Below are 115,343 nucleotides of genomic sequence, written 5' to 3'. Positions count from 1 at the left end.
TTATCGCCAAGCGTTTAAATGATCAGCGCCCAGATGGTATGGCACCATTGAATGTCCTTATTCAGCTCAATATTGATAATGAAGATAGTAAATCAGGCTGCTTGCCTGCAGAGCTTGCTGATTTGATAGCTACTATCAAAAGTTATGAGCGCTTACAGCTGCGTGGACTTATGATAATTCCTGCCAAAGCAGATACTGATGCTTTTGCCCGTACTCAGCAGTTATTTAACGACATACAGCAGCAGTATCCAGAGCTCACTGCTTGGGACACGCTAAGTATGGGTATGAGTGATGATATGACTGAGGCGATTGCTAATGGCTCGACTATGGTACGAGTTGGCACCGCAATATTTGGTGCACGTGATTAGCCAGATGTTTTGTTTGAATGATTGTTGCTTAAAAAGAGTGGCTACTTGCACGAGCTGCTACTTAAAAAAGCTCTTGCTCGAAAGAACTGTTTGTTGCCATAAGCTGTTATTAAAACAGTTCTTTCTACTCTTTGTTTTTGTGCAAACGGTGTCTTATTTAAAGCTGGTCTTCTATAAATAGTATTTTATACAAACACGGTGCTGTTTAAACACCCTCCTCAGACTTAGTTACCAGCAGCTGATTGATTTTGAGTTTTTCAGTAGCAAGAATCTCAAAATGATAGTTGGCATAGTCAATACTGTCGGTCTTTTTGGGGATTTTGCGTAGCATATACATCATAAAGCCACTGATGGTTTCATAGTTTTGACTGTGCGGTAGATTGACGATACCAAGCGCTCTAATAACATCTTCAATCGGGGTCATACCGTCAATCAGCCACGAGTTATCAGTACGCTGAATGATAGGCTGCTCCTCTAAAGTAACTAGCTCGCCCATTACGATACTCATCACATCTTTTAGGGTAATAACGCCTACTACTAAAGCGTATTCATTAACGATGACCGCAAAATCTGCACCCGTTGATTTAAACGTTTCTAATACTTCAAATAGCGATAGCGTATTGGGAACGAACAGCGCAGGTTTTAGCAGTGCTTGATCGGTCAGGCACACCAGCTGTTGCTCAAGTACCGATGCCAAAAAACTGCGAGACTCAACATAGCCAATGATATTTTCTAAGTCGTCGTCGATACAAACTAAGAACTTATTGTGCGGCTGTCTAATCATCACGGCCACTATATGCTCAGTACTAGCCTTGCTATCAAAATAAACCACATGCTCGCGAGGGTTCATCACTGAAGTCACCGTGCGCTCTTGCATCTCAAAAATATTTTCAATCAAATGGTGTTCTTGATGCTTAATGACTCCTGCTTCTGCACCAGCATCCATCACCGCATAGATATCCTCTGAAGTCATATCATCTTGGCGAATAGTCGAAATACCTAGCGCTTTAAACAGTACGTTTGCTGCGCCATCGAATACCCAAATCATAGGCTTAAAAATAAAGATCAAAAATATCATTGGTCGTACTAGTTTGACAGAGACATTTTCAGAGTCTGACATAGCCAGCCGTCTGGGCATTAAGTCGGCGAGCAGTGAAAATACACTAGTGATAATGATAAACGACAGCACAGAGGCCACAGTTTCATTTTTGAATAATAGGGATAAATAAGGACTGATAGCTGATTCGCCAATCGCTCCAGCGGAGATAGCTACTGCATTGAGCACGACTTGCACTACGGTAATAAAGCTACCGGAATGTTGTTGCATATTGAGGACATCAAGGGCGCGTACTTCCCCTTCTTTGGCCATTACTTGTAACTTAATCTTGCGGCTGGCGGCAATGGCAATCTCCGCACCAGAAACGAAGGCACTCAGGGCCAGTAATAAAAATAGAAATACACTAGCGGTTAGCAAGCTCATGAAATACTCGGATAAATATAGATAGGGTTAGAGAAGATTATTGAAGCGATAATTAAGGGGACGATTAAGGCGGCTATTGGGATAAAGATAAAAAGTAACGACATAAAGTAAAAACGCAACATAAAAACAGGGACTAAAATTTATCAACAGGTAATAAAAAAGCTGGGCAAGCACCCAGCTAATTATTTCATCATTGATTTCGCTATAAGTCTGATTATCGGCTAGCTAGGGTTTAAGCTAGCTAGCCTCTATCTTTTATAGTTAGCCTTTTAGTGACCATTTATTTACTAAAGGATAGCGGCGTTCGCGCCCAAAAGCTTTGTGGCTGATCTTAGTACCAATAGGGGCTTGTAGACGCTTAAACTCGCTATGGTCGACCATCTTGATAGTTTTAGCGACTAAGTCTTCGTCAAAACCTTTAGATACGATATCCTGATAGCCCATATCTTCATCAATATATAAAGTGAGGATACCGTCTAATATGGCATAATCGGGCAGACTGTCTTGGTCGGTTTGATCAGCTCGTAGCTCAGCTGAAGGTGGGCGAGTGATGACTCGCTCAGGAATAACTGGGGTATCTTCTAAACGATTACGATAGCTGGCCAAGTCATAAACTTGGGTCTTATAAACGTCTTTTAATACGTCAAAACCACCCGCCATATCACCATATAAAGTAGAGTAGCCTACTGCTAATTCAGATTTGTTACCCGTAGTGATGACCAAATGACCAAACTTGTTCGATAACGCCATCAAGATCACTCCACGGGCGCGAGCTTGGATGTTCTCTTCGGTAGTGTCCGCTGGTGACTTATTGAATAATGGCGCAAGGGTATGACGAATACCTTCTACTGCATCAAAAATAGGGCAGACAGTATAAGAAACATTCAAACGACGCGCTTGTGCTTGGGCATCCTCTAAGCTGATTTTTGAGGTGTACTCATAAGGCATCATCACGGCATAGACTTTGTCTGCGCCTAAGGCATCGACAGCTATACATAAAGTCAGCGCTGAATCAATACCACCGGACAGACCAATAATCACCCCAGTAAAGCCTGAATTATTAACATAATCACGTAAGCCCACTACTAAGGCTTGATACATCTCAGACTCACGGCTCAATGACAGTGGCGCTTTAGCTTGAGTGTTAAAGGTACCAGTATTGACATCTAAAGTGGCTAGTAACAGCTGATTCATAAAGCGTGTAGCTTCGTGAGCAATAGTACCATTGGCTTGTACTGCCATTGAGCCACCGTCAAATACTAAATCATCTTGACCACCAACTGCATTAACATAAATAATCGGTAGCTTATTGTCACTACTGCGCTTGCTTAGCATAGCTTTGCGAGTATCTTGCTTTTCTCTTTGGAAAGGGGAAGCGTTGAGGCTAATAATTAGCTCTGCACCTTGCTCTTTTAGTTCTGCAATTAGGTTCTTTTCCCATAAGTCTTCACAGATAAGAAGACCTATAGTTATGCCTTTATAGTCAAATAAAACTTGGTTACGACCTTTATCAAAATAACGACGCTCGTCAAATACCCCATAATTAGGTAAGAATTGCTTATGATAAAAGCCCTTTTGATGGCCGTTATGCAGAATAGCTGCTGAGTTAAAAGTACCGTGATGATCCACATGAGGGTAACCAACAATCATGACGATATCTTCAATGTCACTTAAGTTCGATAAAGCGCTTTTGATACGACCTGAAAGACTAGGGCGTAGTAATAAATCTTGTGGAGGGTAACCTAAAAGCGCTAGTTCAGGGAAGATAATAACATCAGCACCTTGCTCACGTGCTTCTATTGCAAGCGCACGCATTTTTTCAGCATTGGCGGTAATGTCGCCGACTAAAAAGTGTGATTGAGCTAAAGCGAAAGTAATAGAGTTGGTCTTTGCAGATGGTTTTTCAGCAGTATTAGTAACAGGGGGATGAGCTTGGCTATTGTCTTTTGACATTGTTATTGTTATTGTTCCTATCAATATAGTATTTAAAATTTAGTGGATTATTATTTATTTGGATCGTCTAGTTAAAATGCTTATTTAGAATGTGCTGACCAAACTATAATATATGGCTTAGTTTTTTTAAAATAATTCAGTTATAGGGCTTAATGGTTTAACTTGTTTGTATAATTTATCGCTTATAATGTTTGGTAGCTAAAGTACCGAAATGGCCAGTAAGCTAGGCAAATAATAGGCAAAAAGTAAATACTTAGCTATTATTCGCAACTTTAGCACCAACGCAGGTCAGTGAATCTAGTGCTGAGACTAAGCTATATAGTTGTGCTAGCTAGCAAAAATATTGCCAAATAGGCAGCTAAAAAAAATCTCAATGGATTCCGTACGCACAAAATAATACCCTTAGTATAACATCAATTACTAATGCTAAGAGAACGCTGCGGTGTTTTTGCACGCTAAACAAAACTATCTTATTATCGACTTAAGTGAATTTTGCTTACTATTACTTTTAGTTTTATTTCAAGACTAAAGCGTGTTGAACATTCGACTGCAACAGGGTCTACTGCTCGTGGCTCAACACCGCCTTAACACACTACCTAAAACAAAATTGTAAGTAAAAATTACAACACAGTATTATTTATTCGTCTTATCTTATTGCATAATGGCTGCTGGTTGTTAAGATGTTTACTGGGCGCATAGGTATACAGTTTATAAACTTCTATTCATAGGCTTATGCCTACATATTCATATAATTCGCAGTAATATCCTATAAGGCTGTTATTGGTTGGTTCATACGCTATGATTGAAAACTGGACAAAAGAGGTCGTTATTCAGCGATTACTAGCCATTACGTTACTAGTGATACTGTTTATACTTTGCTTTCAAGTGGTGCAGTTCTTCATTGTACCAGCGCTTTGGGCTGCGATTTTGGCCTACGTTACTTTTCCTATTTATAAGTTTTTCCATGAAAAAGTAAAGTTCAGTTCAAATGTTAGTGCGGCCATTATGACCATCAGTATCTCGCTAATGATAGGCATACCCTTAGTCATAGCGATATTTATACTGCAACAAGAAGCGCTTAGCCTTTACACTAACCTCATTTATCGTATCAAGGTCGGCTATCTTGATATGCCTGATTCTCTTAAAAACTTACCAGTTATCGGTCAACAAATTCAAGATATCTTATGGAGAATAAATAAGAATCCTGAAGGTACTCTCGAAGCTTTTCGTGCTTGGATTCAGTCGCACTTATACTACGGCAAAGTGGCTCTTGATGTGTTGTTCAGCAGCCTTGCTAAATTAGGTATGGCTTTGATGACGCTTTACTTCTTTTACCGTGATGGTATCAGTCTAATACGGCAGATTCGTCAAGCCTTGCGCAATATCATCGGCAACCGTATTGATGGCTATATTGATTCTGTAGGCACTACCACGCGCGCTGTGGTTTATGGTATTGGTCTAACAGCATTAGCGCAGGCATTATTGGCAGGCGTTGGTTATTACTTTTCTGGTGCGCCTAGTCCTATCTTACTTACCCTCATCACTTTTGGAGTGGCGCTAATACCTTTTGGTACTCCGTTTGCGTGGGGCGCAGTATCGATTTGGCTGTTGAGTCAAGGTTATACTACTGAAGGTATTGGTCTGGCTTTATGGGGTGTTTTGGTGATCAGTTGGGTCGACAATCTTATTCGTCCTATCGTCATTAGTGGCGCTACTAAGATTCCTTTTATCATTATCTTTATCGGCGTATTAGGCGGTCTTACAGCTTTTGGTTTCGTTGGTTTGTTCATCGGCCCTGTAGTGCTAGCTATTGGCCTTGCTATTTGGCGCGAGTGGATATCACAGCATAAAAACGAGATTTTCGCCCCTAAGCAAGTCATATTAACTGATAATCAGATGTTACTAAACTTCGAGCAGCAGAACCAAGACGATAGTGAAAACCCTGCAAACAGTTAATAGCTGGTAATGATAAATGAATATTCCTACCTACCACTAATCCTATAACCATTAAGCTGGTGGCACTACTATGTTAACTAATAAACCGACTGTCCTTACTATCCTTGCCGATAGCAATATCGCTAGCCTTGATGACTTTTTTAATCCGCAAACCTTAGGTCAAGACCCAGCGCAGAATATAAAAATTATAAAAGCGATAGGCCGTGATATAGATGCGCAATTGCTAAGCGAGCTACAACCGGATGTATTGCTGATACGTTCAGTGACGTTAGTGGATGAGCAATTACTAGCTAATAATACTAGTGTCAAATTTGTTGGATCAGCCACTATTGGTACTGATCATGTCGATCAAGCTTATCTGGCTGAGCGTCATATCACTTTTGCTAATGCTGCTGGCTGTAGCAAACATTCCGTTGCCCAATATGTGTTAACAGCGATACTGACTTTGCAGCCACAGTACTGGCAGCAGCCGATGACCTTGGGTATTATTGGACTAGGGAATATTGGCAGTACGCTGGCTCAGTATGCTACTGATCTAGGCTGGCAAGTACTAGGTTACGATCCGTTGTTACCAGCATCAAAATATAATAATGCCAGCTTTGAGCAACTGCTTAGCCAAAGTGCTGCTATTAGTTTGCATGTACCTTTGACGGTTGCTGCTAATGGCAAAGCTATTAACAATGCTAGCGATTATCCAACTGAGCATCTTATTGACTCAGCAGCGCTGCAGCTTATGTCGCCCGATACGCTACTGATTAATAGTGCGCGTGGGCCTGTGATCGCCGAGGCAGCGCTAAAGGCCAATATTGAAAGTACTGGACGCCAAGTGGTACTAGATGTGTTCGAGCATGAGCCGCAAGTCGACAAGAGCTTGCTGGACCAATTAACTTTTGCCACGCCACACATTGCAGGCTATAGCGTAGAAGGTAAGCTGCGCGGCACCCAGATGATCTATGATGCTCTATGCGAGCAGTTGGCTGTCGAACCTGTGCAATCTATGCTGCACTTATTGCCAGTGAACTTGTACTTATGGTCTGAGCTTAAAGCCCATCCTGAGCGTTTAAATAAGTTTTATGATATCGCAAAAGATGACCGAGCATTGCGAGCAAAAATAGCGGATGGGCAAGTTAAAGGTGCTGACTTTGATCAGTTGCGTCGGGACTATCATTTGCGTCGTGAATGGCAGTCCTAACGGTTTCGTTTCTAATATTTAACATAAAAAATCTAGTTGATAACTACCAGTGAGCACTAGTATAAGATGAGCCTAAATAATGAGTCGCTGATAAAAGCTACAGATGATAAGGCGATTTATGAGCCTACAATGAGCTTAGCAATGGCGCACAAAAGAGCAAAAATGCTAGCTGACATCAGGCAGTTTTTTGCGCAGCGTCAAGTGTTAGAAGTGCAGACGCCTTTGTTATCACAAGCAGCAAATACTGACACTTTTTTGCAGTCAGTGGCTTGTAGGGTAACTTATCAGGACAAGCCTAGTGCTTACTATCTACATACCTCACCCGAATTCGCTATGAAACGTTTGCTCGCTAGTTGGCAAGTAGCGATATATCAAATCTGTCCAGTATTTCGTGATAACGAAATTGGTTCGCGCCATAACATTGAATTTACTATGCTCGAATGGTACCGACTAGGTTATAGCTTGACGGAGTTAGGTGAGGAGTTGGCAAAATTACTAGAGGTGCTGTACGGCTATCCGGTGGTTATGACTGACTATCGCTATATCGATGCGTTTATTGACTTTGTAGGTATTCATCCTCTCACCGCTAGTGTTACGGCATTGAGAGCTATAGCTGAGGATAAAGGCCTAGTCGCTAAAAGTTTTGCACCACCGTCCCACTCTGTAGAAAGTGAGGAGAGTATCAGCGCCATTTTAGAGGATGACGCTGACGATCGTCAACAGTGGCTGGATCTATTATTTAGTCACTTGGTAGAACCCAATCTAGGTCACGATTTACCTACTTTAATCATCGACTATCCTCCAGCTACTGCTGCACTAGCTAAGACTGATGTTGATAAAGACGGTAATCTTGTAGCCAAGCGCTTTGAGCTATATATAAATGGTATTGAGATTGCTAATGCTTACGATGAACTGGCCGATGGCGCAGCGCTGCAACAACGCTTTGAGCAGGACAATCTGTTACGTCAACAGCATGATTTAGCACAGATGCCTATTGACCAGCATCTAGTTGCTGCTTGTGATGACTTACCGGCTTGTAGTGGTATAGCCGTTGGTTTAGACAGACTATTGATGGTTATCTCAGGTGCCAAAAATCTACGAGAAGTGATCCCTTTCCCTAGTGATTTGGCCTAATAGCTAATAGCGAGTAACCAGTAATTAACAAGCTATCAGCAATACTCATTAATTATCAATCATCAATAGCTACACCATTTAAATAAACAAAAGAGCGTACAGGCCTTTTAGCTTGTACGCTCTTTTAAGTATCTGCTTGCATGATGGTATAGTCACCATGCAAAATACCTTTCGCAAGTAAAAAATTTACAATTTAAATTCAGTTCAAGCACGGGGTCTAATTAACGAACTAAGCGGTTCAGCCCATCAGCAAAAGACTTTTTATCACGGTCGCCATAAGGTTTCTGACCGCTCATCTCCTGCAATTCTAAAACGCCAGTACCACGCATAGTATCCATGAAGTCACGCATATTGAGCTTTTGCTTGATGTTATTATGATCGTAAATGACCCCACGTGAGGTCAGTACTTTGCCGCCTTTATCCAGAATATCATTGGCTAGTGGAATATCGCTAGTAATAGCCAAGTCTCCTGCTTGAATATTTTCGGCGATATAATCATCAGCTTTATCAAAACCTTGTGGCACCACGGTCATAATTAATAGCGGTGACTTACGTAATTTAATAGGCTGATTGGCGACGAATATTACGGTAGTCTGAGTACGTTCAGCTGTTTTAATAATCAAGTCTTTGGCTATTAGAGGTACTGAGTCAGCATCAACCCAAATCTGCATTATTTTTTCGCCTTATCAACAGTATGTTTTATAGATTTTGGCTTAGTAGTAGTTTTAGGCTCTGCTGTTTTGGTGGCATCAGCAGTATTACTAGCCATCACTATTTCAGCAGCACTTGACTGCTCTTGTTGCGAATCATTGCTTTTAGTATCGGTTACTAGGTCCGCTATCGCTTGGTTAATTAATAGTGAAGAGGGCTTTTTATCTAAGCCCATTTTATTAGGCATAATAGTGATCAGCTTAGCTAATGCCAGTTCTAAATCGGCAACATCATTGGGCATCAGGGTAATATGAGCAATCTTGCGATCTTCACGCTCAGCTTTATGATAGCTGTGATAGTGCGCCCCATCAATAGCCATTATTGCTTTAGTATCAGGATACTGCCCCAGTACGTTGAGCATAATGACCGGATGTATATTATCAGTATCTCCAAGTGGTAAACCGACCACCGCCCGTATGTGATTTTCAAACTGACTAGTAACAGCGCCTTCAATGCTCCAATGTCCAGAGTTATGCACTCTTGGAGCAATCTCATTCGCCAACAGGTAATCATTACCGCGCTCATCTTTAGTAACGAACAGCTCAAGCGCCATAACGCCTACGTAGTCGAGATGATTCATCAAAGTAGTCATGCTGCTCTGTGCTTGCGCAAACAAGTGGCTAGTGCCTACAGCTGGTGCTTGAGTTTTAGCCAACACACCTTGATAGTGATGGTTTTCCACCAAGTCATAACAGCGTACGGTACCGTCTTGGCCACGTGCTGCAATGATGGATACCTCACGGCTGAAGTTAATAAAGCCTTCGGCTATAAGTGGTGCTGGCAGTGAAGTAAGGCGACCATCGCCACTCACCGCAGCTTTGAGCTCTTGCCAAGCCAGCGCTATGTCACTTTGCTCTTTTATAACGTATTGACCTTTGCCATCATAGCCACCACGACTGGTTTTCAACACAATAGGCAGGCCCAAAGTACTGCAAGCTTGCTGCAAATCAGCTAGAGAGGAAACCGCTTTAAACGGTACAGTAGCGATGTCAAGATCATTGAATAATTGTTTTTCTTTTAAGCGGTCTTGCGCAATCTCAAGGGCGATAGGAGGTGGAAACATTCCCTGTTTTTGCTGGCTAGCAGAAAGTTTAGCCAAGCGTTCAACAGTCGCAGTAGGGGTGTTTTCAAACTCTAGCGTAAATACTTCAGCAGCAGCGATGAAATCCTCTAATTGATCACTAGTATAAACTCGACCATAGAGGCCAGCTGGACAATCAGCATTGTCCTCCAAAAACACGCACTGATAACCTAACGGCATAGCTGCTTGAGCTAGCATCATGCCGAGCTGACCACCGCCTAAGATACCGATAGTGCGAATAGTTTGAGTAACAGGATAAGCATTGGCTGTGGTCATAGCTGGCCTTTAAATTAATAAGATGATTTGAATGATTTAGTTAAGCAGACTCTACAATACTCTAGAATATTGCAGAGTCAAAATCTAGGGATAGCTCGCAGAGTAGTAAGGCTAATAAAATAGCAAAAGGTGCACTATAGGCACCTTGTCACTAAAACACTCATGTAAAAGACTTATACAAAGTAACCTTTACCTACAATAAAACCTATTTATTAGCAAGTAAGTTAGATACAGTAGCTGTTTTTTATTTACTGGTTAATGATGCCTGGGGTGGGGCTAGCTAAGATAGTTTCGGTTTGCTTTTGACGTAGGTCATGCAGTTTGGTAGCTAGCACCTTATCTTGTAGCGCCAAGATCTGAATAGCAAGCAAAGCGGCGTTATAAGCACCGGCACTACCGATCGCTAAAGTACCGACCGCCACGCCTTTAGGCATTTGAACGATAGATAATAAGCTATCCCAACCGCTGAGCATAGAGGACTTAACGGGTACACCCAATACTGGCAATGGCGTTTGGCTGGCACACATACCTGGTAAATGAGCAGCACCGCCCGCACCAGCTATAATCACTTGTAAGCCATTATCTTTGGCGGCTTTGGCATAATCAAACAATCGGTCAGGTGTTCGATGGGCTGAGACTACTTCGCATTCAAAAGCAACATCGAAGTCAGCTAATAGTTGTGCAGCAGCGCTCATAGTAGCCCAATCAGACTGCGAACCCATGATGATACCTACTTTGGCTGGGCCGGCAGGTGAGGTAATGGGATTAGGTTGGGTAGTGACAGTGCTCATGGCGCAATATCCTCAAAAAGACTATCATACAAAAATTCTACTACTGCCGTAAAGACAAGTTTGAGTGCTACTGTTAATAGAGCATAATTTAGCAGTTTTTTAAACGTTATTTAACTGCCGATTGCCAAAGGATGAATAACTAATCAATAATTAGTTAATTAATCAGACTGTATCAAACAGTAGAGGATTAGCAGTCGTGGCGATACTGAACAAAATTGCTGGAGGAGAGTGCTAGGGACTTAGTAGTCTCTAACTGGTAGCAAGTCAAGTAGCCACTATCTACCGCTGCAGAATAGTCGGTACAAATAACTTGTGCACTTAAGGGCTGTGGCTCACCAGTTAGCCAATAATGGCCCACGAATACCAGTTTATCGGTCTTCAAAGTAAAGTCTATATTTTCTGCTAAGGCATCTATCGGAATCTGCGCTAATCCTGAATCTGGGGCGCGCGCAATTTGATGGATAGTGCGTTTATTTAATTCATCTAGCCACCAGCGTACTCGCACTCTTGAACGTTCAGTACCTTCTTTATCGATAATGACTAACCCTGCTGGTAGCGGGGTTTCTACTCCCTTTAGCACCCGCTCTAATGCCTCATAAGGCAAGCTGTGCTTTTGTGAGGTCATTATCAGTGCTCGCTCCGTTAGACAGTGATTAGCGCTCAATAACGGCTGTAATACCGCCATGCTGTCGACATCCCAGCAAGCATGGACAAAACAAGCGTAGTCAGTTTCAATCCATAATGGCAGCTCATATAAACGTGCCAGCCAATAACGATGTAAATCAGAACCAAATGCTATCTCTGCCAAAAATGCTTGATGCTGAGCAGTATGGATAGCATTGTGCGGGCGTAAATACTGATCTGGCTCATTGGGGTCAATAGTAGCATAGGCTAAGGCATTGTATTCATGATTGCCCATAACCGCATCGGCCACATCAGCGTCTAACATGGCAAATACTAACTCTAAGGTGGCCAGCTGCTGCGAACCGCGGTCTATCAAGTCACCAATGAACAGCGCTCTATGATTGCTAGGAGGTTCAAAATATTGGCCGTTATGAACATAACCTAACTGCGTGAGCAAGCCAATAAGCTTGTCAGCATAACCGTGAATATCGCCGATAATATCTATAATCATAACTAGCTTTCTATACTGATTTTTTATACTAAAAGGTACAGCCCACTAAAAGCTGGGCGAGAGTAAAGCGTTAATGAAATGTGGCAATATCTGAGGCTGTAGAGCAATAGTAGCTATTACCCCAAAGGCACCACCCCATAAGTGAGCCATATGATTGATATTAGAGCCACCACGCTTGTTGGCATAGATACTGTAAGCGACGTAGGCGACAGCGAATAAAATCGCAGGAATAGGCACGATTGCGAATAAATAAATCATGTCCCAAGGTGCTAGTAAGATAAAGGCGAACAATACTGCTGACACCCCACCTGAGGCGCCTAGGCTTAAGTAACTGGCATTGCCTTTATTTTTAAGATAGCTTGGAATCATCGCCACGACGATAGCCAAAACGTAGAACACTAAAAAACCATATCCTGCTAAAAAAGGCTGATATATGCCTTCAATAGCTCGACCAAAAAAGTATAAAGTGAACATATTAAACAGCAAGTGCATACTGTCCGCATGAATGAAACCGTTAGTGACAAAACGATCCCATTGCCCACTGCTTACTGCTGGTGGATAAAAAATAAGACGATTAAACAAGGCCTTATTTTGCCATGCCAATAAGCTTACGATAACCGTAATAATGATAATAAGGGTGGTATGGTTCAGCAAAGGGAGTTCCTTAGGCAAATACTAATTAATAAAAGGGTCAAAAGGCTACCAGCTAGCATAAAAGAATATAGCAAAAATCTAACAAGTAGACCTTATCTTAGTGACTTTAAAAATAAATCACAACGATAGCGCAGCGTAATTTACATACACATACAAATTTGTAATGACTAACTACTGCTTGAGTACCAGTGTCTTTATTACTTATCACTCATTACTTATTTATTAAAAGATTGACTTAATAGTTAAATCTTTCCCTGCCTTAACGTAATCTGTCATCAAAGTTTTCACTAGCAAATTAGCTGTTAAAACAGCAGGTGACCATATGTGAATACTTAGCGATATGGATAGCTTCTGTAATCTCAGCGGTTATGTTAGCTAGCCAAAAGCTATCTATAGCCTATTAGTTCTATAATTACTATCAGTTACTACTATTGATTACTACTATTAGCTAAAAAACCAAAAGCATAAATAGAAATTGAGGCCAATAAGTCTATCTTATCTAAGTCTTTATTCAATACGCTAGCAGTCGATAAAAATATGAATCCTAACCAGTAATAATTATTCAATAGTCACTGATACCTGCATTATTAATCAGTTTTTATTATTTCTTTACTATATTGTCCCATCTATATTCTGAGATAAAGAGTTAATTATTATCAGTTATGGCTTATAGATTAACAATTTAATAAGCTAATATTTCATTAATTCTCGTAATAGATAGCGCTATCTGTTTATATTATGTTATCCATTCGTTGCGAATAGGGCTTAGAGTTACGTCTAACGACTGAAAAATTACTTATAGTAGCATTTACACAACATCAGGTTTATTGTAGTTCACAGTTGTCCACAATTATAATGTAGGCATCTATTAGGTCAGCATTTGTATTTGTATTTATTTTTATAAGTAGTTATTTAGTAGATGATTCTTTATCGAACGAGTTTGATTGTTAGAAGTGGTTGTTGATTGAATTGTGCGCATCTTCTTATAATAAGTAACTAATAAGTAGTGCTACCAATTATTATAATCCTACTGTTTATTGAATTTTAAAAGATAATATCAGACGTAAGCCATTATTTTTTTATAAAATCGATTACGTTATGGATAAATATTTTAGGTATAGTGATGAGGTAGAACCGTAGTCAATAAACAATTCTACTAGGCAGCAATGTCATGGTTTTGATGTTTTAAGAAAAGTGCCAATGATTTAAAAGGTTGTTGGTAGACAATTATAACTTGAGGAAATATATTATGGATATTATTAGTCATTTAACACGCACGGTCACTCCAGCAGTACTAGGTGGTGATGATAACCCTGCTAAAAAGAACTTGCTTGAACAGTTCTATGCTGTTTTTGCCGCGCGTCTAGCGGATACAGACACTTATGGTCGCTTCGCTAACGAAAATATCGCTCGTGATGACCAAGGGTTTTATGATCGCGTATGGACAGAGGGTAGTCATCGTGATCAGATATCAAGTGAGTTATCAGCTGCGCACAATGTTGACGCTACTGCTTCACGTGGTTTAATCGCTATGGCAGCTCCTTTGGCTTATCACGAGATCAAAAGCTTGGCAGGTACTACGCCAGTACCGCAGTTCTTAAATGACAATTTATCCAGCTATCAGCATCATATTCCTGCTTGGGCTAGTGCGGTTATCCCTGCTGGCATGTTAGTTGCCGCTCCTGCTGGCAAACGTATTTCTGATACTACCAGTATGGCGCCACTAGTACGTGAAGAAGAAGAAAAGTCAGGCAGCTTTATGAAGGCATTATTGCCTATCATAGGTCTGATTATTTTGGCTGCTTTGGCTTGGGCCTTGTTACGTGGTTGCCAAGAAAACCCAGAGCCTGTAGGAACGCCTGTAGTCACTGAAGAGCAAGTAGCAGATAATGGTCAAGTCGCCGTTGCTGCCGATGTAGAGCCTGCTTCATTACGTATCGCTACTGGCGAAACGAGCAGCACTTTATATGCTTGTAGTATGACTGTTGGTGATGATGCGCTACAAGGTACTGTAATGAGTGCGATGAGCGGTGCCTTTGGTACAGAAGCTGATAAGTGTCGTGCTGATGTCGATAATAACTTTGCTATAGATATGCCAGCAGCCCCACAGCTTGCTGCAATCTTAGCGGTTATTAAAGATGTTCCAAACGCTAGTATGGTTATTAAAGGCGATAAAATCTTAGTAAACTCATCTGATGAGACTGTGCTAGCTAAACTAGTTAGTGACTTACAAGCTGTTGCCCCTGCTATGACAGTAGAAGCAGAAGGTCCATTAGATCTACAAGGCGAAATTGATGGTGGTTTAGCTGCCGCTGATGCCGCTATGGGTAGACTTGGCGAAAACCCAGATCCACGTGATGTTGCTCGTGCCTTAAGCTTACAAGTTATCAACTTTGAACTTGATGAAGCGCTTATTCCAGAAGCCAACAAGCCTTTCCTTGACCGCGCTGCTGCCCTTATTAAATCAGTACCGGATATGGCATTAACTATTGTTGGTAATACTGATAGCTTAGCTTCAGATGCTTATAATTTAGATTTGTCACGTCAACGTGCAGAAGCTGTAAAAGATTACTTAGTGTCTAAAGGTGTCGATGCTAGTAAGTTATCTACTAAAGGCGCAGGTGAATCTAACCCTATCGCTGATAACTCAACGGACCAAGGTCGTTTCCGTAACCGTCGCATTGAGTTTACAGTATATGATGAGTCAGCAATGGGTAAAGAAGAAGTAGTTACTGCTGGTACTAGTACCAATACTGCTACTAAAGGTACGGCTACTATGCCAGATCCTGATTTGAATCCACTTGATAGCAACAATGATGATTTGCTACCAGATAGTGATGATCCAACTCAAGGTACTGCTTTAGACCCAAAGAAACCATAAGGTTAAAATATAACCCTGTTTAATTTTAACTAGTAAATGATTAAAGTTTCTCAGACTGTAGTAACCCTAAAACAAAAACCGCGTCTTTAATGGACGCGGTTTTTTTGGTTTTATCTATGACTTTGCAACCCGCTATCGATGTTGCATGCTATAGCTAACTAGCTATTATTTATAGCTATTATTTATAGCTATTATTTATAGTTAGTAGGATCTAGTAAGTCGCTGACTTTATCTGATAGCTGCTCAGCCATTGACGGAGCAAAAAAAGCCGTTGAGACCGCAAGTCTTGCTTGTTGCCAGTGTTGAAACTGCTGACAAGTTTCTTCAAGATTGCCTTGCCATTGCGGAACCTTACCGCGCATGGTTTTAACTCGATTTTGATTAGGATAAGGCAGCTCTTGAGCTGCTTCAGCTGCTTCATGAGCCGCTACTCTATCATTACAAACTAAGGCGATATCACAACCCGCTTCAATCGCTGCTCGTACTCGTGCACTGACATCACCTGCAGCCTGAGCGCCTTGCATTGACAAGTCGTCGGAGAAAATTACACCATCGAACTGTAGCTGCTGACGTAGAATATCTTGTAACCAAACTTTAGAGAACCCAGCAGACTTAGCGTCGATCTGCGAGAAAATAACATGGGCTGGCATCACCGCATCAAGCCAAGGAAGGGTCTGGATAAAGGGTTGAATATCAGTCGCCATGATCTCATCAAAGCTACGCTCATCAATAGCTTCTGCAACATGCGAATCTGGCGCAATGGCGCCATGACCAGGAAAATGCTTGCCAGTAGTTGCCATACCAGCGGCTTTCATACCCTGCATCAGCTGAGTACCTAGAGCCACAATTATTTGCGGATCTTGGTGAAAACTGCGATCGCCAATCACTTGACTGATACCATCTCTGTCGAGCACAGGGGCAAAGCTGATATCGATACCTACTGCCAATACTTCAGCCGCCATTAAATAACCACAATCATAAGCTAAGCTTAAAGCGCGGCTTGGATCTTGATCAAATAACTTACCCAGCTGACCCATAGCAGGCAGCTTAGTAAAGCCTTCGCGTAAGCGTGCTACACGACCTCCTTCTTGATCAACTCCTATTAATATATCAGGGTTGTGATGGCGAATATCGTCACATAAATGGCGTACCTGCAAAGGCTCCTTTACGTTACGACCAAACAAAATTACGCCACCAACTTGGGCTTGCTTGATTAAGCTGATATCCTCAACTGTAAGTACTGTGCTATCAATATCAATCATTAATATGCCGTACATTGTCCATTCTCCAAAGTGCTATAGTTAAGTCAAAATTTATGGTTAGTTGTAGTTTATCGCGTTTACTATTATCGCTTGCTGATTAACTATAGCCTCTATTATAAGGCTAACTGCGCTAAAGTCTAACTAGCTGATATTATGTTATCGTTGGCATGCATTAATAGCTTTAATAAACAGTCCTGATAAGTAGCCCATTAAAATAACGGTTATATTAGGCTTATCCAGCTATCTTTAGACAGAGTGCTAGATTAGCAACAGTGCGAGGATAAACATAAAAGAAAGTTTGGTATAGCTAAGGACAGAGTGTAAGATTGTTTATACAGTTTGAGACAATTTGTCTTTAATTCGCATGCTACTATCAATTTTTCAACTAGATTTTTAGCGCAGTTTAAGTGGTTTTCAATGGCAGTTAAATCATTTGTTATCTAGCTTTGCACTATTTATAATTGATCAATCCTTAGACTATTAGCTTGTTAATTAACACCGATATTCAATAGCCCTAATAATAATTAGTTTCCAACTTAATACCACTATTCAAAACAACTAGGTAGATATGATGAAAAAACAACCCGCACAGTGGTTACTAAGCGCCGCTTCAGTTGGTCTCGCTGGTGTGATCTTGAGCCAAAGCTATGGCACAGCACTAGCAGACACTAATACAGAAGGCTTTGTAGGCACTCCAGAGCAAAAGCTCACTACTCGCCAGGTTGCCGCCTTACTTGATAGAAGCCATTATTTAAATCAGCCACTTGATACAAAGATGGGTAGTGAAATTTTGGCGATGTACATTGATAGCTTAGATCCTAATCATACTTTGTTTTTGCAGTCTGACGTCGATGAGTTCACCAAAAAGTATGGTAGCGAGTTTGGCAATCGTCTCAAACGTGGTGATCTATCAGCCGGTGTCGATGTATTTGAGCGTTATCGCAAACGCTCAAATGAGTATTTCGAGATGGCGACAAAAATGCTCAAGACTAAAATAAAACTAACGGGCAACGAGACTATAGTACTGGATCGGGAAAAGCTCCCCCATTTCACTACTAAAAAAGCCCAACGCGATTATTGGGAGCAGCAATTAAAGTTCCAGCTTATGAGCATTACTTTAGGTCAAGAGGACGAAAAGGCTAAAGAAAAAGTATTCCTAAGTAATCCTGATATTACGCGTGGACAAGATCTAGTACGTGATGATCAGCGTACGCCAAGTGAGATATTGATGAATCGTTTTTCGCGTCAGCAAGCACAAATGACGCGTCTTAACGATGACGAAATCATGGAAACCGTACTCAATACTGCCATGCTTACTTATGATCCGCACAGCAACTATTATGCCCCTGTTCAAGCTAATGAATTACAAATCCAATCCAGCTTACAGCTAGAAGGTATCGGGGTCTCTATCCGACCTGATCGCAAAAACCCAGACTATACTCGTATTGTGACTTTAGTCGATGGGGGGCCAGCGGCTAAAAGTGGTCAAATCAAGCCTAATGACTTGATCATCGGTATTGCTAAAGACGGTAAAACTATGACTGACGTAGTAGGTTGGTCAACGCGTGAGATCGTCGGCCTTATTCGTGGTAAACGTGGTACTTCAGTGACACTAAAGGTACGTCAGCCCAATACTCCTGACGCCGCTGCTCGTACTATATCTGTAGTACGTGACATTATTCAGCAAGAAGAATCCGGTGTTACTCATCGAGTAGTAGAAGTCCAGCGTCCTAATATTGACGCTACTCCTAAACGCATAGGGGTGTTAGAGATACCTAGCTTTTATCTGAACTATCGTGCACGTCGTAATGGTGAAGACTATCGTAGTGTCAGCATCGATACCGAAAAAGCCTTAACAGAGCTTAATAAACAAAATATAGATGGGTTAGTCGTTGATCTACGTAATAACCCTGGCGGCTCATTAGATGAAGTGGCTAAAATGTTAGGGCTATTCGTCAAGAGTGGGCCACTAGTACAGATTCGTGATAACCGAGGTAATATCCAAGTCTATCGTGATGATGATGGTGGCAAGCAGCTGTATGATGGCAAAATGGTGGTGATAACCAACTTAGCCTCAGCTTCTGCTAGTGAGATTTTTGCTGCTGCTATCCAAGACTATGGCCGTGGATTGGTAGTAGGTAGCACAACTACTGGTAAAGGTTCAGCACAAATTCAACTGGATACTTTGGCATTGGGTTCAGCGACTTTGACTCAGCGTAAATTCTATCGAATCACTGGTGGTAGTACGCAGAATAAAGGTGTGGTACCTGATATCAAACTAGTCAATATTTATGATGATGCGACTTTTGGTGAGCGTGCTCAGAAAAAAGCTTTACCTTGGGATACTATAAAAACAGCGCCTTATAAGCCTGAAGCTAAGTTTAGTAACAGTACCTTAGCCACGCTTAATCAGCAGTCAAAGATTCGTCAGCAGCAAGATCCGCAGTTTGTCTATCTGTCGACACTCAACGATATTCGTAATATGGATGATGAGAAAAAACCTATAGATCTGGATATTAATAAGCGCCGTGCCAAAATGCAGCTGATCGAAAACCGTACTTTAGCCGCTGAAAATAAGCGTTTACAGGCTACTGGTGAAAAGCAATACTCTAACTGGAATACTTATCAAGCTGCTATGGATGCAAAGTTCGAAGAACTCAGTCAATTGAAAGAGAGTGAACGTCCCAAGCTACCAGAAAGTGAGGTGTTTGTTAATGAAGCGGCTTACTTGATGCTGAATGCTGAATCATCAGTACTAGCTAGTCCTGAGCAAAAACTATAATGGTAGACTAGTCATTAAATTTGCCACTAAAATAGGCGCTAAAATTGTCGTTAGGTCGATGTAAGCATATGCTTACGTCTAATGACGTTTTAGCGACTTACTGACTTTGAGCTAATCTGCGATTATGGACTCACAGCACAATTTAATGATATTGTTTATCGATACTGTTTTAGGATACTAGGGATTGGTATTTTCTCACAGCGTATAAATTGATCTAGGGATGGATTGCTGGTTATGGATGATAAAGCTGAATGACTGTTGGTTAGTGGGTACTTCGGGATTAAGTATTAACTAACGCTAGTAAAAATAGTTAGATAACTGTTGTAAATTGACAGTTAAGTGAGTAATAGAGACCGTATAGCGATTATCGTTATACGGTTTTGTTGCGTCTGGCGGCTGATTAATTTTTAGGGTTTAATAATGCCGCTGACTAGTAGGTTATGGCTTTGAGATAGCTTGTTAAGGACGGTTATAGCTTGTTGCGGTAGAGGTTACAGGCATAGAATTATTATTAATCTAGCAAATAGCTCTTATTCAATAATTACTATTAAATGCCTCCTAGTAAATAACTGCTATTTATTAAATAACGATAATCAGCCACAAAAAAGCCAGTAACTATTGCCACTGGCTTTTTTAGATCTAGACTATCACTCTGTTTAGATCTATAGATAGATCTTTGACAGAGTTATTGGCTAAATATTTCGCTAATCAATCAATTGAGATCAGTGCTCAACGCCACCAGCACCATGAGTATGGCCGTGGTTTAGTTCGTCTTCAGTAGCTGCACGTACTTCTTGGATTTCAACATCAAAAGTCAAACGCTTACCAGCTAGTGGATGGTTAGCATCTACAGTAACTTCTTTGTCATTAACGTCAGTAACAGTAACTAGCATTACTTGGCCGCCAGCTTCTGACTGAAACTGCATACCAGGCTGAATGTCTTCTACGCCTTGAAAATTGTCGCGAGGTACTTTTTGTACCGCTAGTTCTTGATATTCGCCGTAGCCATCAACAGGCTCAACGACTGCATTGACTCTTTCGCCAGCAGATTTACCTTCGAGTTGTTGCTCAAGGCCTGGAATGATGTTGCTATGGCCATGCAAATAAGCTAAAGGTTGACCTTCTGGAGATTGGTCAAGCACGTTGCCTTCGTCATCTTTTAAAGTATAGTTAAATTTGACAGCAGTATCTTTTGTGATAGTAGTCATAAATTATCCTAAATATATTATAAAAATTAAATTCGGTTGCAATAAACCTGAAAAAGCCAATCTTTACGCTATAAAGCCAAAATATCAGTCGATTATAAGCAGTTTATTAAAGTAACTGTGACAGTTAGCCTCTTTAATTGAGATGGTGTTAATAACTTTCAAGGTAAAAACAATAAAAAAAACTAATTATATAATATATCAGCTGTTTTTAAGCTAATTATTATCCCGCATACTCATTACTCACGGTTTAGCCGTTGCGTTTTTTGCTAATGACTTTTACCATAAAGGTAAATATTACTATAAGTATAGACTATGACTACTATATCCAAAACCCCTAATGATCAAGCAAATAAAACAGTAGTAGACAGTGATAATACTACTGCCATCAACTACTGTATCAATTTTGAGCGCTTTAATGAGCATCTAGTGGATGTCACCTTAAACTTTACTGCGCTTGTTGATGCGCCGCAATTATGGTTGCCAGTGTGGATTCCAGGCAGTTACCTGATACGTGAGTTTGCCCGTCATATTACCGCCGTTCACTATAAGGTGTTAAATACTGATACTGATACTGATACTGATACTGAGGCTAATATTAATAATGCGCCCAATAAATTGTATCGTGGTCAAAAAATAGACAAAAATACTTGGCAGCTACCAGCGGTAAAAGCAGGGCAAAGGTTGAGCGTATATTATGAAGTCTATTGTTATGACTTATCTGTACGTACAGCTTATGTCGATCAGCAGCGTTTATATGGCAATTTTACCTCCTTAGCGTTAGCTGTTGAGGGGCAAGAGCAGGCGCCAGTACAAGTCAATCTATTAGTGCCAGCTGCCTTTTTGGGTGATAAAAATCAGGCTGACGTTGAGTTGGCTTGTGGACTTGATGCTAGCCATGTGCAAAGCCTTAATCAACAGGGTGCCAACCAACAAGGTTATGGTTTACAAGCAGACAGTTATTATCAGCTGATTGATCATCCGTTTGAGATTGCCAGCCAACAGTTCTTTGATTTTATTATTCAAGATGCTAATAATCAGGCTTTAAGCCATCGCTTCTATCTCTCAGGTAAGCATAGTGCCAATATGGGCCGATTACAGCAAGATATCACCCAAATATGCCAAACCTATCTTAATTGGCTAGGGGGTGCGCCTTTTAATGATTATACTTTTATGACTTATGCCAGCGGTCAAGATTATGGTGGTTTAGAGCATATCAACTCTACTAGCCTCATTACCCCGCGCCGTGATCTGCCTAGTAGCAATGAGCCTGTAATGCCGAGTTCTGATTACCAGCGCTTTTTAGGCTTGTGTAGCCATGAGTATTTTCATTCTTGGTGGGTGAAGACAGTAAGTCCAGACGTGATGATCGATGTTGATTTGCGCCGTGAAGTATTTACCCCGTTACTTTGGGTGTTCGAAGGCTTTACCTCTTATATTGATGACTTTATGCTACAAGCATCAGCTGTTATCGATAAATCCAGCTATCTTACCTTGTTAGCTGAGCAGATCAGTCGTTATTATCAAACTCCTGGACGGGCCCAACAAAGCGTAGCAGAGTCGAGCTTTGATGCTTGGATCAAGCTCTATCGTAGCGATGAGAACACTGCTAATGCTGGTATTAGTTACTATAATAAAGGCGCATTAGTAGCCTTATGCCTAGACTTGAGCTTACTAGAAAAAAGCGCTGGTCAGTATCGTCTATTCGATGTGGTAAAAGCCTTTTATGGACAAGCTAAGCAACAGGGCAGCCAACGCATTGGTATTAGTAGCGCTGATATGGGGCAAGTTATCAGTCAATTTATGCCACAAGCGGACTGGGAGGACTTTGAGGGACGTTATATCAATGGGGTAGAAGAGTTACCTATCGAACGCCTGCTAAGCGCGAATGGGATCAAAATTCAAGTGGACTCTAAAGACAGTGCCGATAAAAAGATGCCTTGGGGTATGAGCTGTACGGAGACTGCTGCTGGGTTAAAAGTTAATCGAGTACAACGTAGTAGCGCAGCGGCGCTGGCAGGTATCTCTGCTAATGACGTGATTATCGCCCTCGATGGTATAAAAGCCGATAATAAGCAGCTAGTCGCTTTAGCAGTGGCTAATAATGACCATGCCATTGGCTGTCATCTATTCCGCCGCGATGAGCTGCTATGCGTCACGGTATTACCCGCTGTACAACGAGATAGGCAAGACAACTTGCAAGAAGTATTGGCCGCACCCTCTATACATAAAGTAAATTTGCGTTTCAATAATGATGCTAATAGCACTAGAGATAATGTTGACCCTAAGCAAGCCCCTGCCTGGCAAAATTGGCTAGAAGTCCTATCAACAGCAAAAAGTTAAAATAATACTTTATAAATAAAACACTTAGAGTTAAACATCATGGTCTAACTCTAAGTTAATAACTAAATAAGCGTCGAGCGTGTTGCTAAGACAAGGGCTCCTAAAGTTGCAGCTGTCCAAGCAACTTAAGCGGCAGGCTTAGTCTTAGTAGCTGGTACAGTCTTTTTAATAGCCTCTGCGACTGCTGTGCTTTCGGCGCTATTTAAGTCATCATTAGATACTGTTTCAATGCTTGGATGCATAGCAATCCATTGTTGCAGCATTTTTTTAGTAGGCTGCTGCTCGTCAATAATAGCTCTAGCTAATGCCAGCATATCTTCATCTGTACCATATTTTATCTCAATCATCGCCATATCAGCAGCGCCAACATAATGCGCAAGCATACTGCGAGCAAATGCTAGATCAGCTATTGGGTCTGTGCTAGCTAACATCATCTGGTCATACATCGGCTGCGTGCTATCCTTATAATCCTGCTGTACAAATGCAGTTTCAAGCTTAGGCTTAGCCGCGTCTAGATGGCTGGCCAGCCATTTGTTAATAATGGCCATCTCAGCTTGCTGCTCATCGCCAATTCGTTGAGCAAGCTCCTGCATACTAGCATCATCACCATACTTTAATTCGATAGTGACTAAGTCGAGTGCACCACGATGATGGCCAAGCATAGCTTTAGCAAAGGTAGCGTCTGGATCGTTATAGCCCATACCAATCTTCATCTCATCATACATTCTAGTTAGCGACTTAGTGTAGTCCTTACCCATATCAGTCAGCGGTGCTTGATCCGCCACCATATCACTCGCTGATATATTGTTATCAGTATAAGCTTCAGTACTAGCCTCAACCTCAGTAGCAGTTGTCGCTTCATCTGTAGAGATTGATGGTTTGACTGGTTCAGCTGCCGTGGCCTCAGTAGTTTCTACCGAGCTAGTGGTTGGTTGACAAGCGCTGACTACAAGTGTTGCACAAGTACTAATAGCAACGAGAGCAAGACGATAACGACTAATCATGAGCGGTCCTTAACTTAAACTGGCGATATAATAGATTGGTAGAGCATAGGGCTACACTATAAAAAACCATATCATAAATACTAACAGAGTAACCTTACTGGTTCGAGACTCCAAGTTGCCAATGTATTAATAATACTGAGTTCAGCGGCTATAAAAGCATAGCAGACGTCGCTTTATCTCATTTAGGCCTCAAGTTCAGTCACTGCTGTCATAACTAGAGCTTATAGCGGTTAAACCTTAATTGTTAATAGCTAATTGCTTATAATGCTCAGGGTTTAGCTCAATACGTAACTGTTCACCTACCGCAAGGTCTCCTAGCTCAAAACCTGCTACTGACCAGCGAATTAAACGTAGACAAGGCAGTCCAACTTGGGCAGTCATACGTCGGACTTGGCGATTTTTACCTTCATAAATGGTCAGCATCAACCATGAAGTAGGGATGTTTTTGCGTTCTCGGATAGGAGGATCACGTTGCCAAAGCTGGATTGGTAACTCAGCCTCATTAACTAGCACGGCTTTGGCAGGTAAGGTCTTCCCGTCTTTTAATAACACCCCTTTTGTTAATGCTAGCAGCTGCAATGGTGTCGCTAGCCCTTCAACTTGTACTAAATAAGTCTTACCTTGTTTGGTAGTAGAGCGAGCAAATTTATTGGTTTTTGGTGGCTGGGTAATGGCTTTATTCACCCGCCCATCATCAGTCAGTATCAATAAACCCTCTGAGGTAGCATCGAGTCTACCGGCTATGCGCAGTGATTTATCGTTAAAGTACTCAGATAAAGTCGTATGATCATTATTACTATCATCACGAAACTGGCTCTGTACCCCATAAGGTTTGTTAAACAACACGATACTAGAGGTCGACATAAGACAGAGGTTCCTAAATAAACGAAGCAAAATTAAATAAAAATCAGACAAGTGAACGCCATGTTAGCAATCTTTACAGCAAAAAACACCCCAATAGTCTTAGACCATTGAGGTGCTTTACTTATAAGCCTAAATAGCGTCAAGCAATAAAGCCGCCTAAGCGCAATTATCTAAGCACAATAAGCCCATAAAAGTTATAAAGATGCCAAAGCTTCGTTAAATAACTTACTAGGACGCATTACTTGCTCGGCTAGTTTTTCATCAGCAAGGTAGTAGCCATGGATATCTACTGGTTTGCCTTGAGCTTCATTTAGCTCTTTAATAATCGCCGCTTCATTATCAGCGAGTTTTTGTGCTAATGGCGCAAACTGTGCTGCAAGCTCACTGTCTTTATCTTGCGCTGCAAGCTCTTGTGCCCAGTACATAGCCAAATAGAAGTGACTACCACGGTTATCTAACTCACCCGTTTTGCGTGAAGGTGATTTGTCATTTAATAATAGCTCTTCTGTAGCCTTATCAAGAGTATCGGCTAATATCTTAGCTTTAGCATTATTATCGTTCTCGGCTAAGTGCTCCAAAGATACCGTCAAAGCCAAGAACTCTCCTAATGAATCCCAACGTAAATGGTTTTCTTCAACCAATTGCTGGACATGCTTAGGAGCTGAACCACCAGCGCCGGTTTCAAACAAACCGCCGCCTTTCATTAGTGGTACTACTGACAGCATTTTTGCACTAGTGCCTAACTCTAAAATAGGGAATAAGTCAGTGAGGTAATCACGTAAGATATTACCAGTAGCAGAGATGGTATCAAGACCACGAGCAACGCGCTCCAAGGTATAGCGCATCGCACGAACTTGTGACATGATTTCGATGTGCAAGCCTTTAGTATCGTGATCTTTTAGATACATGTTGACCTTTTTGATCAGCTCGTTTTCGTGTGGGCGATACGGGTCTAACCAAAAGATGACTGGTGTATTAGATTCGCGGGCGCGACGTACGGCCAGCTTGACCCAATCTTGGATAGGTTCATCTTTTACCTGACACATGCGCCAGATATCGCCTTTCTCAACACGCTGCTCAAGTAAAACTTCATTGGTTTCTTCGTCAACAATACGCGCAATACCATCATCGCTTGCTTCAAAAGTCTTGTCATGCGAGCCGTATTCTTCGGCTTTTTGTGCCATTAGACCGACGTTAGGCACTGTACCCATAGTCGTTGGATCAAAGTTACCATGCCATTTACAGAAGTTGATCATTTCTTGATAAATACGAGCGAAGGTAGACTCAGGCATAACCGCTTTGCAATCATAGGGCTTACCATCAGCACCCCACATTTTACCGCCGTTACGAATCATAGCAGGCATAGAAGCATCTACGATGATGTCACTTGGTGAATGGAAGTTAGTGATTCCCTTTGAAGAATCAACCATCGCCAAACGTGGACGGTGTACTTGGCAAGCATGTAAGTCGCGCTCAATCTCTTCACGTGTTGATGCGGGTAATTTTGAGATTTTGTCGTATAGATCTGCCATGCCGTTATTAACATTGATGCCTAACTCATCAAAGAAAGCACCATGTTTGTTAAAGGCATCTTTATAATAAGTTTTAACCGCATGACCAAAGACGATAGGATGCGATACTTTCATCATCGTGGCTTTTACGTGCAAGGAGAATAAAATACCTGCTTCACGGCAGTCTTCCATTTCACGCTCATAGAATTCAAGCAGTGCCTTTTTGCTCATGAACATAAGGTCGATGACTTCTTTATCAAGCAAAGCGATGCCTGTTTTGAAGACATTAACCGTACCATCGTCGGCTAAGCGTTCCATACGCACGGTACGGGCTTTATCTAATGTGATAGATTGCTCACCTGCATAAAAGTCGCCGCTGTGCATGTGTGATACATGAGTTTGTGACCATTGCTTCCATTCACCCATTGAATGCGGATGCTTACGAGCATAGTTTTTAACCGCTTTGGGTGCACGGCGGTCTGAGTTACCTTCACGCAGTACAGGGTTCACTGAGCTGCCTAGGCTTTTGCCATAACGTTGACGCAGCTGTTGTTCTTCCTCTGTTTTTGGATCATCTGGGAAATTGGGTATAGCGTAACCTTTGCTTTGCAACTCTTTTATACAAGCTTTGAGCTGCTGAACCGAAGCACTGATATTAGGCAGTTTAATAATATTAGTATTAGGGTCTTGGGTTAAGCGACCTAGTTCCGCTAGATTGTCAGGGACACGCTGTTGTTCAGTTAAATACTCTGGAAATTCAGCCAACACTCGCGCGGCAACTGAGATATCAGTAGTTTCAACAGCAATCCCTGCTGTATGAGTAAAAGCCTTTACTATAGGTAAAAAGGATAGGGTTGCCAGCGCTGGGGCTTCGTCGGTTTTTGTATAAATAATTTTTGACATTGTTGTAGGTCATCCCTTTAGGTTGTCGTTAACGATAGAGCGTGTCTAATAGCTCAAAATAAAGCAAAACCTGTGCAGAGCTGCCAGTAGCTTGCAACACTATTTCAGACAAGACGCCCATTAAAGATAATATAAGTGGTTTAGTCTATTAGCCAATTAATGAGTCCATTAGCTAGTTATTGGGCTAAACCCTTATTTGTGAACAGCTAAGAGTAATATTAGTATCAGTGCCACTAGTATATAACAATGGTAAGACAGTTTATTATTATTACCGAATCAAAGATATCTATAAAGCAAGTTCCTACAGTAGGACAGACCTCAATAATTGTCAATTGAAGCTGTTAATTTTGACAATAAAAAACACCTCAACAGTCTTAGACTCTTGAGGTGTTGCTAGGATAAAGACTTTGACTATCCTAAGGCCAGCTGAGTTTTTCTGCAACGTTTTCAGTTGTAAAAAAACCAATCCAGCTTAGTGTGCCTGTAGCTCAGTCATTATTTAACTGCGATTGCCATTAAGTAATGACAAACATGCAATTACAAAGAAGCAATAGTCTCATTTAATAGCTTACTTGGACGCATCACGTCAGTGGCTAGTTTTTCATCGAAGAAATAATAACCATCGATATTGACAGCTTTGCCTTGAATGTCGTTGAGCTCTTTGACAATAGCGTCTTCATTATCAGCCAGTTTTTGTGCCAAAGGTGCAAACTTCTCTTTTAGCTCAGCGTCATCGTTTTGCGCGGCCAGCTCTTGCGCCCAGTACATAGCTAGATAGAAGTGGCTACCACGGTTATCCAACTCACCCGTTTTGCGTGATGGTGATTTATTGTTCAATAACAGTTTTTCTGTTGCCATATCTAAGGTATCGGCCAATATCTGCGCTTTTGCATTATCTTCATGAGTAGCTAGATGCTCTAAAGATACTGCTAGAGCTAAGAACTCACCTAGTGAATCCCAACGTAGATGGTTTTCTTCTACTAGTTGCTCAACGTGCTTAGGAGCTGAACCACCAGCACCAGTTTCAAACAGACCACCACCATTCATAAGGGGCACGATTGATAACATTTTGGCGCTAGTTCCTAACTCTAAAATTGGGAACAGATCGGTTAGGTAATCGCGCAATACGTTACCCGTTACTGAGATAGTGTCTTTACCGTCTTTTAGGCGCTCTAAAGTGAAACGAGTAGCTTCACGTACAGGCATGATACGAATATCTAAGTCGCTAGTGTCGTGATCCTTTAGATAGTGTTCAACTTTTTTGATCAATTCTGCGTGATGTGGACGCTTTTTATCTAACCAAAAGATAGTTGGTATCTTGCTAGCACGAGCACGAGTCACGGCTAATTTAACCCAGTCTTCAATCGGCGCATCTTTGACTTGATTCATACGCCAAATGTCTTCGGCTTCTACTTTATGCTCAGTTAAGACTTTATCATTACTATCGATAACTTGTACTTTACCGGCAGAAGGTATTAAGAAAGTTTTATCATGTGAGCCATATTCTTCAGCTTTTTGCGCCATCAAGCCAACGTTAGGAACTGAACCCATAGTCGTGGGATCAAACGCACCGAATTCTTTATGGAATTTGATAGTTTCATCATAGATGCAAGAGTAGCTGCTATCTGGGATAACGGCTTTAGTATCATGCAGCTTATTATCAGCGCCCCACATTTTACCAGAACTACGAATCATCGCTGGCATTGAAGCGTCGACGATCACATCGCTTGGTACGTGTAGGTTAGTGATGCCTTTGTCTGAATTGACCATGGCAAGATCTGGGTTGCTTTCATAGATGCTCTGAATATCAGCTTCGATTTCTTTACGTTTTGCTTCTGGTAGCTCTTGTATCTTAGCTAGCAGATTGCTAAAGCCATTGTTAACGTTGACGTCTAGCGCTGCAAAAGTATCGCCATGCTTAGCAAATAACTCTTTGAAATAAACTTTTACTGCTTCACCAAAGATAATAGGATCAGAAACTTTCATCATCGTGGCTTTTAGATGCAACGAGAACAATATGCCTGATTTTTTAGCGTCTTCTACTTGTTCTTCAAAGAACTCAACTAAAGCTTTATGGCTTAAGATAGCGGCGTCGATTAGTTCGCCTTTTAGTAGGGGAGCTGGCGACTTTAACTCAGTAACGGTGCCGTCATCAGCAGTATGAACGATACGGTAATCAGTGGCTTCAGCAAGAGTTACTGATTGTTCAGTATCAGCAAAATCACCATGGCTCATAGTAGAAACGTGAGACTGAGAATCGGCACTCCATGCGCCCATTGAATGCGGATGGCTTCTTGCAAATGCTTTAACCGCTTTTGGTGCACGTCTATCAGAGTTACCTTCACGCAAAACTGGGTTGATAGCACTGCCTTTGATTTTGTCATAACGCACGCGTGCATCTTTTTCTACGTCTGTTTCTGGGTGATCAGGATAATCAGGTAGATCATAGCCTTTATCTTGCAACTCTTTAATCGCCGCTTTAAGCTGCGGAATTGAAGCGCTGATGTTAGGCAATTTGATGATGTTTGCTCTAGGTTGTTTTACCAATTCACTCAAAGCTACGAATGCGCTAGGAATGCGTTGCTCTTCAGGTAAAAACTCTGAGAATAAAGCAATGATGCGACCCGCTAGAGAGATATCAGCGGTTTCAATAGTAATGCCAGCGGTGTTAGTAAAAGCCTTTACGATAGGCAAGAATGATAAGGTTGCGAGCGCTGGAGCTTCGTCAGTTTTTGTATAAATGATTTTTGACATTGTAGTATGACATTCCTTTAGGTTGTGGTTGATAAGGCTCAAATTTAATTTAATAGTGGTACATAGCCCTATAAAATAATGGACTGGGCGATTGGATCAAATACACTGCAGGTAGTTTGCGGAAGGCGTTCAAGTTTGCGTAGCTTTTTTTGTTGACTGGTCTTTAATTTACGGGCGTGAACGCTCTGAAAACGTTCATTAACCTAAGCCGTTTTGATGATGTAATCTGTACGGTCTGAAAGAGAGAGACTAACTATAGTTAGCCTGCTATAAATCAATTAGGATGTTGAATGCGATGTCAACCTTGCATGTTGAACTTAGAATACTATTCTCGCTCGTATCCGCGGTATCTGAATTATATTAGACTATTAAAAGCATTATTCTACCAGTGATTAGTATAAATTACATCATTTGCGTGCAAGCAGCATTGATATAGCTTGTATCCTTAACCGCAAATTACTTAGTGGTTGGCTGTTTTTAGCCAGTAGACAGTAGTAGTTTAAGGATCAAAAGTATCGGTAATTTTAATGACAGCATTACTATCTAAATGGTTATTGCTCTGCGCTCGATCATCGATGCTATTACGTTTAATCTTATCAGGATTGGTTTGCGCAGCGAGGTTATTGCCTAAGGCTGACTTGTCACTGATCTGTTGACTATTGCAGGCAATTAAAAGCGTCAGACAGCTAATGATCAGTATAGCGCTAGCTTTCTGGTAACCGCAAAAGATAGATTCTATAGAAAAATAAGCATAGTATTCTCCTAAGGGGTATTGAGTATGATAAATCAATGTCCAGCTTAAGCTTGCCTATAATTTGCCTAAAAACCGAGATGATTTTTGCAAATCGTGACAGCAATTGGCTGGAATTTTGCTACCCTAGAAACCTTCCAAAATAAATGGTGAGCATTATGAGTTTACAGTATGCACTCGTCGGTGATATGAGCTGGCAAGATAGGGCTAAGTGGCAGACTCCTGACACCCCATTTATGTCTTTTGCATTTTGGCAAGCTTTGCATGCTACTGATGCTATTGGTGAGCAAGCTGGTTGGTTACCTATTTTTGTATTAGTGTATCGTGCTGGGACAGCAGCAGGTAGTAACAGCGACACTGATAACCCTGATGCCAGTAGGAGCGATGCTAATAACAGCGATGCTAATAAAAATCATACCAACAACAGTCAATTAAACAGTCAAGATGCTGATAAAGCGATCATTGATGAAAGCCTGATGCAGCCAGTAGCGGTAATGCCGGTGTTCGTCAAAGGCCATCATCAAGGCGAGTTCGTTTTTGATTATGCTTGGGCTGAAGCCTACGCCCGTTATGGTATCGATTACTATCCGCGTCTAGTGACTAGTTCGCCTTATACCCCTATTACCGGTCAGCGCTTGTGGCTAGTAGAAGGCGAGACTCTCAATACTCACATTATTGAAGCGGCTATGGCAGGGGTTGATGACCTCGCTCAACAAGTAGGTGCATCGAGCTGGCATGGCTTGTTTGTGACCCCTGAGCTGGCAGCGCTTGCTGCTTCGACAGATAATGAGATAGCGGAGGCGCTAGCCAATAGTCATAATGATAGTAATGCTAGCGATGAAAATGCTGAACTGATAAGTCCTAACGCTTTTACTACGCCTATTTTAGAGCGTCAAGGCTGTCAGTTTTTATGGCAAAATAAAAGTTTGCTAGATAACGAGCAGCCCTTTGCTGATTTTGACGGTTTTATCATGACCTTGACTGCCAAAAAGCGTAAAACTATTCGTGCTGAACGGCGTAAAGTGGCAGCACAAGGTATTACTTGTGTGCGTAAATGTGGTGATGCTATCACTGACCAAGACTGGAAAGCATTTTATCATTGTTATGTGATGACTTATGCGGTACGTGGCCAGCAGCCTTATTTGAGCGTTGACTTCTTTATGCAACTAGCAGCTAGAATGCCTGAGCATCTTATGTTGGCGCAAGCGCTTGATAGCGCTGGTGAGATTATTGCTAGCAGCTTATTCTTGTATGATGTACCGGATGCATTTAGCAGTGATGATAGTTCAGCAGATAATAGAGCGACAACTTTATACGGTCGCTATTGGGGTGCGCTTGGTGAGTACGATAGTTTGCATTTTGAGCTGTGCTATTACCAAGGTATCGAGTTTGCCATTGAGCAAGGCTTAAACTATTTTGATCCAGGTACTCAAGGCGAGCATAAGCTTATTCGTGGCTTTATACCGACCAAAACCCACTCGCTGCATCGGATTTTTGACTCACGATTTATCCCTGCAATAGCCAATTTCTGTAAAGAAGATCGCTCACGTATGGCGCAGTATAGACAGCAGGCGCATGAGGCTTTGCCGTTTAACAATGATAATATGCCAATATTCGATAGTAATGCTTAAGGGCTTTATCTGATTATGTCGCAGCTTAATAACTCCTATTCCTGTATAACCCAGCCAGCTGCACAACTGTTACCGTGGCTTGAAGCTAAAGGATCGCTGACGGCAATGCTAGAGGCCAAAGCAGGGCAGCCACTACGAGTGCAACGCCAGTTTGAAGGCTATCGCCGTTTGTCGTTAGTACAAAAGCGCCAATTGGGTTTACAAGGTTCAGCGCTAAACCGCCCTATGATGGCGTGGGTGCGTGAGGTGCAGTTATATGGCGATAGTGAGCAGGCATGGGTATGGGCACAAAGTATTTTTCCAGTGTCCAGTTTACGAGGACGAGCCAAACGCTTACAGCAACTAAAAGGTACGCCGATTGGATATGTATTGTTTAAGCGCAGTCGCACTTTGCCTAATCAGCGCGGTATTAACGATACTAAGCAGGGCTGGCAACGACAAACTTGCTACGACTGGTACGGCCGTAAGCTATTAATTAGCGAAACTTTTTTGCCAGAATTTTTAGCTACATTATCCTTAGAACAGAGCAATACAAAGGCATATAATCAATAGGGCTTATTGGCTAATAACAAAATTAAAAACACTTGTTTGGTATAAGGAATTTATTATATAATTATTAGATTATGACAATACAGACTTCTATCGCCCTGAGGATTATTTATGACTCTGTCACCAGTTACTTGTTTACCACGCTCAGCGGCTACGTTAGCTGTACTAATGCTAACGATAACTGCACCACTTAGTGCTAGTGCAGGGTTTTTAGACAGCATATACGATGTCCAAAACACTATTAGCTCAATTGGACGCACGGCTGATACGATTCGAGGTAGTAAGCAAGCGGTAAGTAACTTAGGGGAAGAAGTCGGTTTTATAGGTCAAGCATCACAAAACACCAATAGCAAGTTGGAGTCTGGATCTATGTTAGCAGGTAAGCTACAGAAGACTAACTTGTACTCGCAAGCTAACGGCTCGTCAAGTGCGGTCGCCGTATTGTCTCAAGATGATCCTATGGTTTATATGGGCAATGAGCAAAACGGTTATTACTATGTCCATAGCGATAAAGGCCAAGGCTGGGTCGCTAAGCCATTAGTAAACATACGATAGAGATAGCAATGTACGCTAAATCGTAGCTTTATAAAGGCTGTAGTAGTGAAGCAGTAAATTTTACCTAATCTGATTTTATAATTGAACACAGTCACCCTCGGGTGGCTATTTTTATGGCAATGATTTTATGCAAATTGCTTTGTAAACATTCTAAGCAGATAACAGATAGTTGTAAGGGTGAAATTATTAAAAAACTAAGCTTATGACGGTATTATTTGCCGATGCGGATGAGCATTTTATACAACTGACTCAGTTCAAAATGCGTATTTTTTGCGTTAATGATATAAGGTTTCATGGTACACTTGTGCGACAACGAAATTCAATATGCAACGGCGCATAAACAGTATTGTTGTGTATGGCAAGCCTCCTTTGGGCTAATCTCTTTAATATTTCCCTCTAGTAATATTTCTCATAAAAAATACTCTATATAGGACATAACTATGTTTAAAGATATCTCTATAAAAGAATATGACCCAGCTCTTTCTGCTGCTATGGAAGCTGAAAGCGTACGTCAAGAAAATCATATTGAGCTTATCGCTTCAGAGAACTATTGCTCACAAGCTGTAATGGAAGCCCAAGGTTCAGATCTTACCAATAAATACGCAGAAGGCTATCCAGGCAAGCGTTATTATGGTGGTTGTGAGCACGTAGATATCGTTGAGCAGTTAGCTATTGACCGTGCAAAACAGTTGTTCGGTGCTGAATACGTCAACGTGCAGCCACACTCAGGTAGCCAAGCCAACTCAGCAGTATTTTTAGCGCTTCTTGCTGCCAATGATACTATCTTAGGTATGAGCCTTGACGCTGGTGGTCACTTGACTCATGGCGCTCACATCAACTTCTCAGGTATTAACTACAATGCTGTGCAGTATGGCTTAGTTGAAGAGACTGGTCTTATTGATTATGACCAAGTTGACCGCTTAGCGCGTGAGCATAAGCCTAAAATGATTATTGCTGGTTTTTCAGCGTATTCACAAGTAGTCGATTGGCAGCGTTTCCGTGATATCGCTGATGAAGTTGGTGCTTACTTCTTAGTCGATATGGCTCACATCGCCGGTTTGGCCGCTACGGGCACTTATCCTAACCCAGTGCCGTTCGCTGACGTAGTGACTAGTACTACTCACAAAACCTTACGTGGCCCACGCTCAGGCATCATCATGTCACGTGATGATAAGCTAGCTAAAAAAATCAACTCAGCAGTATTCCCAGGCAACCAAGGTGGCCCATTGATGCATGTTATCGCTGCCAAAGCGATTTGCTTCAAAGAAGCTTTGGAAGATAACTTTAAGACTTATCAGCAGCAAGTGATCAAAAACGCCAAAGCTATGGCGGCAGTCATTCAAGAGCGTGGCTATGAAATCATCTCTGGCGGTACTGAAAACCATCTAATGCTTATCAGCTTAGTTAAGCAAGAAATGACTGGTAAAGAGGCCGATAAATGGTTGGGTGATGCACACATTACGGTTAATAAAAACGCTGTACCTAACGATCCAAAATCTCCGTTCGTCACTTCTGGTATTCGCATCGGTACGGGCGCTGTGACTACTCGTGGCTTCGATGAAGCAGACGTAAAAGAGTTAGCTGGCTGGATGTGTGACGTGCTCGACGCTCGTGGCGATGAAAAAGTACTAGCCGAAGTGCGCGAAAAGGTTGAAGCAATCTGCACGAAAAAACCGGTTTATGCTAAAAATCAGTAAGCTTTAATTAGTGACTGTTTGATTAATGACTATTTAATTGGTTATTAATAGTATTAAAAAAACCGCTTAGCTTTTTGCTAGGCGGTTTTTTTGTGGGTCGAAAATGTAGGTTTTTTTAGCATATCAATGCTAATCTTGCTCTTTGCGCATACACTATCAATACTTATCGTGGTTTTGATTTTCTAATCTTCGTTGGTAAGTTAGGATTCACTACGATATTGTCTAAAAATTGAGTCTCTAAGGAGCAGTCATTGTCAAATAATCTAAGTTTATTTGGGTCAGTATTCGTGGCGCTATTGCTTTCAGGTTGTGTAAGCCAAGCTTTAGAGATTCCTGTAGAGACACCTAAGATTGTGCAAACGGATGTGCCCGAACCTACACTCATTATTAAATCGGAACCAATAAAGCAACCCTTGCAAATCGCCACTTGGTCGCCAACCCCACTGATGGGTAGATTGACCGCCATGAACGCAGGCTATTTACGCTCCTACCGAAACTGTCTGGTCTTAACTGATGGCAAGGACAGCTTGCCTACACATGAAAACAGTTTGTTGTTGGTATTGGCCGATACGTCCTTCTCTTGGGATGAGGAAGAACAAACGCTAGTCTTTGAAGGCAAGCCTTACAAGCTAGGCGATGAGCTCTATCTGGGTGGCGGCTCGTTCAGTTATCCCATAGGTATTCTCACGGATGAGGTAAAAATCAATTGGAAAGAGTGTGGCTTAAGCCGAGGCTGGCTTGGCGGTTAGGTCAAGCCTTTCTTGCTGGCTCTAAGCAGGCAATGTTAAAAAATAATAATAGGAATAGACCTTGGCGATGACACCAGATATCGATCAATTACTCAGTCGGTTAGCTGATTATCCTGATGATGACAAATTATTAGCCATCATCGCTCTATATTATATGGAGCACCCAGACGGGGATAAAGATTTAGAGTATTTTGAGAGGGCTTATCAGGTAAATCCTTCGATAGAGAATACTCATAATCTAGCATTTTGGCTGCATCATGAATACGGTGAGCCCGAGCGTGGTTTGCTGCTACAAAAGCAGGTCATGAAGAGACAGCCGCAGTCTTATTTTCCTTATATCAGCTATGCGCAGATGCTCTTAGCGCAAAATTATAATGAAGACGGGGTATTCACGCTTAGAGATGTTGAGCATTATGAAGAGGTTATCAGTACCTATCAGTTAGCTCTCGATAAGATTAATAATATAGCGCCTAGTTATCGCCAATCTCATTTAAACAAGAGGGTGTTTTTTTATAAAAATATAGCCTGCGCTTATGCGATGATCGATAACTTTGAGCAGGCATTTACTTATTTTGAGAGGGCTCAAACCTTAATTTCTGAGTTGCTTACGGGCGACTTTAGCAGTATTCCTGCTGCTATATTAGAAGAGAAGTACTATGAGATTTTACTCGATAAAGCTCGCTTATATATATTACTAGGCGATGATTCTAAGGCGCTAACCCTATTGAATGAGGCCAGATATCATGGGGATTGCTGTAACTTAACAGTAGCCAGCCTATATAGTAGATTAGGCAAGTATAGCTTAGCTGCCCAGTTAACTGAGAATGAAGCAGTTCATGAGTCTTGGGACTGGGTTTGGTATGCGGGTTATCAAAGTGATCGAGATAAATGGCGAAAAACTATGAATACAGCCCTGAAAAATGAGCAACAGTGTTTAGTAGAGAACCAGTTAGAAGCTGAGCAATATTGTTTAGAAAACAAACAGCAATTGCTCAAGGAAAAACTGAATTTTATTGACCAACAAAAAGCTGAAATCAATAGGCTAGAGATGATATTGGCGACGGACGACCAGCCGAGGCCGCAAGATGATATTCAACAAGAGATTCGCAGTATGTATTTTGGTTGTTTATTATTTGGCTGTGAGCGTCATCGAGGCTTGATTGATGATAGCAATCGATACTATTGGCATTAAATCATAGGGTTTAGGGCGAGTCCTCAATTAACAACACTAGCGTGTAATGGACTAAAACTGGCTATATTTTCGTCACTCTGCGAAAATTTCTAGACAATATGCTTATATTCTCTGCAAAATTGCCATGGACTGACAAAAATCTATCTCACTTTTAGCCTCATGATTCAATTGAGGACACGCCCTAGTCATTAAGACCAGTCAACGCTTTTAAAACCTGTAAGTCACTATAACCCTTCATTAATTATAAAAGGTCACTCCATGACTCTTCGTATCCATGCCCTCTACCACGTTGATTTTGAAGATTTGGGCTATATCGGCCAGTGGGCAGACAGTCGTGGCCATCAGATAAATTACACCCGATTTTATAATGGTGATCCTCTGCCAGAGCCAGACAGTTTTGATTGGCTAATTATTATGGGCGGGCCAATGAGCATTCATGACGAGGCTGAGTTTGCTTGGCTTACCGATGAAAAGCGTCTTATCGCTGCGAGTATTAGTGCAGGCAAGACCATCATCGGCTTTTGCCTTGGCGCACAGCTGATCGCAGACAGTTTAGGAGCGACCGTGCAGCCATCGGGGATTAAGGAGATTGGTTGGATGCCTATCGAGCTAACCGAAGCGGGTAAGCAGCATTGCTTATTGCAAGACCTACCGAAAGAGGCGTTCACGGTGTTTCACTGGCATGGCGATGGCTTTGCGTCTCCCAAAGGAGCTATACCTATTGCGACTTCAAAAACTTGGGAGCATCAAGGGTTTACTTATCAAACGGCTTTGCACAAACAGCAAGGGACATGGTTAATGGGCTGGCAATGTCATTTTGAAGTGACGCCTGAGAGTATGGTGAAAATGGTCGCTAATGGCCGTGACTATATTGCCGAGTCATTGACTGACAACCTTGATTCTGTGCAGACGGCTGAAACGATATTGCAGTTAGGGCAGCAGCATATTGCTAGTAATAATCACTGGTTATCGATGATGCTAGATAACATGGCTCAAGGTCAAAAACCTCATGAATAAAACCGCAGTGAAATATTACAGAATAGCTAGAATCAAAGGCTGCTTAGTGATCCCCTATAACCATCCTTTGATTCTAACTAAAGTAAGGAATAAGGAATAAGGGTCAAAATATAAAAAACGCCAACATTCAGCTTATATATCTTAAAGGTTGATTAAAAACTAATTTTTAATACAGTTGGCACAGCACAGCACAGCACAGCACAGCACATCATATAAAATCTACGTAACCGATAAATATATCAGCCAATAACCCATAACTGCGGCTGCCCAAAGTCTCGATAAGCGTCCTCAATGATACTTTTAAACATATTAAAGTCTTCGGTATTAATCTTCTCTATATCTGCTAAATCCAACTGCAAATATCTAATTTTAGTATCTATTAAGCAGTCCCATAGCGCATCCCAATTATGACCGAAATAAGCGGGGAAATCGCCAGCTTTGGCTATGCTGGTTAATAGCGTCTCCTTATTTAATTCATCTTCGATATTGATATTGATAGCTTGCTTAGGGATGCTATCGGCATCGTTTTTATTAACATAAATAATGGCTTGGCTCATATCAGTCTACCTCAAGTTTACTAAAGCTGTTGTAATGGTCTAGAGTCAAGTAATAGACAGTTGGTGGATTGCCACCAGTGACGATACGTCGTGCGCCACGATGAGATACACCGGGCGTGGGTACAGTATATTCCCGATAGTAGCCTGACGACTGCGAGGGTAGTTGCCCTTCTCGATTATAAAAGCTAGTGCCGTCCTTATTGGGGTAAGGGAAAGGTCCACCTTGTTTAATCAGGGCAATAGTACGATCTATCTGCGCATCGCCAGTGATAGATGTCGCGGTTGCTTCACCAGTGGGAGCGCTTGAAGTTTGCGAGCTAGTTGCTAAGTCATTGGCAAACAAGCTGGACTTTAAGTCGGCAAAGAAATAAAGCGCCACAGCAATAATGGCGATCAAACTAAATAGAGTGGATAACTTGCTTTTTTTATTAGGGTTAGCACGGTTGCTATTGCTATTGCTATTGCTATTGCTATTGCTATTAGTGTTGTGATGACGATTCGCATTAGCTTTTTTAGAGTTATGCTTTAGTGAATGATTGATTGAATCTGGTGCTGAGCTTTCAGCAATACTTAAGGCAATGGAAGTAACTTCAGTTGCTTGTAGCTGGTTTTTATCATTGCGTTCACTATTGAAATACACCCGTTGGCCTACAGTTATTGGCTGCGATAGTCGCACTTTACTGATATGAAAGAATACATCTTCGGGTTGATCATCAACATCGATAAAGCCATAACCTTGGCTTTGATTCCAGTGTTTAATTTCGCCACTCTGCATAACTGCACTGCCTTAATAACTGTCTATGTTAAAGCAGTATATACAACATCATTAGCACTCACAAAACAAAAGCTAGTAGTAATGATGGTTCGTAAGCATAAAAAACGCCAGCAACAATACTGACGTTTTAGTGGTTCGAGAGGATGAATATCATTAATGGTTATAAAAGCGATTAGCCATTATAAAAGTCACTAAGCACGAGTCTCACCGTGACCATAAACGATCCATTTTTGTGAAGTTAGTCCTTCGAGACCTACAGGACCACGGGCATGGATTTTATCGGTAGAAATACCAATCTCAGCACCCAGACCGTATTCAAAGCCATCAGCGAAACGGCTTGAAGCATTAATCATCACACTAGCTGAGTCCACTTCACGAATAAAGCGCTGTGACTTAGTATAGTTATCAGTGATGATGACATCGGTATGATGGCTACCATGAGTATTGATATGCTCAATGGCTTCGTCTAAGCCAGCAACTATTTTTATCGCTAATATCGGTGCAAGGTATTCAGTATCCCAATCTTCAGCGGTTGCGGCCGATAGATGCCCAGCAAGCTTAGCATTGTCTTTTAATAGAGCATATGACTGCTCATCAACACGCAATTGCATCGCCTCGTCCGCTGCAATAATCGCTTCAGCAATCTTAGGCAGCAGCTCTTCAGCGACAGCTGTATCTACTAATAAAGTCTCCATAGTGTTGCAAGTACCGTAACGATGGGTCTTAGCATTAACACTGACTTTTATCGCAATCTCGGCTTGGGCATCACTGTCGATATAAGTATGACAGTTACCATCTAAATGCTTGATGACTGGCACTTTGGCATCGCGACTGATACGTTCAATCAAACCTTTACCACCACGTGGCACAATTACATCGACATAGGCAGTCATAGTGATCAATTCGCCGACCGCTGCACGATCAGTAGTCTGTAGTACTTGCACGCTATGCTCAGGAAGGTCAGCAGCTTTGAGACCTTGATGAATACATTTAGCAATCGCTTGATTAGACTCAAAAGCTTCTGAGCCTCCACGTAGAATAATAGCGTTACCTGATTTTAAGGCTAGAGAGGCCGCTTCTAAAGTGACGTTTGGACGTGACTCATAAATCATGCCCACTACTCCTAGTGGCACGCGCATCTTACCTAGATGGATACCTGAGGGCTGAAAAGTCATATCAGTGACCTCACCGATTGGATCAGGCAAAGTCGAGACATCTTTTAGGCCTTGAAGCATGCCATTAAAACGAGCAACGTTAAGCTCTAAGCGATCTAGAAGAGCGGCGTCTAAATTATTCTTTTGCCCATTATCCATATCTGTTTTATTAGCCGCCAGAATCTCTGACTTAGCAGTGACTAATTGATCATGAATAGCTATCAATGCAGCATTTTTGTGACTAGTATTAGCAGCGGCAAGGGCGCGAGAGGCAGCACGTGCTTGTTTACCGACGCTTTGCATATAAGTAGCAATATCTGTAGTAATCGATTGAGTCATGTATTATTTTCCTTATGTTTATAAGATTTTTAAACCAGAGAAAGTAGCAAATGATTAGAGTGTTAAAGATACCAAATGGTAGCAAAAGCTGATATAAATAGAAGTTTTAGGCCCTTTACTGCCTAACGCTATTTAACATAGAGCAGATTAAGGCGATAGTAAAGGCGAATTTAAGCATACTAAGTAGTAATGATGGCCTGTTTGAGTAATGTTGGCTGAAGCGTATTGAGCATTTACAATTAAACTCTGCGCTAGTTGCATGGTCAACCTAGCCCAATAGTGTTACGTATTTTTAACACAAGTAGGGTGTAAATACTAAAGTAGTGCTTGCAAGTTGCCATTATAGTTACTATCAAATTATCCCTTATAACCGATAGTCTATTATCGTTCTTTATTGCTAGGTAGGGCATAGCCACTATGGAGAGCCAAGATGGCCACGGAAGATAACAACTCTAGAAAACCAGCAATATCCAAAAAATGGCTATACGGCTCTTTGGCGGTAATTGCCCTGATTTTGGGGCTTTATTTAGATAATTCAGCGGTAGCTGCTGAATACAGGGCAGCCGTTAACTCAGTCACCCTAGTGAAGATTAATCCGCAAGAGGGCCATTTAGATAGGGCCACTGCTAGCGAAGACAATGATTCTGATAGTGCTGATAGTGCTGATAGTGTTAATAGTGCTGACGATTTTGACAATAACGATGATAAAGAAAATAACAACGACGTTGACTATTCTTTTGACGACGATATGGAAGACTGATTAATAGACGATATAGAAGTCTAACTGACAATAGCAAAACTATTTTCTACCGCTATTGTGCTAGACCTATGCTTTTTGAATACAAGTCTCGAAAGCTTTAGCGGGCTGGCTACTATCTTAAAATCAGCGAAAAAAATAGTCTTTATTAACAAAGCCTCCGCTAAAAATAGACAATTACTGTAGTCGATTATTAGACATTGCTTAATAAACCTAACTTGTTGCACAGCTTATGATGCAAGCTAGTCGGAAAAGTTCAAACTACTATTATTTATTATCACAGTTTTTAATTTCACTAAAAAGGTAACTATTATGATCACGTCATTACCAATAGCTAAGAAACTACTCATGGCTACTTTGGCAGTAGCGGCATTGACATTAAGTGCTTGTGCTGACAAAGAGGCTGCGACTACCGAAGCGGATACTACGGCTGATGCACAAACTGCTATAGAGCAAGAAGCTACAGGGGTTAGTGATGTAGAGCAAGGGACTAAAAGCGTCAATAGTACAGTTACTGCAGATGATGCATCAGTCAATGGCAGTGTTAGCGCCGAAGCTGATGATAATAAGGCTACTGTTGATCAATTAGGCACGGAAGAGGGCACAGAAGCTAACACTATCGATGACTCAGAAATATTAGATGGTAGTGAAACGCAAGAACACGTGTCGACTTACTGAATTTGACCATTAAGCGGCTGACTAATCAACTCTGTAAAATAAACCTTTATGTTATTAAGTTGATTGGTAAAGCTGCTAATAGTGTTATTATATAGCCACATTTTGTGTTCTAAGATGATAAAATAAGGCTCAAGTCTGCACTAGCGGCTTGGCCTTTTTTTATGATGTATTTTTTATTAATAATCGGAAATATGCTGAACCATGCCTGATATGACTAAAGACTCGACTCGCCCTATCGCCTTAGAATTGCAAGACTTACATAAGAGCTATGGCTCCTTAGCTGTCCTAAAAGGCGTGTCTCTTACAGCCTACGATGGGGATGTTATCTCAATTCTGGGCTCATCCGGTTCCGGAAAATCCACTTTATTGCGCTGTATTAACTTGCTGGAAAAACCAACGCAAGGTCGAATTAGAGTAGGCGATGAAGAGCTAATATTAAAGCCTAATAAGTCTGGTGAGTTGCAGGCGGCAGATATCAAACAGCTTGAAAGCTTACGTGCCAGTGTGGGTTTTGTATTCCAGAACTTTAACTTGTGGCCGCATAAGACCATTCTGCAAAATATTATCGAAGGGCCAACGCAGGTTCTTAAGATAAAAAAAGACCAAGCGATTAGCGATGCAGAAGTATTATTAGATAAGGTTGGCTTATTAGATAAAAAAGACGCTTACCCAGCCAATTTATCTGGCGGTCAACTTCAGCGAGTGGCTATCGCTCGTGCATTAGCTATGCAGCCTAGAGTATTGTTATTCGATGAGCCTACGTCAGCGCTAGATCCTGAGCTAGTTAACGAAGTATTAGTAGTAATGCGTGAGTTGGCAGAAGAGGGTCGTACTATGTTGATTGTCACTCATGAAATGCGTTTTGCCCGCGAAGTTTCTAGCCAAGTAGTGTTCTTGCATCAAGGCGTGGTGGAAGAGATAGGTACCCCTGAAAAAGTCTTTGATAATCCAAACTCGCAACGAGTCAGAGACTTTATGGCTTCGCATCGTCAACACTAGTATCTTAGAGCTATCCGCTTATCCATTAGCAGATCAAAACTAGCAGCTGCCAAGGTTTTTGCCCAACACGCTCAGTACTACATATTAAGCCACTAGCCTTTGCTGAGTGGCTTTTTATTATCAACTAACCTTGAAGTAAAAAATCCACTCTCCTAGTTTTACTACTATTATCTGCATGGCACTAGTCAAAATCTCGGCTGCACTATTATAGTTATTACTCTACCGTTTATTACGGGATAATGACAGTCAACACCTAAAACGTTTGTTTTTGATATTTTAGTAAGGTATTATCGAGGGGTTTATAACCTATCGATATTTATGACTATTTTAGTGATTTGGCATGGATGTCAAATGCCAATAATAGCAGCCACGCTTATCAAGAATTAAGGAACATATGATGTTTAACTCCCGTCTTTTATGGTCATCTATGACTATTACTGCCGCTATAACCTTGGCTGCTTGTAGTCAGCAAGATACTGCTAACACTGATGCTAACGCTACTGCTACTGATAGCGCTGGTAAAACCATTCGTATCGCTACAGAAGGGGCTTATCCTCCTTTTAACTTCACTAATGCTGATGGTAGTCTTGGCGGTTATGACATTGATGTAGCTAATGCTCTGTGTAAGCAAATGCAAGCCAAATGTGAAATCGTTGCTCAAGATTGGGACGGTATCATTCCAGGCTTATTAGCACAAAAGTATGATGCAGTGATTGCTGGTATGTCGATCACTCCTGAACGTCAAGAAAAAGTTGACTTTACCGAACCTTATTTCGCTAACACTATGGTATGGCTTACTGACACTAAAGGCAGCTTTAATCCTTTAGCTATTAAAAATCTGAATCTAGGTGGTCAACGATCAACTACTCCTGGTGCTTATTTGCAAGATAACTATGAAGGCAAAGACGGCAATACTGTACAGTTATATGACAATTACGATAATGCCTATTTGGATCTAAAATCAGGCCGTAGTAATGCTGTATTAGCTGAAAAAGTCTCAGCAAAATCATGGTTAAAAGACAATCCTAAAGGCTTCGGTATAGTAGGCGATGAGATTGATAACGATGATAATATTGCTATTGCAGTACGCAAAGGTGATTCATTAAGAGAAGACTTCAACAAGGCTTTGACTGAGATTCGCAGCAATGGTGAGTTAGCACGCCTTGAACAAGCTAATTTTGGTGAATAGTTTTTAGTAATCGTTATGGTTTGTTAAGTTGCGATCTACTAAGTCATTTACCTATCAAGTTACTCCCTATACAGTAGTGAGCCCTTGGCTAATAAGCCAATTTAGCCACTACTAGATAAACACAGGAATAGACATTATGGCCCTTTCAATAGCTTCATCAAAAATAACTAAAGCCATGTGGCTGGCACCTTTGAGTGCTGCTGTACTTATGCTGGCTGGCTGTAATAATAGTGCCACACCAACTGAGAACGCTGCGACTGATACCTCAGCTGACGCTACGCCATTGAATATCAAAATCGCTACCGAATCGAGCTATAAGCCTTTTAGCTATACTGATGCTGATGGCAAACTTATCGGTTATGAGATCGAGCTAGTCGATGCTTTATGTGAGCAAATGAAAGCTAAGTGTGAAGTGATTTCTCAAGACTGGGATGGTCTGATTCCTGGCCTAAATGCGCAAAAATTCGATGCTGCTATTGCTGGCATGTCGATTACTCCTGAGCGTAAAGAAGTGGTAGAGTTTAGCGATCCGTACTTTTATAGTGGTATCGTGCTAATTGGTAAAAAAGGCGATAATATTAGGGTTGAAGACCTAAAAGGTCAATCTATCGGCTCACAGCGTGCAACTATTGCCTCGCAGTACTTGCAAGCCGATCATCCAGAAGCAGATATCAAGCTCTATGATACGCAAGATAATGCTTACTTAGATCTAACCTCAGGTCGTGTCCGTGCCATGATGTCTGATAAAGTCACTGGTATTGACTGGCTAAAAACAGCAGCTGGTCAGGACTACGAAGTTAAAGGCCAAGAAATCAGCACTAATGATGATGCTATGGGTATTGCTTTTCGTAAAGGCGATGCTCTAGTAGCAAAATTCAATACCGCTTTAGCTGAGCTAAAAGCTAATGGTACTTATGATCAAATCACTAGTAGTTATTTCGGTACTACCACTACTGCTGCTGCGCAGACCTCAGTGACTCCAGCTACCGAAGCGGTCGTTGAAGATAAGACGGTTAAAGTAACTAATTAATAGCCGCATCATTAATAGCTATATCAAAATCAGCTAAAAATATGATTTAACACTGTAGTAGCGGGTAGCTAATAGCCTATTTATTGGTCAAAGCCAAGTTACTACTTTTAACTATTCAGTTCATACGCTTAGCTAATAAGGGAATTAAGGATGATGACCAACAGTAATGCTAGCCAAGTTTCAGTCTTCAATAAGCTACTAGGTGGCAAGGGCACAACCAGAGGCCACCTATCGAAGACAATCCTGACCTTAGCTGCGGGCTTAGCTTTAGCGAGCTGTGGTAATAATCAACAAGTAGGCACAGAGGCGAATACTGACAGCAGCGACAATGCTGCTGCTAGTCATGATGAAGTGCTACGTATTGGTACAGAAGGCGCTTATCCGCCATTTAACTATACTAATGCTGATGGCTCGCTTGGCGGTTTCGATGTCGAAATGGCCAATGCTTTGTGTGCAGATATGAAAGTGACTTGTGAAATTATAGCTCAAGATTGGGACGGTATTATTCCCGGCTTAAAAGCAGGTAAATACGATGCCATCGTTGCTGCTATGTCGATTACCCCAGAACGTGCTGAGCAAGTCAGCTTTACTGATCCTTACTTTAGTAATAATTTAGTATTTTTGGCTAAGCAAGGTAGCAATTTTGATCCTAGCAACGCTGAGGATATTGATAAAAATCTAATCGCAGCCCAGCGCTCGACGATTTCATCACAGTGGCTTGAAAAAGCTTATCCACAAGCCAAAATGAAGCTCTATGATACTTTGAGTAATGCTTTTTTAGACTTAGGCTCAGATCGTGTTGATGCGATGATCTCTGATAAGCTACCAGCGCTACAGTGGCTTAACTCAACCTCTGGCAAAAATTATGTGCTAAAAGGTGATGAGATCGATATTAATGATAACTTCGCTATTGCTGTACGTCCGGGCGATGAGCTACAAGCTAAGCTCAATAAAGCCTTAGCCAATATAAAAGCTAATGGTGTTTATGATGATCTTAATAAAAGATATTTTTCAGTACCAGCCGCTACTAGTGCTGTAGGCGGTGAACCAGCAACCGCAGCAGCAGCAAAGCCGGAAGTTAGTACTGCTGATAGCAAAGCCCAGTAACCCTCGAATAATTTAGAAGTAAAATTTGGGATATCACTGTAATGGTGTTATCCTTTTCGCTTTTTTAGCTTCGCCTTTAACGGGCTATTGCAGATTGGCGTTAGCAAGATAAAGCCGTAGTACTATTAGCAATATAAAACCTTTAGGCAAAGAGACGTTTTTTGCTGATTATGGCTTTTATTTTTGTGATTAAACATCAATGCTGTTGGATATGATAAAATCAGCGCTCATTGCTATATCTGCAATGAGCGAACCGATCACTGATTGTTTTGACCATTATTTTATTAACTTGTTAGGGCGTTTAGTACGTCCCCATCTAAAAAGAATGAGTGAGCCCTAGTGTTTGATTTACAAGGATTTGGCGCGCTATTACTAAGCGGCGCAACCGTCACCATTAAGATTGCTATGGCCAGCCTAGTCATCGGTATGTTATTAGGGTTGCTAGGTGCTACTGCTAAGTTATCTAACGTTTGGCTACTGCGTAAACTTGCCCTTCTATATACAGGGATAATGCGTGGTATCCCTGAGCTGCTACTAGTACTATTTATCTATTATGGTGGCTCTATCTTACTGATGAGCGTCCTCAAAAAGTTCGGTTATACTGACTATGTCGAAATCAGTGCTTTTTGGGCTGGAGTCATGGCCTTGTCTATTGCTTTCGGTGCTTATGCGACCGAAATCTTTCGCATGTCGATCCAAGAGATCCCTGTGGGTCAAAGCGAGGCAGCACAAGCGATTGGTCTGCGTCCTTTGCAGATATTTTATCGTATTACTTTACCGCAAGTATGGCAGATTGCGTTGCCTGGGCTTGGCAACTTATTCCTAGTCTTACTCAAAGATACAGCTTTAGTCTCAGTAGTTGGTCTCAAAGATATTATGTATCAATCCTCACGTGCCGCACAGTCCACTCAGCAGCCGTTTACCTTTTATATGGCAGCGGCGATTATTTACTTGGGTTTAACAATGTTGATTACTGGCTTTATGATGTGGCTTGAGTGGCGCGCGAATCCTGCTGCTCGTTATGCTAAAAAGCTGAGTCGTCAATCAATAACCAATCAATCAATCAAAGGGTAGGGGGAGAAGCTCATGGATTGGAATTGGCAGGTTATTTTTGAGAGTATCCCAGTTTTGTTAGATGGTGCAGTATTGACTGCAAAGATGGTTGTTATCTCCGGTATTATTGGTTTGTTCTTTGGTATAGTACTGGCACTGTTGCGCTTGTCTAAAAGCTGGATGGTACAACTACTCCCTTTTTGTTATATCTTCTTTTTTCGTGGCACGCCGCTATTAGTACAAATATTTTTGATCTACTACGGTCTTGGTCAGTTTGAAGCCGTACGTAGCTCATTTCTATGGGAACCGGTACTGAGTCAAGCCTACTGGTGCGCTATCATCGCTTTTACTATGAATACTAGCGCTTATTTGGCAGAAATCATTCGTGGGGCTATTCAAGCTATTCCGGTTGGCGAGCTTGAAGCAGCTGACGCTATCGGTATGTCCAAGTGGCAAAAGCTGACTCGTATCACCTTACCACGGGCTTTTGGTATCGTTATTCCTGCTTATAGCAACGAAGTTATTTTTATGCTCAAAGGTAGTGCCTTAGCCTCAACTATTGCTTTGATGGATATCATGGGCGAGACACGAACAGTTATTTCGAAAACTTACACTTCAATTGAAATGTTCTTTGCCGCGGGTATCGTCTATTTATTATTAACTTGGGTAATATTGTTTATTTTTAGACTGTTCGAGAAGCATATGAATCGCTATATGACTTATGTGCCACCTGATGTGACCACTCATACTATTCCGTAACTTATTGACATATCTATTACAATAGTAATCATAAGTAAAAAAACATACGATGTATCAAAAATAAGGCCTTAAAAATACTTAAGGCCTTATTAGCTTAATAGAGCCTAAGATTTAGTAGGCCGGGTAATTATTTTAAATATTTTTATATGAAAAAGTAGGTAGATTTTGAATAGAAATTCCAATGTACTGTTTGATAAAGATTTGAGCGAAAATTCATACCAGTTGTTAGAGAAAGGTATAGGCAAAAAAGTAGCAGGTTATCCTCTCCAACATTTAACTGCCGACTTAGGCAATAGCCTAGATAAGAGGTTAGATAGTGACTTAAACTATCATCTAGCAAAAGATGTTGATAATGGCTTAGAGGAGTTGCTAAGTAAAGATCTTATTAAAAAGAAGAAAAAAAAGAAAAAAGATAAACCTGAATTAGTAACCCCAGTAGCTATTAACTTTGATAAAGCCTTAGAAACGGATGCTAAACCCTTACTGGGCACTTCAAAAGCTGTCGAAACTATGTTTCGCAACGCCTTACGTACTGAGCTGGATTTGATCGCCTTAGCGGCCACCAAAGCCAATATCATGATCTCGCTCAACGGTATTATCATCTCAGCTTTGATGATTTCAGGCGCCTTTATCTTTGTGTCCTCAGCAGCGTTTTTGATCCCAGCTGGGATGTTTATGTTTACTGCTGCCGCTTCAATATTCTTCGCTATACTCGCCGCCTCACCGGAAAAATCACAATTCTTCAAAGGTTTTTCTAATTGGTTAAAAGCCTTTATTAAGCGTGAAGCACATTTTCGTGATTTAAAGCAATACTTGGCACTAGCCAATCGAACTTCGTTGAACGGCGATATCAATCCACTGATTAATAAAGACCGTATGCAATTGTCGCGTGAAGAGTACTGGGAGCGCATGCAGATACTGATGCGTGATCGTGATGAGACTTATCATGCAATGAGTGATCAGCTCTACTGGCTCGGTCAAATAGCAGCACACAACTTTAAAATGCTCAACATCTCTTATAGCTTATTCCGTTGGGGTATGCTGGCTTCCGTATTGGCTTCTATCCTACTAAAAGCAATGCTATTCTTTTATCCAGGAGTAGGTGCTGACGTTCCCCCACAGCTAGATCAAACAGGCATGGGTACTTTGACTGGGGTCTTTGAGCCATCAGCGGTGCAACAGTTGCCCGATGGTCGAGTGTTGGTAATTGAGGATGAAGAGCAGCGCGCAATGAATCTTATGACTATAGCGCCTGATGGTAGCTTGAGTGAAAATGCAGTAGCTAGTCTACAGTTGACGCGTAGCTTCGGTCGTAAGCTCAATGATTTAGAAGGCCTAGCCGCTGATGACAAAGGTTTTATTTATGCGGCTACCTCGCATTCGTCTGATACGAATGGTAAACGTGATCCTAATCGCGAACAGCTAATACGCTTTCGGGTTAACGGTAACATCGCCGGTGATATCTCTAACATCAGTAATTTACGTGATAGCTTAATGAAGTCGCCAGTGCTGGAGGCTGCCTTTAAGGCACGACTGAATACTAAGGCTAATTTTGATAAGCTAGATATCGAAGGCTTAGCTTATGACGATAGCAAAAACTCTCTAATGCTAGGCTTGCGGGCACCTATGGCTGGCAAGCTATCTGTCATTATACCTATTACTAACTCAAATCAGATGTTTACCGATAAAGTGGCTCCAGTATTTGATCAGCCTATTTTTTTGGATCTGAATGGCGGTGGTATTCGTTCTCTATATTTCGATCCAGTATTAGCAGTATTCGTTATCGCCAATGAAATCAATGATCCAGCAGGTAATAAAGAAGCGCAAATTTGGACATGGACCGGTAACCGTGAAGACAAGCCTGTTAAAGTGGCTACCCCTGAGTTAGCAGCGCTTCAAAATATTGAAGCGGTTGATTCAATCACTGCTAACGGTACTATCAAAATGTTATTCATGGCTGATGAAGGCGATGCTAAAAAGGGCATTCACGCCAGATATATGATGTTAGATTATAAGAAATTTACCCAATAAATGTTGTCTAGTCTGAGCTACGGCTATTAGTTAACCTAATTATAGCTGTGGCTTTAACAAGGTGAGCTTAGTAGCTAATCATCAGCGATACTATTTATTTTATTATTTAATTCACTATTTTATTATTACCTATACTGTTACACAGTTAACCCTCTCATGAGAAAGTATTATGAACATATTACCAAGTCGTATTTCCTCGAATCTTCGTTTAGGTCTATTAACTACAGCATTGGCTGCCACTGCAGCTGGCTCCTTACTGTTGTTCTATCCTACTGCCGAGGCGACGCCGAGTTTGAGCAAAGATGGCATGGGGATTTTTAATGATATTTACGAGCCCTCAGCAGTGTTCCAGCTTAATGATGGCAGAGTGCTATTGGTCGAAGATGAAGAACATCGAGCGATGAATATTTTGACTATATCATCTAATGGGGGCTTAGTTGAGAACAAAGCTGCCAACCTTAGATTGACTGAAGGGTTTGAGCGTAAGCTTGATGATTTAGAGGGCTTAACGGCTGACCATGAAGGCTTTGTTTATGCAACTACATCGCATTCATTGCGAAAAAATGGCGACCGTGATCCGAATCGCGAGCAGTTACTGCGTTTTCGAATTAAAGGTGACGATGTTGCTGACATTGCCAGTATTACTACCTTACGTGATGATTTGACTAAATCTAAGGAGCTAGCAGCAGCAATAAAAGCCGAAACTAACAAAGAGCCTGATTTTAATGAATTGAATATTGAAGGCTTAACTTATAATCATAAGGCTGATGATCTGATGCTTGGCTTGCGTGCGCCACTGGCAGGGAAGTTAGCTATTGTAGTGTCGATTGCTAATCCAAATGCGGTATTTGATGACCAAGCTGCGCCAATATTTGCTAAGCCTATCTTTCTTGACTTAGATGGTGGCGGTATTCGCTCATTACATTTTAGTACGGCTCTAAATAAGTATGTCATCGCTAACGAAGTACAAAATGAAAAAGGCAAAGACTACTCTAAGATATGGACTTGGAGCGGCAATCCTAAAGAGGCGCCTATCGCCATAGATTTACCTGAGCTGTCGGATATGAAGAACATCGAAGGGATCGACTCTGTCAAAGTGAATGGGGTAGCTAAACTACTATTTACCGCCGATGAAGGTGATGAGAAGAAAAATAAACCAGCAAAATATCGATTTATAGATGAAGCTAAGTTTAAATAGCTATTTATTGATTGCTAAACGTTATGCAGCAGTAAGAAAATAACTATGAAATAGTTATCTAAAAAGTAGCTGTAAAATAGTTATCGAAAAAGTAACCGTTAACCCTTAATTCTATAGTGAGCTCCTGTTATGAATTCTGCATCGTTAAAGCCTTTAGCCATTGGCAAAGTTGTCTGTGTTGGTCGTAATTATGTGGCTCATGCACGTGAATTGGGTAATGAAGTGCCTAGTACACCGCTATTATTTATGAAGCCGGCCTCTGGTATCGTGACTATTAGTAATACCGCTACTGCTAATAAAATTGTCCGGCCTGATACTAGCCGCTACGGCGAAACTCATTACGAGGCAGAATTATGTATTCAGTTAACGGCTGACTTGTGTGCTGCGACGGTTGAGCAAGCGCAGCAAGCGGTTGGTAATGTGACTTTAGGGCTGGATTTGACCTTACGTGATTTGCAAAGTAAATTAAAGGATAAAGGCCAGCCGTGGGAGCGTGCTAAATGCTTCGACGGGTCTTGTGTACTCGCAGACTGGATTGATGCGCGAGCGTTTGGCGACTTAACTGCAGTACATTATCAGCTGTATATCAATGATGAGCTCAAGCAAGACGGTGATAGCGCTTTGATGCTATTTTCAGTATATGAATTGCTGGCGGACATTAGCCACGCTTTTAGTCTGCAAGCCGGTGATGTCATTATGACGGGTACACCAAGTGGTGTTGGTATATTGCAGGCTGGTGATGAGCTAAAGCTGGTTTTAGCTGGGCATCAGTGGCAAGCGCAAGTACAATAAATTCTCTTCATAAGCAATTATCCGCATAAAATTCGTTGTATCGAATCCTAGGTTTTTGCCTAGGATTTTTTGTTATATGACTTATAGTTTATCGCCAAGCCAAATAGGCTGAGCTAGTGGCAAAAATTATCAATTGATTAGCCTATTAATGACAAAATTACTTAAGAGTCAAATCATCTTCTTTTGTTTAGTAAATTTAAAGGCTAAGATGATCCCATCTTTATCATAGAATACATAGAACTATGCCCAGTCCAGAGTCATTCGTGACCTTTTATGATCTCTCCAGCTCTGATATCAGTGCAAAACCTGATGTCGACACCGCTACTAATTTAAATACTGACAAATATCCCCCGAGCGATGTGTATGAGCAGTTAGCCGATCTTGACTACATTCATGTCGATCGACCAACGACAGAGGATAGAGACCCGCTAGGCCATCAGGGACCTACTTCTTTGAGTGATGTGTTCGAGGGATTAGCTCAGTTGGCTACTATGGGTGTAGTTGAAATCACTGATATTGTAGAAGCGATTCATCGGGAAGTTATCTTACGACCTATTGGTCGCTTTAATGAAGGTAACTTGAGCAAGTGGCAGCGTGGTATTACTGGCCGTATTTACGGTACCGTACGCTATATTACCTCAGTGGTTGGTAATAACTTGACTACCGGGTTATGGCTATACAACAACATGACTAAGCAAAAAAACATCCAACGGCTTCCTAGAAGTCTGAGACGGCTAGTTAATATCCTAAACGGGGTAATGGGGGATCATTTAGTCACTCACAAAAACCCTCTCGCTATTCCTATGGATCTGTATGATAGTAAGAATTATCTGCAGCGCGAAACCCTGTCAGGTCGAGTGATTATTCTCTGTCATGGACTGTGTATGAGTCATTTAAGTTGGAACGTTGCTCATAATAATAGTCTAGGTGAAGCGCTCATAGACAGTCAGCCCAACGCTACTATCTTATACCTTAACTATAATACTGGACGCCGTATCTCTAGTAATGGGCGCAGTTTCTCTAACATGCTACAGAATTTGGTCGATGATAATCCTGATATCTCACAAATTGATTTGATCGGGCATAGTATGGGCGGATTGGTTGCTCGTAGTGCGCTGTTTTATGGTAAAGAACAAGGTAATCACTGGGTACAGCGAGTGGGTAATCTAGTCACTTTGGGCTCACCGCATCATGGCGCAAGCTTAGAGCGCATTGGGGTTTTTGTGCAGGACATGATCGGTAAGCTACCTTTTGCTGGATCCTTAGCTAAGCTGGGCGATTTACGCAGTGCTGGTATTCTAGATTTACGCTATGGTAGCGTTCGTGATGCCGACTGGAATTCGTTACCCGGTCGCAGTGTGTTGCCGCAAGAGTTTCGTCATCCTGCACGCCTGCCTTTACACGTGCGCAGCTATTTCGTAGCAGGTACTTTAGTCGAGGGCCACTACGATTCTAAAGCTGCAAGCCTATTAGGTGATGGCTTAGTAACCGTAGAATCGGCCTTAGGTGAGGATGCTGGTGAACATACCTTGATCGTGCCAGAAGGTCACAAAGCTATCTTCTATGGAGTGAGCCATTATAATTTGATCTACAATCAACGCGTCCATGAGCAAGTCGCTATTTGGCTATTAGATAATGGTCAAAGCGATCTTAATCAGATGTATCAGGCGCTAAGAACTCGTATCTACTCTTATCCTAATGATTTAGATGTGGTGGTTTAGACAGAGTAGTGGTTTAGACAGAGTAGTGATTTAGATAAGGTATTAATTTAACTAGAGTAGTCTTTAACGTCTAGATTATTTTTAAAAAGTGCGGTGCTTAGCAGAAGATAAGTTAGCAAGCCACTTATTAGTTGATAAAGGATTTACCTACTAGGCAGAGGTAATTATGATAATTATTAATAGAGCAACCATTAATAAAATCAGCATTAACAAAGTAACTAGTAGAGCCATGATGATGGCGGCGCTATTGTTAGTACAGCTTGGCTGTCAAGCCCAGCAGGGTAGCAGTGCTGATGATCAACAAGCTATTAACGATAACCAAGCTATTAGTGATTCTAACCAAGCTATCAATGATCCTAAGCAAGCTGCCAGTATAAATACTAGTCGGCTAGGATCTTGGTCTGCTGAGCAATTCGACCAAGATAACAAGCCTTTGTCAGTGCTTTCTCTGGATATAAGGCAGTTAAGCACTACGCATATTGCTGGCAGCTACTGCTACGTCAGTAACTATGGTAGAAAAATAGATTGTGATAATGATTTTGTTGGTAACAGACAGCAGAATGATGAATACTTAATCAGTTTTAATAGCTCTTTTGATAATATGAAAGTAACTGCTAGCTTAAAATTCGACAATAATAGTTTAGTTTGGCAGTTATTAGACTATCCTAAAGAGATGACAGTGGCGCTGCCAAAAGATAGAGTTTTGACTAAGAATAGTGAGGTTGTGGCTACAGAATATACGGTCATAAACGAGCGAGCCTTTATCTATGAGAGTAAGTCAAAATCTGCTAAGACGGCTGCTTATTTTATAAAAGGTGACGCCATTAAGCCACTACGAGTTGAGGATAACTGGCTATACGTAAGCTATAAAAATAATACTAAATTGGGGTGGTTGTTAGTCGAGGATTTGACAGACAATCCCCGAAAAGTTGCAGCAACCAAAGCTAATCTTTCTTCCTCTGACTTTAAGTTAACTAAAGATGGTGTTGCTAATATTTTTATCAATCAGCCTTATGATGAGCAGTTATTTGTAGAAATCGCTGATAGTAGAAACCCCGAAGTAGATTATTGCTTCTTTGCCAAAGCCAAAAATCATCCTGAGAGCTTGTTAGATTTATATATTATCGATAATAAGGTAGCGGCTATTTATGTTGGTGACTCAGGCTTTAAATCTTATACAGGAATAAAAGTGGGCGATGCAGAGCAGAAGGTATATGCCAAACATGCCAATCAGAGTCCTGAGGTGTATCCAAATAGTTATACAGGTCAACCTGTCATTATCTATTGGAATGATGATGGCAGCAAAATAGGTACGCTGTACGAAATTGATCAAGGTAGAGTGCAGGATATAAGAGTAGGTTATGATGAGGAGTTAAAGGCAGCAGAGGGCTGTTCTTAGGAACACTAAACTGTTTAAACATTTCTCATAGCTAAAATCTTAAGCCAGCTTGTAGACTAGCGGTTTCTATAAGTTCTCAACGAAAAAACCCTCAAGCAGCAAACTTGAGGGTTTTTTATTAGCTAATAAAAAATTTTGAGAGCGATTAACTCATCCTATTCAACAAAGATACTAGCTACGTCATCTTTATCGAACCGATAAATCTCGCCACAAAAGCCACAGTCCATCTCAAATTGTCCGCCTTGTTCATCACAGATATCGAGCATTTCATCTTGACCGATTTGCAATATAGCTGTTTCACATTTTTCTCTAGAACAAGTACAGCCAAACGTTAGCGCTTTGGCTTCTGGTAATACTACCTCTTCTTCATTATACAAGCGATAAAGCAGTTCAGTAGCCGGTAATGAGGTTAACTCGGCAGGCTTAATAGTACGAGTTAGTACTGATAAACGTGGCCATAAATCGGTATCGACTTTTTCTTGTTCATCATCATCACGACGTGGCAACAGCTGTACTAAGATACCACCTGCTTGCAAGCCATCAGAAGCCAAGTTAATCAAAGTTGGAATCTGCGCTGATTGTTTTTGATAATGGGCTAGGCAGTCGGCTAAATTATCATGACTACGCTCGACGATACCTTGGTAAGATTCCCCTTTTTCAGGCTGAATATTAATAAATAATACCCCTTCGCCAGCCGCGCCAAGCTCTGCAAAAGCTTGGTTAGCAGTAGTCATAATATCCCAAGCGTGCAGTTGTTCATCACTATCCGCTTTCCAGCTGGCAAGACCACGGATAACACCGTTTTGATCACATTCTGCCATCGCCCAATTGAGCAAGCTGTCGCTGTCTGAAGATTGTAATTGAATGGATAAGCGCCCGTCAATTTTGACTGTGCTTATCAATAGGCTAGCTGCCGTGAGCATCTCGCCTAATAAGCGCTTAATGGCTTCAGGGTAGGGCTTTTGTGCAATAGTATTGGCGTAACTACGTGATAAACGTACTACATCGCCACGCACTGGTGAGTCTTGGATAAAAAAGCGTTGACGCACATCGTTATCAGTGCCAATAGCATCGGTTGTCGAAGTTTGCATATCTTGAGTCATAAGTCATTTATTGTATTGAGAAGTTGTGGTCTTTATGGGGATTATTGCTGATTTATCAACGATAACTACCCTTTGATCATCTAAAAAACAACCTTCATTAACGTTAAAATCTAATATAAGAGCACTAGTAAAAAATAGGGGCTAGCGTTTATAGGCTAGTTAAAAATAAAACCTTAGTAAGAGTCTGATGATGAATATAGCAAAGGCTCAAAAAATATTACTAACCCATGCAAAATTGTTGTACAGTAACATAAAGTTGCATTATGATAATTAACAGTAACAGCAGAGAGGTAATTGCTGAGCTGGATTTTTTTAATGGATGATTTTTTTGTTTTTAATGAATTTTAACTTTAATAATGTGATAAAAGGATGTATCTCATGACTTATTCAATTGCAAAACCTTTAACGGTTGCTGTTTTTATGGCGCTAGGGTTGGCTGGCTGTAACAACAGTAGCCAAACCGCTACTGAAGACAAACCTGTTGACGCTGCAGCAAAGACTGACGCTGCAGCAAATACTAATGGTACTCTTCAGAAAATCAAAGAGTCAGGCACTATCGTCGTTGGTTATCGCGATTCTTCTATTCCCTTTTCGTATATTGCCGATGACCCTAAGCAGCCGATGGGTTACGCCCACGATTTAGAAATGAAAATCGTTGAGGCCGTTAAAGAAAACCTCAATATGCCAGATTTGAAAGTTCGCTATAACCTGATTACTTCACAAACCCGTATTCCTTTAGTGCAAAACGGTACTGTTGATTTTGAGTGTGGTTCAACGACTAATAATGTCGAGCGTCAAGAGCAAGTGGCTTTCTCGAATGGCTTCTTTGAGATTGGTACTCGTCTATTGACTAAAGTTGATTCAGGTATCAAAGATTTTGCAGACTTAAAAGGTAAGAGACTAGTTACTACTGCTGGTACTACTTCAGAGCGTTATATCCGTCAGTATAATGATGAGAAAAAACTAGGTGCTGATATTATCTCAGCTAAAGATCATGGCGAAGGCTTCTTGATGTTAGAGAATGGTCGTGCTGATGCCTTTATGATGGATGATGTCCTACTAGCTGGCGAAAAAGCCAAAGCTAAAAACCCTGATGAGTGGGTAATTGTTGGTACGCCGCAATCATTTGAGATTTATGGTTGTATGATGCGTAAAGGCGATCCTGAATTCAAAACAGTAGTGAATGACGCGCTAAATAAAACCTTTAGCTCAGGCGAAATCACTAGCATCTATGACAAATGGTTCTTAAACCCAATTCCACCAAAGAACGTTAACCTTAAGTTTGAGATGTCAGATAACTTAAAGGCCCTTATCGCTAATCCGCATGACAGTGATCAGCCAAAAGCAGCTGTGGCACAATAACGAGTATTTCTCCCTCACTATAGCCAGTACTCAAGTTCGGTTTAGCCACAAGCTAAGCCTAGCTTGAGTATCCATTGTTCGCTGCTCGGAGAGATCACCATGAATTATAGCTGGAACTGGGGTGTGTTGTTTGAACATACCGGTATCGGTAATGAGCTGTACTTACATTGGATGATTACTGGTGTGGGTTGGCTATTGCTGATCGGTAGTATTGCTTGGGCCATTGCTATGGTCATCGGTACTATCTTCGGTATTATGCGCACTTTACCTAATAAGACGGCGCGTAGCATCGGTACTGCATATGTGACCTTTTTCCGTAATATACCTTTGCTTGTGCAGTTATTCTTTTGGTTTTATGTTGCCCCAGGTTGGCTAACCCCCTCACTGCAAGAGTGGTGGTTTAGAGACTTGTCACCGAATACCTCAGCCATGCTCTCAGCGAGTATTGGTTTAGGTCTATTTACCGCTGCACGTATCGTTGAACAAGTACGTACTGGTATTGAGTCGCTACCTGAAGGCCAAATAAATGCCGCTTACGCCTTAGGCTTTACTATTCCGCAAGCTTATAAAGAAGTGTTACTACCGCAAGCTTTTCGCGTCATCCTTCCACCGCTAAGCTCTGAGCTCACTAACTGCTTTAAGAATGCTTCAGTGGCCTCACTAGTGGGGGTAATGGAGCTGATCAGCCAAACCAAAACCATCAGTGAATATACCCAAAACAGCCTCGAAATCTATACTTACGCTACTATTATCTACTTAGTATTTAACTTATCGCTAATTGCTATCATGGGCTTAATTGAGCGCAAACTGCGCGTACCTGGGCTTATTGCAGGAGGTCAAAAATGAGTATGATGACCGAACTTGCCACAGCTTATCCCGGTTTAATGGGCGGTATGATTACCACCATGAAAGTGCTGTTTATGGCCATTATTGGCGGTATCAGTTTAGGGACCTTATTAGCTCTAATGCGTTTGTCGGGTATTAAAGCGCTGGAGATTCCTGCTAAGTTATACGTTAACTACTTTCGGTCGGTACCCTTACTCCTAGTTCTATTATGGTTCTATTTTGCCGTACCGATGATTTATTTTTGGATAGCGGGTAAGTATCTGCAACTAGATGCCGCCTTCGCTTCTTGTGTTGTCGCCTTTATGATGTTTGAGGCCGCTTACTTCTCTGAAGTAGTACGTGCCGGTATCCAGTCTATTGGTAGTGGGCAAGTTAATGCGGCCAAAGCCTTAGGTATGACTTATGGTCAGACTATGCGCTTAGTCATTCTGCCACAAGCCTTTCGTAAGATGCTGCCATTGATTTTGCAGCAATGTATTATTCTATTCCAAGATACCACTTTAGTATTTGCTATTGGGCTAACCGACTTCTTCCGAGCAGCTTATGTACGTGGCGAGTTAATGGGCTTATTAACCCCTTATATTCTGGGAGCAGGCGCCATCTACTTCATTATCAGTTTGGGAGCTTCTATCGGCGTCCAGCAAGTACAAAAACGTTTGAGGTTTTAGGAATAGATTTCAAATATAGGCTTCAAAGATAAGTTTTAGTAATGGACTGTAAGTTTTTAAGCCTAAATAACAATGTTAATGAGCGCTTATTAAGCTCAAGACCATTATCTATGAATGTATAAGTTGGGAGACAGTAATGAATGATGCTAAGACCTTCATAAATGAATTTGGCGGGCTAGTCACCGATAGTGGTCATGCTAGTAGCGAGATGGTCATAGAGATGGACAGTGTTAGCAAGTGGTATGGTGATTTCCAAGTGCTAACGGACTGCACTGCTCACGTTCATAAAGGCGATGTAGTAGTAGTCTGTGGCCCATCAGGCAGTGGTAAATCAACGCTTATTAAGACAGTCAATGGCTTGGAGCCTTTTCAAAAAGGCGAGATTATAGTCAACGATATCTCAGTCGGCGCCTCTAAAACTAACCTGCCTAAGCTTCGTAGTCGAGTGGGCATGGTGTTCCAACATTTTGAACTGTTTCCGCATCTAACCATTATCGACAATCTGACTGTAGCACAAGTCAAAGTATTAGGCCGTAAAGAGGCGGACGCCAAAAAGAAAGCCATGGCTTATTTAGATCGAGTAGGCTTGACAGTGCAAGCGGCAAAATACCCAGCGGAGCTATCGGGTGGCCAGCAGCAACGAGTAGCGATTGCTCGAGCTTTAGCGATGGATCCTATCGCTATGTTATTCGATGAGCCAACCTCGGCGCTAGATCCGGAGATGATTCAAGAAGTGCTCGATGTGATGGTGGAGTTGACTCGTGAGGGCATGACGATGATGTGTGTTACTCATGAAATGGGCTTCGCTAGCCAAGTCGCTAACCGTATTATCTTTATGGATGAAGGGCACATCGTTGAGAATTGTAGTAAAGATGAGTTCTTTGAAGGCGCAAAAAGTGAGCGTGCGCAAATGTTCTTATCTAAAATCCTCAACCATTAATTAAGTAACGACTAAGCCTAATAGCTCGCTCATTATTTATAACAAGCGTCTTTAATCAAGGCGCTTTTTTATGGACGCTGGTTTTTTTCGTAGGCTCAGCGTTTACTGCTACAATAGCTAGCATCTTTTATAACCTATATTCAGAACTCACATGCAGAAATCACATTCAAAGCTAACACTCGTAACGTACAATATATAATTTATTCGGAGCTAATATGAGCGTAGAAAATTCTAATAAACCGGCAGGTATTGTCATTATTGGTGCTGGTCTAGCTGGCTGGCATGTGATCGATGCAATTCGTAGTAAGGATAAACAGATTCCTATTACCCTTATCACTAGTGATAAGGGCGATCGCTATCATAAGCCTATGCTGACTATGGCTATTAGTCAGAAAAAGAGTGCAGCCGACTTAGTACGAGCAACAGGAGCTGAGGCAGCAATAGCGGCAGAGGTTACTTTGATGGCCAATACTGATGTCAGCGACATTGACGCAGTGAGCCAACAGTTACAGCTAGTATCTACTAATCGCTCAGATCCAGCCAATACAGCTTATGCCACTATCAGCTATGACAAGTTAGTGTTAGCCATGGGTGCGCATCCTATTTTCCCAAAAAGCTTACCGCAAGATTTGGTATGGCACGTCAATCATATTGAGCGCTTTGGGCAGCTGCAACAAAAGCTAGCAACTGGCAGTCAGCATGTCGCAATCGTTGGTGCGGGTATGGTCGGTACTGAAATCGCTGAGGACTTACTAAAAGCGGGTCATAAGATAACTTTGATTGACTTGAATGATGCGCCATTAGCCCAGATGCTACCGGCAAAAGCGACAGCACGTATTGCTAAAGCCGTCGAATCGCAAGGTATTCAATTCCTAGGGGGTTATCTAGTGACGAGTGTGACTCGCCACGATCAGCAGCTTGAAATTAGCTATAAGCCGTTAGCCTCAGAGGGTGATATCGAATCACCGCAATCGTCTACGCTTATCGTCGATCATGTGATTGCTAGTACTGGTCTAGTGGTAGACGATACTTTACCTGCTGCTGCTGGTATCGAATTCAACCCACGTACTGGTATTGTGGTTGATGCGCCAACCTTGCGTACTAATCAGGCTAATATTTATGCGATTGGTGACTGTATGTCTATCGATGGGGTGCCTTGTCGTTATGTCGCTCCGCTGCGCGCGCAAGCGACCACTATCGCTGATGATATCTTGGGAATCAGTCATGATGGTTATGATCATAAACCACCGATGATCCGCCTAAAAAATAAAGCCATTTCAGTGATGGTGACAGGTATACCTCGTAGCGATGGCAATTGGCAGATAACAACTGAAACCGATGATGAGCTAGTGATGGAACTGCTTAATGATAATAATGAAGTCAGCGCAGTGGCGACTATCAAAGCGCCTGCTCCTGCTAAGGCATAGGGGTTAATGGGCTAACTATAAAGCTATAAGCCAATTCTGTTTTAAAAGCCAACCCTATCGGTTATAAATTTTTATAAACGGTAGGGTTGGCTTTTTTAGTTGCTTAGTTGCTTAGTTGCTTAGTTGCTTAGTTGCTTAGTTGCTTAGTTGCTTAGTTGCTTACTGTTGTCAAAATATCGTGCCAAACCGTTTAATAATAAATCATCACGCATACGTACCGAACGGCTGAGGTGTTGGGCGATCATGCGAGCGTCACCGCCAGTCATAATGAGCTCAAAGTTCGGATGACGACGACTGATTTCATTAATAGCACCAACGATAGATAGTAGAATACCGCGATGTACGGCATCTTGGGTATTGACACCTTGAGCAATGCTATCAAAAGTACCGTTAGAGATAGTGATCTGCTTAGTCCCTGAAAACAGTGACTCACGTTGCAAGTAGATACTAGGGAAGATATAGCCGCCTAAGTGCTCGGCATGGTCAATCAAATCTATAGTTACTGCGGTACCGCACCCTATCACACATTGGCGTTTCTTTTTATCTACTGCCCCCAGCATCTGCAACCAACGGTCGCAACCCAGTTGATGAGGATTATAAACACTGTGCATTAGCGGATGCGCAGCATCAACATTGACAAAGGCAAAGGGGATGTTTAATCGACCCAAGGTTTCTGATACTTTGCCATTTAACTCGTCACCTAGTACCGATGAGATACCGATAAAGTCAGGAGCGTAATGCGCAAAACGGTCGGTCAGACCCATAAGCAATTCGGCTGGTGCTTGCAAGTGCTGCTTGGCATCATGTGAGACGATTTGTCCGATATCATCGGTCAGCCAATATTTAAGTCGGGTATTGCCTAGGTCAAGCCAGAGCATAAGTATCCTTTTATACGCTAAATCAATTTATGAGCAACTGCAGTAAAGCAATTTATAAGAATCGGTGAACAAGCAACTACTAAGCGCTTGCAGGGCTAGATTAACTTTGTGTTTGTATCAATAATCATGCCACTTTCGACACTTTTAGCAAATTAAATCTGATGGTCATATAGCGTTTAATACTTGCCAATAACGTCAATACGACCAGTAAAAAGCGCGGCAAGCTTACCGTTATCTTGACGTAATTGCAAACACCCTTGAGCATCAATGCCACAAGCAGTGCCGGTTATGATCTGAGATTGGCCATTATGGTTTTGAGTGACTTGTAAACGTAGCCCTGCTAAGGCATCCAGCGTATTAAATTGCTGCATAAAATCATTGGCAGCAGTAACTTCTACCGATAATTTTTCAATCATCACTGAGTGAAAACAGCTGATCGATGCTATTAAAGCATTAGTTATTTGCTGATAAAGGCTCGATAACTTAGGTAGAGGAGCTGCCCCTATTGGCTCCAGCTGCTGATAAATATCTTGCAAGCTTAAGGCCTGATAGCTCATACCTTCACAAGTTTGAGCAGTCAGCGTTGGTGTGGCTTGTACGTTCAGACCAACACCCATGACTACTCCAACTAGTTTGCTTGCGCACCATACTGGTTCGATTAAAATACCTGCAAGCTTATTAAAATAGATAATCTGCTGGTCAGTATTTTCACTTGTATGAGAGCTATTATTGGCATTGAGATCTGTTTGCTGGTTTATTTGATAGCCTATATTTCCCTCTGCTGGTTTATCTGACAAAGGCGAGGTCTTATAAAAGCCTAAATCATTAGCCCATTTTACCCCGATAGGGTTCAGGCCTTGGGCATTTAGTTGCTTATTTAACTCATCGATAACAGGCATTTTTGCTAACTCAACACCGATGATCAAGGACAACAAGCCACTGACCGGCATAGTCACTGGATGATACAGCGACAGATAAACATTACCTAGTGGCGACTGCCAAGAGCGGCCACGTTGTCCACGCCCAGCACTCTGGGTTTCAGCAGTGAGTAAGTGCAGCTCATCGGCAGCGAGACTAGTGTTCTTGATGGCGTCTATTAGTTCGCTATTGGTTGAAACACTACTGATAACATGGCGATGATTGAAGCTTAATAGGCTATTAGGACTATTGGTTAATGACATAAGTTTAGTCGATGTGGTTATTAAAATCTTTGTTATACTTAGGCGTGTTATCCGTTAATTCCTCAGCTTACAAATAAGGTAAGTGATGAGAAATCCTAACTGATGATTGCTAGTGTTGATGCTAATAGTCATAGTGCCACTGACATGCTAACTATTATGATATAAAAATAAGCTCGATAAAAGGTCAATTTGATGATGTTATACGTATGGTTTGTCATTGCAGGTGCATTCGCAGGAGTTTGTGCTGGATTGTTCGGGGTGGGTGGCGGCATGATTATTGTGCCAGCTTTAGTATGGATTTTTACGGCTTACCATTTTCCTGCTGAAGTCGTTACTCATTTGGCGATTGGTACTTCACTAGCGACTATTGTTATTACCTCAATTAGCTCTATGACCGCCCATAATAAACGTGGCGGCGTGCGCTGGGATATTTGGCGCAAGATGGGACTAGGTTTGGTAATTGGTAGCTTAATAGGAGCAGCAGTGGCAGAGTCGATTGATGGGCAAGCCTTAAAAGCCATCATTGGTGGCGGTGCCTTATTAGTAGCTATAAAAATGCTGTTCTTCTCTAATAAAGAACAATTGGGCAAACCTTTACCTTCGACTGGGGTGCAATTCGGTGCTGGTACAGGTATTGGCTTAGCGTCCTCTATTTTCGGTATTGGTGGTGGTAGCTTGACGGTGCCATTCTTAAACTGGGCAGGGCTGACTATGAAGCAGTCCGTAGGGACAGCTGCTGCTTGCGGTTTGCCGATCGCAATTGCGGGAGCATTAGGCTTTGCTTGGTTCGGTCAGAACGTAGAAAACTTACCAGAGGGTACTATCGGTTTCGTGCATATCAGCGGCTTCTTATGTATTTCGGTCATCAGTTTTATTATGGCCAAAGTAGGCGCAAAACTGGCTTATAAACTACCAGCGTTAATGCTAAAACGTGCTTTTGGTGTGTTGTTAGTGTTTGCAGGTGGTCAGTTATTGTTGAGTGGTCTTGGGATGATTTAGACTGGCATACTGTGAGCATGTTATAAGCTGAAATCTGAGTAGCAACGTGCTCTTAAGTAATTCTTACAAGGACAAAAATTATGCATAGAAATGACAAAAGATTTGTTATAGCATTAATTTTGACGACTTTTATTGCAGCTGCTCTCTATTTCTTCTTAGGCCTTGTCGCCCAAAGCTATGCAAAAAATATATCGGCAACTGATTTAAGCGAAATATCAAAATCCCCGTTTATAGTTATCGACTTATTAAAAGGGGGTGTTTGGCTGCTTTATACTGTTGCCATGCTGGTACTCATATTGAAATGGTGGGCTAAGCGAGTAAAGAGTTAATGAAGACCCTGTTACAAAGTAAAAATCTTATTACAGCTTTGATGGCGTCAGGTTTTATATTGCTTGATGTTCTGTTGAGCCAAGGGATTAGTTTGTAGAAACTGAAGTCTGCGCACAAAAGATTAATCTGCCTATATCAGATTATACTTAACGCCCTAAAACCCTAAAACCTACCGAGAATTTAAGGTAGAATAGCCGCCTGTTTTTGCTAAGTTTACTGACTCTTCATGCGTTTAAAATCTCTAAAACTAGCAGGGTTTAAATCCTTTGCTAACGCCACTACTTTTACTTTCCCGCGCGGCATCACTGCCATTGTCGGGCCAAACGGTTGTGGCAAATCGAACGTCATTGACGCTATTCGCTGGGTATTAGGCGAGACCTCCGCTAAGCAGCTACGTGGCGGCGCGATGAGCGATGTTATCTTTGCCGGTACACAAGACAAAGCTGCCAAAAGCATGGCTAGTGTCGAGCTTACCTTTGAGCATACTCAAGACGAGCATACTGGGATTCGCCATGAGTTTAACTTGTATCATGAGCTGTCTGTACGCCGGCAAGTGAACTTAGAAGGTCGTTCAGATTACTTTATAAACGGTACTCGTTGCCGTCGCCGTGATGTGGTCGATGTGTTTTTGGGCACTGGTCTTGGCGCTCGTAGTTATGCAGTGATCGAACAAGGTATGATTGGCCGAATTGTGGAGTCCAGCCCACTACAATTGCGTGAATTCATCGAAGAGGCAGCAGGAGTCTCACGCTACCAAGTACGCCGTGCAGAAACTCAAAAAAAGCTTTCGATGACCCAAGACAATCTAGCCCGTCTGTATGATATGCAAAGCGAATTAGTACGCCAACAAAAATCGCTAGCAAAACAAGCAACTAGTGCGCAGCGTTATGAAGAGCTGGCCATAGCCCTAGCTGACATAAAGCAGCAACTGGCCATCCAACAGTTATACCAAGCCAAACAAACCCAGCAGCAGCATAAGCTAACTCATGAAAATAGTGCTGCTAGCGTAGCGACACTCCAAGCTGATTATGAGCGTATCAAAGCCAAGCAAGATAAGCTTAGCACTCGTATTAATCAAGAACAATGGCTCAAAGATGAGGCACAAAGCGCCCATTATCAGCAGCAGTTGAGCTATCAGCAAGCCGAGCAGCAGCTTAATAACGCTCAAGCACAACTCCAGCAAATAGAGCAGCAGCTACTTAGTTTAGATAGCCAGCGCCAGCAAGCAATCGCTGAGAGTGAAACGTTACAGAGCCAACGAGATCAGCAGCAAGAAGCGTTAGCAGAGCTACGTCCGCAGCTGAGTAAGCTGACGGCTAAACGTGAGCGCTATAATCGTGATGAGCAGCCCTTAAAATGTGCTTTGTACGAGGCGCAAGATCAACAGTCACGGCTACAAGAGAGTGAGCGCAAGCTTGAGCAACAACAAGCATTGAATGCTCAGTCTCAGCAGCGCCAGCAGCTAAGCCAAGATAAATGCCGCCGCCGTCAGCAAAGTTGGCAGCTATTGTGGCAGCAGTTACAGCAGCCTGATACTGATAAAGGGACAATGCTATCAATAGCCACACTTAAAGAGCAGCTGCAACAGAACGCGCGGCAACAAGATAGCGTGGCAGAGCGACTGTCGGAGCTACAACCACAAGCTCGAACCTTGCAGCAGCAGTTAGCGGCACAGCAGGCTGAACTAATCAAGCAAGAAAAATCTCAAGCATCATTGGCTGGCGAGTACGATACCCTACATCAAATATTGCATCCTAAACCAGTCAAAAATCAGCAAAATTCGCTTAGCCAAAGTAGTGATGCAAAAGATAAAGCAGCAAGTGCACTGCACCAGCCCTCGAAGCTAGCCATAGCTACTTTACGTGAGCAAATTGAGTTAACTGCTGAAGGTCAGCAATACGCACAGCGACTCGATAGCTTGTTGGCGATGTGGCTAGATAGCCATGTGCTAGTGACCGCTCAAGCAGATCAGTCGCACCTAACAGCGCCTAATGACAGTACAGCATCCAAAGCCAATTTAGGACAAATGCTTGAGCCTTACTTAGCAGAACTACTTAGCTATCAGCAGCTCAATAGCCGCCAGCAGCTAAGTCATAGCTTGTGGCTGCCTACTAAGCAAACCCCTAAGCAAACGAATAAGCAGCAAAGCATATTTGATGAGCTAGCAACCGATCTCAGCGCCAAGATTTTACCTTTAGCTCAGTTGATAGCGCAGCCAGCTTTGGTGCTATGGCAGCAGTGTTATCTGTATCTCGCTGATTACAATGTTAACAGCGATAAAGCGAGTGCAGAGCTGGCGACTATTACGAAAGCATTACCGCCAACAGCACTAGTATTAACTACTGACGGTTGGATAATTAGTAGGTTAGGTAGTGTCAACCTCACTAAGGTTACAGCAGCACAAGACTCTAATGGCAGTGACCAAAACAATGAGCACAGTAACAGCCAGTTTTTGAGTCAACGTTTGCAGCAGCGTCAACGCTTACAGCAATTAGAGACGCTACTCGATGAATCCGATAGTCAAATTCTAACCCAGCAGCAGACGATCAAGCGCACCCAAGCTAATTACGATGCTTTGACGGTCAGTTTAGAAGAAACCCAGGCACAGGCTCAGCGCTTAACGCAAGATAACTATCGCCAACAGCAACAGTTGACTACCCAGCAAGCTGCCAATGCGCGCCAACAGGCGGAGGAGCAGCGCTTACAAGCTGACCAAGCATTACTGTTAGCCGAGCAGCAAGAATTAGCTCAAGAGCAAAAGGTATTAGATAGCGAAAAGCAGCAAATTGAGCATAGCTTGGTGGCACTAAGACCTAAATTAGAGGCAGCCCGAGCTAATAGTCAGCACTTACAGAATGAGCGTAACGAGTTAAACCGTAATCGCCAATTGGACGACAACGCTTGGCAGTCATTGCAGCTGACCGTACAAAAAGGTGAGATGCGTCTTGAGCATAGTACTGATAGTTTAGCGCGCGTCAATGCCGTATATGAGCAAGCCGTACAAAGCGAGCTGACCTTGCAAAAGCGCTTGCAAACTCATAACCAGCAACTACCTAACTTACAAGCAAAACTGCAAGCGGCGCAAACGACCCGTGATGAGCAGCAAGCATTATTGGCAGAACGTGAGACGGCATTAACGGCACTAAAACAAGACTATAGCCAACAGCAAATCGAATTAGATAAGTCGCAAACTCAATTGCAGACTCAGCAAAGCAAATTAGCTAGCCAAGCAACTGAACTGGCGCTGAGCGAGGCCCATTTGCAAGATAGTATTGAGCAGACTCAGGATGCTTTAGATAATTACTATCAAATTATTAATAAAAACAATCCACATAATTCGCCATCGACTGTCAGTGTCTCCAGTTTATTGACTGACTTTATTACCCACGAGCGCCGAGTTCGCCCAGATAAAATTACTGAATTACAAGCTGAGTCCACTAAGCTTACCCAGCAATTGAGTAGGATTGGCCCTGTTAATTTAGCAGCTATTGCTGAATTGGCACAAGTTAATGAGCGCTTAGCACCCTTGAACCAGCAGACCGAAGATATTGCCGCTAGCATGCAGACTTTGACGGAGGCGATTGCCTCTATTGATGAGACTACTAAGACCCTGTTTATGCAGACTCTCGATAGTGTTAATAGTGAATTGGCTAAGCTATTTGCCAAAGTATTCGGCGGTGGTCAAGCCAGTTTGACGCTGAATTTGGAAGATATGCCAGCGGATACGGCGAAGTCGGAACAATGGCGAGCGGGGCTGACTTTAATGGCGCAGCCTAAAGGCAAGCGCAACAGTCGCTTGGCGGTATTATCCGGTGGCGAAAAGACCTTAACGGCTCTGAGTTTGATTTTTGCTATATTTAAGCAGCATCCAGCACCGTTTTGTGTGCTTGATGAAGTCGATGCTCCGCTTGATGATGCTAATGTAGGTCGATTCACTAGTCTAATTCATGAGCTTGCCGATGACTTACAGTTTATATTTATTAGCCATAACAAGCTGACTATGCAAATCGCTGATGAGCTTAAAGGGGTCACTATGCCGAGCGCTGGAATCTCGACACTAGTAAGCGTTTCATTGGATGAAGCTGAGCAATATGTGGATCTTTAGCCAGGCTTAGCTCAATATTTATCACTAAAAAAACATTAATAGTTAGGTTTTGGTGTTTGATTTTGCAACTAAAGCTACCGGATAATGCTCTCACTATAAGGGTTACCAGCTATTAGTAACTAAATGCTAGTTAGTAAATTAGTAACTGAGTTAGGAGCTGAGCTAGTAAGTAGGGTAGTATTAACCGCTTTTAAATTAGCAAAAATAAGTCTATTGCCTAGCAAGTAGTAAACTCTACTACCTAGAGTCAGCAAGCAGCGCAAGCTAAGGGCTGTACAAAGTGGTGACGGCATGGGATAGCCATGCTAAACTATTCCAATTTATACTTTGCAGTTTATTTTCATTTGTTATTGTTATTAGGATGTGTCTCTCATGACCGCTATTCAGTTTGTATTAATTGCCATTGCTGCATTTATCGTCTTTGCAGGGCTGTTTATGGTCATTCGTAGCTTTAAGCGTCGTCAAAACGCTGAAACTGCTGTCGTCGAGTACGATAAAAATGGCATTCCGATCATTCCTCGTCATGAGCGTAATGTAATCGATCAGCCAGACCTAGAAGATACCTTCGCTGGTGAAACCATTATTGGCCCTAACCGTGACTATCTAAATGCTGTTATTGTAGATGAGCCTTCGTCATCTGTTCATAGTACTGTGCTTTCTACGTCATATGATACTGTCAAAGACAATACTCATAACGAAGACAGTATTGATGCCGCTGACTATGCCCGCTGGCAGGCTGAGCAACAACTTGTTGATGATCCTGAGTTTGCGCATTTCTCTAATGAGCTAAGTAATGAGGAGAGTGAGTATCAGTCAACTTACAGTGCCCAAGAGCCTGATGCCTTCTCTAGCTTAATGTCAGCGACGGATAGCTTAATGCCTACTATTGATACAGCAGAAGAGCCAAATTTCACTGATAATAGTCCTATTCTTGATCAGCATTTGCTGTCGCCAGTCGATCAAGCACAGAACGGTCCGCTCATTAATGCTAAAGATAATATTAATATTACTATCTTGCCGCACCAATATCGTGATCGCGCGCCTTCGATAGTTCGTGGCCGTGACTTGTTAACCCTTATTGATAAGTATGGCTTACGTTTTGGGGCGATGAATATGTTCCATCGCTATGAGCAAAAAGACGGTACTGGTATGCTGTGGTTTAGCATGATGGGTATTACTGATGATGGCATTGCGCCTTTTGATCCGCACAGTGTCGCAACTAATACTTATAACGGCGTAGTAGTGTTCTTATCGCTACCGCATCCGCAAGCCTTGCGTAGTTTTGATAGTATGATGAGCATTGCCTATATGATGGCCAATGATTTGGATGCTATGATTCTTGATGAGAATAATCAGCAAATCACTACTGAATATAAGCAACAACTGCGTAATCAAGTACGTGATTACGTGTAGTCGCCCTTTATCTCTAAAAGCGGGTCATTAAAAGTTATCAAAAGCCTGCTCCGCTAAATCTTGAAATAGTCAATAAAGGGCAAATAGCCTAACTTTTCATAGCAAGTCTGATGATAAAAGTTATGTTATTTGCCCTTATCAATGCTTAATCAATGCTCACAAAAACAGCCAAACTTGTTATTATATCGGTATCTTGAACAGCGAAGACACCGACTATGACTGACTCTATCCGACCGACTTCTTCTCCAGCAATTCCTGCGCAAATCACTACTTCACAAAACAGCCAAAATACTGTTAATAGTGACCTTGCTACTCATCCTGCAAATGATGATGTGATAATTGCTAAGATGCGCACACTTATTAAGGCGCTGCAAACCCATAATAATGCTTACTACGTACTCGATAATCCTGTTTTAGAAGATAGCGAATACGATCAATTACGCTTGTCTCTGATTGAGATTGAAGAAGCCTATCCTGATTTGGTGCAACCAGACAGCCCCATCAATCAAGTTGGTGATATTCCCCTATCAGCTTTCACTCAAGTGACTCATGATATACCAATGCTATCGCTAGGTAATGTCTTTGAGTACGATGATTTGCGTGAATTTATGCGCCGAGTCAATGATCGTCTCAGTGATGCACAACAGAACCCTGAATATGAAATAGAGCTCAAGCTGGATGGTCTAGCGGTCTCATTAAAATACGTTTATGGACAGTTTGTGCAGGCGGTCACTCGTGGTGATGGGCAGACTGGCGAGGATATTACTCAAAACGCTAAGACCATTCGTAACTTACCTTTATGGTTAGCCGATGCTGCTAATATTGAGTTATTAGAAGTACGGGGCGAAGTGTTAATGCCGAAAGCTGGCTTTGAGCGTCTCAATCGTTTGGCGCAACAGAAGGAAGAAAAAGTCTTTGCCAATCCTCGTAATGCCGCTGCTGGTAGTTTACGCCAGCTCGACCCCGCTATAGCTGCCAGTCGTCCATTGGCATTTTATGGCTATTCGGTCAATCAAGGCTTGCCAGATACAATTGAAACCCAGTCAGCAGCACTAGCATGGATCAAAGCGCTCGGTTTTACAGTCAGTGCCGTTGAAGTAGTGGCTGATCCCCGCGCAGCACAAGCTTACTATGAGTCTATCATTGAGACTCGAGCTGACTTGCCGTTTGAGATTGATGGGACGGTAATCAAAGTTAATAGCTTAGCACTACAGCAACAGCTTGGCTTTTTATCACGTGAACCACGTTGGGCTACTGCCTATAAGTTCCCGGCCGAAACGGTGATGACTCGTTTGCAGTCCATCGACTGGCAAGTGGGACGCACCGGTCAAATTACCCCCGTCGGTAAGTTAGAGCCAGTCAAAGTTGGCGGCGTCACGGTCAGCAATGTTACTTTACATAATTTCGGTGAGATTCAGCGCCTCGATGTGCGTGCTGGTGATATGGTCAGCGTCCATCGTGCTGGTGATGTTATCCCTAAAGTTACTCGAGTTTGGCATGAGCAACGCCCAGCAGATAGCGAGCCAGTACTGCTACCATCTACTTGTCCGGTATGCGATTCGCCAGTAGTGCTACCCGAAGGTGAAGCATTAGCACGCTGTACGGGTGGTCTCTTCTGTCCGGCGCAACAGCAAGAAGCCTTGATTCATTTCGTCTCACGTCGGGCAATGGATATCGATGGTTTAGGCGAGCGTTGGCTGATTAGTTTCTTTGAGCATGGACTAGTCAAGACTGTCGCTGATATCTATCAGTTGCATCAGCATCAAGAGCAGATGATTACTTTTGAGAAGATGGGTGAAAAGTCAGTACAGAATATCATTGCCGCCATTGAGGCCAGCAAACATACGACGCTAGCTCGCTTTATCTATGCGCTCGGTATTCGTGGGGTAGGCGAAGGCACTGCCCAGAGCTTTGCCCAGCAATTTGGCGATCTTGATAGCTTGATGGCTGCTGATATCGAGACCCTTATCCAAACCCCTGATGTTGGTACTATAACTGCTGAGCTGGCGTATAAATTTTTCCGTGCCCCGCATAATATCGAGGTCATTAATGCCTTGCTGGCAGCTGGTATATATTGGGATAAAGTGGAACACAAAGCATCTAGCGATTTACCACTCGATGGTCAGACGTGGGTGATTACAGGGGCACTAGCAAGCATGGCTCGTGATGAGGCGAAGGCTAAGCTACAAGCGCTAGGCGCAAAAGTATCGGGTAGTATCTCTGCGAAAACTACGGCATTGTTAGCAGGTGAAAAGACGGGTTCAAAGATGGCCAAAGCGGAGAAGTTAGGAGTTAAGGTGGTTGGTGAGGATGAGTTTTTGGCGTTGGTTGGGGAGAACCGTTAAAACAAAGCAATGCTTTGTTAGGTTGGCAAAAGAAAATTCCTTAAAGAGGATTTTCTAAACAAATTTTCTTTAATAGCACGCTCGTCCCTAACACGAGATCAAAAGACCAACATAAAAAAGCATGGCCTCAGCATCGCGTTCTTTAAAGGTTGGTAAATATGCGGCTCATAGGTCATGTTATTTCAATGATTCGCCTCGGCGCTCGTCCCTCGCGCAAGAGCTAAAATCTCAAATATAGATAAGTTAGTGTAGGGTGCGCCCAGCGCACCATGAATATAAAACACTCTATTTTGTTAATAAAATCTCTTGAAAAATCTAGGAAATTAGTAGTTTAACGCTACACATAGATATCGTTTATATGTAAAGTAAGATGTTGCATAAGGAACAGCTTTTAATATTCTAGCTACGTGGTGCGCACAGCGCACCCTACAATTCACCTGCCTATATCAAACTTCTATTCTATACCTCATTTTTGTATTCTAAGACCCCGCATGCGGATCACTCTCAATTTTGATACCATCAGGCTTAATCTCAATTGGCAATACTAGACCTTTAGCGAAGTCTTCTTCAAAGACATAATCATAGCGACTGGCAGCGATATCAGCAGTGGTATGGACGACTAGCTTAGCATCTTTGCCATCAGTCATTTCATGTGACGTGTAGCTATTACCAAGCTGATCCAGTACCTTTGATAGCGCCTCGTTGCTCGCCGTACTGATCGTCAGATTATGCTGCGCCGTTGCTTTATCTACCTTAAAGTAATCCGCATAATTTTGCACATTTTGGCTATCCAGGGCAAAAGGGAATTTATAGCTAGCAAGATCAGCAGGTTCCTCTTCAAATCTCAATAAATAACTTCAAACCCTCACCAACTCCATCAATGGCTCAAACGAGTAAAGTGCAGGTCGTCTACCAGAGGATTCTTCAATTTGACTGATAATGCCTTCATCCAATAAGAGTCTCGTAAATCTTGAAGCGGTTGCCGCAGGAATACCGCTCTGGTTAGTAAACTTATTGTTACGAAATACAGGGTTAGTAAACATAAAGTCTAGAGCAATAACACTCCATTTTGAGGATAATATATCAGCGAAACGTTGTTTCATATCTTCATACAAAGCCTGAATATCTTCAGCGATTTTCAGATTTCTAATCGATTGCTTTTCCACGGCTTCTAGGAAGAAAGCACACCAATTATCCCAGTTATTATATTGTGAGACTTCCCTCATCATATCTATGTATCTGTTTTTGTTCTCTTCAAAGTAACCACTGATATAAAAATACGGAGCAGAAATAGTACCCGCTTGCCATAACATTAAAGTAATTAGCATACGACCTATGCGTCCATTGCCGTCTTTAAAAGGATGTAAAGCTTCAAACTCTACATGAGTAAACGCAGCCTTTATTAAAGAAGGGTCCTGACTAGATTCTATATATTCAAAAAGGTTTTCCAGACCGTCGGTTAACCTCTCAGGCGTAATTGGCACAAATAATATGGTTCGCTTATAACGATCCGCTAAATAGTTCTGCTCAGTTTTAAACTCGCCTGGAGATTTAGTTGCGCCACGTCCAAAAGACAATAGACGTTGATGAATAGTTTTAAGCATAGATTGGGACATAGGATAGCCATCTATCAGCGCTTCTTGTGCAGCTTTCAAAGCTCTTTGATAAAGAATAGTCTCTACAACTTCAGACCTTACGCTAGAGGTGATAGTGCTATCATTCTCATAGTCTGCTTCAAACTTTAAAATCTCATCCATTGTACTAACGGTTCCCTCCATTCTAGAAGAGATAACCGCTTCTTGATTCCGTAGGGGTGCCAGCAGTATTTCACTATTATGCATGTTCTTGAGCATTTGATCATAGCGGGCAATAGCATCAGTAGCTTTGATTAGTTCATTGACAAACTCGCCATAATTAAGGTTTGTAGGCGGAAACTTGTCATAATGATAGGTAACAGCGTCAGTCAAATCTAAAGGCATAATAGTGGCCAATTTAAGTAATAGATTGTTTGGTTGTTTAAGTTTCAAAACTTTATCAATGTGAGCGTCTACATCACTTGCTATAAATATAGTTATAACAAAATATTTTGACTCTCACATTCTATCTAATCTGATAGACAAGCTGTATAGGGGTTAATATACATACCTTAAATGTTTTTGTCTATCAAATTCTGTAAGAAGTGAGCGACAAGTTATCGTATTTTTTAAATCCTAAGACCCTGCATGCGGATCACTCTCAATTTTGATACCATCAGGCTTAATCTCGATAGGTAAGACTAGCCCTTTAGCGAAGTCTTCTTCAAACACATAATCGTAGCTACTGGCATCGATATCAGCAGTAGTATGAATGACTAGTTTAGTTTTCTCGCCATCAGTGACTTCATGAGAAGTATAGCTAGTATCCAATTGATCAAGCACCTTAGATAAGGCCTCATTACTAGCCATGCCTACAGTGAGATTATACTGAGCAGTGGGTTTATCTACTTTGAAATAATCAGCGTAATTTTGAACGTTTTGGCTATCCAAGGCAAAAGGGAATTTATAGCTAGCAAGATCAGCAGGTTTTTCTTTAGTCGCTACCTTCGACCAGTCAACGGCAGTCGCCGGCGTATTGATATCTGCTGTGCTAGAGGCCGCTTGTTCGGTAGCTACCGCTTTGGTATCGGGGACAGTCTCGGTAGTTTCAGAGCGCTTATCACAGCCTAATAGCATAGTAGTACTAGCTATCGTTATTATCATCATAGTTGCTAAACGCTTGGCCATCGATTGATCCTTTTAATAATATTACGGTTGCCATTATTGTCGCATAATTAACGTTGACTAAGGCTAATTTGATAGCCATTACACCCTTTAATTATTCAGATAGCCATAAAAAAACAGCCACCGTTAGATGACTGTTTTATCTATCTACTATCACTCACTGATAGTATTATAAATGCTAACTTAGATTTTACAATTTACTTGATATTCTTTACCATCTGCCCATTTCATGGCCAAAATACCTTTATCATCCTGCATGTGCCACGCATAGATCACTTCTGGATTTGACTCATTAACGTAGCTTGCAGTATTGCCTTGAACCTCACCGTTTAATAGGATTGGCTGTTGTGACCAACCAACTTTTGGTAAAGTTGCAGTGACCATAACTTGCTGTTTATTGATAGATTGTTTGGCCATTACTTGACTGTTATCAGTACAAGTATAACGGGCTGGAGCCATGCGGTCATAAGCGAGAGTAGTAACACTTTCAGAAGGTACTGTTGTTGGGGTGCTAGGAGCAGGGGTCATAGTCGAACAAGCACCCAATAGAGCGATAGCTGGTACGGCAGTAGCCAATTTAATTAAAGTATTCATGCGTTTCTCCGAAAGTATGGTCATTTGAATCTAAGTCTTTTATATCTAAGTCTTGTAGCATTAATGCGTTAAATGCATCGCAGCCATAATAACTAAAACTAACCCGACTAAATGTTAGAAATTGTTCCGAGTTGTTAGCTTGGTTACTCAAATGCTGACTAATGTAATTATTCAGTTAAGCTAATAAATGGCAATAAAAAACACATAACACTGGTAAGATATTATGCGTTTTTTATACCGTTAAATGATCTAACTAGGTAGCTATATCAACTAACTGCCTTATTTTGTCTTACGTGGTGGTAAACCAGTATGCTGCGTCTGGAAGTTACCCTTACTCACACGCTTTTTGACGTTTTTAACGGCAGCGTTATTGTTCGCTGAGTCATTAGTATCTGTACCAGTAGCATTATTATTGCCACGGCGTTTAACAGAATCATTACCTACGCGACTGTTCTTCTTACGCGCTGATTGATAGCTGTCTTGTGCGGCATCGCGGCCTTCTAAGCTGGCGTTGAATGGCGGTATTAAGCAGCCTCTATTCTTACCAATCAAATCGCTACGACCCATATCTTGTAGCGCTTTACGTAATAGTACCCAGTTCTTAGGATCATGATAACGTAGGAAGGCTTTATGCAGTTTACGCTGCTTGCCAGACTTGACGATATCCATATCCCCTTCATCACGACTGATCTTACGTAGCGGGTCTTTATGGGTATGATACATCGTCGTTGCTGTCGCCATCGGACTAGGATAAAAAGCTTGTACTTGGTCAGCACGATAGCCGTAGCTCTTAAGCCATAGCGCCAAGTTCATCATGTCTTCATCTTTAGTGCCTGGATGGGCGGCGATAAAATAAGGGATAAGGTACTGCTCTTTACCCGCCTCCGCGCTAAACTGCTCAAACATCGCTTTAAATTTATCGTATGAGCCCATGCCAGGCTTCATCATCTTCGATAGCACTGCTTCTTCTGAATGTTCAGGAGCGATTTTCAGGTAACCACCGACATGGTGAGTCACTAGCTCTTTGACGTATTCAGGGTCTTTTACCGCTAAGTCATAACGTAAACCCGAGGCGATAAGAATCTTTTTCACCCCTTTAATATCACGAGCTTTGCGATAGAGTTTAGTCAGATTGCTATGGTCAGTGATTAGGTTTTCGCAGACATCAGGATAGACACAGGAGGGCTTACGACAGTTCTTCTCGATAGTCTCATCTTTACAGCTTAGACGATACATATTCGCTGTTGGGCCGCCCAAATCAGAGATAACCCCTGTAAAGTTAGGCGCTGTATCACGAATAGCTTCCACTTCACGTAGGATAGACTCTTCAGAACGGTTCTGAATAATACGACCTTCGTGCTCAGTAATAGAACAAAAAGTGCAACCGCCAAAACAGCCACGCATGATGTTGACTGAGAATTTGATCATGTCATAAGCGGGGATGCGTGCATTGCCATAACTTGGATGCGGCAGACGTGCATAAGGCAAGTCAAACACATAATCCATCTCTTCGGTCGATAGCGGAATCGGCGGCGGGTTAAGCCAGACATCGATTGACGTATGGGAGTTACCAGCACCACTACTGTGGCGTTGCACTAAAGCGCGAGCATTACCCGGATTGGTTTCCAAATGCAAGATACGGTTAGCGTGAGCATAAAGTACTGGATCTGACTTCACATGCTCATAATCAGGGAGACGAATAACCGTTTGCTCGCGTGCTGGCATTTTAATTTTATGTTTGCGCGCGGTTTGTGGTTTATCGAAACCACGCATTTGTACTACTTGCGTCTCTTCATCAACTTGATCAGCGTTAAGCACTTTATTGGTGACAGGTTCAGATACAAATCCCTGATACTGAGCGGACATGGATTGTCCCACAGGAGAGTCGCTAGGCTTATTCTGTTCAATTGAGCATTGGTCTAAGTCTTCAGTCATAACATAAGGGTTGATAATTGGATCAACGCGACCGACAGTATCAACATCGTTACTGATCACTTCGATCATATCGGCTTGCCAGTGACGGCGACTAGGGGTCAATAAGTAGCAAGTGCCACGTAGCTTACTCATTTGCTCAAGGGTATAGCCTTTTGACAGGCCATGCACCACGTCGACAATAGCGCGTTCAGCGTTACCATACAATAAGACATCGGCACGGGCATCGAGCAAGATACTACGGCGCACTTTGTCTGACCAGTAGTCATAATGAGCGATACGGCGCAAGCTACCTTCGATACCTCCTAAGATAATAGGCACATCTGGATAGGCTTCACGGCAGCGCTGGCTATAAACGATAGCAGCACGGTCAGGACGTTTGTCAGCGACATTACCTGGTGAGTAAGCATCATCACTACGAATCTTACGATCAGCAGTGTAGCGATTGATCATACTATCCATGTTGCCCGCCGTCACACCATAAGCGTAGACTGGCTTGCCGAGTTCCATAAAGGCATCTTTGCTCTTCCAATCTGGCTGAGCAATGATACCGACTCGGAAGCCTTGCGCCTCTAATAAACGGCCAATAATCGCCATGCCAAAGCTAGGGTGGTCAACATAAGCATCGCCGGATATGATAATCACGTCGCATGCATCCCATCCCAGAGCATCCATTTCAGCACGATTCATCGGCAAAAAGGGCGCAGGCTCATAGCAGCTCGCCCAATGTTTATCATAGTCGTAAAGGGGCTTAGTGCCTTGTTTAAAGGCGGTGCGGGCGATGGTATCGGCAGACATGGGCAGACCTATTTATTAATGCTAATTTAAAGGCGCTCATTTTAACATGAATTGTATTCATGATGCGACTTATTGAGCGTTATGATTTATGATAAGTTGTTGATAGCGTGGAGTAATCCAATTACAGGCTGTGAATAAAACGCGGGTGTTTTGATTGCTTTATGTCATAAAAAATGCTCCTATAAAAAACACTATTATAAAAATAAAACCACTTAGCCTATGGTTTTAGAATAAATGATGTAGCGACTGCTTTGCATCAGATTAAGGGGAGTAATATGCTTGCCATGATTTTATTGGTTTTTTTTATGCCGTTAGTCACAGTTATTCATTTGATAGCGATAATCAGTTTTCAAAGAAATGGCTTATATAAAAGTAAATCATTCACTATCAAGCATCTAGCAGTTGCGCTTTTGTTTCCGATAGCGGGCATGGCGTTAATCACTTTTGAATACATAATCAATCTGCGGCTAGGCGGTATTGATGTGGAGTCGTATTTACTCATTTTATCGCCTTATGCACTGCTAACCTTAATTTTTGCCACTCCTTATTTTCTTCATTTATGGGCAGTCAAAAAATCCTAATATTATCCATCACCTAGTAGCTGTCAGCAGTTATTAACAATGGTTATTAATCTAAATAAATCTTCGTACCACTCTTGGTAAAGCTCATCACAAACTGACTTTTAAAATTGCGTACATTATTTTCGTAAGTGAGTAGACTGCGGGTAAATTGATGATAGTCGCTCATATTCTTCGCACTGACCATTAGCATAAAATCAGCATCGCCAGATACTTCATAACAGCTCATCACTTGCGCTTGGGCGTTCATTAAGCGCTCGAATCGATGCTGCATAGAGTTATTGGAGCGCTCCATTTCTACCATCACTACGGCCGTCAAGCTATAGCCAACTTTATTAGGGTCGACGATAGCCACTTGCTTAGTAATCACCCCGTTATCTATTAGAGCTTGCACCCGACGTTGCGCAGTAGCGATAGAAACATTGACGTGTTCTGCAACAGTTTTTAACGGTAGGGTGGCGTCATCTTGCAGCAAATTCAAAATGGCTTTATCAGTATTGTCTAATGGCTGGAGCATAAGGTTGATCTCTAAGAGTATAAATAATGAATGGGATTCAACGAATCAAACTGCGAACATATTTGGCTTAATTATAGAAGTATTATCACTATAAGTTATAAAGTAAGAATGTATTGATATTTTAATCAATATTAAGATAAATATATTCATATTTAATCTAATATAGAAATATTTTTTCACAGGCTAGCTATAAACTACTCCTTATCAACCCTACTTCTCGCTCAAAAATAATAGTAATAGCGATCATGAAGTAGTTTTTAACTGCTAATGCCACTCAAGGTGCCTTATGTCTACTTCAACCTTAGCTAACACTGTAGCCTCAACGCTGTCACGCTTACCGATGCCAGCGATGTGGACCACGGGTAGTGCACAGCAGCGCACTTTAATGATGGGCGTAGCGCTAGCGGTATTGTCCAATCTGCTATTCGGAGTACTCTATGCTTACAGTAGCTTTTTGGCACCGCTATCAGGGACACAAGTTTTTATCTGGCGTATGCTGGCGATGTGGGCGGCGCTGATAGGTTACTTAGTGATTAGTGGGGGTTTGAGTACTCATATTGCTAAATTGAGGAGCTTAGGCTCAGTTAAGCAGTGGGCATGGTTACTGTTACCAACGCCGATATTTTTGAGTCAGTTTTGGTTGTTTATGTGGGCACCAGTGAACGGCCAAGGCGTACAAACCGCTATGGGGTATTTCTTATTTCCGTTAATGATGGTGGTGTTCGGTTGTGTGCTATTCGGTGAGAAATTAAGCCGCTTGCAGTGGTTAGCCGTTGCTTTTGCCGCTTTAGGTGTAGGTAGTGAAATTATACGTACGCAAAGCGTCTCTTGGGCAACTCTGTGGGTATGTGGTACTTATCCTATGTATTATATTCTGCGTCGCTTGCAAGGCATTGGGGCGGTAACCGGCCTACTGATTGATTTGACTATCTTTGTACCCTTTGCACTCGGTTATTTGGTGTTCTTTGAACCAAGTAGTTTAGGCCTAGTATCTGGATCTTGGTTCTTTATAGCTATGCTGGCAGGCCTTGGTGTTTTGAGCGTCTTAGCAATGAAAACTAACGTCGATGCCAGTCAAATGCTGCCAGTAAACGTCTATGGCATGATGAGTTATTTGGAGCCAGCATTGTTATTTATCTTGGCGATAACTGTACTGGGAAATCCATTTGAATCTGCGATGATATATAGCTATGGTTTGATCTGGTTAGGTATTGGGTTTTTGATTATTCACGGTATTCGCCAACTGCGCCGCGCCCGTAAACCGCAGCAACAGCCTACAGTCTCGCAAGCGGTCTAGGTTTAGCGGCTATTTATTGAATAATATTAGTTAAAACGTATTAATGACAGCCTATTAGTCAGGCTATAAATGTGAAGATTTAAGCCAAAAAAAAGGACGACTCAGTGATTACTAAGTCGTCTTTTTTTTCTGCATATTAGCTGTGTTTTTTATCAAAACACTTAGTCTAAATGCTGTTTAAAGCCACGCTGTTTGTCACGTTCCCAGTCGCGATCTTTTAAGGTCTTGCGTTTATCATGTTGTTTTTTACCTAATGCTAACCCAATCTGACATTTGACTAAGGAGTTTTTCCAGTAGCAAGATAAGGGCACGCAGGAATAACCCTTTTGATTGACCGCACCAAACAGCTTCTCAATCTCTCGGCGATTAAGCAGCAACTTACGAGTACGAATACCATCAGGGCTAACATGAGTCGAGCTACTTAGCAGCGGTTGAATATGCGAGCCAAAAAGAAAAGCTTCTCCATTACGGAAGATGACATAAGCTTCGGTAATTGTCATTTTACCGGCGCGAATGGCTTTTACTTCCCACCCTTGTAACACTAGTCCTGCCTCAAAGGTTTCTTCAATAAAATACTCATGCCGCGCTTTTTTGTTGGCACAAATTTGGTTCTCAGGTTTTCTTGATTTTTTTGACATAGGATCCTCCTCTATAATTCCTCATCGTATAAGCAAGCTGTGTATATAATTTTGACTATTAATATTGCCGCTAGTTGCTAATAAGTGCTGATGAGTCGAGCCGCTATTGTAGCAAAGCATTAAGCGCAAATGTAGCTCAGCTTCTATAACAAATGTAGTGACTGCGTTGCGACAACTACTCATAAAGTCAGCTGCAGTGGCCCCTAGTGATCGCGATATCTCCCTAAAAGCTAATAGGGACTCTTTTTGCTGACAGATAAGTGTTAACTTGAGCTAAAATTTGCTAGCATACGCATTATTATTAATGATTAGAGTAGCCCCATTATGAGTCTCCCTGCTACTGCTTCACGTTTGCATACTAGAATTCTATACCCAGGCACTTTTGACCCTATTACTAATGGTCATGTGGACTTAGTAACCCGAGCGGTCAAGTTGTTTGATCAGGTCATTATTGCGGTAGCCTCAGGACACCATAAAAAGCCTTTATTCAACTTTGAAGAGCGCGTAGAGTTAGTAGAGACCGTATTTGCTGACTTACCACAAGTGTCAGTCATAGGCTTTGAAGGTTTGCTTGTCGATTTTATGCGTGAAAAAAATGCTACTGCAGTGCTGCGTGGCCTGCGAGCGATGTCAGATTTTGAATATGAGTTTCAGCTAGCCAATATGAACCGTGAGTTAGATGAGAATTTTGAAGCGGTGTTTTTGACGCCCTCACAGAATTATTCCTTCATCTCATCGACGATGATCCGCGAGATCGCCAAACTGGGCGGTGATGTGAGTAAGTTTGTACCTAACTGTGTTGCTGAAGCTTTTGCAAAAAAGTTAAAACTTTAAAAGTTCGAGTCCTAATGATTGGTAGTCCAAATAGTCTAAACCTAAGGAGCAGCGCATGGCGCTATTAATCACTGATGAATGCATCAATTGTGATGTTTGCGAGCCTGCTTGTCCGAATGATGCTATCTCTGAGGGCGATGATATCTATGTTATTGACCCTGATCTCTGTACTGAATGTGTCGGGCATTTTGATGAGCCACAATGCGTAGTTATTTGTCCTATCGACTGTATTCCTCATGATCCCGACTATGTGGAGACTCAAAGCGACCTAATGTCCAAATATAAGCGTATCACTGGCAAATAAGTCCTAGTAAAACGCTCCCGCTAAATGCAAGTACTAACCATCACTGGCAACTACTACCTCTAATCCGCTAGCCATGATAATAAGATTGGCAAAAATCTAAGCTAACTGGCAAAGGGCACGCCAGCACTAACTTACTGCGCTCATTAAGTCGGTAAGCTTAGTTAGGTTGTTAGACTTAGTATAAAACCAATATCTTAGGGACAGAATAATGACAGCTGATAACTATCTGCCGACTAGTGATCAACCGACTAATGATTTTGATCAGCAACATCTTTGGCATCCGTATGCCAGCTTGCCACCGAGCTATCCCAACATAGTTATTGATCATGCTGATGGTATTTATATTGTTACTCAAGATGGCACTCGCTTGATTGATGGCATGTCGTCATGGTGGGCGAGCGTTCATGGTTATAATCATCCAAAGCTGAATGCTGCTGTTATTGAACAATTGGGCAAAATGGCCCATGTGATGTTCGGGGGCTTGACCCATCAACCCGCGATAGATCTAGGCAAAAAACTACTGGCTATTGTGCCCACTGCACTCGATGCGATATTTTATACTGACAGTGGCAGCATCGCTGTAGAAGTAGCGCTGAAGATGGCCCTGCAATATCAAATTGCTGGCAGGCGTCTGACTAAGCAGCAGTTTGCCTCTACCCATTCTGGCTATTATGGCGATACTTGGCATGCCATGAGCATCTGTGACCCGGTAGCTGGCATGCACAGCTTGTATGGCAATCAATTGCCGATGCAGCATTTCGTACCTGCACCACCATTAGGTTTTGATCGCCTTTTGACAGAAGATGAGCGTAGCGCATTAACGGCATTTTTTGTTAAGTACGCAGAGCAGCTAGCAGGCTTTATTATTGAGCCAATTATCCAAGGCGCAGGCGGTATGCGCTTTTATAGCCCTGATTATTTGCAACTGTTGCGTAAGCTATGCGATGAGCATGATGTGGTGCTGATTGCTGATGAAATTGCGACCGGCTTTGGCCGCAGTGGTAAATTATTCGCCTGTGAGCATGCTAATATCAGCCCCGATATTATGACGGTCGGTAAGGCGCTGACCGGCGGTTATATGACTTTTGCTGCGACCTTGTGCACGCGTCACATTGCGGACACTATCAGCCAAAGTGACTATCCAGCCCTAATGCATGGCCCTACTTTTATGGGCAATCCGCTGGCTTGTGCGCTCGCCTGTGCCTCTATTGACCTGATTATGTCTTATGATATAGAGTCAAAAACTGCAAATATGCAAGCCATTATGCAGCAACAGCTTGCCCCAGCGGCGACTTTATCAGGTGTTGCTGAGGTACGCTGTTTAGGGGCAGTCGCTGTAATTGAGCTAGAAGATGCAGTCGATATGCCAGTGTTTCAGTCTTTGTTGATCGCTAACGGTATTTGGGTCAGACCCTTTGGTAAATTAGTCTATATCATGCCGCCTTATATTATTACTAATGATGAGCTTGCCCTACTATGCCAAGCCTTATTAAAAGTTGTCAGTAGTTATTTGACCCAAACTGCTCAAGCTTTAGCGGGAAAAGAGCTGTCCTTGACTGAAAAAGGTTCACTATGAGCGTGCTATTCATCTCTGGTATCGATACTGATATTGGCAAAACTTATGCTACTGGCATCATTGCTAAAGCGCTTATGCAGCAAGGCAAAAATGTTATTACCCAAAAGCTAGTACAGACTGGCGTAGCGATAGATGCAGATAGTAATGAGGTAGGTATTGCTGATGATATTATTACTCATCGTCAATTGATGGGTATGGCGCTACAGCCCTGTGATTTAGACTACACTACTTGCCCTCATCGCTATCAAAAACCTGCTTCACCGCATTTATCCGCTAAGCTGGCTGGCCAAACGCTCGATCCTAAGAGGATTACTGACGCCACCCAAAGCTTGCAAGCCGATTACCAAGTGGTGCTATTAGAAGGGGCGGGCGGCTTGCTGGTGCCAATAACAGAAGACTTACTAACCTTAGATTATATTGCTAGTCAGAACTATCCCATTGTCTTAGTCACTTCTGGGCGCTTAGGCAGTATCAATCACACTTTACTTAGCTTGGAGGCGATAAAATCGCGTGGCTTAACGATTCATAGTGTGGTTTATAACCATATTCATGACAATGCTGCTCAGACAGATGCACAGATAGCAGCTAGTACGATTGATTTTTTGCAAAACTATTTAGCTGAGCATTATCCAACAGCGCATTGGTTATCATTAGCTATGCAACAAAAAACTCAATCGAGCAACTTAGACTTTATGTTGCCTGACAATTTTTTGCTGTAGAAGCTTTTTTAAATCTTTTGTTTTAAGATTTGGTTGGAGTGAAGGGTTTTATGTCAGTCAAATCCATGGTTTTGATAGCCTGTTAAAATAAGCTAAAAAACTTTCCGATATTAGGATTAATTTTGCTATACTAGCGCGCTTGGTAGACTAGGCAATCGCCGCTGCACACTGGTAACAGACATGCGGGGGAGGAAAGTCCGGGCTACATAGGGCAGCGTGCCAGCTAACGGCTGGGCAGGGTAACCTGACGACAAGTGCAGCAGAGAGGAGACCGCCTTATTGCTTTCAGGCGATTCGGTAAGGGTGAAAGGGTGCGGTAAGAGCGCACCGCGTGGCTGGCAACAGTTCACGGCAAGGTAAACTCCACGCGTAGCAAGACCAAATAGGCATCGGCATGGCGCGGCCCGCGTTCGATGCGGGTAGGTTGCTTGAGCGTATTAGCGATGATACGCCTAGAGGAATGATTGTCCACGACAGAACCCGGCTTATCGGTTTACCAACTTTATATAGTTTTTAAGTAGTAAGGTCTTTAGTTTTTAGAGACTTGTTTGTTGCAAACAGGCCGTATTTTCAATTAAATTAAATTTTTTTGAAAAAAATGCCGCTTAAGGGTTGACGTCAGTCATCCATATCGGCATAATACCGAGCCTTAAATGGCGATGTAGCTCAGCTGGTTAGAGCGCATGACTCATAATCGTGAGGTCAAGAGTTCAAGTCTCTTCATCGCCACCATTTATTGTTAGTTGTTAAAAATTTAGTTGCTCAAATTTAAAATGCCAATCCTTAGCGATTGGTTTTTTTTTGCCTAAAATTCTTAGCTTAACGATTTAAGCATAAGAATCAGCAGTGCTAATACTTGTTGCAAATTACTCGTACTGCCGCTTAGTAATGAATTAACTGGCCTTAATATAAAGATAAGCCAAATGTTTTTGATTTATTAACTAAGTTTGCAGCTTGGGTTAAGGTAAGTATGCAAATACTTGCTGACAAAATCGTCTTACTTTACAGCAGAAAACTGCTAGAATACCTGTAGATATCTGTCAGCTGTTTGAGAATCGTAGCGAGCAGCGTTACCGCTATTTTATAATGATTTGATGACTGACTTTACTTTTGATGACCGACCGTATTAATGGTAGCTTCTCAAATTACTAGTAGTCGCAAATTTTTTAGATTATATATTAGTATTATCCCACCTCCCTTTATTTAGTAGGCGCTTTGTGACTGCATTAGCCAATATTCGTAATTTCTCTATTATTGCCCACATTGATCATGGCAAATCGACCCTTGCCGATCGTTTTATTCAGATGTGCGGTGCGCTACAAGATCGTGAGATGCAGGCACAAGTGCTTGACTCCATGGATATTGAGCGCGAGCGCGGTATCACTATCAAAGCGCAATCCGTAACGCTGTTTTATGATCATCCTAATGGCGAGCGTTATCAGCTCAATTTTATTGATACGCCAGGTCACGTCGATTTTTCTTATGAAGTTTCGCGCTCATTAGCCGCTTGTGAAGGTGCGCTATTGGTAGTGGATGCCGCGCAAGGGGTAGAAGCCCAGTCGGTCGCCAACTGCTATACTGCCGTGGATCAAGGCCTAGAAGTCATGGCGGTCCTTAACAAGATTGACTTACCACAAGTTGAGCCTGAGCGTGTGATTCAAGAGATTGAAGACATTATAGGTATTGATGCTGTTGATGCTCCAAGAGTGTCCGCTAAATCGGGCTTGGGTGTTGATAAGCTGTTGGAGGCGTTAGTAGCGTTTATCCCTGCGCCAACTGGTGATCGTGAGGCACCATTACAAGCACTAATCATCGACTCATGGTTTGATAACTATTTGGGTGTGGTATCACTAGTGCGTGTGCGCGAAGGCACTATCAAAAAAGGCGATAAGCTTTATATTAAGTCAACCCAAGAAGCGCATCTAGTAGGCTCAATCGGGGTCTTTACTCCAAAACCACTAGATACTGGTATTCTAGAAGCTGGCGAAGTTGGTTTTATCATTGCTGGTATTAAAGATATCGCTGGTGCTCCAGTCGGCGATACTATTACTCACGCCAAAACTCCTGATGTTGAACGTATTCCTGGTTTTAAGCAAATTACTCCGCAAGTTTATGCTGGTATGTTCCCAGTCGAATCCACTGATTTTGAAAAATTCCGTGAAGCTTTGCAGAAGCTACAGATCAATGATGCTTCGTTGTTTTTTGAGCCAGATACTTCTGATGCGCTTGGCTTTGGTTTCCGCTGTGGCTTCTTAGGTATGCTGCATATGGAGATTATCCAAGAGCGCTTAGAGCGTGAATACGACTTGGATTTGATCACTACTGCGCCTTCTGTTATTTATGAAATAGTAAAAAAAGACGGCAGTATTATCTACGTTGATAATCCTTCGCATTTGCCTGAACCGAATAATATCGAAGAATTCCGTGAACCGATTGCCCGTTGTCAGATTTTAGTGCCGCAAGAGTATTTGGGTAACGTCATGACTTTGTGTATTGATCGTCGCGGTGTACAAGTAGATATGCGCTTTATGGGTCGACAAGTACAGCTGATATTTGATATCCCAATGGGTGAGGTGGTGATGGACTTCTTTGATCGCCTAAAGTCGGTCTCTCGAGGTTTTGCTTCACTCGATTATAATTTTGAGCGCTATCAAGTTGATAAGTTGGTCAAAGTTGATGTATTAATCAACGGTGACAAAGTGGATGCTCTAGCGATGATTGTCCATGAAACCCAGTCGCGTTATCGTGGTAATGCTTTAGTTGGTAAGATGAAAGAGCTTATCCCGCGTCAAATGTTTGATGTGGCTATTCAAGCCGCTATTGGTAGCCAAATTATTGGCCGTAGCACGGTGAAGGCCATGCGTAAAGATGTCTTGGCTAAATGTTATGGCGGTGATGTATCGCGTAAGAAAAAGCTATTATCTAAGCAAAAAGCGGGTAAAAAACGCATGAAGCAAGTGGGTAATGTGGAGATTCCGCAAGAAGCCTTCTTAGCAGTCTTGCAGGTAGATTAAGTTGCCAGTAAACTAAATAGCGTACCGTTATCGGTAGTTATCACTTAAAAAATAAGCAGCTCGCTAATAGGCAGTTAAGTATGGATTTTGATTTTAATTTAGTTTTAGTGCCATTAACTTTGGGCTTAGGGCTGCTTTGGTTATTAGACAAGCTAGTATTTAAGCAGCGTAAAACTCAGGGCCGTGGCAAAGAAAGCTGGCCTGTACGCTGGGCCTACGACTTTTTCCCAGTGTTGGCAGTGGTATTAATTGTGCGCTCGTTTTTAATTGAGCCGTTTAATATTCCATCGTCATCTATGGTACCGACTTTATATACGGGCGATTTTATTGCGGTGAATAAATATGCTTATGGTGTGCGTTTACCGTTAACTTATAACAAAGTATTAGATACAGGCAGCCCTGAACACGGTGATGTGGTGGTGTTTCGTTATCCGGAAAACCCAAGCATTTACTATATCAAACGTTTGATTGGCTTGCCGGGCGACAGTGTCAGCTATAGTGATGGTCAACTGTCGATTAACGATGTCCCTGTTGAAACTAAGTCAGTAGCTTTCGAGGCAGATCCTCAGCTAACCTCGCAATTATATAATCCAGGACCCATAGCTCCAGGACAAGTATTGACTGAAAACCAAGCGGTAGAGATGGGGCAACAAGAAGAACAACAAGTACAGTATTTCCAAGAAACCCAAGGTCAGCATCAGCACTTAGTACGCTATCTACCGGGCATGAACAGTTCGCAATATGCACCATTTTTGCAACAACAATCACCAGAAGTGGTGAGCTCATTAGGAACTCAATGGCGTATTACGGTTCCTGAAGGCCAGTATTTCGTCATGGGTGATAACCGTGATCGCAGTGCCGATGGACGTTTTTGGGGCTTTGTTCCAGATGATAACTTAGCAGGTAAAGCCGTTTATATCTGGATGCATAAGCCGCCAGGTCTTAACTTGCCTACCTTTGCACGTAATGGTTCTATAGATTAAGTATTATCACCCTGCTAATTATTACCTAAGAATTGCACTCCACTAACTAGGCTTATATAGTAAAGAGAGTATTTTTTATAATTCATTAGGGGGTGATATGTTGCAAAAATTGACTGGTATAGCTTCACAGCGTGGTGCTAGTGTCACTAGTATTATTTTGCTAACGCTGGTTATCTTAGTTGCTGGTAAGCTTCTTATCGCCATTGTACCGGCACAAATAGGCGATTATCAGCTTACAAAAATTTTGACTGATCAATTACAGCAAGCCAATCTTAATAATGAAACAGCCAAGCAGTTTATTGCTCGAGTTGACAGGCAGCTTACTATCAATGGCGATTCTGATAGTAAAGTGGAAGACAGAATTACCTTTACCAATAAAAAAATCGGCCAATTGGCGGTTTATAAAAAATACGTTGAGACCCATAAATTTTTTGCTAACATTGATATTGTAAGCCGTTTTGAAGGCGGTATTGAGTTTACTCCAGTTGAATAAGGGTTAAACATTTTCACTCATTTATACGATGTCAGTAATCTAATTAGTAATACCAATAGGATAGTCAAAAATCACGCATGAAATCAAACTTAATATCGCATCAGGCGCTGAACTTGGCCACTAATACTAGTATAGATACTAAAGCTGTCCCTATCAACGCTGACTTTATAAAGCGTTTAGCCGTATTGACACGTAAGTTAGGTTATGTGTTTAAAGACCCTAGTCTACCTAAGCTGGCTTTGACTCATCGCTCTTTTGACAGCAAAAAAAACTATGAGCGTTTGGAGTTTTTGGGTGATGCTCTATTAGGCATGATTGTGGGCGAAGCGTTGTATCATCGTTATCCCAGCCAGAACGAAGGTCGGCTGACGCGTATGCGGGCCACTTTAGTACGTCAAGAAACCTTAGTTATTATTGCCCAAGACTTGGACCTGTCTAACCACTTGATCTTAGGTACTGGTGAGCGTAAAGGCGGTGGCCGTAACCGTGCTTCGATCTTAGCTGATGCCGTAGAGTCATTATTGGGGGCTATTTATTTAGACAGCCAAGACCTAGTGGTTACCCGTAATTGTGTTCTAGGGTTGTACGGTGATTTGATTAATGATGTTAATGAGCAAAAAGTGCTCAAAGACGCCAAAAGTCGACTGCAAGAATGGTTGCAATCAAAACAGTTTGATTTACCCTTGTATGAGCTGTTAGAAATTCAAGGTAATGCTCCCCATCAGATATTTGTAGTGCGCTGTCAAGTTAATATCATAGGTTGTCCTAATATTACTGAGTCAGGAGAGAGTCGTCGTATAGCTGAGCAAAAAGCAGCTGAACTGATGATCAATCAATTACATAAACTGCCGAACTCAGTTAAGAAGCCGTCGTAACTTATGGCTACCTCTATTTGATCAAATAGGCTGTGATAGCCAATAGCCAATAGCCAATAAAACAGCTAAAAAATTATTTTAAGACAATCTCTTAAAACCCCTTTCTTAAATAAATAGTAGTCTACTGGTTGAGTGTCTAATTGAGCCGTTAACCAGTAGAATAACTGACTATAATACCCTATAGGAACTACCTATGAGCAATCGTACTGACTTGCCATTAAACGCTAAAGATGACGCTGATGACAGCATCGACAACCCTACTGTTAACCATGATTCTGTTAGCAAAATCAAAAAAAGCATCGCCCTTAATGATACTACTAGCAGCAACGAAGAGGCTGTGAGTAGCGATGCCGATGATGACAACGATGATGCTATTGAAGCGTTTTTTGCCCCTAGTAATAAAGCAGAAAATCACAATGGTGTTAGTAATAGTGACTTTAAAACTGGCTATGTAGCAATTGTGGGACGTCCAAACGTTGGTAAATCGACTTTGATGAATCATATGCTAGGTCAAAAGTTATCCATCACCTCGCGTAAGCCGCAAACCACTCGCCATCGTATTCACGGCATTTTGTCCAATGATGAAATGCAGGCTATATTTGTGGATACCCCAGGTATTCATCGTAATGAAGTACGTGCTATCAATGAGCGTATGAATAAAGCCGCAGTATCCGCTTTAGTTGATGTGGATCTAGTACTATTTGTCGTAGATTCTGACCAGTGGCGTGATGATGATTTGTTAGTTCTACAGAAGCTTGGTGACACTAACTTAACCGTAGTATTGGTTATTAATAAAGCTGACACTCTAAAAGATAAAGGCACATTGCTGCCATTAATTGAAACTTTTAGTGACAGCTTTGACTTTGCTGATATCGTACCTGTTTCAGCGCTGAAGAATCAGAACCTTACTCGTTTGCAAGAAGTTATCGCTTCGCATCTGCCGGTGGCCGAGCCTATTTATGATACAGAACAAATAACGGATCGCTCAGAACGCTTTTTGGCTAGTGAAATAATCCGCGAAAAAATTATGCGCAGTGCTGGCGATGAAGTACCTTACGATTTGACAGTGCAGATTGATGAATTCAAAGATGAACCTGCGCATACTGATCCAAAAACTGGTCGTCCGCGTAAAGCTTGTACTTTTATCGATGCTACTATCTATGTTGAACGCGGTGGACAAAAAGCCATTATCATTGGTGATAAAGGCCAGCGTATTAAGCAAGTGGGCATGGACTCACGCAAAGACATGGAACAGCTGTTCGACAAAAAAATAATGCTAACCTTGTGGGTCAAAGTCAAACGTGGCTGGTCGGATGATGAACGTGCTTTGACTAGCCTAGGGTACTAACTATAGCGATAAGGTTACTGATAATTAGCATGGTAATAATTAATAACTATTATTACCATAGCTGAGGGAGTAGGCCATGCGTAATCAAGCGTTGACTGGGTATTTATTGCATCAACGTCCTTATCAAGAAAAGCGTGCCTTGTACTATTTATTCTCCGAACAGTTCGGGGTAATACATGGAGTGGGCAAAAAGGGCGCTCCACTATTTGAGCTGTTACAGTTATTCGCAACTGGCAAGCGTGATCTAAAAACCTTCAGCCAAATAGACCTTAGCCTTATTAGCATCAGTCAAATTAATAGCCTTACGATGAGTAGCAGTGAAACAGACAATGTTCAGCTAGACGAGGGCAGTACAGCCGTCGATCCGCTGCTATACCAGCCTAAAAGCTACCAAAAAATTAGTGGTCAGCAGCAGTATGCCGCACTATATCTAAACGAAATCCTACTAAAGCTATTGCCTATTGAAGATCCAATGGCGGTCCTATGGCACCATTATCAAGATAGTTTATCTACGCTTAAACAACCGTTGAGCGCCGATGAGCTACGTCTATGTTTACGCCAATTTGAACAGTATTTATTTCAAGAGTTAGGCTTTGCCTTAAATTTAACTCACGATAATATGCAGGCCAGCATTGAGGCTGAAACGATTTATCGCTTTTTACCAGATGTCGGCTTAGTACCAATTGTAGCCAGCACTGATAACATTGAACACAATAATTCTCAGGCTATGTTTAAAGGCAGTGAGATACTAGCAATGCAGCAAGTTGGCATCGCTATGTCTACTATTAATTCGTGGTCGCGGCTGCATCGACACCTCATCGATCATCTCCTTGATTATCAGCCGTTGCAAAGCCGTTTGTTATGGCAGCAGCAGCAGCGTTATCAATAATGGGTCGATTACAATAAGCTTAGTATTTGATCCTATTCTTCTAATAAGTATAACGCTGGTAATACCTATTAATAAGGATTTGATATGAATAAGTCTTTAGAAAACCTTGCATGAAAAACACCTTTATTAGGAGTCAATATTGACCACGTAGCAACCTCACGTCAAGCACGTGGGGTTGACTATCCTAGTCCATTAGCCACTATGCTAGTCTCTGAGCAAGCTGGCGCCGATGGTATTACTATTCATCTGTATGAAGACCGTCGTCACATCCAAGATGCTGATGTTTATGAGATTGCTAAACAAGTCACTACTCGTCTGAATTTAGAAATGGCAGCCACCGATGAGATGCTAGCTATTGCCTGTGAAGTACAGCCTTTTTGGGTCTGTTTAGTTCCTAAAAAACGTGCTGAGTTGACTACTGAAGGGGGCTTAGATGTGGCCGGGCAGGTAAAGGGGTTAGCTGATTACCTCACTAAGTTACAGGCGGCAGGTATTAAATTATCTTTGTTTATTGATCCTAGTGAGACTCAAATTGATGCTGCGGTAGCTTGTAAAGCCGATGCTATCGAATGACATACTGGTGCTTATGCAGAAAATGGGCTTGCTGCTGATAGTGATGGGCAAAACGCTGATGATTTTAAGAAGGCTGCCCAATCTTTTCTAATCACAGTTAGTACGGTGACTGCTATTGGGCTTATATTTGATGATACCGGCTTGGTTAAATGATATTTGATATTTAACGCTATTATGTACTGAGGTAGGACAGTATTTTATGTGTCCAAAATGTCCGCGTGGTTTGCCGCTATTACCCCAAAACTTAGTGTAATGGCGTCTTGAGCCCACTCGCAAATGTATAGTGGCGTACTTAGGGCTCAAGTGTTGTTGTTCGACTAGCTGATCAGTGCCTTGATCAAAATGATTATTGCGGTTGTTATCTATAAACAATAACAAAACCTCATTACTGTTGCGGTTACAGCGGCTATTATCGTTAGAAAGACACAGTATCAGGTTCTTTCGTCGAATGAGACTTTCAGCCTTAGCCACTTTTAAAGTGTTAGATAAAGCATACCTAATACGTTTGGCCTCCATCGTTGCCAATTGTCTTAACATAAATGGCGTCGCTATAGTTACAATTATAGCGATGATGGCTAAGGTTACTATTAATTCTACTAAGGTAAAGCCTTTATATCGATTTAAGCTATCCCTTTTACTATATTTTTCATAATAAGCAAGCTGCTGTTTAACGCAACTGCAGTGAGTAGTTGCCAATGGCGTATGGCAACCTGAAGTAGATAGGTATAGATGGTAAATAGAAACCTCACGTGACATAACCATTACTAGGGGTCACCTATAAAAGACTTGGTTTAACTCATTGTCAGTTGTGGTATATACTATTCCATTAAGTCATAGTATCAAATATTAATCTTAACTTGATCGATCCTACATTAATAACCACAATAATTATAATGTTGTTCTTAGGTACAAATTCATCAATATTGATAAATGACAACCAATAAATAATAATAAAAACTAAGATACAAATATTTTATAAGACAGAATATATTCTATTAAAAGAATATTGTTAGCTAGCTAAATATACACATAATATAACGCTAATGTCAAAAATTGTTTCAATTAGTGAATGGCTGGTTTTTGTAATAGAGAAAATTTGTTTATTGGATTAGAATGCACTTAGAAATAATCGATATTGTAACTACATATGTCATTTTTTAAGAATTGGCACAATGACAGTAGTTTAGATGTTTGTTTTCAGTAACTTGAAACGATTATTGTGTTCTGCTTACAACACTATAGTGTAATAATGTGTAGCTCAGTAGCGAAAAAAGTTGTAAATTGAATTGATTGTCGCTAAGCTACTCCGTAATTAGTTTCGTTATATATCGTATGGTAATGTGTTTGGAAAGATGTCTATTCTTAGATCATCTAGGAAGCGATCTTGTTTAATGCCTTACTTAAATTATCCTTTGGAGGAAGTCCATGAAATTGAATAAAATTGCTCTAGCTCTGTTTGCTGTAACAGCTGCTCCACTAGCGGCTAACGCTGGTGTTACTATTAGTCCATTATTATTAGGTTATCATTACAGCGAAGGCGCTGACGATGAGCAAATCGAAACAATGGGTGATGGCGTCGGTAATGGTTATTACCAAGACAATGGCTTATATACTGGTGCGGCCCTAGGTATCGAGATTACTCCATCTACTCAGTTCCAAGTAGAATATGGCGTATCTAACACTGACGGTATACGTCAAGACGGTAATGATAATTTTGACGCAGAACAACAAATGCTTTCTGGTAACTTCTTAATCGGTACTGAGCAGTTCACTGGTTATACTGACAGTGCATTTAAACCATATGTTCTAGTTGGTGCTGGTCAATCTAAAATCAAAGTAGAAAATGCTGCTGGTAATGAAATCACTAGCTCTAAAGATACTATTGGTAACTTAGGTCTAGGTGCTATGTATCGCATCAATGACGCTCTAAGCTTACGTGGTGAAGCACGTGCGATCCATAACTTCGATAATAACTGGTGGGAAGGCATGGCCTTAGCTGGTCTAGAAGTGGTACTTGGTGGTCACTTAGCTCCTACAGTAGCAGTTCCACCACAGTTAGAGCCTACTTATGTAGCTCCACCTGTAGTAGTGGTTACTCCAGTTGACGACATCGATTCTGATGGCGATGGCGTATATGATAGCGTTGATCAGTGCCCAGGCACGCCAATGAATGTAGTTGTTGATGCACGTGGTTGCCCACAAGTAGTAGACATCGAAGATACATTAAAAATGGAACTTCGTGTATTCTTTGATAACGATAAATCAGCTATCAAAAACCAATACAAATCAGAAATCGCTAAAGTAGCTGAGAAGATGCGTGAGTATCCAAACTCTGGCGCACGCGTTGAAGGTCATGCTTCTAAAACTGGTCCATCAGCACGTTATAACCAACGTCTGTCTGAAGCCCGTGCTGTAGCAGTTAAATCAATGTTGACTAACGAGTTCGGTATCGCACCAAACCGTGTATCAACAGTTGGTTACGGTTATGATCAACCGATCGCTTCAAACGATACTGAAGAAGGTCGTGCTATGAACCGTCGTGTTTATGCCATCATCACTGGTGACAAAACTATGACTGTAGAACAAACTAAAGACATGGTAATCAACTAAGCTTAAGCTTATTGAGTAACAACCAGTTTATAGTTAAGTTAAATGACATAAAAAAAGCCACCTTATAGGTGGCTTTTTTTATGGCTAATTTTATATCTATAATAAAACACACAGATAAACAAGTAATTGCATAAATTTACAATGCAATAATGTTATACTAGCCGCCCAAACACTTTGTAAATTGACAAGGTGTCTACTAGCATAGCTGGTGGTAAAATAGATTTATTGGTATAGATACTGCTTAGTACTGCTCAAAATATGCTTTTACTCTCATTGCGTAGGTATATAAAGGCACCATAAAGTATCTAGTTAATTTATCCTATCATTTTATTCAACAGTGTTTACTGCTACTACATTTTTTTAAGACAAAACGAGCATTTTATATGGCGAACGATATCAAACACTTGCGTAATATTGCAATCATTGCCCACGTTGATCACGGTAAAACTACTTTGGTCGATAAACTATTACATCAGTCAGGTACTTTTGGTGACCGTGCAAACATTGCCGAACGTGCAATGGATTCTGGTGATATTGAGCAAGAACGTGGTATTACCATTTTGGCTAAGAATACCGCCATCAGATGGACAGATAAGTCTGATGACACTGAGTATCGTATCAACATCGTAGATACCCCAGGTCACGCCGACTTCGGTGGTGAAGTCGAGCGCGTTATGTCGATGGTTGATTGCGTACTGTTAGTAGTTGATGCAGTTGATGGCCCGATGCCACAAACACGTTTCGTAACTCAAAAAGCGTTTGAGCAAGGCCTGAAGCCTATCGTCGTTATCAATAAAATTGATCGTCCTGGTGCACGTCCTGATTGGGTAATGGATCAAATTTTTGATTTGTTTGATAATCTTGGTGCTTCTGATGAGCAGTTAGACTTTCCAGTGGTTTATGCTTCAGCACTAAACGGTATTGCCGGTTTAGAAGCAGATAATCTTGCTGATGATATGACGCCATTGTTCAAAACTATCGTTGATGTGGTTCAACCGCCACAAGTTGATGCAGATGCTCCATTCCGCATGCAAATCTCTAGTCTTGATTATAATAGCTTTGTAGGTGTTATCGGTATTGGCCGTATTCAGCGTGGTCGTATTTCTACCAACACCCAAGTTACTGTGATTGATAAAGAAGGTGAAACCCGTAACGGTCGTATCTTAAAAATTATGGGCTATCATGGTCTTGATCGTATTGATGTAGATGATGCACAAGCCGGTGATATTATTTGTATTACTGGTATTGATGCTCTAAACATCTCTGATACTATCTGTGATCCTAATCATGTTGAAGCTTTGCCACCATTGACTGTTGATGAACCAACAGTATCTATGACTTTCCAAGTAAACAATTCACCGTTTGCTGGTCGTGAAGGCAAGTTTGTGACTTCACGCAACATTCGTGAACGTCTGCAGCGTGAATTGATTCATAACGTAGCTTTGCGTGTAGAAGACACCGATTCTCCTGATAAATTCAAAGTGTCAGGTCGTGGTGAGTTGCATCTGTCAGTATTAATCGAAAACATGCGTCGTGAAGGTTTTGAGCTTGCTGTATCACGTCCAGAAGTTATCGTTAAAGAAGTAGATGGTAAACTACAAGAGCCGTATGAAAATGTGGTCTTTGATATTGAAGATCAACATCAAGGCAGCATCATGGAGCAGGTTGGTCTACGTAAAGGCGAGATGACTGATATGCAGCTTGACGACAAAGGTCGTATGCGTATTGCAGCCACTATGCCAGCTCGTGGTCTTATTGGCTTCCGTTCTGAGTTCCTAACGCTTACTTCTGGAACCGGTATCTTAACCTCAAGTTTCTCACATTATGGCCCACAAAAAATTGGTGAAGTAGGCGCACGCTCTAACGGTGTACTAGTTTCTATGGCCAAAGGGGTTTGTTTAGGCTTCGCTCTATTCAACCTGCAAAAACGCGGTAAAATGTTTGCTGAGCCCCAGCTTGAAGTTTACGAAGGCATGATCGTTGGCTTGAACTCACGTAATGATGATATGGCCGTCAATCCAACAACAGCTAAGCAGCTTACTAACGTTCGTGCTAGTGGTACTGATGAAGCATTGACACTAACGCCAGCCATCAAGTTTACGCTTGAGCAAGCACTTGAGTTTATCCAAGATGATGAACTAGTTGAAGTAACACCAAAAGCCATTCGCCTACGTAAGCGTTACCTTACTGAGAGTGAGCGTAAGCGTTATGGTCGTAAGAAAGGTGCTTAATACTTACCCTTATCAATAATTTTTGTCAGTAACACCATTAATAATAGTTACTAGTAAAAATTAGGTAAAATAAAAAGGCTAACTTTAAGTTAGCCTTTTTTTGTGGGGGTAAGTAAGGCCAAGATACTCTATGAGTAGAGTAAAAATCATGGTTTTAATAATTGATACAAGTTACTATCCTTACATCAGTCAAAAAATACCTGCTATCGGGTTTATACTGTAGTATAACTTAAATAGCAATATACTCGCAGTTTTGTAATTGGGAGGAATGTTTATGAGTATGGTATCGGAATTTAAAGAGTTTGCCATAAAAGGCAATGTGATGGACTTAGCCGTTGGGGTTATCATTGGTGGTGCTTTTGCTACTATTACTACCTCTTTGGTAGAAGATATCATCATGCCTATCGTAGCGATGATTGTTGGTGGTGAACTTAACTTTACTAACATGTTCTTTGTGTTAGGTGATATTCCTGAAGGGGTAGCCAGAAACTACGCCAGCTTAAAAGCGGCAGGTATTCCAGTATTAGCTTATGGTAGCTTTATTACGGTGCTAATCAACTTCCTTATCTTAGCTTTTATTATCTTTATGATGGTAAAGTTTGTTAATAGATTGCGTCGTCAAGAAGAAGTTGCTCCTACAGTAGAAGCACCAGCAGAAGATATCCTCTTATTGCGTGAAATCAGTGCAAAGCTTGGTAACAACAATTTAACTAAATGAGATTAGGCTTAATAGGATAAATTGAGCAAAGTTTCTTGTTAAAACAAAAAAGGGCTAACTTATGAAGTTAGCCCTTTTTTGTTGGTATCTATTAGGTAAAACGTCTTAAGAGAAAGCTAAAAAATGAGTTATTACTGTGGATTGACCATGACGTAGTCGTTAGTATTGATAATGATCTCTGATGGTTGGCTCACGACTATGCGAACCACGTTGTTGCTAATAGCCGAAGATTTATAATAGTTGTCTTCAGCAACTGTACAGCCTAAACAGCGTGCCATAGCATCCCAAGGCTCTACAAATAGCTTCTGCTGAGCTTGCTCAGCATTACCGCTGATTAGCGAAAAGGGTAGGCTGACCAGATAAGTAGCAGTACCGGCGATAGCGGTTGCAAGTTGCAGTGGCTTGCCAACCATAGTATCCACGGCCATAGTGCCGTATGAGGGACCAAAATCTGTCTCATCAATTTCTATAGCTGCGCTAGCAGGCTGCATAACAGCAACAATACAGCTAGTGCTAATAATAGCAGTAATGAGTTTATGCTTAACAGAGTGCTGAAAATTAGCGTTAACAGTCATAATGGTTTCCTAAAGTGAATAGTAGCCAGTTATTATAAATAGCACTATAAAAAACTGAAATTTTGTCAGTAGTCACTATTAAAACAAGACTAGAATGGATAAGCAATACAAATATAGCTATGAATACCACAGTGATGATTATCTATTCAGCTTGTCCAAGCCATTGATGGTTAATCAGCTATTGCAACGGTTGGCAATTGGGGCAATAAACACTAGCACGACCATTAATTTTTATATTATCGAGTTCCGTAGCGCAATGTGGACAGCTTTCTCCATGCTTACCATAAACATTAAGCGTTTGTTGAAAGTAGCCCGTTTGCCCGCTGGCGACTGTGAAGTCGCGTAAAGTTGAGCCGCCAAGGGCTATAGCTTTTTGCAGAATAGCTTTGATATGAGCTACTAATACTTCTATTTGTTGATAAGTGAGGTGATGGGCAGGCGTTGCTGGATTTATAGCGGACAAATACAAGCTTTCAGTGGCGTAAATATTCCCCACACCAACTACTATCTGCTGTTCCATAATCACAGATTTTATTGCCCGAGCTATAGGACGTTTGGCAGATTTTTTGCTAGGCGATTGAATAGCTGAGTGAGGCGTTAGTGGTTGCTGGGCTAGTGAGCTGCCAACAGATTCTAGCAATGTGCTATCAGGCACTTTAGCAGGCGTATCAGTAACCTCGGTACGTTGAATAAGATGATATAGATAATCGGCACTAAATTCTGTTGCTAGGGGTTCAGGGCCTAAATGCTCTAAGAGCTTAGCAGCATATTCTTTGTGCCACAGTACCGCACCAAAACGTCTTGGATCATGATAGTGTAATTGAGTTTGCTTATCGGCTTCGTCAAACAGCATAATCAAATGGTCATGCTTACGTTTTTCTGCTCCTACTGGATGCTGCTGCAAACTGCCAGACATACCTAAATGGATGATTAAGGTACGTTCAACTGGACTGATAGCTTCAGTAGATTTAAAAGTTACCAATAAATACTTAGCACGACGCTCGACTCGATCTAAGGAATAGCCAACTAAATCAATCAAATCATTAGGCATTGGCCAGCGCAGTTTAGGCTGAAAGACTTCGACTTTGCTGACTCGCTGCCCTAATAAGGGGCTCAGGCTAGTTTTAGTGGTTTCGACTTCGGGCAGTTCAGGCATAGTGGTTTTATCTAAACTCTATTATCGTAAGATTAATGATGGTACTCGATAGCAAGGTGCTTTTAAACAACGGCACGCCGTGCATGCAATATTCCAGGCTGTTGTTCAAGTTTTGCCAATAGTTTGGATAAATGCGCCAAACCTGAGACTTCGATATGAAATTTTAAAAAAGCAATATTTTCATCGGTGCTAATAGTCTGAACTTGTCTGATATTGACATTTTCTTTATCAATAACTTGAGTCAAATCCCGCAGTAAGCCACGCCTATCGTAGGCTTCTATATGAATATCCACGGGCTGATAGCGACCTGATTTTGACTTCCAAGCAGCACTAATTTCACGTTCAGGATCGCGTTCGATCATGCGAATATATTCAGCGCAGCCACGATTATGAATACTGACACCACGCGATAAAGTGATATAGCCAGAAATAGGCTCACCGTGTACCGGGTGACAGCAGCCTGCTAAGTTAATCTCAATATTATCTAAACCATCAATACAGATTTTATAGGCATCTAGCTTACCGGTAGTTTTGGGATCAACACTAGGAGTAAACTCCTCCTCTGCTTTTTCAGGCTCTAAATGTAGCTGGCGTGAAACATGTCCCATCAGCTGATGAATACCAATCTCACCCGTGACTAAACCAACAACGATATCATCAGTATTATTGACATTAAAAAATTTCAGATAATCGTTTAAGTCGATACTATTAGGATGCAAAGATAGGCGTTCGAGCTCTTTACTAAGCATCTGTCGACCAATCTCAATATTCTTATCACGATCCTGCTTATTGAACCATTGACGTAGCTTTGAGCGGGCTCTATTGGTATGTATATAACCTAGAGCTGCCACTAACCAATCGCGATTCGGCTCGCGTGAGGACTTAGTAATAATTTCCACTTGCTCGCCGGTTTTAAGCTGGTAGGTGAGGGGTACATAGCGCTGATTCACTCGAGCGGCTTGAGCACGGTTACCAACTTGAGTGTGTACGTAGTAAGCAAAGTCGAGGACAGTAGCACCTTTAGGGAGCTCGGTAATATCGCCGTCACGACTAAATATATAAATACGTTCAAGTTCATCAAAGTCAACCGTTTGCTCTTCTTCATCCAGCTCAAATAGATCACTATTATCAATACCTTCACCGTTAGACACAGCGGTACGTGCCTGATTACGAGTCTCATTGTTTATAGATAGTAGCTGTCTTAGAGAGCTGATTCTTTGATTAAGGTAGTTGTCTTTTTTATTCTTAAGCCCCTCTTTATAGTTGACGTGCGCGCACATACCAAGCTCAGCTTCAAAGTGCATAGTATGAGTACGTATTTGCACTTCAAGAGACTTGTTTTCAGCAATAACGGCAGTATGGAGCGAGCGATAACCATTGGCTTTTGGATTGGTAATATAGTCATCAAACTGCTCAGGGATATAGCGCCATAAGCCATGGACTAGCCCTAAAGCATGATAACAATCTGAAGGGTTCTCAACTAATACTCGTAATGCGCGAATGTCATAGAGCTGATCAAAGGACAAGCCTTTAAGCTTCATTTTTCGATAAATAGAGTAGATGTGTTTGACGCGTCCTGAAACTTCACCAACGATATCAGCCGCTATTAAAGCGTCGCTTAGTTTATCCTCTACTCGTTGAATATAGTCTTCGCGCTCACTGCGCTTCTCAGATAGTAATTTAGCGATTTCTTTATAGCGCTCAGGAGCCAAGTAGCGAAAAGCTAAGTCCTCAAGCTCCCATTTAAGTTGCGCAATACCTAAACGATGGGCTAATGGGGCATAAATAGTCATAACCTCACGAGCAACACGCTGCTGACGCTCTTCATTAGAGAAGGAAAGTTCACGCATAGCAAAAGTACGCTCAGCCAGCTTGATCAGTACGACTCGCACGTCATTAGTCACTGAAATAAGCATGCTATAGATGTTAGACAGCTGATCACGTTGATTATTGGCGAAATGATCTTCTAAGCGCTTGTTACTCTCAATAATAGCTGACAGCTTGCCCATCGCTAAAGCATCTTTCACCAAACTGCTTATATCCGTACCAAAGCTCTTCTGAATATCAGCTAAACTGATAAGCGATTCACGGGCACTACGATAAAGCATTGCCGCGACTAGTGCGTCTTCATCTTGATAGAGGTAAGTCAATATATCGGTCATACCGATGCCGGTCACATAAGCACCGGATCGTTCAGATTCAGTAGTATTCATGCGGTTGCGAATAAATTCACAAGCCATTGTCAAATTCGGAACCGACTCTTGACCGATACGCTTGGCCACATTATCCAACCACATTGGCACATCGATATTGGCTTGATCTAAGTCAATATTTTCAGAAACGTCTGTGAGCAATGAGAGACTTTGTAAGTTGTTATTGAGGTACTCTTCATTCAATTGAGGATCATGACTATGATAGGAATGCTGCGCGGAACGATCAAAAGTGGTGTGCAGCTTATGAGTACTGAGCTGTCTCTTGATATCTAGTGGAATTTGAGCATAGCTATTGGCAGATTGGTGAGAACGTTGACTGGCCACTAGCTGCGCAGCTAATGACGCACTATCAGTCTCCGCTGTCTGCCCATCCATTAATGGCAATCCTTCACGAATTTTTACCATAGCTGACTCCTTTTGACCGAATTACTGCCGTGTATGTCGATTATTACTTTATATATATCGACTGTCCTTCAACCTATTACCTAGAGTCAGCGATCACATAAAACAGCGCAGTTGCTAAAGACAAAATCTTTTAGCAACTGCGATAAACTTACTTTTATATAGTGACGGTCGATAAAGTGATAGCAGTTAATACAAAAGTATTGATATTGAGCTTTATTTTTCTCTTTCTCTTCAAGTTAAGCAGTGGTTCACCATTGAACTGTTTACTTGTGAATGTACAACACAGCCTGTTCTTTATGAACTTCCTTAAAAAGTATTTCGCAAAAATATATATAAATCAGTCCATTTACCATTATATTTTTATTAGTATAGTGATAACTAATAATAAGTTAGTTTGTCACCCTTATTCAAGCAAGGGTCTGTAATTATTATACGTTAAAAGGTAATTTGAATAAATTATTTCGACCAACAATAATCGATTTTATTATAAAGTAGTATAATTTTTATTATATTAGCTTGTGCTTTAACTAAATAATAGTAATCGTTGCTTGAGCAGTAGCGGGTATCCACTACTGCTCAAGCCTTAGTATTGAAGCTACAGTGAAGCTATTTGGCCTCTACTTTTTCAAAGCGGGCAATTGATTCAACATGACCAGTATGACAGAACATGTCCATCACTCCTGCATGAGTGAGTCGATAGCCTTGCTCTAACAGCGCCTTAGTATCTCGAGCAAGGGTTGCTGGATTACAAGACACATAGACTATGCGCTCAGCATTGAATTTCGGTAAATACTGCATGATCTCCCAAGCGCCAGAGCGTGGTGGATCAATGAGGAGCGCATCAAAACCTTGATTAGCCCACGGCTTATCCGTGCAATCTTGAGTCAAATCTTGGCTATAAAACTCAGTGTTATTAATAGTATTGCGACGCGCATTATCAGCAGCTCGTAAAGTCATAGCTTCGCTGCCTTCAACTCCCACTACTGAGCCTGATTCGCCAACTAAGCGAGCTAATGGCAAACTAAAGTTTCCTAATCCGCTGAATAAGTCTAGTACTCTCTCACCGGGTTTTAGGTCTAATAAGTCACAAGCCAGCTTAGTCATCTGCCGATTAACAGACAGGTTTACTTGAGTAAAGTCAGTCGGAATAAACTCAAAGGTAAGATCGTATTCAGGTAACTGATAATACAGACGACCGAACTGTTGGCTCATATCATCGTTAGCCGTTAATGCAATGCGCTGGATACTGTCGACACCTTTAGATTGTAAATATAACTGCCAGTTACGCGCCGCAAAAAAGGTTTTGAGCTTATCTATATCCCCGTCAGACAAAGGTTCTAAGTTGCGTACAATCAATGCCACTGGTTGATCACCGTCTGGCAGTTCAGGGAGGTATTCGCCCATAGCTAGCTCTAACTGAGCAATTTTGTTACGACTCTCAAGGGTGCTGATTAGGGCTTTTAGATTTTCAATTTCAAAACCAATACGTGGATCTAGAATATGACATTCATTTAGCTCGGCTAAGAAATTACTCGAACGCTCACGAAAACCTACTAACGCTGTTTCCTTCTTAACTACATAACGTACACCCAATCTAGCTTTAGTTCGATAGCCTAAACGATCGCCAACTACTGGTGGTAGCCAAGTATCTGGCTGTATATTGGCTTGATGCAGTAACATCTCTGCTAAAACCGATTGCTTAAAATTAATTTGGGCCTCAGGTTGCCAATGTTGCAGATTACAGCCACCACAAACCCCAAAGTGAGGGCAAGGTGGTACAGCACGTTCAGGGTTTGGATTGGCAGTAACCTTAGTAGCATCCCCTTCCTCAAAACTGGCACGGCTATTGGTTATCTTTACTTCAACACTCTCGCCAGGTAGGGCAAAACTGACAAAGATTTTTTTGCCATGTTTGTCTTCAGTATGACCTGCTTGCGCATCGAAACCATTACCGTAGACCGCAACTCCACGACCATCATGTGATAATCCATCGATGGTAAATTGTAAGGGTTCAGCATCTTTTAGACGACGGCGTACCTTTGGTGAAGGCTTAGACTTTTTCTTGTTAGGCGGGGTAATAATTGCCTGACTGTCATCAGCAACGGTATTAGATTTAGTAGTCAAGCTATCTGCTACAGCAGTTTTTGAGTCGGTGGGTTGCATAAACCTGCCTATAAAATAAAGGGATGAAAAATGACCGCAATTTTAACATACAAAAGCGTTAAGATAATGATTGGCTGCTATAAAGTAAAAAACGGTAGGCCGATATAAATACAGTATATAAAAACTGTCACCGTACAACATTTTAGAGCGGGTTTTATTTGAGGCGTATCGAATATTCACAACTAGATACCGCTTATAGCTTTGGTAACGACGACCAGTTAGCCATAAAGTCTTGATGACGGGCGCTACCATCAGCTTGAGTAAAAGCCTTTAAGTAAGCAACACTTTGCTGCTGCCAGTAATCAAAAGCTGGTGAAGATAGTTTGCCGGTGAGGCGCAACCAACGTAAGTAAATCAGCCAAGTGTTGAGTACATCGGACTCACAATATATCGATAAGGTTTGCCAATCCTCAGCTGCGACTAAAGCACCAACCATACTGCCATCTACAGCCGTTTTACCGGGTAAACCGTACAAACTAGCTACTACGTCCATAGCTTCACGACGACTAGCGCCGTATTGGCTAAATCTATCCATTAGATCAAGGTGGCGGGTTTGGAAACGATTGACGTAATTATCAAAGCGCATGTTTTTGATACGCTCACCTTCTTCAAACAGCCAAGGCGCTGCTAAGTTATATTGCATAGCACGGTAGATAAGCACTGGGATATCAAATCCAGAACCATTCCAGCTGATCAGCTGCGGCAATTTTTCAACTTCACTAAAAGCTCGGAAAAACTTAGTTAGAATCTCTTCTTCACTGAACCTATCAGCCGTTAGAGAAAATAGGGATAACTGACCGTCTTTAATGTAGAGCGCAGAGATACAGACAATACGCTGCAATGGCAAACGCATAAAATCGTGGCCAGCTTCTTGCAGACGAATAGCCGTTAGCGCTGATAAAGTATCGGCATCATTGAGTTCGCTCAGCTGTGGATAAATGCGACGTGCGCCAGCAGTATCAGCGACAGTTTCAATATCAAAGACCAATACTGGATTAGCGGGTAGGGCATATGTCATAGATAGCTCTCTTACTAGTCACTATTTTCATTATTGTTAGCGGGCTTATTTATTAGCTGATCATTCACTAGTTTTAGCCAACTGACTGCCATAATAAATAGCAAATCAGTTAACTAGCTAGCCATTATCCAAGTCGTCGTTAATATTATAAAGACCCGTTGAAAGGTAACGATCGCCACGGTCACAGACAATAAAAGCTATGACAGCATTGGGATTATCCTTAGCAATCTGTAACGCTGCCCAAGCCCCTGCACCAGAAGACACTCCAGCAAAAATACCTTCAGTTTTAGCCATCTTGCGCATATAAACTTCAGCAGTGTACTGGTCGATATCCATAATTTTATCAACGATATCGGCGTCATAGATACCCGGCATATAAGCAGCAGGCCAGCGACGAATACCAGCGATAGAAGCTTCTTCATCAGGTTGTAAGCCGATAATTTGTACTGCTGGGTTTTGCTCTTTTAAATACTGTCCCACGCCAGTAATAGTACCAGTAGTCCCCATAGAACTAATAAAGTGAGTAATTTTACCGTCTGTTTGTTGCCATAATTCAGGGCCAGTAGTCAAATAATGCGCTTGTTTGTTATCGGGGTTATTGAACTGATCTAATACTATTCCTAAGCCATCGTTTTGCATCTGTAGCGCTAAATCACGCGCCGCTTCCATACCTTCATCAACTTCAATCAAAGTAGCACCATAAGCGATCATCGCATCTTTGCGCTCTTGGGTTGAGTTGGTTGGCATTAGCAAAGTTATAGGATAGCCACGCATGGCAGCAACCATAGCCAAAGCAATGCCAGTATTGCCACTAGTAGCTTCTATCAAAGTATCACCAGGCTTGATATCGCCACGCTGCTCTGCCTGATAGATCATATTAAAGGCAGGACGATCTTTTACTGAGCCTGCAGGATTATTACCCTCAAGCTTAGCCAACAGCTGTGCACCATTATTTATGTTTTCTAGTTCAGGTAAACGCTGCAGCTTGACCAAAGGAGTCTGACCTACGCAATCAGCAAGGGCAGTTGTTTGGGTAATAAAGTTGGTATTCGCTATGGTCGTAGACGACATGAGGCATCCTAAATTATCGTTTAATGAGTGTTATTAAGGGATAACTAACTGATCAGTTTTGTTTTTGCTCTATAATTTTAAAGACCAAAAAGTGCTGTGCCAGTATATCAGGTTGTTTTTCACTGCGCTTAAGGCAAGTACAATTATTGGTAACTGGCTTTTATTAACTGCGTTTATTGAACCACATCCAATGATAGGTTACTGGTTAGATAACTGATAAAATAATCGCTATAGTCAGCTTGTTAGTGATAACTACACAACGGTAAATGAGGTTTAAACATAGCATGACATACAAAAAACGCTTTAATACTAGTAGTGCTTATGGTCAACTTATTATATTAGTGTTTTTGCCGATATGCTTGTTAGCGGCAGTAGGTGGTATTTTGGTGTTTTACGAAACCATGCGTGCCAGCAACTCAGAACAAGAAGCCTTAGCTGAAGCGGTATTGATCCGCTATAAGCCTATGGTGACAGAGCTTATTCCCGATCTACAGTTTGGGATGTCATCGTCTGATAGTGACCTGACTAACTCTGATAGCAAGTCGCAAGAAGCAATGGCGACCCTAGCTGCTATTCGCGATAAGCTTAGTCGTATGCAGTCTGAGCAACATGTGCAGCGTATTGCTATTATTGATGAGGACAATAAAGTACTAGCTAGCGTTGGCTATGGGGTTAACGAAACTTGGCCAGCTGTAGACAGTAATCAACGTGCTTTATCTAAACAAGCGACCTCAGTGGGAACGGCTTACGGTAGTATGTTGGGCGAGTTTAAAGGCCAAAAGTTATGGCTGCTCATTGATATGGATAACGAGCCTTTATATATTGCGCGTTACCGTATTGCAATGGCCTTGGTTATTACCGGTTTATTCACCATATTGATATTACTACTCAGCCTTAATATCTATGCTAAGCGTTGGATTGCTCCTATCTATGAGCTACGCTTGCGCTTGCAACGTACCCATGTCGATAATCTATATAAGCCTATTCTGGTCGAATCTGACGGTGAGTTGAACTTATTACAACAGGATTTAGTCAAAGCCTTACGCCGTCTGCATAGTAGCTTTCAAGAGCTCAAAGATCATGCTGAACAAACCGAAGATGACTTGCGTTTGGCCTTTGATGAGATGGAGATGCAGAACATCTCTATTCGTAATGCACGCGATGTCGCTATTTCAGCTAGCGAGTCAAAGTCGGCTTTTTTGGCTAATATCAGTCATGAGCTACGTACGCCACTCAATAGCATTGATGGGTTTATTAACTTGCTGGCGCGCCACGGTGAGCTAAATTCTGAGCAAGATTTATATGTACAAACTATCCGTAAATCCTCAGCGCATCTGCTAGCTTTAGTCAATGATGTGTTGGATTTTTCTAAAATTGAAGCGGGTAAATTGCTCCTTGATAGCCACGAGTTTGATCTGTATGACACTATCTATGATGTCGTAGATATGCTGTCACCCGTCTCTGCAGAAAAGGGCCTACGTACTGCCGTATTGTTTTATAACGATGTGCCAATGCGTATCAATGGCGATGCCATGCGCCTCAAACAAATACTGACTAATATCGTCGGTAATGCCATTAAATTCACAGATAGCGGAGGAGTGGTAGTGCGAGTGAGCTTGGACGACTATCAAGAAAACTACCTTATGATTAGCGTGCAAGATAGTGGCAAAGGTATCTCAGAGTCGGATCAAAAAATGCTGTTCCAGAGCTTTAGTCAAGGTGACCCTTCTATTACTCGTCAGTATGGTGGCACAGGATTAGGCCTAGTTATTTCCAAGCAATTAACGCGATTGATGGGTGGTGATATAGGCTTTTATGACAATGCGCGCGAGAATATTGACAATCAAGGGGCGACATTTTGGTTTCGGATGCCCGCTCATGTTGACGTATTAAAAGCGGCGACTGGTCAGACTATTGCCTTACCAGTACTGGCACCTTTGGCTAGCGCTGCCGATGAGTTTCATGTGTTAGTTTGGATCAATCACACAGCTTCTAGACAAGTACTAAAAGCCAGCTTGCAAAACTTGCCGATCAAATTGACCCAAGCCAACTCTTTACCTGGGGTACTCGAATCGCTCAAGGAGCAAGGGAACTATTGGGATTGGGTGATCGTCGATAATGATACTCAAGATGACATGATGGCCTTGCTAAAACAAATTCGCTTACATTATCAAGGTAAGCTGGCGGTATTTGGTTATCAAGTTGCCGCTGATCAGGCGTTATTGACTCGTTATCATGCCAATATATTATATGAGCCGTTAGACAAGCGTCAGCTGTACGCTATGCTAGATACTCAAAAGAGCAATACCCCTATAAAAGCCCAGCTACCAACTTGGCAAGGGGTTACAGTGTTGGCAGTTGACGATCATTTACCGAACTTACTAGTATTGGACGCGCTACTGAGTGAGCTTGGTATTAAGGTAGTGACTGCTAGCAGCGGCTTTGAAGCTATTGAAATTATCAGTAAGCAACAGTCAACAAGCTCCCAAACACTTAAGCCTAAACCTGATAGCTTATCGAAAAAAACACAAATATCAAAAGCGGAAACTCGTGAGCAAGTCAGTAGTATGTCCATGTCACAAAGCACTAGTGAAGACAACCTACGTATTGAGGATAAAGACCGTATTAAGCTTATCTTTATGGATATCCAGATGCCCCGTATGTCAGGGCGTGAAGCTGCAGCACAAATACGAAAAATAGAGCATCCTGATAGTCATATTCCTATCATTGCCTTGACGGCACATGGTCTAGCCGATGAGCGTGATAAGCTCATTGCCAGTGGTATTGACGATTATGTAGGCAAACCTATCAGCCAACCACAGCTACTACAAATGCTGCAAAAATGGCTGGGACGTACTACTAATATCAATGCCGATGGTTTAGCAGCGCCTAATAATGAAACGCCAGTGACTAGTGTCAATATGCTTAAGCATAGCTTAGCTATAGATGAAGAACTAAGCGATGGCTATAGCGCTGAAGCCAATATGACTGGTAGTGAGAGTCGTATAGGGGTTAGCAGCATTAATAGTGATGTCAGTATGGCTACTAGTGCCAAAGACACAGCACTGCAAGCTGATAAAAGAATAGCTAGACCTTTAGCCCTAAAAAAGATTAGAGACGACTACTTGCGTGATAGCCAGCCAAATGATGGGTATTGGCATAAGACTACGCAAGCTCTGCAACCACGTAATCAAAGTCTGCCTAATGAACAGCAGCTATCAGAAATGAATACTGATGCAGAGCAAGGTTCGCCGTTGCATAGCCATCCTAGCCATCTCAGTCCTATGCTAGTCAATCAGTATGCCTCGCAGCAACCATTAATGGTTACTAATGAAAGTACTATATTAAAAGATAATTCAGACACTTTAAGTATTCTGGATTGGGAAGATGCTTTGACTCGTGCCGCAAACAAGCCAGATCTAGCTGCCAAATTAATTCTTATGATGCTGGAAACTATCGCTGATGAAAAAGAGGCACTATCGCAAGCGTGGCAGGCACGTGATCGCTATGAGCTAGCACAGATTGCCCACCGTATTTTAGGGGGCAGTCGCTATACTGGCGTACCTCAACTGCGCCAAACTAGCCAAAACCTAGAAGACAAGTGCCTACTAAACTTGCAACATACTACACCGGCACAATTTGCGATGCTCAAACCTTATTATGAAGCGCTTTTATTGGCATTAACTCGGCTACAAACGCTTGATTTGTCTTCTTATACTCAGCTGAACTACCATCGACTTAACGAAAATGATATGAACTGGAAAATGATTTAACGGTTTTCTTGAATGTAGGGTCAGTTATTGCTAAGGCTGTTTATAGCCAACCCTGCTATGATTTATGAGTTAATGAACTCAATTTATCGTTTATTGTTACTTATTCATTGTAAAGGATTGCCATGCACGCTGTTGCCTCCTATCAGTATCAAACACTACAAGTCACGGTCAACCAAGCTATCTTGACGGTGACTTTGAATCGGCCACAAAAAAAGAACGCTATGAGCTTTGCGATGATGGCTGAGTTAATCGCTGTGGCGACTAAGATTAGTAAAGATAAGGCACTGCGCGCGGTCATCATTAAGGGTGCTGAAGGCACTTTTTGTGCTGGTATTGATTTGAGTGATCTTAATCAGCCTAAAAACCAAGCTTATGCGCTGTGGCAACTGATTAAACCGCAACAAAGCTTATTTCAACGAGTATGTCTAGTCTGGCGTGAGCTACCTATTCCCGTCATTGCGGTACTAGAAGGCCACTGTATTGGCGCCGGGCTACAATTAGCGCTGGCATGTGATATTCGTATTAGTCATCGTGATTGTCAACTGTCAATCATGGAAGCAAAGTGGGGCCTAGTGCCAGATATGGGACTTACTCAATCAGCATTAGGCATCGTCCCTGCTGATATATTAAAGGAGCTAGCAATGACGGCTCGGGTGATTAGTGCTGAGCAGGCGCAAGCACTAAGTTTGGTTAGCCACTGTAGCGATGAGCCGTTAAAGCAAGCACAGGCTTTAGCTGCCGAGTTAGCCATGCGCTCACCTGATGCTGTATTAGCTAGCAAGCGTATTATCAATGCGATGTATCAACAGTCAGCCCTAACGCTGTACAAAGAAAAAGCTTGGCAAGTCAAATTAATGCTGGGAAGAAATCGTAAACTGGCTCTCAAAAAAGCTAAGGTAGCCGCTACTGAATTTAGCAAACGTCAGTTTAACTAGCCTCTGAGCTTTTATCTTGCCCATTATCAGCGCTTATTAAGTCTAGCCATTTACTCAGACTATACTTGATAAGCGCTTGCTACCTATTGAAATATAACTAGACAGTACGATATAACACTGTCTGGCTGCCTTTTTGTGCGCCTTGATAACTCCTTTACTATCAAATGGTCTCCGCTATGTCTGCTCCAAAACCTACTTTATCCTCTAACACTGCTGCTCCTACTAGAGTGCGCTCGGCGGAGCTGCCTGTCGCCTGGATTATGATGTTAGGACTTATTGTGTCAGTCGGGCCATTATCTATCGATATGTATTTGCCAGCGCTACCGGCTATGGCTGATAGCTTTGGGGTATCAACCGCATTTATGGCCAACTCAGTACCAGCCTACTTTATAGGTTTAGTATTTGGTCAGCTGTTTTATGGACCCCTTAGTGATCGGATTGGCCGCGTCAAACCCTTATACTTCGGTATGACGCTATATATAATTGCCTCTATAATCTGTGCTACTACTAATAATGAATACGTTTTGTTCGCTGGTCGTACGGTACAAGCACTGGGCGCTTGTGTAGGAGCAGTAGTGACTCGTGCAGCCATTCGTGATCGTCTTACTGCTAAGCAAACGGCCAAAGCCTTTTCTATCATGATATTGGTAATGGGTTTAGCACCGATATTAGCACCCTCTCTTGGGGCATTATTTTTACGGTTTTTTAACTGGCACTCCATCTTTTGGTTCTTAGCGGCTTTTGGTGCTCTGAATTTACTATTGACTAAGTTTTTCTTCTTTGAAACCTTGACTGAAGAGAATCGTAATGTGCAACCTACTAAAGAAGTATTGAGTCAGTACTGGGACTTGTTAAAGGATCCTACCTTTAGTTATCCAGCGATTGGCGGTGGCTTATTAATGGGCGCTATGTTTGTATACATTAGTGCCGCTTCTGAGTTAATCATGGATACTTATGGTATTTCAGCCACTCATTTCGGTTGGATATTTGGGCTTAATGCTGCTGGATTTGTAGGCTTAACGCAACTTAACCAGTGGCTTACTAATCGCTTCCGCATTCTGAGTATTTTGCGCTTTGGGGCGATGATGCAGGTTATTTCTGCTGCAGCCCTGTTCGTCATCGGTTTAGTCCTTGGCACCGATGCTTGGCTACCTTTAGTGTTGGCCTGTATCTTTTTCTGTATTGCCGGTTTAGGTCTGACCCAACCGAATGCCTCTGCTATAGCCTTAGCCTTTCAGAAACGTCGTGCCGGTATGGCCAGCGCTTTACAAGGCTCGTTGATGTTTTCAGTAGGTATTTTTGGTGGTTTATTACTGAACTTATTCCCCGTTAATCCGGTACTAAAGATCGGTACGGCCATGTTCGTACTCATGAGTTTGGGTTGCTATTTGATTTGGCAAATAGATCGCAATCTAACTCTTGATGATGCTGAGTAATAGGATCAAACCAATAGTTTCTTAATTAAAAGCAGTCAAAAAGTAGCCAACAGCATCCATAAATCAGCTAGATTTTGGATGCTTTTTTAGTTTTCGAGTTTCTGTTTTTATTCTGATGCCGTGCAATTAACGGTCAAATCCACAACCAATAAAACTTATTTTTTCTACTATCCGTTTTTATTTATACAGCCTTTATTAGCTACTATATAGGCTTGTATAATCAAAAAATAGTCAACTTAATTCTGTATTTTATAGGGCTAATCTAACAAATTATTAGCTAAATATCGACAAATATGGTTCATACATCTACCTTAATGGATATTTTTATCTCATAGATAATATTTGCTTTTATAAAATTAGTTCCGTATTATCGATTGTTAATTTATGTAATTAAAGAATAGTACCTATCGTCAATACCAATATATGGCAGTGAGGCAGGATTTGATAAAACTAGTTTTTTTAGGTGTTATAGACCTATTTTCATAGATTATCGATGCATTAGTGGTGTTTTATGATGCATTTATAGCTATATTTATAAACTGATAACAATGATTATTTTGGCGTTATTTATTTAATTAGCCTATCAATAGTTAGCTATTAGTTATTTTCTTACTAATATAGTGAAGATTATATAAATTATTTATTTAGATAATAATATAGATCGTCAGATACTTCATAAAAATTCTCTTTGAAAATGCCATAAAATAAAGATTGCCTGGAAATCGTTTTTAGTTGAGTATTTTGGTGTAGGTCTATAGTTCTAAATGAGTAGTAATAGCGGTTTGCAAACCCAACTGAATCG

The 115,343-nt window shown here is 41.8% G+C and carries 89 protein-coding genes, 1 tRNA gene, 1 other RNA gene and 1 pseudogene (1 of these 92 only partly in view); 58 read left to right on the top strand and 34 right to left on the bottom strand.

All coding sequences use genetic code 11. From position 1 onward, the window contains the following. Window positions 1-368, top strand: the end of a protein-coding gene (locus KZA12_RS03630) for a YggS family pyridoxal phosphate-dependent enzyme (RefSeq protein WP_218689264.1). The gene continues 424 nt to the left of window position 1, outside the view; the window shows 368 of its 792 coding nt (coding positions 425-792); the start codon falls outside the window, past its left edge; it ends in the stop codon at window positions 366-368. 205 nt (window positions 369-573) lie between these two features. Here KZA12_RS03630 and KZA12_RS03625 read toward each other — a convergent pair whose 3' ends face one another. Both KZA12_RS03625 and KZA12_RS03620 read right to left on the bottom strand, forming a co-directional pair. After that, window positions 574-1,848: a hemolysin family protein gene (locus KZA12_RS03625; RefSeq protein WP_201621767.1), complete on the bottom strand. Its 1,275-nt coding sequence runs from the start codon at window positions 1,846-1,848 to the stop codon at window positions 574-576. 261 nt (window positions 1,849-2,109) lie between these two features. Further along, complete coding sequence (locus KZA12_RS03620; protein WP_201621768.1) at window positions 2,110-3,801, bottom strand: NAD+ synthase; 1,692 nt, start codon at window positions 3,799-3,801, stop codon at window positions 2,110-2,112. Window positions 3,802-4,599: 798 nt separating this feature from the next. Here KZA12_RS03620 and KZA12_RS03615 point away from each other — a divergent pair. From KZA12_RS03615 to epmA, 3 genes are all read left to right on the top strand, one after another. Further along, complete coding sequence (locus KZA12_RS03615) at window positions 4,600-5,757, top strand: AI-2E family transporter (RefSeq protein WP_201621769.1); 1,158 nt, start codon at window positions 4,600-4,602, stop codon at window positions 5,755-5,757. 70 nt (window positions 5,758-5,827) lie between these two features. Further along, on the top strand, window positions 5,828-6,949 hold the full coding sequence (locus KZA12_RS03610) for a 4-phosphoerythronate dehydrogenase (protein WP_218689263.1): 1,122 nt from the start codon (window positions 5,828-5,830) through the stop codon (window positions 6,947-6,949). A gap of 66 nt (window positions 6,950-7,015) precedes the next feature. Next, window positions 7,016-8,083 carry an EF-P lysine aminoacylase EpmA gene (epmA, locus tag KZA12_RS03605; RefSeq protein ID WP_201621771.1) on the top strand — a complete coding sequence of 356 codons (1,068 nt, stop codon included), beginning with the start codon at window positions 7,016-7,018 and terminating at the stop codon, window positions 8,081-8,083. 221 nt (window positions 8,084-8,304) lie between these two features. Here the strand turns inward: epmA and KZA12_RS03600 are convergent, their stop codons facing one another. The 5 genes from KZA12_RS03600 to KZA12_RS03580 all read right to left on the bottom strand — a co-directional run bounded on the left by KZA12_RS03600 (window position 8,305) and on the right by KZA12_RS03580 (window position 12,731). Continuing rightward, on the bottom strand, window positions 8,305-8,754 hold the full coding sequence (locus tag KZA12_RS03600; RefSeq protein ID WP_201621772.1) for a YaiI/YqxD family protein: 450 nt from the start codon (window positions 8,752-8,754) through the stop codon (window positions 8,305-8,307). Further along, entirely contained in the window at window positions 8,754-10,151 is a 1,398-nt protein-coding gene (locus KZA12_RS03595) for a 5-(carboxyamino)imidazole ribonucleotide synthase (protein ID WP_256932812.1), read from the bottom strand. The genes KZA12_RS03600 and KZA12_RS03595 overlap by 1 nt, the downstream gene beginning before the upstream one ends. A 248-nt stretch (window positions 10,152-10,399) precedes the next feature. Further along, window positions 10,400-10,942, bottom strand: a complete 543-nt coding sequence (gene purE, locus KZA12_RS03590) for a 5-(carboxyamino)imidazole ribonucleotide mutase (RefSeq protein WP_201621773.1) — start codon at window positions 10,940-10,942, stop codon at window positions 10,400-10,402. A 187-nt stretch (window positions 10,943-11,129) separates the two neighbouring features. Further along, complete coding sequence (locus KZA12_RS03585; RefSeq protein WP_201621774.1) at window positions 11,130-12,077, bottom strand: metallophosphoesterase; 948 nt, start codon at window positions 12,075-12,077, stop codon at window positions 11,130-11,132. A 45-nt stretch (window positions 12,078-12,122) separates the two neighbouring features. Further along, window positions 12,123-12,731 carry a rhomboid family intramembrane serine protease gene (locus KZA12_RS03580; protein WP_218689262.1) on the bottom strand — a complete coding sequence of 203 codons (609 nt, stop codon included), beginning with the start codon at window positions 12,729-12,731 and terminating at the stop codon, window positions 12,123-12,125. A gap of 1,249 nt (window positions 12,732-13,980) precedes the next feature. On the opposite strand from KZA12_RS03580, the gene KZA12_RS03575 reads away from it, so the two are divergent. Further along, a complete protein-coding gene (locus KZA12_RS03575) occupies window positions 13,981-15,612 on the top strand; it encodes an OmpA family protein (protein ID WP_201621776.1) in 1,632 nt (543 codons plus the stop codon). Window positions 15,613-15,803: 191 nt separating this feature from the next. On the opposite strand, the gene nagZ is transcribed toward KZA12_RS03575, so the two are convergent. After that, window positions 15,804-16,889 carry a beta-N-acetylhexosaminidase gene (gene nagZ, locus KZA12_RS03570; protein WP_218689261.1) on the bottom strand — a complete coding sequence of 362 codons (1,086 nt, stop codon included), beginning with the start codon at window positions 16,887-16,889 and terminating at the stop codon, window positions 15,804-15,806. A gap of 556 nt (window positions 16,890-17,445) precedes the next feature. Here nagZ and KZA12_RS03565 point away from each other — a divergent pair. Continuing rightward, window positions 17,446-19,656, top strand: a complete 2,211-nt coding sequence (locus tag KZA12_RS03565; protein WP_201621778.1) for a carboxy terminal-processing peptidase — start codon at window positions 17,446-17,448, stop codon at window positions 19,654-19,656. Window positions 19,657-20,378: 722 nt separating this feature from the next. Here KZA12_RS03565 and KZA12_RS03560 read toward each other — a convergent pair. Next, the gene (locus KZA12_RS03560; protein ID WP_201621779.1) at window positions 20,379-20,864 is read right to left on the bottom strand and encodes a peptidylprolyl isomerase; all 486 of its coding nucleotides are present in this window, start codon (window positions 20,862-20,864) and stop codon (window positions 20,379-20,381) included. A gap of 312 nt (window positions 20,865-21,176) precedes the next feature. Here KZA12_RS03560 and KZA12_RS03555 point away from each other — a divergent pair, with 312 nt between their 5' ends. Further along, a complete protein-coding gene (locus tag KZA12_RS03555; RefSeq protein WP_218689260.1) occupies window positions 21,177-23,204 on the top strand; it encodes a M61 family metallopeptidase in 2,028 nt (675 codons plus the stop codon). Between the two features lie 125 nt (window positions 23,205-23,329). On the opposite strand, the gene KZA12_RS03550 is transcribed toward KZA12_RS03555, so the two are convergent. The 5 genes from KZA12_RS03550 to KZA12_RS03530 form a co-directional block, all read right to left on the bottom strand. Beyond that, window positions 23,330-24,208, bottom strand: coding sequence for a DUF305 domain-containing protein (locus KZA12_RS03550; protein ID WP_218689259.1), 879 nt, complete (start codon window positions 24,206-24,208; stop codon window positions 23,330-23,332). 237 nt (window positions 24,209-24,445) lie between these two features. Beyond that, entirely contained in the window at window positions 24,446-25,072 is a 627-nt protein-coding gene (locus tag KZA12_RS03545; RefSeq protein ID WP_218689258.1) for a pseudouridine synthase, read from the bottom strand. Between the two features lie 194 nt (window positions 25,073-25,266). Beyond that, window positions 25,267-27,486 carry an NADP-dependent isocitrate dehydrogenase gene (locus tag KZA12_RS03540; RefSeq protein WP_201621783.1) on the bottom strand — a complete coding sequence of 740 codons (2,220 nt, stop codon included), beginning with the start codon at window positions 27,484-27,486 and terminating at the stop codon, window positions 25,267-25,269. A gap of 537 nt (window positions 27,487-28,023) precedes the next feature. Further along, window positions 28,024-30,240 carry an NADP-dependent isocitrate dehydrogenase gene (locus KZA12_RS03535; RefSeq protein ID WP_218689257.1) on the bottom strand — a complete coding sequence of 739 codons (2,217 nt, stop codon included), beginning with the start codon at window positions 30,238-30,240 and terminating at the stop codon, window positions 28,024-28,026. Window positions 30,241-30,739: 499 nt separating this feature from the next. After that, on the bottom strand, window positions 30,740-31,030 hold the full coding sequence (locus KZA12_RS03530; protein WP_218689256.1) for a hypothetical protein: 291 nt from the start codon (window positions 31,028-31,030) through the stop codon (window positions 30,740-30,742). Between the two features lie 119 nt (window positions 31,031-31,149). Between KZA12_RS03530 and KZA12_RS03525 the strand changes: the two genes are divergently transcribed. The 7 genes from KZA12_RS03525 (at window position 31,150) to KZA12_RS03495 (ending at window position 38,381) form a co-directional block, all read left to right on the top strand. Beyond that, complete coding sequence (locus tag KZA12_RS03525) at window positions 31,150-32,622, top strand: GNAT family N-acetyltransferase (protein WP_218689255.1); 1,473 nt, start codon at window positions 31,150-31,152, stop codon at window positions 32,620-32,622. Between the two features lie 15 nt (window positions 32,623-32,637). Continuing rightward, window positions 32,638-33,174: a chorismate lyase gene (locus KZA12_RS03520; protein ID WP_218689254.1), complete on the top strand. Its 537-nt coding sequence runs from the start codon at window positions 32,638-32,640 to the stop codon at window positions 33,172-33,174. A 108-nt stretch (window positions 33,175-33,282) separates the two neighbouring features. Next, complete coding sequence (locus KZA12_RS03515; RefSeq protein ID WP_218689253.1) at window positions 33,283-33,726, top strand: hypothetical protein; 444 nt, start codon at window positions 33,283-33,285, stop codon at window positions 33,724-33,726. Window positions 33,727-34,166: 440 nt separating this feature from the next. Then, window positions 34,167-35,423 (top strand): serine hydroxymethyltransferase, encoded by a 1,257-nt coding sequence (gene glyA, locus KZA12_RS03510; protein ID WP_218689252.1) that lies wholly within the window; start codon window positions 34,167-34,169, stop codon window positions 35,421-35,423. A 251-nt stretch (window positions 35,424-35,674) separates the two neighbouring features. Then, window positions 35,675-36,172, top strand: a complete 498-nt coding sequence (locus KZA12_RS03505) for a hypothetical protein (protein ID WP_218689251.1) — start codon at window positions 35,675-35,677, stop codon at window positions 36,170-36,172. A 61-nt stretch (window positions 36,173-36,233) separates the two neighbouring features. After that, window positions 36,234-37,364: a lipopolysaccharide assembly protein LapB gene (locus KZA12_RS03500; RefSeq protein ID WP_218689250.1), complete on the top strand. Its 1,131-nt coding sequence runs from the start codon at window positions 36,234-36,236 to the stop codon at window positions 37,362-37,364. 258 nt (window positions 37,365-37,622) lie between these two features. After that, window positions 37,623-38,381: a type 1 glutamine amidotransferase gene (locus KZA12_RS03495; protein WP_218689249.1), complete on the top strand. Its 759-nt coding sequence runs from the start codon at window positions 37,623-37,625 to the stop codon at window positions 38,379-38,381. Window positions 38,382-38,620: 239 nt separating this feature from the next. Here KZA12_RS03495 and KZA12_RS03490 read toward each other — a convergent pair whose 3' ends face one another. From KZA12_RS03490 to KZA12_RS03480, 3 genes are all read right to left on the bottom strand, one after another. Next, a complete protein-coding gene (locus KZA12_RS03490; protein ID WP_218689248.1) occupies window positions 38,621-38,938 on the bottom strand; it encodes a barstar family protein in 318 nt (105 codons plus the stop codon). Between the two features lies 1 nt (window position 38,939). Further along, entirely contained in the window at window positions 38,940-39,713 is a 774-nt protein-coding gene (locus KZA12_RS03485) for a ribonuclease domain-containing protein (RefSeq protein WP_218689247.1), read from the bottom strand. A gap of 191 nt (window positions 39,714-39,904) precedes the next feature. Beyond that, the gene (locus tag KZA12_RS03480; RefSeq protein ID WP_218689246.1) at window positions 39,905-41,206 is read right to left on the bottom strand and encodes a glutamate-5-semialdehyde dehydrogenase; all 1,302 of its coding nucleotides are present in this window, start codon (window positions 41,204-41,206) and stop codon (window positions 39,905-39,907) included. 430 nt (window positions 41,207-41,636) lie between these two features. Here KZA12_RS03480 and KZA12_RS03475 point away from each other — a divergent pair, with 430 nt between their 5' ends. The 13 genes from KZA12_RS03475 (at window position 41,637) to KZA12_RS03415 (ending at window position 55,919) form a co-directional block, all read left to right on the top strand. Beyond that, window positions 41,637-41,966: a hypothetical protein gene (locus KZA12_RS03475; protein WP_218689245.1), complete on the top strand. Its 330-nt coding sequence runs from the start codon at window positions 41,637-41,639 to the stop codon at window positions 41,964-41,966. A gap of 309 nt (window positions 41,967-42,275) precedes the next feature. Further along, window positions 42,276-42,641, top strand: a complete 366-nt coding sequence (locus tag KZA12_RS03470) for a hypothetical protein (RefSeq protein WP_218689244.1) — start codon at window positions 42,276-42,278, stop codon at window positions 42,639-42,641. A 201-nt stretch (window positions 42,642-42,842) separates the two neighbouring features. Beyond that, window positions 42,843-43,640: an ABC transporter ATP-binding protein gene (locus tag KZA12_RS03465; protein ID WP_373416575.1), complete on the top strand. Its 798-nt coding sequence runs from the start codon at window positions 42,843-42,845 to the stop codon at window positions 43,638-43,640. A 394-nt stretch (window positions 43,641-44,034) separates the two neighbouring features. Further along, the gene (locus tag KZA12_RS03460) at window positions 44,035-44,829 is read left to right on the top strand and encodes a transporter substrate-binding domain-containing protein (protein ID WP_218689243.1); all 795 of its coding nucleotides are present in this window, start codon (window positions 44,035-44,037) and stop codon (window positions 44,827-44,829) included. Between the two features lie 136 nt (window positions 44,830-44,965). Next, a complete protein-coding gene (locus KZA12_RS03455; protein WP_218689242.1) occupies window positions 44,966-45,859 on the top strand; it encodes a transporter substrate-binding domain-containing protein in 894 nt (297 codons plus the stop codon). 150 nt (window positions 45,860-46,009) lie between these two features. Beyond that, complete coding sequence (locus KZA12_RS03450) at window positions 46,010-46,966, top strand: ABC transporter substrate-binding protein (protein WP_256932811.1); 957 nt, start codon at window positions 46,010-46,012, stop codon at window positions 46,964-46,966. A 339-nt stretch (window positions 46,967-47,305) separates the two neighbouring features. Further along, window positions 47,306-48,040, top strand: a complete 735-nt coding sequence (locus tag KZA12_RS03445) for an ABC transporter permease (protein WP_201621800.1) — start codon at window positions 47,306-47,308, stop codon at window positions 48,038-48,040. 12 nt (window positions 48,041-48,052) lie between these two features. Further along, complete coding sequence (locus tag KZA12_RS03440; protein WP_218689241.1) at window positions 48,053-48,778, top strand: ABC transporter permease; 726 nt, start codon at window positions 48,053-48,055, stop codon at window positions 48,776-48,778. Between the two features lie 165 nt (window positions 48,779-48,943). Further along, window positions 48,944-50,809: a DUF3616 domain-containing protein gene (locus tag KZA12_RS03435; protein WP_218689240.1), complete on the top strand. Its 1,866-nt coding sequence runs from the start codon at window positions 48,944-48,946 to the stop codon at window positions 50,807-50,809. Window positions 50,810-50,978: 169 nt separating this feature from the next. Further along, a complete protein-coding gene (locus KZA12_RS03430; RefSeq protein WP_218689239.1) occupies window positions 50,979-52,007 on the top strand; it encodes a DUF3616 domain-containing protein in 1,029 nt (342 codons plus the stop codon). Window positions 52,008-52,136: 129 nt separating this feature from the next. Continuing rightward, a complete protein-coding gene (locus tag KZA12_RS03425; RefSeq protein ID WP_218689238.1) occupies window positions 52,137-52,799 on the top strand; it encodes a fumarylacetoacetate hydrolase family protein in 663 nt (220 codons plus the stop codon). Between the two features lie 242 nt (window positions 52,800-53,041). Further along, a complete protein-coding gene (locus KZA12_RS03420) occupies window positions 53,042-54,520 on the top strand; it encodes a GPI inositol-deacylase (protein ID WP_218689237.1) in 1,479 nt (492 codons plus the stop codon). A 166-nt stretch (window positions 54,521-54,686) separates the two neighbouring features. After that, window positions 54,687-55,919 (top strand): hypothetical protein, encoded by a 1,233-nt coding sequence (locus tag KZA12_RS03415; RefSeq protein WP_218689236.1) that lies wholly within the window; start codon window positions 54,687-54,689, stop codon window positions 55,917-55,919. 155 nt (window positions 55,920-56,074) lie between these two features. Here the strand turns inward: KZA12_RS03415 and KZA12_RS03410 are convergent, their stop codons facing one another. After that, window positions 56,075-57,022 carry an Hsp33 family molecular chaperone HslO gene (locus KZA12_RS03410; RefSeq protein WP_218689235.1) on the bottom strand — a complete coding sequence of 316 codons (948 nt, stop codon included), beginning with the start codon at window positions 57,020-57,022 and terminating at the stop codon, window positions 56,075-56,077. A 378-nt stretch (window positions 57,023-57,400) separates the two neighbouring features. Between KZA12_RS03410 and KZA12_RS03405 the strand changes: the two genes are divergently transcribed. The 5 genes from KZA12_RS03405 to KZA12_RS03385 all read left to right on the top strand — a co-directional run bounded on the left by KZA12_RS03405 (window position 57,401) and on the right by KZA12_RS03385 (window position 62,265). Continuing rightward, window positions 57,401-58,384, top strand: coding sequence for a glutamate/aspartate ABC transporter substrate-binding protein (locus KZA12_RS03405; protein ID WP_218689234.1), 984 nt, complete (start codon window positions 57,401-57,403; stop codon window positions 58,382-58,384). A 99-nt stretch (window positions 58,385-58,483) separates the two neighbouring features. Next, entirely contained in the window at window positions 58,484-59,230 is a 747-nt protein-coding gene (locus tag KZA12_RS03400; protein ID WP_201621809.1) for an amino acid ABC transporter permease, read from the top strand. After that, window positions 59,227-59,898, top strand: a complete 672-nt coding sequence (locus tag KZA12_RS03395) for an ABC transporter permease subunit (protein WP_201621810.1) — start codon at window positions 59,227-59,229, stop codon at window positions 59,896-59,898. Before KZA12_RS03400 ends, KZA12_RS03395 begins: the two co-directional genes overlap by 4 nt. A gap of 208 nt (window positions 59,899-60,106) precedes the next feature. Beyond that, window positions 60,107-60,838 carry an amino acid ABC transporter ATP-binding protein gene (locus KZA12_RS03390; protein ID WP_218689412.1) on the top strand — a complete coding sequence of 244 codons (732 nt, stop codon included), beginning with the start codon at window positions 60,107-60,109 and terminating at the stop codon, window positions 60,836-60,838. Window positions 60,839-61,053: 215 nt separating this feature from the next. Then, window positions 61,054-62,265, top strand: coding sequence for an FAD-dependent oxidoreductase (locus KZA12_RS03385; RefSeq protein WP_218689233.1), 1,212 nt, complete (start codon window positions 61,054-61,056; stop codon window positions 62,263-62,265). Between the two features lie 143 nt (window positions 62,266-62,408). Here the strand turns inward: KZA12_RS03385 and KZA12_RS03380 are convergent, their stop codons facing one another. Together KZA12_RS03380 and KZA12_RS03375 are read right to left on the bottom strand one after the other, a co-directional pair. Then, window positions 62,409-63,143 (bottom strand): pantothenate kinase, encoded by a 735-nt coding sequence (locus KZA12_RS03380; RefSeq protein ID WP_218689232.1) that lies wholly within the window; start codon window positions 63,141-63,143, stop codon window positions 62,409-62,411. 176 nt (window positions 63,144-63,319) lie between these two features. Beyond that, window positions 63,320-64,324 (bottom strand): biotin--[acetyl-CoA-carboxylase] ligase, encoded by a 1,005-nt coding sequence (locus KZA12_RS03375; RefSeq protein ID WP_218689231.1) that lies wholly within the window; start codon window positions 64,322-64,324, stop codon window positions 63,320-63,322. 195 nt (window positions 64,325-64,519) lie between these two features. On the opposite strand from KZA12_RS03375, the gene KZA12_RS03370 reads away from it, so the two are divergent. From KZA12_RS03370 to ligA, 5 genes are all read left to right on the top strand, one after another. Then, complete coding sequence (locus tag KZA12_RS03370) at window positions 64,520-65,323, top strand: sulfite exporter TauE/SafE family protein (RefSeq protein ID WP_201621955.1); 804 nt, start codon at window positions 64,520-64,522, stop codon at window positions 65,321-65,323. 80 nt (window positions 65,324-65,403) lie between these two features. Then, entirely contained in the window at window positions 65,404-65,652 is a 249-nt protein-coding gene (locus tag KZA12_RS03365; protein WP_201621814.1) for a hypothetical protein, read from the top strand. 227 nt (window positions 65,653-65,879) lie between these two features. Further along, window positions 65,880-69,758, top strand: coding sequence for an AAA family ATPase (locus KZA12_RS03360; RefSeq protein ID WP_218689230.1), 3,879 nt, complete (start codon window positions 65,880-65,882; stop codon window positions 69,756-69,758). A gap of 372 nt (window positions 69,759-70,130) precedes the next feature. After that, window positions 70,131-71,171, top strand: a complete 1,041-nt coding sequence (locus KZA12_RS03355; RefSeq protein ID WP_218689229.1) for a cell division protein ZipA C-terminal FtsZ-binding domain-containing protein — start codon at window positions 70,131-70,133, stop codon at window positions 71,169-71,171. A 215-nt stretch (window positions 71,172-71,386) separates the two neighbouring features. Continuing rightward, complete coding sequence (gene ligA, locus KZA12_RS03350; protein WP_218689228.1) at window positions 71,387-73,516, top strand: NAD-dependent DNA ligase LigA; 2,130 nt, start codon at window positions 71,387-71,389, stop codon at window positions 73,514-73,516. Window positions 73,517-73,995: 479 nt separating this feature from the next. Here ligA and KZA12_RS03345 read toward each other — a convergent pair whose 3' ends face one another. From KZA12_RS03345 to KZA12_RS03325, 5 genes are all read right to left on the bottom strand, one after another. Next, window positions 73,996-74,295, bottom strand: a complete 300-nt coding sequence (locus KZA12_RS03345; protein WP_256932809.1) for a hypothetical protein — start codon at window positions 74,293-74,295, stop codon at window positions 73,996-73,998. 78 nt (window positions 74,296-74,373) lie between these two features. Then, window positions 74,374-75,543, bottom strand: coding sequence for a Fic family protein (locus KZA12_RS03340; protein WP_256932808.1), 1,170 nt, complete (start codon window positions 75,541-75,543; stop codon window positions 74,374-74,376). A 183-nt stretch (window positions 75,544-75,726) separates the two neighbouring features. Next, complete coding sequence (locus KZA12_RS03335; RefSeq protein WP_218689227.1) at window positions 75,727-76,278, bottom strand: hypothetical protein; 552 nt, start codon at window positions 76,276-76,278, stop codon at window positions 75,727-75,729. A gap of 180 nt (window positions 76,279-76,458) precedes the next feature. Next, on the bottom strand, window positions 76,459-76,869 hold the full coding sequence (locus KZA12_RS03330) for a hypothetical protein (protein WP_216581284.1): 411 nt from the start codon (window positions 76,867-76,869) through the stop codon (window positions 76,459-76,461). 279 nt (window positions 76,870-77,148) lie between these two features. Continuing rightward, a complete protein-coding gene (locus tag KZA12_RS03325; protein ID WP_201621822.1) occupies window positions 77,149-79,599 on the bottom strand; it encodes a YgiQ family radical SAM protein in 2,451 nt (816 codons plus the stop codon). A gap of 275 nt (window positions 79,600-79,874) precedes the next feature. Here KZA12_RS03325 and KZA12_RS03320 point away from each other — a divergent pair, with 275 nt between their 5' ends. Next, on the top strand, window positions 79,875-80,180 hold the full coding sequence (locus KZA12_RS03320; RefSeq protein WP_218689226.1) for a hypothetical protein: 306 nt from the start codon (window positions 79,875-79,877) through the stop codon (window positions 80,178-80,180). Window positions 80,181-80,226: 46 nt separating this feature from the next. On the opposite strand, the gene KZA12_RS03315 is transcribed toward KZA12_RS03320, so the two are convergent. Continuing rightward, a complete protein-coding gene (locus KZA12_RS03315; RefSeq protein ID WP_218689225.1) occupies window positions 80,227-80,694 on the bottom strand; it encodes an Lrp/AsnC family transcriptional regulator in 468 nt (155 codons plus the stop codon). A gap of 286 nt (window positions 80,695-80,980) precedes the next feature. Between KZA12_RS03315 and KZA12_RS03310 the strand changes: the two genes are divergently transcribed. Continuing rightward, window positions 80,981-81,991: an EamA family transporter gene (locus KZA12_RS03310; RefSeq protein ID WP_218689224.1), complete on the top strand. Its 1,011-nt coding sequence runs from the start codon at window positions 80,981-80,983 to the stop codon at window positions 81,989-81,991. Window positions 81,992-82,152: 161 nt separating this feature from the next. Here the strand turns inward: KZA12_RS03310 and smpB are convergent, their stop codons facing one another. Continuing rightward, window positions 82,153-82,629, bottom strand: coding sequence for an SsrA-binding protein SmpB (gene smpB, locus KZA12_RS03305; protein WP_201621826.1), 477 nt, complete (start codon window positions 82,627-82,629; stop codon window positions 82,153-82,155). Between the two features lie 324 nt (window positions 82,630-82,953). Between smpB and coaD the strand changes: the two genes are divergently transcribed. The 13 genes and pseudogenes from coaD to KZA12_RS03240 form a co-directional block, all read left to right on the top strand. After that, window positions 82,954-83,463, top strand: a complete 510-nt coding sequence (gene coaD / locus KZA12_RS03300) for a pantetheine-phosphate adenylyltransferase (protein WP_218689223.1) — start codon at window positions 82,954-82,956, stop codon at window positions 83,461-83,463. Window positions 83,464-83,518: 55 nt separating this feature from the next. After that, complete coding sequence (locus KZA12_RS03295) at window positions 83,519-83,767, top strand: YfhL family 4Fe-4S dicluster ferredoxin (RefSeq protein WP_201621828.1); 249 nt, start codon at window positions 83,519-83,521, stop codon at window positions 83,765-83,767. 208 nt (window positions 83,768-83,975) lie between these two features. Next, window positions 83,976-85,343, top strand: coding sequence for an adenosylmethionine--8-amino-7-oxononanoate transaminase (gene bioA, locus KZA12_RS03290; protein WP_201621829.1), 1,368 nt, complete (start codon window positions 83,976-83,978; stop codon window positions 85,341-85,343). Then, the gene (bioD, locus tag KZA12_RS03285) at window positions 85,340-86,062 is read left to right on the top strand and encodes a dethiobiotin synthase (protein WP_218689222.1); all 723 of its coding nucleotides are present in this window, start codon (window positions 85,340-85,342) and stop codon (window positions 86,060-86,062) included. The genes bioA and bioD overlap by 4 nt, the downstream gene beginning before the upstream one ends. Window positions 86,063-86,201: 139 nt before the next feature. Continuing rightward, window positions 86,202-86,566, top strand: an RNA gene (gene rnpB, locus KZA12_RS03280) — RNase P RNA component class A. Window positions 86,567-86,717: 151 nt separating this feature from the next. Beyond that, a tRNA-Met gene (locus KZA12_RS03275) sits at window positions 86,718-86,794 on the top strand. A 485-nt stretch (window positions 86,795-87,279) separates the two neighbouring features. Then, a complete protein-coding gene (gene lepA / locus KZA12_RS03270) occupies window positions 87,280-89,076 on the top strand; it encodes a translation elongation factor 4 (protein ID WP_201621831.1) in 1,797 nt (598 codons plus the stop codon). A gap of 80 nt (window positions 89,077-89,156) precedes the next feature. Then, entirely contained in the window at window positions 89,157-90,059 is a 903-nt protein-coding gene (gene lepB, locus KZA12_RS03265; RefSeq protein ID WP_201621832.1) for a signal peptidase I, read from the top strand. 97 nt (window positions 90,060-90,156) lie between these two features. Beyond that, a complete protein-coding gene (locus tag KZA12_RS03260) occupies window positions 90,157-90,552 on the top strand; it encodes a DUF4845 domain-containing protein (protein WP_218689221.1) in 396 nt (131 codons plus the stop codon). Between the two features lie 77 nt (window positions 90,553-90,629). Next, window positions 90,630-91,427, top strand: a complete 798-nt coding sequence (gene rnc, locus KZA12_RS03255; RefSeq protein ID WP_218689220.1) for a ribonuclease III — start codon at window positions 90,630-90,632, stop codon at window positions 91,425-91,427. A gap of 193 nt (window positions 91,428-91,620) precedes the next feature. After that, window positions 91,621-92,775, top strand: a complete 1,155-nt coding sequence (era, locus tag KZA12_RS03250) for a GTPase Era (protein WP_218689219.1) — start codon at window positions 91,621-91,623, stop codon at window positions 92,773-92,775. A gap of 76 nt (window positions 92,776-92,851) precedes the next feature. Continuing rightward, a complete protein-coding gene (locus tag KZA12_RS03245; protein ID WP_218689218.1) occupies window positions 92,852-93,664 on the top strand; it encodes a DNA repair protein RecO in 813 nt (270 codons plus the stop codon). A gap of 120 nt (window positions 93,665-93,784) precedes the next feature. Further along, window positions 93,785-94,234 (top strand): annotated as a pseudogene (locus KZA12_RS03240) (pyridoxine 5'-phosphate synthase); the annotation flags it as partial. Window positions 94,235-94,324: 90 nt separating this feature from the next. Here KZA12_RS03240 and KZA12_RS03235 read toward each other — a convergent pair. Continuing rightward, on the bottom strand, window positions 94,325-94,993 hold the full coding sequence (locus KZA12_RS03235; RefSeq protein WP_218689409.1) for a prepilin-type N-terminal cleavage/methylation domain-containing protein: 669 nt from the start codon (window positions 94,991-94,993) through the stop codon (window positions 94,325-94,327). A gap of 669 nt (window positions 94,994-95,662) precedes the next feature. Here KZA12_RS03235 and KZA12_RS03230 point away from each other — a divergent pair. The 3 genes from KZA12_RS03230 to mscL all read left to right on the top strand — a co-directional run bounded on the left by KZA12_RS03230 (window position 95,663) and on the right by mscL (window position 99,796). Then, the gene (locus KZA12_RS03230) at window positions 95,663-96,847 is read left to right on the top strand and encodes an OmpA family protein (protein ID WP_201621838.1); all 1,185 of its coding nucleotides are present in this window, start codon (window positions 95,663-95,665) and stop codon (window positions 96,845-96,847) included. 383 nt (window positions 96,848-97,230) lie between these two features. Further along, the gene (typA, locus tag KZA12_RS03225) at window positions 97,231-99,078 is read left to right on the top strand and encodes a translational GTPase TypA (protein WP_218689217.1); all 1,848 of its coding nucleotides are present in this window, start codon (window positions 97,231-97,233) and stop codon (window positions 99,076-99,078) included. 274 nt (window positions 99,079-99,352) lie between these two features. Then, complete coding sequence (gene mscL / locus KZA12_RS03220; RefSeq protein ID WP_201621840.1) at window positions 99,353-99,796, top strand: large conductance mechanosensitive channel protein MscL; 444 nt, start codon at window positions 99,353-99,355, stop codon at window positions 99,794-99,796. A 131-nt stretch (window positions 99,797-99,927) separates the two neighbouring features. Here mscL and KZA12_RS03215 read toward each other — a convergent pair whose 3' ends face one another. From KZA12_RS03215 to cysM, 6 genes are all read right to left on the bottom strand, one after another. After that, window positions 99,928-100,371, bottom strand: a complete 444-nt coding sequence (locus KZA12_RS03215) for a hypothetical protein (protein ID WP_218689216.1) — start codon at window positions 100,369-100,371, stop codon at window positions 99,928-99,930. Between the two features lie 178 nt (window positions 100,372-100,549). Continuing rightward, the gene (mutM, locus tag KZA12_RS03210; protein ID WP_218689215.1) at window positions 100,550-101,527 is read right to left on the bottom strand and encodes a bifunctional DNA-formamidopyrimidine glycosylase/DNA-(apurinic or apyrimidinic site) lyase; all 978 of its coding nucleotides are present in this window, start codon (window positions 101,525-101,527) and stop codon (window positions 100,550-100,552) included. Window positions 101,528-101,589: 62 nt separating this feature from the next. Continuing rightward, a complete protein-coding gene (locus KZA12_RS03205) occupies window positions 101,590-104,145 on the bottom strand; it encodes a bifunctional (p)ppGpp synthetase/guanosine-3',5'-bis(diphosphate) 3'-pyrophosphohydrolase (RefSeq protein WP_218689214.1) in 2,556 nt (851 codons plus the stop codon). Window positions 104,146-104,751: 606 nt separating this feature from the next. After that, complete coding sequence (gene rlmD / locus KZA12_RS03200; RefSeq protein ID WP_218689213.1) at window positions 104,752-106,308, bottom strand: 23S rRNA (uracil(1939)-C(5))-methyltransferase RlmD; 1,557 nt, start codon at window positions 106,306-106,308, stop codon at window positions 104,752-104,754. A gap of 193 nt (window positions 106,309-106,501) precedes the next feature. Next, window positions 106,502-107,326, bottom strand: coding sequence for a 3'-5' exonuclease (locus KZA12_RS03195; protein WP_218689212.1), 825 nt, complete (start codon window positions 107,324-107,326; stop codon window positions 106,502-106,504). Window positions 107,327-107,443: 117 nt separating this feature from the next. Further along, window positions 107,444-108,397 (bottom strand): cysteine synthase CysM, encoded by a 954-nt coding sequence (cysM, locus tag KZA12_RS03190; protein ID WP_201621846.1) that lies wholly within the window; start codon window positions 108,395-108,397, stop codon window positions 107,444-107,446. A gap of 284 nt (window positions 108,398-108,681) precedes the next feature. On the opposite strand from cysM, the gene KZA12_RS03185 reads away from it, so the two are divergent. The 3 genes from KZA12_RS03185 (at window position 108,682) to KZA12_RS03175 (ending at window position 114,541) form a co-directional block, all read left to right on the top strand. Continuing rightward, the gene (locus KZA12_RS03185; protein WP_218689211.1) at window positions 108,682-112,170 is read left to right on the top strand and encodes an ATP-binding protein; all 3,489 of its coding nucleotides are present in this window, start codon (window positions 108,682-108,684) and stop codon (window positions 112,168-112,170) included. A 122-nt stretch (window positions 112,171-112,292) separates the two neighbouring features. Then, on the top strand, window positions 112,293-113,105 hold the full coding sequence (locus KZA12_RS03180; protein ID WP_218689210.1) for a crotonase/enoyl-CoA hydratase family protein: 813 nt from the start codon (window positions 112,293-112,295) through the stop codon (window positions 113,103-113,105). 176 nt (window positions 113,106-113,281) lie between these two features. Next, complete coding sequence (locus tag KZA12_RS03175; RefSeq protein ID WP_373416574.1) at window positions 113,282-114,541, top strand: multidrug effflux MFS transporter; 1,260 nt, start codon at window positions 113,282-113,284, stop codon at window positions 114,539-114,541. Window positions 114,542-115,343 lie beyond the last annotated feature (802 nt).

Origin of the sequence: Psychrobacter sp. BF1 (genome assembly GCF_019279065.1) — a bacterium.
GTDB lineage: Bacteria > Pseudomonadota > Gammaproteobacteria > Pseudomonadales > Moraxellaceae > Psychrobacter > Psychrobacter urativorans.
The sequence above is the reverse complement of the archived record's forward strand: the minus strand, read 5'-3'. Positions and strand labels throughout refer to the sequence as shown.

Bases quoted from the DNA above. Each gene is read 5' to 3' on its own strand.
- KZA12_RS03260 (WP_218689221.1), top strand. From the start codon at position 90,157: ATGTTGCAAAAATTGACTGGTATAGCTTCACAGCGTGGTGCTAGTGTC.
- KZA12_RS03360 (WP_218689230.1), top strand. From the start codon at position 65,880: ATGCGTTTAAAATCTCTAAAACTAGCAGGGTTTAAATCCTTTGCTAAC.
- KZA12_RS03515 (WP_218689253.1), top strand. From the start codon at position 33,283: ATGACTCTGTCACCAGTTACTTGTTTACCACGCTCAGCGGCTACGTTA.
- typA (WP_218689217.1), top strand. From the start codon at position 97,231: ATGGCGAACGATATCAAACACTTGCGTAATATTGCAATCATTGCCCAC.
- era (WP_218689219.1), top strand. From the start codon at position 91,621: ATGAGCAATCGTACTGACTTGCCATTAAACGCTAAAGATGACGCTGAT.
- KZA12_RS03560 (WP_201621779.1), bottom strand. From the start codon at position 20,864: ATGACTACTATCACAAAAGATACTGCTGTCAAATTTAACTATACTTTA.
- KZA12_RS03325 (WP_201621822.1), bottom strand. From the start codon at position 79,599: ATGTCTGCCGATACCATCGCCCGCACCGCCTTTAAACAAGGCACTAAG.
- KZA12_RS03310 (WP_218689224.1), top strand. From the start codon at position 80,981: ATGTCTACTTCAACCTTAGCTAACACTGTAGCCTCAACGCTGTCACGC.
- KZA12_RS03455 (WP_218689242.1), top strand. From the start codon at position 44,966: ATGGCCCTTTCAATAGCTTCATCAAAAATAACTAAAGCCATGTGGCTG.
- KZA12_RS03230 (WP_201621838.1), top strand. From the start codon at position 95,663: ATGAAATTGAATAAAATTGCTCTAGCTCTGTTTGCTGTAACAGCTGCT.
- KZA12_RS03365 (WP_201621814.1), top strand. From the start codon at position 65,404: ATGCATAGAAATGACAAAAGATTTGTTATAGCATTAATTTTGACGACT.
- KZA12_RS03395 (WP_201621810.1), top strand. From the start codon at position 59,227: ATGAGTATGATGACCGAACTTGCCACAGCTTATCCCGGTTTAATGGGC.
- KZA12_RS03565 (WP_201621778.1), top strand. From the start codon at position 17,446: ATGAAAAAACAACCCGCACAGTGGTTACTAAGCGCCGCTTCAGTTGGT.
- KZA12_RS03330 (WP_216581284.1), bottom strand. From the start codon at position 76,869: ATGAATACTTTAATTAAATTGGCTACTGCCGTACCAGCTATCGCTCTA.
- KZA12_RS03535 (WP_218689257.1), bottom strand. From the start codon at position 30,240: ATGTCAAAAATCATTTATACAAAAACTGACGAAGCTCCAGCGCTCGCA.
- KZA12_RS03475 (WP_218689245.1), top strand. From the start codon at position 41,637: ATGGCCACGGAAGATAACAACTCTAGAAAACCAGCAATATCCAAAAAA.
- KZA12_RS03525 (WP_218689255.1), top strand. From the start codon at position 31,150: ATGAGTTTACAGTATGCACTCGTCGGTGATATGAGCTGGCAAGATAGG.
- KZA12_RS03370 (WP_201621955.1), top strand. From the start codon at position 64,520: ATGTTATACGTATGGTTTGTCATTGCAGGTGCATTCGCAGGAGTTTGT.
- KZA12_RS03495 (WP_218689249.1), top strand. From the start codon at position 37,623: ATGACTCTTCGTATCCATGCCCTCTACCACGTTGATTTTGAAGATTTG.
- rnc (WP_218689220.1), top strand. From the start codon at position 90,630: ATGAAATCAAACTTAATATCGCATCAGGCGCTGAACTTGGCCACTAAT.
- KZA12_RS03600 (WP_201621772.1), bottom strand. From the start codon at position 8,754: ATGCAGATTTGGGTTGATGCTGACTCAGTACCTCTAATAGCCAAAGAC.
- coaD (WP_218689223.1), top strand. From the start codon at position 82,954: ATGAGTCTCCCTGCTACTGCTTCACGTTTGCATACTAGAATTCTATAC.
- KZA12_RS03470 (WP_218689244.1), top strand. From the start codon at position 42,276: ATGATCACGTCATTACCAATAGCTAAGAAACTACTCATGGCTACTTTG.
- KZA12_RS03465 (WP_373416575.1), top strand. From the start codon at position 42,843: ATGCCTGATATGACTAAAGACTCGACTCGCCCTATCGCCTTAGAATTG.
- KZA12_RS03375 (WP_218689231.1), bottom strand. From the start codon at position 64,324: ATGTCATTAACCAATAGTCCTAATAGCCTATTAAGCTTCAATCATCGC.
- KZA12_RS03595 (WP_256932812.1), bottom strand. From the start codon at position 10,151: ATGACCACAGCCAATGCTTATCCTGTTACTCAAACTATTCGCACTATC.
- KZA12_RS03430 (WP_218689239.1), top strand. From the start codon at position 50,979: ATGAACATATTACCAAGTCGTATTTCCTCGAATCTTCGTTTAGGTCTA.
- KZA12_RS03335 (WP_218689227.1), bottom strand. From the start codon at position 76,278: ATGGCCAAGCGTTTAGCAACTATGATGATAATAACGATAGCTAGTACT.
- KZA12_RS03555 (WP_218689260.1), top strand. From the start codon at position 21,177: ATGACTACTATATCCAAAACCCCTAATGATCAAGCAAATAAAACAGTA.
- KZA12_RS03420 (WP_218689237.1), top strand. From the start codon at position 53,042: ATGCCCAGTCCAGAGTCATTCGTGACCTTTTATGATCTCTCCAGCTCT.
- KZA12_RS03175 (WP_373416574.1), top strand. From the start codon at position 113,282: ATGTCTGCTCCAAAACCTACTTTATCCTCTAACACTGCTGCTCCTACT.
- KZA12_RS03185 (WP_218689211.1), top strand. From the start codon at position 108,682: ATGACATACAAAAAACGCTTTAATACTAGTAGTGCTTATGGTCAACTT.
- KZA12_RS03540 (WP_201621783.1), bottom strand. From the start codon at position 27,486: ATGTCAAAAATTATTTATACAAAAACCGACGAAGCCCCAGCGCTGGCA.
- KZA12_RS03355 (WP_218689229.1), top strand. From the start codon at position 70,131: ATGACCGCTATTCAGTTTGTATTAATTGCCATTGCTGCATTTATCGTC.
- KZA12_RS03615 (WP_201621769.1), top strand. From the start codon at position 4,600: ATGATTGAAAACTGGACAAAAGAGGTCGTTATTCAGCGATTACTAGCC.
- KZA12_RS03415 (WP_218689236.1), top strand. From the start codon at position 54,687: ATGATAATTATTAATAGAGCAACCATTAATAAAATCAGCATTAACAAA.
- KZA12_RS03625 (WP_201621767.1), bottom strand. From the start codon at position 1,848: ATGAGCTTGCTAACCGCTAGTGTATTTCTATTTTTATTACTGGCCCTG.
- KZA12_RS03460 (WP_218689243.1), top strand. From the start codon at position 44,035: ATGATGTTTAACTCCCGTCTTTTATGGTCATCTATGACTATTACTGCC.
- lepB (WP_201621832.1), top strand. From the start codon at position 89,157: ATGGATTTTGATTTTAATTTAGTTTTAGTGCCATTAACTTTGGGCTTA.
- KZA12_RS03410 (WP_218689235.1), bottom strand. From the start codon at position 57,022: ATGACTCAAGATATGCAAACTTCGACAACCGATGCTATTGGCACTGAT.
- bioA (WP_201621829.1), top strand. From the start codon at position 83,976: ATGACAGCTGATAACTATCTGCCGACTAGTGATCAACCGACTAATGAT.
- KZA12_RS03425 (WP_218689238.1), top strand. From the start codon at position 52,137: ATGAATTCTGCATCGTTAAAGCCTTTAGCCATTGGCAAAGTTGTCTGT.
- KZA12_RS03400 (WP_201621809.1), top strand. From the start codon at position 58,484: ATGAATTATAGCTGGAACTGGGGTGTGTTGTTTGAACATACCGGTATC.
- KZA12_RS03235 (WP_218689409.1), bottom strand. From the start codon at position 94,993: ATGTCACGTGAGGTTTCTATTTACCATCTATACCTATCTACTTCAGGT.
- mutM (WP_218689215.1), bottom strand. From the start codon at position 101,527: ATGCCTGAACTGCCCGAAGTCGAAACCACTAAAACTAGCCTGAGCCCC.
- nagZ (WP_218689261.1), bottom strand. From the start codon at position 16,889: ATGTACGGCATATTAATGATTGATATTGATAGCACAGTACTTACAGTT.
- KZA12_RS03610 (WP_218689263.1), top strand. From the start codon at position 5,828: ATGTTAACTAATAAACCGACTGTCCTTACTATCCTTGCCGATAGCAAT.
- epmA (WP_201621771.1), top strand. From the start codon at position 7,016: ATGAGCCTAAATAATGAGTCGCTGATAAAAGCTACAGATGATAAGGCG.
- cysM (WP_201621846.1), bottom strand. From the start codon at position 108,397: ATGTCGTCTACGACCATAGCGAATACCAACTTTATTACCCAAACAACT.
- KZA12_RS03295 (WP_201621828.1), top strand. From the start codon at position 83,519: ATGGCGCTATTAATCACTGATGAATGCATCAATTGTGATGTTTGCGAG.
- glyA (WP_218689252.1), top strand. From the start codon at position 34,167: ATGTTTAAAGATATCTCTATAAAAGAATATGACCCAGCTCTTTCTGCT.
- KZA12_RS03215 (WP_218689216.1), bottom strand. From the start codon at position 100,371: ATGACTGTTAACGCTAATTTTCAGCACTCTGTTAAGCATAAACTCATT.
- KZA12_RS03385 (WP_218689233.1), top strand. From the start codon at position 61,054: ATGAGCGTAGAAAATTCTAATAAACCGGCAGGTATTGTCATTATTGGT.
- KZA12_RS03485 (WP_218689247.1), bottom strand. From the start codon at position 39,713: ATGCAGAGTGGCGAAATTAAACACTGGAATCAAAGCCAAGGTTATGGC.
- KZA12_RS03545 (WP_218689258.1), bottom strand. From the start codon at position 25,072: ATGTCGACCTCTAGTATCGTGTTGTTTAACAAACCTTATGGGGTACAG.
- KZA12_RS03405 (WP_218689234.1), top strand. From the start codon at position 57,401: ATGACTTATTCAATTGCAAAACCTTTAACGGTTGCTGTTTTTATGGCG.
- KZA12_RS03520 (WP_218689254.1), top strand. From the start codon at position 32,638: ATGTCGCAGCTTAATAACTCCTATTCCTGTATAACCCAGCCAGCTGCA.
- ligA (WP_218689228.1), top strand. From the start codon at position 71,387: ATGACTGACTCTATCCGACCGACTTCTTCTCCAGCAATTCCTGCGCAA.
- KZA12_RS03450 (WP_256932811.1), top strand. From the start codon at position 46,010: ATGATGACCAACAGTAATGCTAGCCAAGTTTCAGTCTTCAATAAGCTA.
- KZA12_RS03195 (WP_218689212.1), bottom strand. From the start codon at position 107,326: ATGACATATGCCCTACCCGCTAATCCAGTATTGGTCTTTGATATTGAA.
- KZA12_RS03550 (WP_218689259.1), bottom strand. From the start codon at position 24,208: ATGATTAGTCGTTATCGTCTTGCTCTCGTTGCTATTAGTACTTGTGCA.
- KZA12_RS03480 (WP_218689246.1), bottom strand. From the start codon at position 41,206: ATGACTCAATCGATTACTACAGATATTGCTACTTATATGCAAAGCGTC.
- smpB (WP_201621826.1), bottom strand. From the start codon at position 82,629: ATGTCAAAAAAATCAAGAAAACCTGAGAACCAAATTTGTGCCAACAAA.
- KZA12_RS03585 (WP_201621774.1), bottom strand. From the start codon at position 12,077: ATGATTATAGATATTATCGGCGATATTCACGGTTATGCTGACAAGCTT.
- purE (WP_201621773.1), bottom strand. From the start codon at position 10,942: ATGAGCACTGTCACTACCCAACCTAATCCCATTACCTCACCTGCCGGC.
- KZA12_RS03320 (WP_218689226.1), top strand. From the start codon at position 79,875: ATGCTTGCCATGATTTTATTGGTTTTTTTTATGCCGTTAGTCACAGTT.
- KZA12_RS03205 (WP_218689214.1), bottom strand. From the start codon at position 104,145: ATGGTAAAAATTCGTGAAGGATTGCCATTAATGGATGGGCAGACAGCG.
- KZA12_RS03180 (WP_218689210.1), top strand. From the start codon at position 112,293: ATGCACGCTGTTGCCTCCTATCAGTATCAAACACTACAAGTCACGGTC.
- KZA12_RS03620 (WP_201621768.1), bottom strand. From the start codon at position 3,801: ATGTCAAAAGACAATAGCCAAGCTCATCCCCCTGTTACTAATACTGCT.
- KZA12_RS03245 (WP_218689218.1), top strand. From the start codon at position 92,852: ATGCGTAATCAAGCGTTGACTGGGTATTTATTGCATCAACGTCCTTAT.
- KZA12_RS03490 (WP_218689248.1), bottom strand. From the start codon at position 38,938: ATGAGCCAAGCCATTATTTATGTTAATAAAAACGATGCCGATAGCATC.
- KZA12_RS03315 (WP_218689225.1), bottom strand. From the start codon at position 80,694: ATGCTCCAGCCATTAGACAATACTGATAAAGCCATTTTGAATTTGCTG.
- KZA12_RS03390 (WP_218689412.1), top strand. From the start codon at position 60,107: ATGGTCATAGAGATGGACAGTGTTAGCAAGTGGTATGGTGATTTCCAA.
- KZA12_RS03440 (WP_218689241.1), top strand. From the start codon at position 48,053: ATGGATTGGAATTGGCAGGTTATTTTTGAGAGTATCCCAGTTTTGTTA.
- rlmD (WP_218689213.1), bottom strand. From the start codon at position 106,308: ATGCAACCCACCGACTCAAAAACTGCTGTAGCAGATAGCTTGACTACT.
- bioD (WP_218689222.1), top strand. From the start codon at position 85,340: ATGAGCGTGCTATTCATCTCTGGTATCGATACTGATATTGGCAAAACT.
- KZA12_RS03380 (WP_218689232.1), bottom strand. From the start codon at position 63,143: ATGCTCTGGCTTGACCTAGGCAATACCCGACTTAAATATTGGCTGACC.
- mscL (WP_201621840.1), top strand. From the start codon at position 99,353: ATGAGTATGGTATCGGAATTTAAAGAGTTTGCCATAAAAGGCAATGTG.
- KZA12_RS03575 (WP_201621776.1), top strand. From the start codon at position 13,981: ATGGATATTATTAGTCATTTAACACGCACGGTCACTCCAGCAGTACTA.